The sequence below is a fragment of the Pseudomonas fluorescens Q2-87 genome (assembly GCF_000281895.1).
Lineage (GTDB): Bacteria > Pseudomonadota > Gammaproteobacteria > Pseudomonadales > Pseudomonadaceae > Aquipseudomonas > Aquipseudomonas fluorescens_S.
Genome location: NZ_CM001558.1, coordinates 3,714,998 through 3,829,080 on the forward strand (window position 1 = coordinate 3,714,998; position 114,083 = coordinate 3,829,080).

General features: G+C 61.4%; 101 protein-coding genes, 1 pseudogene and 2 riboswitches (1 of these 104 cut by a window edge). Of the genes and pseudogenes, 50 read left to right on the forward strand and 52 right to left on the reverse strand.

The window, feature by feature from the left end; translation table 11 throughout:
* The 3 genes from PFLQ2_RS11445 to PFLQ2_RS11435 all read left to right on the forward strand — a co-directional run.
* A protein-coding gene (locus PFLQ2_RS11445; RefSeq protein ID WP_003182795.1) for a GntP family permease crosses the window boundary here: on the forward strand, positions 1–1,316 show its 3' portion. It extends 76 nt beyond the left edge of the window; the window shows 1,316 of its 1,392 coding nt (coding positions 77–1,392); its start codon lies off the left edge, out of view; it ends in the stop codon at positions 1,314–1,316.
* Positions 1,317–1,323: 7 nt separating this feature from the next.
* Positions 1,324–2,100 carry a 3-hydroxybutyrate dehydrogenase gene (locus tag PFLQ2_RS11440; protein ID WP_003182797.1) on the forward strand — a complete coding sequence of 259 codons (777 nt, stop codon included), beginning with the start codon at positions 1,324–1,326 and terminating at the stop codon, positions 2,098–2,100.
* A 114-nt stretch (positions 2,101–2,214) separates the two neighbouring features.
* Positions 2,215–4,170: an acetoacetate--CoA ligase gene (locus PFLQ2_RS11435; protein WP_003182799.1), complete on the forward strand. Its 1,956-nt coding sequence runs from the start codon at positions 2,215–2,217 to the stop codon at positions 4,168–4,170.
* 118 nt (positions 4,171–4,288) lie between these two features.
* Here PFLQ2_RS11435 and PFLQ2_RS11430 read toward each other — a convergent pair whose 3' ends face one another.
* The gene (locus PFLQ2_RS11430) at positions 4,289–5,404 is read right to left on the reverse strand and encodes a PilT/PilU family type 4a pilus ATPase (protein WP_003182801.1); all 1,116 of its coding nucleotides are present in this window, start codon (positions 5,402–5,404) and stop codon (positions 4,289–4,291) included.
* A 132-nt stretch (positions 5,405–5,536) separates the two neighbouring features.
* Here PFLQ2_RS11430 and PFLQ2_RS11425 point away from each other — a divergent pair, with 132 nt between their 5' ends.
* Both PFLQ2_RS11425 and PFLQ2_RS11420 read left to right on the forward strand, forming a co-directional pair.
* On the forward strand, positions 5,537–8,074 hold the full coding sequence (locus PFLQ2_RS11425) for a hybrid sensor histidine kinase/response regulator (protein ID WP_003182802.1): 2,538 nt from the start codon (positions 5,537–5,539) through the stop codon (positions 8,072–8,074).
* Between the two features lie 53 nt (positions 8,075–8,127).
* Positions 8,128–8,403 (forward strand): peptidylprolyl isomerase, encoded by a 276-nt coding sequence (locus PFLQ2_RS11420; RefSeq protein WP_003182808.1) that lies wholly within the window; start codon positions 8,128–8,130, stop codon positions 8,401–8,403.
* Positions 8,404–8,553: 150 nt separating this feature from the next.
* Here the strand turns inward: PFLQ2_RS11420 and PFLQ2_RS11415 are convergent, their stop codons facing one another.
* From PFLQ2_RS11415 to cobW, 16 genes are all read right to left on the reverse strand, one after another.
* Complete coding sequence (locus PFLQ2_RS11415; RefSeq protein WP_003182810.1) at positions 8,554–9,477, reverse strand: sugar kinase; 924 nt, start codon at positions 9,475–9,477, stop codon at positions 8,554–8,556.
* Positions 9,478–9,631: 154 nt separating this feature from the next.
* Entirely contained in the window at positions 9,632–10,849 is a 1,218-nt protein-coding gene (locus PFLQ2_RS11410) for an amino acid deaminase (RefSeq protein ID WP_003182811.1), read from the reverse strand.
* A 41-nt stretch (positions 10,850–10,890) separates the two neighbouring features.
* Positions 10,891–11,655: an IclR family transcriptional regulator gene (locus PFLQ2_RS11405; protein WP_003182813.1), complete on the reverse strand. Its 765-nt coding sequence runs from the start codon at positions 11,653–11,655 to the stop codon at positions 10,891–10,893.
* Between the two features lie 164 nt (positions 11,656–11,819).
* Positions 11,820–12,209, reverse strand: coding sequence for a RidA family protein (locus PFLQ2_RS11400; protein ID WP_003182814.1), 390 nt, complete (start codon positions 12,207–12,209; stop codon positions 11,820–11,822).
* Positions 12,210–12,240: 31 nt separating this feature from the next.
* Positions 12,241–13,047: an amino acid ABC transporter ATP-binding protein gene (locus PFLQ2_RS11395; protein WP_003182816.1), complete on the reverse strand. Its 807-nt coding sequence runs from the start codon at positions 13,045–13,047 to the stop codon at positions 12,241–12,243.
* A complete protein-coding gene (locus tag PFLQ2_RS11390) occupies positions 13,044–13,706 on the reverse strand; it encodes an amino acid ABC transporter permease (RefSeq protein WP_003182818.1) in 663 nt (220 codons plus the stop codon). The genes PFLQ2_RS11395 and PFLQ2_RS11390 overlap by 4 nt, the downstream gene beginning before the upstream one ends.
* A gap of 9 nt (positions 13,707–13,715) precedes the next feature.
* Positions 13,716–14,378, reverse strand: a complete 663-nt coding sequence (locus tag PFLQ2_RS11385; RefSeq protein WP_003182819.1) for an amino acid ABC transporter permease — start codon at positions 14,376–14,378, stop codon at positions 13,716–13,718.
* Positions 14,379–14,431: 53 nt separating this feature from the next.
* Positions 14,432–15,280, reverse strand: coding sequence for a transporter substrate-binding domain-containing protein (locus tag PFLQ2_RS11380; RefSeq protein ID WP_003182822.1), 849 nt, complete (start codon positions 15,278–15,280; stop codon positions 14,432–14,434).
* 413 nt (positions 15,281–15,693) lie between these two features.
* Entirely contained in the window at positions 15,694–16,035 is a 342-nt protein-coding gene (locus PFLQ2_RS11375; protein ID WP_050551579.1) for a hypothetical protein, read from the reverse strand.
* Between the two features lie 74 nt (positions 16,036–16,109).
* The gene (locus PFLQ2_RS11370; protein WP_003182826.1) at positions 16,110–16,391 is read right to left on the reverse strand and encodes a type II toxin-antitoxin system RelE family toxin; all 282 of its coding nucleotides are present in this window, start codon (positions 16,389–16,391) and stop codon (positions 16,110–16,112) included.
* Complete coding sequence (locus PFLQ2_RS11365) at positions 16,381–16,629, reverse strand: type II toxin-antitoxin system Phd/YefM family antitoxin (protein ID WP_003182829.1); 249 nt, start codon at positions 16,627–16,629, stop codon at positions 16,381–16,383. The genes PFLQ2_RS11370 and PFLQ2_RS11365 overlap by 11 nt, the downstream gene beginning before the upstream one ends.
* 65 nt (positions 16,630–16,694) lie before the next feature.
* Positions 16,695–18,341: a phospholipase D-like domain-containing protein gene (locus PFLQ2_RS11360; protein ID WP_003182831.1), complete on the reverse strand. Its 1,647-nt coding sequence runs from the start codon at positions 18,339–18,341 to the stop codon at positions 16,695–16,697.
* Between the two features lie 205 nt (positions 18,342–18,546).
* Positions 18,547–19,101: a vWA domain-containing protein gene (locus PFLQ2_RS11355; RefSeq protein ID WP_033046120.1), complete on the reverse strand. Its 555-nt coding sequence runs from the start codon at positions 19,099–19,101 to the stop codon at positions 18,547–18,549.
* A 101-nt stretch (positions 19,102–19,202) separates the two neighbouring features.
* The gene (locus PFLQ2_RS11350; protein WP_003182835.1) at positions 19,203–20,204 is read right to left on the reverse strand and encodes an ATP-binding protein; all 1,002 of its coding nucleotides are present in this window, start codon (positions 20,202–20,204) and stop codon (positions 19,203–19,205) included.
* A gap of 174 nt (positions 20,205–20,378) precedes the next feature.
* On the reverse strand, positions 20,379–24,152 hold the full coding sequence (gene cobN, locus PFLQ2_RS11345; protein WP_003182836.1) for a cobaltochelatase subunit CobN: 3,774 nt from the start codon (positions 24,150–24,152) through the stop codon (positions 20,379–20,381).
* A gap of 3 nt (positions 24,153–24,155) precedes the next feature.
* Entirely contained in the window at positions 24,156–25,226 is a 1,071-nt protein-coding gene (gene cobW / locus PFLQ2_RS11340; protein ID WP_003182838.1) for a cobalamin biosynthesis protein CobW, read from the reverse strand.
* A gap of 98 nt (positions 25,227–25,324) precedes the next feature.
* Positions 25,325–25,538, reverse strand: a riboswitch (cobalamin riboswitch).
* A 371-nt stretch (positions 25,539–25,909) separates the two neighbouring features.
* Positions 25,910–26,132: riboswitch (cobalamin riboswitch) on the forward strand.
* Between the two features lie 101 nt (positions 26,133–26,233).
* On the opposite strand from cobW, the gene PFLQ2_RS11335 reads away from it, so the two are divergent.
* The 4 genes from PFLQ2_RS11335 (at position 26,234) to cobM (ending at position 28,358) form a co-directional block, all read left to right on the forward strand.
* Positions 26,234–26,425 carry a CbtB domain-containing protein gene (locus PFLQ2_RS11335; RefSeq protein ID WP_003182840.1) on the forward strand — a complete coding sequence of 64 codons (192 nt, stop codon included), beginning with the start codon at positions 26,234–26,236 and terminating at the stop codon, positions 26,423–26,425.
* Positions 26,426–26,436: 11 nt separating this feature from the next.
* Positions 26,437–27,132: a CbtA family protein gene (locus PFLQ2_RS11330; protein WP_003182843.1), complete on the forward strand. Its 696-nt coding sequence runs from the start codon at positions 26,437–26,439 to the stop codon at positions 27,130–27,132.
* Complete coding sequence (locus PFLQ2_RS11325; RefSeq protein WP_003182845.1) at positions 27,129–27,533, forward strand: cobalamin biosynthesis protein; 405 nt, start codon at positions 27,129–27,131, stop codon at positions 27,531–27,533. The genes PFLQ2_RS11330 and PFLQ2_RS11325 overlap by 4 nt, the downstream gene beginning before the upstream one ends.
* 78 nt (positions 27,534–27,611) lie before the next feature.
* The gene (gene cobM, locus PFLQ2_RS11320; protein ID WP_003182848.1) at positions 27,612–28,358 is read left to right on the forward strand and encodes a precorrin-4 C(11)-methyltransferase; all 747 of its coding nucleotides are present in this window, start codon (positions 27,612–27,614) and stop codon (positions 28,356–28,358) included.
* 167 nt (positions 28,359–28,525) lie between these two features.
* Here cobM and nfuA read toward each other — a convergent pair whose 3' ends face one another.
* Together nfuA and PFLQ2_RS11310 are read right to left on the reverse strand one after the other, a co-directional pair.
* Positions 28,526–29,110 carry a Fe-S biogenesis protein NfuA gene (nfuA, locus tag PFLQ2_RS11315; RefSeq protein WP_003182850.1) on the reverse strand — a complete coding sequence of 195 codons (585 nt, stop codon included), beginning with the start codon at positions 29,108–29,110 and terminating at the stop codon, positions 28,526–28,528.
* A gap of 117 nt (positions 29,111–29,227) precedes the next feature.
* On the reverse strand, positions 29,228–31,519 hold the full coding sequence (locus PFLQ2_RS11310) for a fatty acid cis/trans isomerase (RefSeq protein WP_003182851.1): 2,292 nt from the start codon (positions 31,517–31,519) through the stop codon (positions 29,228–29,230).
* A gap of 155 nt (positions 31,520–31,674) precedes the next feature.
* On the opposite strand from PFLQ2_RS11310, the gene metH reads away from it, so the two are divergent.
* Positions 31,675–35,385, forward strand: a complete 3,711-nt coding sequence (metH, locus tag PFLQ2_RS11305) for a methionine synthase (protein WP_003182853.1) — start codon at positions 31,675–31,677, stop codon at positions 35,383–35,385.
* Positions 35,386–35,534: 149 nt separating this feature from the next.
* On the opposite strand, the gene PFLQ2_RS28360 is transcribed toward metH, so the two are convergent.
* Positions 35,535–37,007, reverse strand: coding sequence for a reprolysin-like metallopeptidase (locus PFLQ2_RS28360; protein WP_003182856.1), 1,473 nt, complete (start codon positions 37,005–37,007; stop codon positions 35,535–35,537).
* A gap of 230 nt (positions 37,008–37,237) precedes the next feature.
* Here PFLQ2_RS28360 and PFLQ2_RS11300 point away from each other — a divergent pair, with 230 nt between their 5' ends.
* The 3 genes from PFLQ2_RS11300 (at position 37,238) to PFLQ2_RS11290 (ending at position 40,141) form a co-directional block, all read left to right on the forward strand.
* Positions 37,238–37,456 carry a DUF2970 domain-containing protein gene (locus PFLQ2_RS11300; RefSeq protein ID WP_003182858.1) on the forward strand — a complete coding sequence of 73 codons (219 nt, stop codon included), beginning with the start codon at positions 37,238–37,240 and terminating at the stop codon, positions 37,454–37,456.
* 542 nt (positions 37,457–37,998) lie between these two features.
* Positions 37,999–39,657 (forward strand): nitrite/sulfite reductase, encoded by a 1,659-nt coding sequence (locus PFLQ2_RS11295; RefSeq protein WP_003182863.1) that lies wholly within the window; start codon positions 37,999–38,001, stop codon positions 39,655–39,657.
* Entirely contained in the window at positions 39,641–40,141 is a 501-nt protein-coding gene (locus PFLQ2_RS11290) for a DUF934 domain-containing protein (RefSeq protein ID WP_003182866.1), read from the forward strand. Before PFLQ2_RS11295 ends, PFLQ2_RS11290 begins: the two co-directional genes overlap by 17 nt.
* A gap of 190 nt (positions 40,142–40,331) precedes the next feature.
* Here the strand turns inward: PFLQ2_RS11290 and sohB are convergent, their stop codons facing one another.
* Entirely contained in the window at positions 40,332–41,363 is a 1,032-nt protein-coding gene (sohB, locus tag PFLQ2_RS11285; protein WP_003182869.1) for a protease SohB, read from the reverse strand.
* Positions 41,364–41,613: 250 nt separating this feature from the next.
* Here sohB and PFLQ2_RS11280 point away from each other — a divergent pair, with 250 nt between their 5' ends.
* The 3 genes from PFLQ2_RS11280 (at position 41,614) to PFLQ2_RS11270 (ending at position 43,731) form a co-directional block, all read left to right on the forward strand.
* Positions 41,614–42,324 (forward strand): histidine phosphatase family protein, encoded by a 711-nt coding sequence (locus PFLQ2_RS11280; RefSeq protein WP_003182881.1) that lies wholly within the window; start codon positions 41,614–41,616, stop codon positions 42,322–42,324.
* A gap of 50 nt (positions 42,325–42,374) precedes the next feature.
* Positions 42,375–42,689: an SCP2 sterol-binding domain-containing protein gene (locus tag PFLQ2_RS11275; protein ID WP_003182883.1), complete on the forward strand. Its 315-nt coding sequence runs from the start codon at positions 42,375–42,377 to the stop codon at positions 42,687–42,689.
* Between the two features lie 178 nt (positions 42,690–42,867).
* The gene (locus tag PFLQ2_RS11270; RefSeq protein WP_003182885.1) at positions 42,868–43,731 is read left to right on the forward strand and encodes a LysR family transcriptional regulator; all 864 of its coding nucleotides are present in this window, start codon (positions 42,868–42,870) and stop codon (positions 43,729–43,731) included.
* A 57-nt stretch (positions 43,732–43,788) separates the two neighbouring features.
* Here the strand turns inward: PFLQ2_RS11270 and PFLQ2_RS11265 are convergent, their stop codons facing one another.
* A complete protein-coding gene (locus PFLQ2_RS11265) occupies positions 43,789–44,022 on the reverse strand; it encodes a YdcH family protein (RefSeq protein ID WP_003182886.1) in 234 nt (77 codons plus the stop codon).
* 216 nt (positions 44,023–44,238) lie between these two features.
* Here PFLQ2_RS11265 and PFLQ2_RS11260 point away from each other — a divergent pair, with 216 nt between their 5' ends.
* On the forward strand, positions 44,239–44,760 hold the full coding sequence (locus PFLQ2_RS11260; RefSeq protein WP_003182888.1) for a DUF4142 domain-containing protein: 522 nt from the start codon (positions 44,239–44,241) through the stop codon (positions 44,758–44,760).
* 66 nt (positions 44,761–44,826) lie between these two features.
* Here PFLQ2_RS11260 and PFLQ2_RS11255 read toward each other — a convergent pair whose 3' ends face one another.
* Positions 44,827–45,756 carry a DMT family transporter gene (locus PFLQ2_RS11255; RefSeq protein WP_003182889.1) on the reverse strand — a complete coding sequence of 310 codons (930 nt, stop codon included), beginning with the start codon at positions 45,754–45,756 and terminating at the stop codon, positions 44,827–44,829.
* 109 nt (positions 45,757–45,865) lie between these two features.
* Here PFLQ2_RS11255 and PFLQ2_RS11250 point away from each other — a divergent pair, with 109 nt between their 5' ends.
* Positions 45,866–46,663: an AraC family transcriptional regulator gene (locus PFLQ2_RS11250; protein WP_003182891.1), complete on the forward strand. Its 798-nt coding sequence runs from the start codon at positions 45,866–45,868 to the stop codon at positions 46,661–46,663.
* 83 nt (positions 46,664–46,746) lie between these two features.
* Here the strand turns inward: PFLQ2_RS11250 and PFLQ2_RS11245 are convergent, their stop codons facing one another.
* Positions 46,747–47,502, reverse strand: a complete 756-nt coding sequence (locus tag PFLQ2_RS11245) for an ArsR/SmtB family transcription factor (RefSeq protein ID WP_003182893.1) — start codon at positions 47,500–47,502, stop codon at positions 46,747–46,749.
* A gap of 82 nt (positions 47,503–47,584) precedes the next feature.
* On the opposite strand from PFLQ2_RS11245, the gene PFLQ2_RS11240 reads away from it, so the two are divergent.
* A complete protein-coding gene (locus tag PFLQ2_RS11240) occupies positions 47,585–48,706 on the forward strand; it encodes a cytochrome P450 (protein ID WP_003182895.1) in 1,122 nt (373 codons plus the stop codon).
* Between the two features lie 12 nt (positions 48,707–48,718).
* On the opposite strand, the gene PFLQ2_RS11235 is transcribed toward PFLQ2_RS11240, so the two are convergent.
* Complete coding sequence (locus PFLQ2_RS11235) at positions 48,719–49,060, reverse strand: FKBP-type peptidyl-prolyl cis-trans isomerase (RefSeq protein WP_003182897.1); 342 nt, start codon at positions 49,058–49,060, stop codon at positions 48,719–48,721.
* Positions 49,061–49,209: 149 nt separating this feature from the next.
* On the opposite strand from PFLQ2_RS11235, the gene PFLQ2_RS11230 reads away from it, so the two are divergent.
* Positions 49,210–50,271, forward strand: coding sequence for a M4 family metallopeptidase (locus PFLQ2_RS11230; RefSeq protein WP_003182899.1), 1,062 nt, complete (start codon positions 49,210–49,212; stop codon positions 50,269–50,271).
* Entirely contained in the window at positions 50,271–50,594 is a 324-nt protein-coding gene (locus PFLQ2_RS11225) for a protealysin inhibitor emfourin (RefSeq protein ID WP_003182900.1), read from the forward strand. Before PFLQ2_RS11230 ends, PFLQ2_RS11225 begins: the two co-directional genes overlap by 1 nt.
* A gap of 1 nt (position 50,595) precedes the next feature.
* On the opposite strand, the gene PFLQ2_RS11220 is transcribed toward PFLQ2_RS11225, so the two are convergent.
* Positions 50,596–50,904 carry an RcnB family protein gene (locus PFLQ2_RS11220; RefSeq protein WP_003182902.1) on the reverse strand — a complete coding sequence of 103 codons (309 nt, stop codon included), beginning with the start codon at positions 50,902–50,904 and terminating at the stop codon, positions 50,596–50,598.
* 166 nt (positions 50,905–51,070) lie between these two features.
* On the opposite strand from PFLQ2_RS11220, the gene PFLQ2_RS11215 reads away from it, so the two are divergent.
* Entirely contained in the window at positions 51,071–52,168 is a 1,098-nt protein-coding gene (locus tag PFLQ2_RS11215; protein WP_003182904.1) for a DNA alkylation repair protein, read from the forward strand.
* 6 nt (positions 52,169–52,174) lie between these two features.
* On the opposite strand, the gene PFLQ2_RS11210 is transcribed toward PFLQ2_RS11215, so the two are convergent.
* Entirely contained in the window at positions 52,175–54,253 is a 2,079-nt protein-coding gene (locus PFLQ2_RS11210) for a putative bifunctional diguanylate cyclase/phosphodiesterase (protein WP_003182906.1), read from the reverse strand.
* Positions 54,254–54,539: 286 nt separating this feature from the next.
* Between PFLQ2_RS11210 and PFLQ2_RS11205 the strand changes: the two genes are divergently transcribed.
* Positions 54,540–55,181, forward strand: coding sequence for a DUF1345 domain-containing protein (locus PFLQ2_RS11205; RefSeq protein WP_003182908.1), 642 nt, complete (start codon positions 54,540–54,542; stop codon positions 55,179–55,181).
* A 4-nt stretch (positions 55,182–55,185) separates the two neighbouring features.
* On the opposite strand, the gene PFLQ2_RS11200 is transcribed toward PFLQ2_RS11205, so the two are convergent.
* A complete protein-coding gene (locus PFLQ2_RS11200) occupies positions 55,186–56,487 on the reverse strand; it encodes an ATP-binding protein (protein ID WP_003182910.1) in 1,302 nt (433 codons plus the stop codon).
* 4 nt (positions 56,488–56,491) lie between these two features.
* Positions 56,492–57,193 (reverse strand): response regulator transcription factor, encoded by a 702-nt coding sequence (locus PFLQ2_RS11195; protein WP_003182912.1) that lies wholly within the window; start codon positions 57,191–57,193, stop codon positions 56,492–56,494.
* 265 nt (positions 57,194–57,458) lie between these two features.
* Here PFLQ2_RS11195 and PFLQ2_RS11190 point away from each other — a divergent pair, with 265 nt between their 5' ends.
* Together PFLQ2_RS11190 and PFLQ2_RS11185 are read left to right on the forward strand one after the other, a co-directional pair.
* Positions 57,459–58,616, forward strand: a complete 1,158-nt coding sequence (locus PFLQ2_RS11190; RefSeq protein WP_003182915.1) for an efflux RND transporter periplasmic adaptor subunit — start codon at positions 57,459–57,461, stop codon at positions 58,614–58,616.
* Positions 58,617–58,630: 14 nt separating this feature from the next.
* The gene (locus PFLQ2_RS11185; RefSeq protein ID WP_003182917.1) at positions 58,631–61,729 is read left to right on the forward strand and encodes an efflux RND transporter permease subunit; all 3,099 of its coding nucleotides are present in this window, start codon (positions 58,631–58,633) and stop codon (positions 61,727–61,729) included.
* Positions 61,730–62,451: 722 nt separating this feature from the next.
* On the opposite strand, the gene PFLQ2_RS11180 is transcribed toward PFLQ2_RS11185, so the two are convergent.
* From PFLQ2_RS11180 to PFLQ2_RS11165, 5 genes and pseudogenes are all read right to left on the reverse strand, one after another.
* On the reverse strand, positions 62,452–63,639 hold the full coding sequence (locus PFLQ2_RS11180; protein ID WP_003182919.1) for a pyridoxal phosphate-dependent aminotransferase: 1,188 nt from the start codon (positions 63,637–63,639) through the stop codon (positions 62,452–62,454).
* A 41-nt stretch (positions 63,640–63,680) separates the two neighbouring features.
* A complete protein-coding gene (locus PFLQ2_RS31025; protein ID WP_371261197.1) occupies positions 63,681–64,544 on the reverse strand; it encodes a methyl-accepting chemotaxis protein in 864 nt (287 codons plus the stop codon).
* Positions 64,536–65,306, reverse strand: a pseudogene (locus PFLQ2_RS31030) (MCP four helix bundle domain-containing protein); the annotation flags it as partial. The gene PFLQ2_RS31025 and the pseudogene PFLQ2_RS31030, both read right to left, overlap by 9 nt.
* A 183-nt stretch (positions 65,307–65,489) precedes the next feature.
* Positions 65,490–66,626 carry a glycerate kinase gene (locus PFLQ2_RS11170; RefSeq protein WP_003182923.1) on the reverse strand — a complete coding sequence of 379 codons (1,137 nt, stop codon included), beginning with the start codon at positions 66,624–66,626 and terminating at the stop codon, positions 65,490–65,492.
* Between the two features lie 169 nt (positions 66,627–66,795).
* Complete coding sequence (locus PFLQ2_RS11165) at positions 66,796–67,920, reverse strand: sugar diacid recognition domain-containing protein (RefSeq protein ID WP_003182924.1); 1,125 nt, start codon at positions 67,918–67,920, stop codon at positions 66,796–66,798.
* 190 nt (positions 67,921–68,110) lie between these two features.
* Here PFLQ2_RS11165 and PFLQ2_RS11160 point away from each other — a divergent pair, with 190 nt between their 5' ends.
* The 3 genes from PFLQ2_RS11160 (at position 68,111) to rarD (ending at position 71,678) form a co-directional block, all read left to right on the forward strand.
* Positions 68,111–69,421 carry an MFS transporter gene (locus tag PFLQ2_RS11160; RefSeq protein WP_003182926.1) on the forward strand — a complete coding sequence of 437 codons (1,311 nt, stop codon included), beginning with the start codon at positions 68,111–68,113 and terminating at the stop codon, positions 69,419–69,421.
* A 193-nt stretch (positions 69,422–69,614) separates the two neighbouring features.
* Entirely contained in the window at positions 69,615–70,628 is a 1,014-nt protein-coding gene (locus tag PFLQ2_RS11155) for an aldo/keto reductase (RefSeq protein ID WP_003182928.1), read from the forward strand.
* A 165-nt stretch (positions 70,629–70,793) separates the two neighbouring features.
* Positions 70,794–71,678, forward strand: a complete 885-nt coding sequence (gene rarD, locus PFLQ2_RS11150; RefSeq protein WP_003182930.1) for an EamA family transporter RarD — start codon at positions 70,794–70,796, stop codon at positions 71,676–71,678.
* A gap of 174 nt (positions 71,679–71,852) precedes the next feature.
* Here rarD and hppD read toward each other — a convergent pair whose 3' ends face one another.
* Both hppD and PFLQ2_RS11140 read right to left on the reverse strand, forming a co-directional pair.
* Complete coding sequence (gene hppD / locus PFLQ2_RS11145; protein ID WP_003182932.1) at positions 71,853–72,929, reverse strand: 4-hydroxyphenylpyruvate dioxygenase; 1,077 nt, start codon at positions 72,927–72,929, stop codon at positions 71,853–71,855.
* Positions 72,930–73,180: 251 nt separating this feature from the next.
* Positions 73,181–74,125, reverse strand: coding sequence for a DMT family transporter (locus PFLQ2_RS11140; protein WP_003182934.1), 945 nt, complete (start codon positions 74,123–74,125; stop codon positions 73,181–73,183).
* An 80-nt stretch (positions 74,126–74,205) separates the two neighbouring features.
* Here PFLQ2_RS11140 and PFLQ2_RS11135 point away from each other — a divergent pair, with 80 nt between their 5' ends.
* On the forward strand, positions 74,206–75,066 hold the full coding sequence (locus tag PFLQ2_RS11135; RefSeq protein ID WP_003182936.1) for a LysR family transcriptional regulator: 861 nt from the start codon (positions 74,206–74,208) through the stop codon (positions 75,064–75,066).
* A 517-nt stretch (positions 75,067–75,583) separates the two neighbouring features.
* A complete protein-coding gene (locus PFLQ2_RS11130) occupies positions 75,584–75,949 on the forward strand; it encodes a histone-like nucleoid-structuring protein, MvaT/MvaU family (protein ID WP_003182938.1) in 366 nt (121 codons plus the stop codon).
* A 94-nt stretch (positions 75,950–76,043) separates the two neighbouring features.
* On the opposite strand, the gene PFLQ2_RS11125 is transcribed toward PFLQ2_RS11130, so the two are convergent.
* Positions 76,044–76,577, reverse strand: a complete 534-nt coding sequence (locus PFLQ2_RS11125) for a DUF4946 domain-containing protein (protein WP_003182940.1) — start codon at positions 76,575–76,577, stop codon at positions 76,044–76,046.
* A gap of 194 nt (positions 76,578–76,771) precedes the next feature.
* Between PFLQ2_RS11125 and gloA the strand changes: the two genes are divergently transcribed.
* Entirely contained in the window at positions 76,772–77,293 is a 522-nt protein-coding gene (gene gloA / locus PFLQ2_RS11120) for a lactoylglutathione lyase (protein ID WP_003182942.1), read from the forward strand.
* Positions 77,294–77,467: 174 nt separating this feature from the next.
* Here the strand turns inward: gloA and ahpF are convergent, their stop codons facing one another.
* The 5 genes from ahpF to galU form a co-directional block, all read right to left on the reverse strand.
* Complete coding sequence (gene ahpF, locus PFLQ2_RS11115) at positions 77,468–79,030, reverse strand: alkyl hydroperoxide reductase subunit F (protein ID WP_003182944.1); 1,563 nt, start codon at positions 79,028–79,030, stop codon at positions 77,468–77,470.
* A gap of 123 nt (positions 79,031–79,153) precedes the next feature.
* Entirely contained in the window at positions 79,154–79,717 is a 564-nt protein-coding gene (gene ahpC / locus PFLQ2_RS11110; protein ID WP_003182946.1) for an alkyl hydroperoxide reductase subunit C, read from the reverse strand.
* A gap of 171 nt (positions 79,718–79,888) precedes the next feature.
* Complete coding sequence (gene gorA, locus PFLQ2_RS11105) at positions 79,889–81,244, reverse strand: glutathione-disulfide reductase (protein WP_003182948.1); 1,356 nt, start codon at positions 81,242–81,244, stop codon at positions 79,889–79,891.
* Positions 81,245–81,585: 341 nt separating this feature from the next.
* Complete coding sequence (gene ltrA / locus PFLQ2_RS11100; protein WP_033046122.1) at positions 81,586–82,878, reverse strand: group II intron reverse transcriptase/maturase; 1,293 nt, start codon at positions 82,876–82,878, stop codon at positions 81,586–81,588.
* Positions 82,879–83,384: 506 nt separating this feature from the next.
* On the reverse strand, positions 83,385–84,224 hold the full coding sequence (galU, locus tag PFLQ2_RS11095) for a UTP--glucose-1-phosphate uridylyltransferase GalU (RefSeq protein WP_003182953.1): 840 nt from the start codon (positions 84,222–84,224) through the stop codon (positions 83,385–83,387).
* A 235-nt stretch (positions 84,225–84,459) separates the two neighbouring features.
* Between galU and PFLQ2_RS11090 the strand changes: the two genes are divergently transcribed.
* Together PFLQ2_RS11090 and PFLQ2_RS11085 are read left to right on the forward strand one after the other, a co-directional pair.
* Entirely contained in the window at positions 84,460–84,675 is a 216-nt protein-coding gene (locus tag PFLQ2_RS11090; protein ID WP_003182955.1) for a hypothetical protein, read from the forward strand.
* A 115-nt stretch (positions 84,676–84,790) separates the two neighbouring features.
* Entirely contained in the window at positions 84,791–85,072 is a 282-nt protein-coding gene (locus PFLQ2_RS11085; RefSeq protein ID WP_003182957.1) for a hypothetical protein, read from the forward strand.
* Positions 85,073–85,079: 7 nt separating this feature from the next.
* Here PFLQ2_RS11085 and PFLQ2_RS11080 read toward each other — a convergent pair whose 3' ends face one another.
* A complete protein-coding gene (locus PFLQ2_RS11080; RefSeq protein ID WP_003182959.1) occupies positions 85,080–85,310 on the reverse strand; it encodes a hypothetical protein in 231 nt (76 codons plus the stop codon).
* A 108-nt stretch (positions 85,311–85,418) separates the two neighbouring features.
* Complete coding sequence (locus PFLQ2_RS11075; protein WP_003182960.1) at positions 85,419–85,769, reverse strand: hypothetical protein; 351 nt, start codon at positions 85,767–85,769, stop codon at positions 85,419–85,421.
* A 198-nt stretch (positions 85,770–85,967) separates the two neighbouring features.
* Between PFLQ2_RS11075 and PFLQ2_RS11070 the strand changes: the two genes are divergently transcribed.
* From PFLQ2_RS11070 to ada, 5 genes are all read left to right on the forward strand, one after another.
* Entirely contained in the window at positions 85,968–86,270 is a 303-nt protein-coding gene (locus tag PFLQ2_RS11070; RefSeq protein WP_003182962.1) for a DUF1883 domain-containing protein, read from the forward strand.
* A gap of 32 nt (positions 86,271–86,302) precedes the next feature.
* On the forward strand, positions 86,303–86,473 hold the full coding sequence (locus PFLQ2_RS30470) for a hypothetical protein (RefSeq protein ID WP_003182963.1): 171 nt from the start codon (positions 86,303–86,305) through the stop codon (positions 86,471–86,473).
* 241 nt (positions 86,474–86,714) lie between these two features.
* A complete protein-coding gene (locus tag PFLQ2_RS11065) occupies positions 86,715–87,437 on the forward strand; it encodes a 2OG-Fe(II) oxygenase (protein WP_003182965.1) in 723 nt (240 codons plus the stop codon).
* Positions 87,424–88,104 (forward strand): DNA oxidative demethylase AlkB, encoded by a 681-nt coding sequence (gene alkB, locus PFLQ2_RS11060; RefSeq protein WP_033046123.1) that lies wholly within the window; start codon positions 87,424–87,426, stop codon positions 88,102–88,104. The genes PFLQ2_RS11065 and alkB overlap by 14 nt, the downstream gene beginning before the upstream one ends.
* Positions 88,105–88,192: 88 nt before the next feature.
* Entirely contained in the window at positions 88,193–89,266 is a 1,074-nt protein-coding gene (gene ada, locus PFLQ2_RS11055; protein ID WP_003182967.1) for a bifunctional DNA-binding transcriptional regulator/O6-methylguanine-DNA methyltransferase Ada, read from the forward strand.
* On the opposite strand, the gene PFLQ2_RS11050 is transcribed toward ada, so the two are convergent.
* Positions 89,230–89,718, reverse strand: coding sequence for a GyrI-like domain-containing protein (locus PFLQ2_RS11050; protein WP_003182969.1), 489 nt, complete (start codon positions 89,716–89,718; stop codon positions 89,230–89,232). The two genes, ada and PFLQ2_RS11050, sit on opposite strands and share 37 nt — an antisense overlap.
* A gap of 148 nt (positions 89,719–89,866) precedes the next feature.
* Between PFLQ2_RS11050 and PFLQ2_RS11045 the strand changes: the two genes are divergently transcribed.
* From PFLQ2_RS11045 to PFLQ2_RS11010, 8 genes are all read left to right on the forward strand, one after another.
* Positions 89,867–90,931 carry an NAD(P)H-dependent flavin oxidoreductase gene (locus PFLQ2_RS11045; protein WP_003182971.1) on the forward strand — a complete coding sequence of 355 codons (1,065 nt, stop codon included), beginning with the start codon at positions 89,867–89,869 and terminating at the stop codon, positions 90,929–90,931.
* Positions 90,932–91,017: 86 nt separating this feature from the next.
* Positions 91,018–91,770, forward strand: coding sequence for a molybdate ABC transporter substrate-binding protein (gene modA / locus PFLQ2_RS11040; protein WP_003182973.1), 753 nt, complete (start codon positions 91,018–91,020; stop codon positions 91,768–91,770).
* Positions 91,771–92,451 carry a molybdate ABC transporter permease subunit gene (gene modB / locus PFLQ2_RS11035; RefSeq protein ID WP_003182975.1) on the forward strand — a complete coding sequence of 227 codons (681 nt, stop codon included), beginning with the start codon at positions 91,771–91,773 and terminating at the stop codon, positions 92,449–92,451.
* Between the two features lie 3 nt (positions 92,452–92,454).
* Complete coding sequence (gene modC / locus PFLQ2_RS11030; RefSeq protein ID WP_033046124.1) at positions 92,455–93,534, forward strand: molybdenum ABC transporter ATP-binding protein; 1,080 nt, start codon at positions 92,455–92,457, stop codon at positions 93,532–93,534.
* A 1,815-nt stretch (positions 93,535–95,349) separates the two neighbouring features.
* On the forward strand, positions 95,350–96,387 hold the full coding sequence (locus PFLQ2_RS11025; protein WP_033046125.1) for a DNA topoisomerase IB: 1,038 nt from the start codon (positions 95,350–95,352) through the stop codon (positions 96,385–96,387).
* A gap of 135 nt (positions 96,388–96,522) precedes the next feature.
* A complete protein-coding gene (locus PFLQ2_RS11020) occupies positions 96,523–97,086 on the forward strand; it encodes an ATP-dependent Clp protease proteolytic subunit (RefSeq protein ID WP_003182980.1) in 564 nt (187 codons plus the stop codon).
* Positions 97,087–97,299: 213 nt separating this feature from the next.
* Positions 97,300–97,479: a general stress protein gene (locus tag PFLQ2_RS11015; protein ID WP_003182983.1), complete on the forward strand. Its 180-nt coding sequence runs from the start codon at positions 97,300–97,302 to the stop codon at positions 97,477–97,479.
* A 60-nt stretch (positions 97,480–97,539) separates the two neighbouring features.
* Positions 97,540–97,767, forward strand: coding sequence for a hypothetical protein (locus PFLQ2_RS11010; RefSeq protein ID WP_003182985.1), 228 nt, complete (start codon positions 97,540–97,542; stop codon positions 97,765–97,767).
* Positions 97,768–97,846: 79 nt separating this feature from the next.
* Here the strand turns inward: PFLQ2_RS11010 and PFLQ2_RS11005 are convergent, their stop codons facing one another.
* Positions 97,847–98,599, reverse strand: coding sequence for an OBAP family protein (locus PFLQ2_RS11005; protein ID WP_003182986.1), 753 nt, complete (start codon positions 98,597–98,599; stop codon positions 97,847–97,849).
* A gap of 106 nt (positions 98,600–98,705) precedes the next feature.
* Positions 98,706–99,239 (reverse strand): DUF3087 family protein, encoded by a 534-nt coding sequence (locus tag PFLQ2_RS11000; protein ID WP_003182988.1) that lies wholly within the window; start codon positions 99,237–99,239, stop codon positions 98,706–98,708.
* 217 nt (positions 99,240–99,456) lie between these two features.
* Here PFLQ2_RS11000 and ppnN point away from each other — a divergent pair, with 217 nt between their 5' ends.
* Positions 99,457–100,830: a nucleotide 5'-monophosphate nucleosidase PpnN gene (gene ppnN / locus PFLQ2_RS10995; protein ID WP_003182990.1), complete on the forward strand. Its 1,374-nt coding sequence runs from the start codon at positions 99,457–99,459 to the stop codon at positions 100,828–100,830.
* Positions 100,831–100,900: 70 nt separating this feature from the next.
* On the opposite strand, the gene PFLQ2_RS10990 is transcribed toward ppnN, so the two are convergent.
* The gene (locus PFLQ2_RS10990; protein WP_003182991.1) at positions 100,901–101,611 is read right to left on the reverse strand and encodes a FadR/GntR family transcriptional regulator; all 711 of its coding nucleotides are present in this window, start codon (positions 101,609–101,611) and stop codon (positions 100,901–100,903) included.
* Between the two features lie 335 nt (positions 101,612–101,946).
* Here PFLQ2_RS10990 and PFLQ2_RS10985 point away from each other — a divergent pair, with 335 nt between their 5' ends.
* Together PFLQ2_RS10985 and gudD are read left to right on the forward strand one after the other, a co-directional pair.
* On the forward strand, positions 101,947–103,293 hold the full coding sequence (locus tag PFLQ2_RS10985; RefSeq protein WP_003182993.1) for an MFS transporter: 1,347 nt from the start codon (positions 101,947–101,949) through the stop codon (positions 103,291–103,293).
* Between the two features lie 29 nt (positions 103,294–103,322).
* The gene (gene gudD, locus PFLQ2_RS10980; protein ID WP_003182995.1) at positions 103,323–104,666 is read left to right on the forward strand and encodes a glucarate dehydratase; all 1,344 of its coding nucleotides are present in this window, start codon (positions 103,323–103,325) and stop codon (positions 104,664–104,666) included.
* Positions 104,667–104,830: 164 nt separating this feature from the next.
* On the opposite strand, the gene glgB is transcribed toward gudD, so the two are convergent.
* The 4 genes from glgB to PFLQ2_RS10960 all read right to left on the reverse strand — a co-directional run bounded on the left by glgB (position 104,831) and on the right by PFLQ2_RS10960 (position 113,628).
* Positions 104,831–107,065 (reverse strand): 1,4-alpha-glucan branching protein GlgB, encoded by a 2,235-nt coding sequence (gene glgB / locus PFLQ2_RS10975; protein ID WP_003182997.1) that lies wholly within the window; start codon positions 107,063–107,065, stop codon positions 104,831–104,833.
* An 11-nt stretch (positions 107,066–107,076) separates the two neighbouring features.
* The gene (treS, locus tag PFLQ2_RS10970; RefSeq protein WP_003182999.1) at positions 107,077–110,421 is read right to left on the reverse strand and encodes a maltose alpha-D-glucosyltransferase; all 3,345 of its coding nucleotides are present in this window, start codon (positions 110,419–110,421) and stop codon (positions 107,077–107,079) included.
* 193 nt (positions 110,422–110,614) lie between these two features.
* Entirely contained in the window at positions 110,615–112,612 is a 1,998-nt protein-coding gene (locus PFLQ2_RS10965) for an alpha-1,4-glucan--maltose-1-phosphate maltosyltransferase (protein ID WP_003183001.1), read from the reverse strand.
* Between the two features lie 515 nt (positions 112,613–113,127).
* Positions 113,128–113,628: an MgtC/SapB family protein gene (locus PFLQ2_RS10960; protein ID WP_003183002.1), complete on the reverse strand. Its 501-nt coding sequence runs from the start codon at positions 113,626–113,628 to the stop codon at positions 113,128–113,130.
* 136 nt (positions 113,629–113,764) lie between these two features.
* Between PFLQ2_RS10960 and PFLQ2_RS10955 the strand changes: the two genes are divergently transcribed.
* Positions 113,765–114,001 carry a DUF3203 family protein gene (locus PFLQ2_RS10955; RefSeq protein WP_003183005.1) on the forward strand — a complete coding sequence of 79 codons (237 nt, stop codon included), beginning with the start codon at positions 113,765–113,767 and terminating at the stop codon, positions 113,999–114,001.
* The last annotated feature ends 82 nt before the right edge of the window (positions 114,002–114,083 follow it).

Genomic DNA, 114,083 nt, shown 5'->3' on the forward strand with positions numbered 1-114,083 from the left:
TTGCCCCCATCGCCGCCCTCGGCGCCGTCCTGCTGACTGACCCTTCCGCCGTCGCCCCTGCGTTCACTGGGGTGTTCATGGACAAAATGGTCGGGTTCATCAAGCTCTACTTCCCGGTGTTCCTGCTCGGCGCGGTGTTTGGCAAGCTGATCGAGTTGTCGGGCTTCTCGCGCTCCATCGTCGCCGCGGCGATTCGTTTGCTGGGCACGCGCCAGGCCATGTTGGTGATCGTGCTGGTCTGCGCCTTGCTGACTTACGGCGGTGTGTCGCTGTTCGTCGTCGTGTTCGCGGTCTATCCATTTGCCGCCGAGATGTTCCGCCAGAGCAATATTCCCAAGCGCTTGATCCCGGCCACCATCGCCCTTGGCGCATTCTCGTTCACCATGGACGCCCTGCCCGGCACGCCGCAGATCCAGAACATCATCCCCAGCACCTTCTTCAACACCACCGCCTGGGCCGCGCCGTGGCTGGGTGTAATCGGCACGCTCTTTGTGTTCAGCCTCGGCATGCTGTTTTTGCAACGCCAGCGCAACAAGGCCCAGCGCCTGGGTGAAGGCTATGGCACGCAACTGCGCAACGAGCCGGAAACCGCCGAAGACATCAAGCTGCCCAACCCATGGATCGCTGTGTCGCCCTTACTGGCGGTGGGGATCATGAACCTGCTGTTCACCCAGTGGATCCCGCAGTGGTACGGTAAGACCCATAGCCTCGCGCTGCCAGGCATGGCCGCACCGGTGACCAGCGATATCGCCAAGCTCACTGCGATCTGGGCCGTGCAGGCGGCGCTGCTGGTGGGGATCATCATGGTGTTGCTGTTTGGCTTTCGCGCCATTCGCAGCAAGCTGGCCGAAGGCAGCAAGAGCGCGGTGGGCGGTGCCTTGCTGGCGGCGATGAACACCGCTTCTGAATACGGTTTCGGTGCGGTGATCGCCTCGCTGCCGGGCTTCCTGGTCTTGGCCGATTGGCTCAAGAGCATCCCCAACCCGCTGGTCAACGAAGCGGTGACCGTGACGCTGCTGGCGGGCATTACCGGCTCTGCGTCGGGCGGCATGAGCATCGCCCTGGCGGCGATGTCCGAGAGCTTCATCAGCGCCGCCCACGCCGCCAACATTCCCTTGGAAGTGCTGCACCGGGTTGCGGCCATGGCCAGCGGCGGCATGGACACCCTGCCCCACAACGGCGCGGTGATTACCCTGCTGGCAGTGACCGGGCTAACCCACCGTGAAGCCTACAAAGACATCTTCTGTATTACGCTGATCAAGACCCTGGCGGTCTTCGTCGTGATCAGCGTGTTTTACGCCACTGGCATCGTGTGAGGTTCCCATGACAACCCTTCTTTCGGGCAAGACTGCCCTGGTCACCGGCTCCACCAGTGGCATCGGCCTGGGCATCGCCCTGAGCCTGGCCAAGGCCGGTGCCAACCTGATCCTCAATGGTTTCGGCGATGCCTCGGCGGTGATCGCCGAAGTGAAGCAGTTCGGTGGCAAGGTCGGCCATCATCCAGCCGATGTCAGCGACCCGGCGCAGATCGCCGACATGCTCGCCTACGCCGAGCGTGAGTTCGGCGGCGTGGACATCCTGGTGAACAACGCCGGGATCCAGCACGTGGCTGCCGTGGAAGACTTTCCGGTAGAGCGCTGGGATTCGATCATCGCCATCAACCTGTCCTCGGTGTTCCACGCCACCCGCCTGAGCCTTCCCGGCATGCGCGCCAAGGGCTGGGGACGGATCGTCAACGTCGCCTCGGTGCATGGCCAGGTCGGCTCAGTCGGCAAGGCGGCGTATGTCGCGGCCAAGCATGGGGTGATCGGCCTGACCAAGGTGGTCGGCCTGGAAACCGCCACTACCAACGTCACTTGCAACGCCATCTGCCCCGGTTGGGTGTTGACACCGTTGGTGCAAAAGCAGATCGATGATCGCATCGCCGCAGGGGTCGATCCGCAACAGGCCCAGCACGACCTGCTGGCCGAAAAGCAGCCGTCCCTGGAGTTCGTCACCCCGCCGCAGTTGGGCGAGCTGGTCTTGTTCCTGTGCAGCGAAGCCGGCAGCCAGGTACGCGGCGCGGCGTGGAATATTGACGGTGGGTGGTTGGCTCAGTAACACCACCACCCTCTGGCGAACATGCTGTTTGTGGCGAGGGAGCTTGCTCCCTCGCCACATAAAGCACCTTGTGCTGCAATGCTCGTAAGCCCATAAAAACACAAGAGGCACCCCATGTCCGACATCCTCTGGCAACCCAGCCCCGAACGCATCGCCCAGTCGCGCATGAACGCCTTTGGCCAGTTCGTCAACGCGCGGCACTCTCTGCGACTGAGCGATTATCCGGCCCTGCACGCCTGGAGCATCGAGCAGCGCGAAGCGTTCTGGCAGGCCATCGTCGATTACTTCGACATCCGTTTTCACCAGGCGCCTACCCAGGTTCTGCTGGAAGACCCACAGATGCCCAGCGCCCGGTGGTTCCCGGGGGCGACGCTGAACTTCGCCGAACATTTGCTGCGGCGTCGCGACGAAGCGGTGGCCGTGGTCGCCCTCGCCGAGAACGGCGACCAGGAACAACTGACCTGGGCCGAACTCGCCGCCCATGTCGCCGGCCTGCAAAGAAGCCTGAAAGCCACTGGCGTGACCCAGGGCGATCGAGTCGCTGCCTGCATGCCCAACACCTGGCAGACCCTGGTGGGCATGCTTGCCACCACCAGCCTCGGGGCGATCTGGTCCTGTTCTTCGCCGGATTTCGGCACTCAGGGCGTGATCGATCGCTTCGGCCAGATCGAGCCCAAAGTCCTCATCACCTGCGCCGGGTATCGTTACGCCGGCAAGGTCATTGACCAACGGCCCAAGGTCAATGAAATCCTCGAACGGCTGCCGTCGCTGCAACAACTGATCGTGTTGCCATATGCAAAACCCGACGCCAGCGTCGACGATTTCAAGACGTCAGCCAATGTCGCGCTATGGGACGGGTTTTATCAAAGTGGTGGCGAGCCGGAATTCACCAGCGTTCCTTTTGCCCATCCGCTGTACATCCTGTATTCCAGCGGTACGACCGGCGTGCCGAAATGCATCATCCACGGCACCGGTGGCGTACTGCTGCAGCACGTCAAGGAACATGGCCTGCATGTCGACCTCGGTCCCGAGGACCGGCTGTTCTATTACACGACCTGCGGCTGGATGATGTGGAACTGGCTGGTGTCGGCCCTCGCCGTGGGCAGCGCCGTGGTGCTTTACGACGGCTCGCCGTTCCACCCGGGGCCCGAGCGCCTGCTGGACGTGATCGATCAGCAACGCATCAGTGTGTTCGGCACCAGCCCCAAGTTCCTCGCTGCCTTGGAAAGCGAGGGCCTGAAGCCCCGGCAGACACACCGCCTGGACAGTCTGAAAACCATTCTGTCCACCGGTTCGGCATTGGCGCCCCATAGCTACGATTACGTCTACCGCGACATCAAGCCCGACGTTTGTCTGGCCTCGATGTCCGGCGGCACCGACATCGTCTCGTGCTTCGTCAATGGCAACCCGTTGTCGCCGGTACGCCGGGGCGAGATGCAGGGCAAGAGCCTGGGCATGGCGGTGCAGGTGTGGAACGAGGCCGGCCAAGCGGTGATGGGTGAAAAAGGCGAGCTGGTGTGCACCCGGCACTTCCCGGCCATGCCCATTGGCTTGTGGAACGACCCTGGGCAGGAAAAACTTCGCGCGTCCTATTTCAGTCAATTTCCCGGTGTTTGGGCCCAAGGCGATTACGCCGAAGAATTGCCCCACGGCGGCCTGCTGATCCACGGACGCTCCGACGCCGTGCTCAACCCCGGTGGCGTGCGCATCGGCACGGCGGAAATTTATCGACAGGTGGAAAAGGTCGAGCAGGTGCTGGACAGCGTCGCCATCGGCCAGCAATGGCAAGGCGATGTGCGGGTGGTGCTGTTCGTACGCCTGCGCGAGGGCGTGGCATTGGATGAAGCCTTGGCGCAGCAGATTCGCCAGGTCATCCGCGCCAACACCACGCCACGGCATGTGCCGGCGAAAATCCTGGCGGTCAGCGATATTCCACGGACCATCAGCGGCAAGGTAGTAGAACTGGCGGTGCGTAACGTGGTGCATGGCGAAGTGGTGAAAAACACCGATGCATTGGCCAATCCCGAGGCGCTGGAACAGTTTCGGGATCGGGTGGAGCTTGCGAGCTGACCGTTAGCGCTTTGTTGGCCTTGACTGCCTCTTCGCGAGCAAGCCCGCTCCCACAGTGGTCCGCTGTGGGAGCGGGCTAGCTCGCGAAGAACGATAACGCGGTATTTCTATCAAGCAATCAGTCCACCAACCCCCACTCACCCGCCGCCGGGTCGGGTGGAGGTACCGCACCCGACTCGGCATGCAGCTTCAAACGCAAGCGCAGGTTGTTCGCCGAGTCAGCATTCTTCAGTGCCTCTTCTTCATCGATGGCCCCTTCCAGCACCAGGTTGAACAAGGCGTGGTCGAAGGTCTGCATCCCCAGTTCCTCTGATTTCTCCATGATGCCCTTGAGCTCGCCGAATTCGTTGCGTCGGATCAAATCGGCCACCGTGGGCGAACCCAGCATGACCTCCACGGCCGCCCGGCGCTGGCCGTTGCGGGTACGCACCAGGCGCTGGGAGACGAAAGCCTTGAGGTTGTTGCCCAGGTCGTTGAGCAGTTGCGGCCGGCGCTCCTCGGGAAAGAAATTGATTACCCGGTCCAGGGCCTGGTTGGCGTTATGGGCATGCAGCGTGGAAATCACCAGATGCCCGGTGTCGGCGAAGGCCAGGGCGTGTTCCATGGTTTCGCGATCGCGAATTTCGCCGATCAGCACCACGTCCGGCGCCTGGCGCAAAGTGTTCTTCAGGGCGGCATGGAAGCTGCGGGTGTCGACACCGACTTCCCGCTGGTTGATGATCGATTTCTTGTGCCGGTGGATATACTCCACAGGGTCTTCAATGGTGATGATATGGCCGCTGCTGTTGCGATTGCGGTAGTCGATCAATGCCGCCAGGGACGTGGACTTGCCAGACCCCGTCGCACCGACGAACAGTATCAAGCCCTGCTTCTGCATGACGGTGTCGAGCAATACCTTGGGCAGCTTGAGGTCCTCGAAACGCGGGATGTCCAGCTTGACGTTGCGTATCACCATGGACACGTCATTGCGCTGCTTGAAGATATTGACCCGGAACCTTCCGACACCCGCCAGGGAAATGGCCAGGTTCATTTCCAGCTCCCGATCGAACTCAAGGCGCTGTTCGGCGTCCATCAAAGACTCGGCGAGCCTGGCAATGTCGCCGACCTTGAAGGCCTGGTTACCCAAGGGCTTGAGCACCCCCTCGAAACGCGCACACGGTGGCGCGCCGGTGGACAGATAAAGGTCGGAGCCATCCTGGCTCGCCAGGGTGCGCAACAAAGGATCGATTTCCATGGACTGAAACTTCCGCGAGACATCAATGAAACAAGCCGACCCGAGTATGGAAAACCTCACACCAGCCCGCGCTTACCTTATCCAGAGGATAGTAGACGCCATAGCACCGACATGATTTCCAGGGATTTTGTAATGAATGCAACACCCAACGGCAGCGAAACACAGCGTCTGCTTGACCGCCTGGACTGGGCCTCCACACCGCTGGGCGCTGCCGATACCTGGCCGCAGAGCCTGCGAACCGCCGTGGACATCGTGTTTCACTCGCCCATGCCGATGGCCTTGCTGTGGGGCGCCGAGCTGTCCCACCTCTACAACGACGCCTTCGCCCGACTGGCCGGCGACAAGCACCCGCGGGCGTTCGGCCAGCCGACCCATACGGCGTGGCCCGAACTCAGGGGCGTGACCGAGGCGATCTATCACCGCGTGTTGCAGGGCCAGACCCATAGCAGTCGCGATCAACGATGGCGCGTGCCATTCGCCGGTCGCCTCTGCGACGTTTGGCTGGACCTGACCTACAGCCCGGTGCGCGACGAAAGCGGCGCCGTCGCCGGGATTCTGATCACGGCCATCGAGACCAGCGAGCGACGACGCCTGGCCCTGGAATTCGAGCGACGTTCCGAGGCCAGCCTCAAGGCCCAGCAGGAAAGCGAGGAACGGCTGCAACTGGCCTTGGCGGCCGCCGATGCACTGGGCACCTGGGATTGGGACATCAGCGAAGACCGATTCATCGCCGACACGCATTTCGCCCTGTTGCATGGCGTCGACCCGAATCTGTCGCGCCAGTTGCCCATCAGCGCCTACCTCGAAGGCGTCCACCCCGAAGACCGGGCCATGGTTGCCCGCAGCATCAAGCATTGCATTACCCACGGCACCGAATATGCCGAGGAATACCGGCTGTTGCAGCCCGACAGTGAAATGCGCTGGGTTTACGTGCGCGGGCGTTGCTACAAGGATCGGCACGGCCGGCCCAAGCGTTTCCTCGGCGCGGCCCTGGACCTGACCGAACGCAAGCGCACCGAGCAGGCCCTGCGCCAGAGCCAGACCGAACTGCAATTGATCATCAATGCCATGCCAATCCTGATCAGCTACGTGGACCGCGACCAGCGGTTCCGGCTGAACAACAGTGCCTACCTGGACTGGTACGGCCTGACCCCGCAGGAGCTCTACGGCAAGACCATTCGCGAGGTGCTGGGCGAAGAAGCCTACGCGGCCCGCGCCGCGCAGATCGCCGGGGCGCTGGCGGGCAAGCCGTGCAGCTTCGCCATACAGTCGGCCCACCGCGACGGACGTCCGCGCCACGCGCTGACCAACTACCTGCCGCGCCGGGGATCGGACGGGGCGGTGAACGGTTTCTACATCTTTGTCATCGATGAGACCGAGCGCAAGAAAACCGAGGAAGCGTTGCGCAACCTCAACGAAACACTGGAAGAGCGGGTCATCGCCCGTACCCAGCAACTGGCCGAGGCCAACCACCGGCTGCAAAGCGAGATGTTCGAACGCGAACGCGCCGAAGAAGCCCTGCGCCACGCCCAGAAGATGGAAGCCGTGGGCCAGCTCACCGGCGGCATCGCCCACGACTTCAACAACATGCTCACCGGCATTCTGGGCAGCCTCGACCTGATCCAGCGCTATATCGCCAATGGCCGCGCCGACGAGATCGGCCGTTTCACCGAGGCGGCGGTGTCCTCGGCCAACCGCGCCGCAGCCCTGACCCATCGGCTGCTGGCTTTTTCTCGCCGCCAATCCCTGGATCGCAAACCGCTGGACGGCAACGAGCTGGTGCACTCACTCGAAGACCTGCTCAGGCGCACCACCGGGGAACACATTGTGTTGCGCCTGCAATTGGCCAATGAGCTGTGGCCGGTCAGCACCGATGCCAGCCAGTTGGAAAACGCCCTGCTCAACCTGGTCATCAACGCCCGGGACGCCATGCCAGACGGCGGCGAATTGGTGATCGAGACCGCGAACGTCTACCTCGACGGCAGCGATATCAGCACCCTGGAGCCGGTCAAGGCCGGCGACTACGTGATGATTGCCGTCAGCGACAACGGCAGCGGCATGACGCCGTCGGTGCTGGCCAAGGCCTTCGATCCGTTCTTTACCACCAAGCCCATCGGCCAGGGCACCGGCCTGGGGCTGTCGATGATCTACGGGTTCGCCCAGCAGTCCGGCGGTCATTTGCACCTGGACAGCGTGCCGGGACAGGGCACCCGGGTGCAGTTGTATCTGCCACGGTTGCACGTTACGCCCGCTGAGCCAGCGACAACGCCAGGCAAGCTCGAGGTACCGGCGGCAATCGCCGGGGAAACGGTCCTGCTGGTGGAAGACGAGCCCGCGGTGCGCATGCTGGTGCTGGATCTGTTGAACACCCTCGGCTACACCGCCCTGGAAGCCCAGGACGCCAAGACGGCGCTGCCAATGCTCGAATCAGGCCGGCGTATCGACCTGTTGGTGACCGATGTCGGCTTGCCGGGCATGAACGGCCGGCAACTGGCGGAGATCGCTCGCCAGCACCGGCCAGGCCTCAAAGTCCTGTTCATGACCGGTTATGCGCAGAAAGCCGCTGAACGGGAGGCGTTCCTGGAACAGGGCATGGACATGGTCGCCAAGCCTTTCACCCTGGATCTGCTGGCGAACAAGATTCGACGGATGATCAACCATGGCAGCTGACTTGAGGCATAATCGCCGCCCCGCTGCCCTCCACCGCTCAGGTCGCCGCTGCAATGAAAGCCCAAGCCCGCCATATCCTGGTGAAAACCGCCGAAGAAGCCGAACAGCTCAAGCAACGCATCGCCAAGGGCGAAGCCTTCGATGTGTTGGCCAAGAAATACTCCACCTGCCCCTCCGGCAAACGCGGCGGTGACTTGGGCGAAGTGCGACCGGGGCAGATGGTCGGCGTGATCGATGCGGTGATTTTCAAGAAGCCGCTGCGGGTCGTGCATGGGCCGATCAAGAGCAAGTTTGGCTATCACCTGGTGCAGGTGTTTTATCGGGATTGAACGATGGTGCGCTGACAACACTGATTTATGTGGCGAGGGAGCTTGCTCCCGCTGGCCTGCGAAGCAGGCCCCAACAAACAGAAACGGCTGCTGCGCAGCCGAGCGGGAGCAAGCTCCCTCGCCACAGGACACACCCAATTTCCGGTGTAGTCAGTCCTTGGGCATCAACGCCCCCGGCACCTGGATCACCCGGCTCGCCAGCCAGTGCCCCGCCTCGGCCGCCTCCCGCGGACTGCCGCCCAGCAAGCGACTCGCCAGGTACGCAGCGCTGAAAGAGTCTCCCGCCGCCGTGGTGTCCACCACGCGTTCGACCCGCTGGGCGGGGACCTCATAGAACTTGCCATCGCAACGAATCAGACACGCCTGCGCGCCGCGCTTGAGCACTACTTCCGGGGTGCCTAACTGCCCATAAGCAGTAAATACCGCGTCAACATCGGCATACCCGAACAACGCCTGCTCATCCTCCACCGTCAGCAGCGCCAGTTCCACATAAGGCAGGACACTGCGATAGGCCGCGCGGGCAGCTTCGACGCTGGCCCAAAGCCTGGGCCGGTAGTTGTTGTCAAACACCACCTGCGCCCCGCGCCGACGCGCTTCGATCAGGGTTTCGATGAGCCTGGCGCGCCCCTGTTCGCCAAGCACCGCCAGGGTGATGCCGCTGAAATACAGCATGTCGTAATCCGGCAGCGCCGCGAGGATCGGTCCGGCGGCCGCCGTGGTAAAGCATTCGCGCACCGCCGCCTCGTTGCGCCAGTACAGGAACCGCCGCTCGCCCGCCGCATCGGTCTGGATGCAGTACAACCCCGGCAAGCGCCCAGGCAAACGCTGGACCCGTTCCAGGCCGATATTCTCCGCGGCCCACGCCTGGCACATGGCGTCACTGAAACTGTCGTCGCCCAGGGCCGTGACGTAATCCACCGAGCCCTTGTCACCCAAGGCGCGGGACAGGTACACGGCGGTGTTCAGGGTATCGCCGCCGAAGCTCTGTTGCAGGCTGCCGTCGGCGCGTTGTTGCAGTTCGATCATGCATTCGCCGATCAGGGCGATGCGGGGTTTTGGGTTGGGTGTACTCATGGATGATCCTGATGTTCCGGTGGTGTCTTACAGGCCGCCTTCGCGAGCAAGCCCGCTCCCACAGGGGATTTTTGGCGAACACAAACTCTGCGTTCACGCCCGTCCACATGTGGGAGCGGGCTTGCTCGCGAAAGCCGCGACTCGGTCTCAAGCCCTAGAAGCAAGTCTCCATGCTCTCCACCACCCGCAACCTCTCATCCACCAGGCACCCCACCCGCCATTTGTCGAACGTCAGGCACGGATGCGAAGTACCGAACGAAATGATATCGCCCACGCGCAACTCAACCCCCGGCGCCACGGTCATGAACGCATGCTGGTCCATCACCGCCGTCACCTGGCACTTGCTCACGTCGTCACCGGCCACCGAATCCGAGCCAGGCTTGTAACGCTTGAGCGGCACCGGCAACCCAGCGTCGTAGGCCACGTCGCGCTTGCCCAGGGCGATCACCGCGAAGCCAGGCTCCGGCAGCGATTGCACGTGGGCCCAGACTTCCAGGGCCGGGCGCAGGCCTTCGTGCAGGTCGCTACGGCGCTCCAGCACGCAGCACTGGGCTTCTTTGTAGATGCCATGGTCGTGGGCGACATAGCTGCCCGGGCGCAGCACGCTGAGGAAACGTCCGTGGGCATTCTGGACTTCGAAGGACTCGGCGATCAGGTCGTACCAGGCCGAGCCCGAGGCGGTAATGATCGGTTTATCGATGGCGAACGCGCCGCTGTCCTGCAACTGCACCGCCAGCCGCACCAAGGACGCGGCGAAGGCGCGGATACCGCTGACGGCATGATCACCGTGAATCACCCCTTCGTAACCTTCGATACCGGTCAGCGCCAGCGCCGGCTGGCTGCGGATCGCCTCGGCCAGGGCCAGCACTTCGGCTTCAGTCCGGCAACCGCAACGCCCGCCGAGCACACCGTATTCGATCATCACGTTCAGCTTCACGCCACGAGCGGCAAAAAAAGCGCCCAGGTCAGCGACGTTGTCCGGATGGTCGACCATGCAGTGAAATTCGAACGCCGGATCCACCAGCAAATCGGCGATCAGCGCCATGTTCGGCGCTCCCACCAGTTGGTTCGCCATCAACACCCGGCGTACCCCGTGGGCGTACGCGGCGCGGGTCTGCACGGCAGTGGCAAGGGTCAGGCCCCAGGCGCCGGCATCGAGTTGGCGGCGAAACAATGCGGGGGTCATGCTGGTCTTGCCGTGGGGCGCCAGTTCGGCGCCGCTGCCTGTGACGAAGGCCTGCATCCAGCGAATGTTGTGCTCCAGCGCCTCGCGGTGCAGCACCAGAGCCGGCAAGCTGACGTCCTTCAGCAGGTGGGCGCCGGTGATGGCGGCGCCCTTCTCGACGGCGGCATTAAGAATGGCAGAAGACATGTTCGAACTCCTTGCAGACGGCCGCTGGCAGCCGTTGCTGTCTATTCATTGATGCGACGGGCCAGGTTGTTGGCGCTTTCGATCAGCACCCGGCGGTAGTCGGCGTAATTGTTCTTGGCGTCGGCCCGGGGGGCGACAATGCATAAGGTCGCGATGGCCACGCCGTTGGGGTCTTTGACCGGTGCGGCGAAGCAGTGGGTGAAGGTGTCGGCGACACTGTCGAAAGAGAAAAAACCGTCGAGGCCGGCCTGGCGGATTTCCTTGAGGAATTGTTCCAGGGGCAGGCGCTCGCCGTCCGGCAGGATGAAGTCGTCGGGGTCAATCAAGTCGACGATCTGCTGGTCGCTCAAATGCGCCAGCAACAGGCGACCGGACGCCGTCCACGGGATCGGCGCGTTCTCGCCAATGTCCGATGAGATGCGGAAATGCCGCTCGCCTTCCTTCATCAGCGCCACGGTATATTTGCGCCCGTTGAGCAGGCACATCTGCGCGGTTTCCCGGGTCTGGCTGACGATTTCCTGCAGGGCGTGATCGGCCTCGCGGCTCAGGTCGAAATGCCGCAAGTGTGCCTGGCCGAGGAAATACAATTGTCGCCCAAGGTAGACGTGGCCGTCCTTGCCGACCGGTTCCAGGATGCGCCGCTCAAGCAGCGACGCGACCAGTTCGTAGACCGTGGACTTGGGGCTGCCGATGCCGCTGGCGATATCGTTCGGGCGCAGCGGCTGGCCGATTTCCTTGAGAAAATCGAGGATATCGAACGCCCGATCCAGTCCTCGGGCCCGGCGTTTGATGGTGTCTTCGGTCATGTCTTGGATTCCTGAAATTTCGCTTATAGTCGCATGTATCTTTACCGTGGCGAGGGAGCTTGCTCCCGCTCGGCTGCGCAGCAGTCGCAAGAGATAGGCCTGCTACGCAGGCCAGCGGGAGCAAGCTCCCTCGCCACGGAAGCGAATTCGCCAGATGATCTGGTTCAGGCCTTTTTCTTGTAGGCCACGCAATCGATCTCGACCTTGCAATCAACCATCATGCTGGCCTGCACGCAGGCCCGGGCCGGGGCGTGTTCGGGGCTGAAGTATTCGCCGAAGACCTTGTTGAAACTCCAGAAATCCCGCGGGTCATCCAACCACACGCCGCAACGCACCACATCCTTGAGGTCGTAACCGGCCTCCTCGAGAATCGCGATGAGGTTCTTCATGGTCTGGTGCGTCTGTTCGACGATCCCGCCGACAATAATTTCGCCGTTCAGTGCCGGTACCTGGCCGGACACATGCAACCAGCCATCGGCCTCCACGGCGCGGGCGAAGGGCCGTGGCTGACCGCCGCCTGCGGTGCTGCCGGTGCCGTAGCGCGTAATGCTCATGGGTGTTTCTCCTTGCTTGTCTGAAATTGAATTAAAAGCGGGTGTTCTTGAGAAATTCCGCCAGGCGCGGCGACTGCGGCCGCTCGAACAGTTCCTTCGGTGGCCCCTGCTCTTCGATGCGCCCTTGGTTCATGAATACGATCTTGTCGGAGACCTCGAAGGCAAAGCGCATTTCATGGGTCACCAACAGCATGGTCATGCCATCCTCGGCCAGGCCCTTGATCACGTTCAGCACTTCGCCCACCAGTTCCGGGTCCAGGGCCGAGGTGACTTCGTCGAACAGCATCAGGCTGGGATTCATGGCAATTGCGCGGGCAATCGCCACACGTTGCTGCTGGCCGCCGGACAACTGGCCGGGAAAGTGATCGCGCCGCTCCAGCAGGCCGACCCGCTCCAGCCACTTCTCGGCCAGGGCCACCGCTTCGTCCTTGGGCAGTTTTTTCACCTTGAGCAGGCCCAGGGTGACGTTCTGCAACGCAGTCAAGTGAGGGAACAGATTGAACTGCTGGAACGCCATGCCGGTCATGGCCCGGTGCCGGGCAATGACTTTCTCGGGGTGACGCACGCGTTTGCCGCCAATGTCGTCGTAGCCGATGGATTCACCGTCGAGCACGATCTGGCCGCCCTGGAACTCTTCCAGCATGTTCACGCAACGCAGCAGCGTGGTCTTGCCCGAACCGCTGGAGCCGATCAGCGTGACCACGTTGCCGCGCTGCATGCTCAAGTCCACACCCTTGAGTACTTCCAGCGGGCCGTATTGTTTGCGCAGGCCGCGAATGTCCAGCAGCGGTTGGGTATTGGAGAGCTTTGTATTGGAGAGCTTCGAAACGTCAGTCATGGCATCGCCACCCGCTTTTCAATGTGCCGCCCGAGCAATTCGATGGCGTAATTGATGATGAAAAAGAGAAAACCGGCGAACAGGTAAAACTCCAGGGTCATGAAGGTCCTGGCGATGATCTGTTGGGTGCTGAGCAGCAGTTCGGCGACGCCGATCACCGACAGTAGGGTCGAGGCCTTGACGATCTCGGTGGAAGAATTGACCCAGGTCGGCAAGATCTGTCGCAGTGCCTGGGGCAACAACACATAACCCAGCGCCTGGAAGAACGTCAGGCCGATCGCCTGGCTGGCTTCCATCTGCCCTCGCGGCAACGCCTGCAAGGCACCGCGCACGATCTCGGCCACGTGGGAGCCGCAAAACAGCGTCAGGCCCAGCACGCCGGCCTGGAATGCACCGATCTTCCAGCCCAGGGCCGGGGCCATGTAGAAGCAGGCGAGCACCAGCACGAACACCGGCGTGCCGCGAATCAGGTCGACGTAGAAACGAAACGGTGCGCGCATCCAGACGCGGCCGTAAGTCAGTACCAAGCCGGCCACCAGGCCGATCAAGGTGCCGAGCAAAATGGCCAGCACCGAACATTGCACGCTGGTGAGAAAACCGGCCCACAAGGTGTCCCGGGCGACCCACAACTCATGCAACCAACTAGGGGATTCGTACATGGGTAGCTCCTAACGGCGGATCGCCAGGCGCTGCTCGAAATACCGCAGCAGCATGGCAATGAGGTAACAGGCCGCGACATACAGGGCCGTGGTCACCAGCCAGGTCTCGATCACCCGGTAGCTCTCCACGTTGATCTTGCGCGCGTAATAGGTCAGCTCCGGCACGGCAATCGCCGCCGCCAGTGAGGTGTCCTTGAACAGCGAAATGAAGTTGTTCGACAGCGCCGGCAGCACATTGCGCAGCATCACCGGCACGGTGACGTAGGCTTTCACCTGCCACTCGCCCAGACCGATGGCCAAGCCCGCCTCCCGCTGGCCCTTGTGGATGCTCATCAACCCGCCGCGAAAAACTTCAGTCAAATAGGCGCCGGCGTAAAGCGAGAGGGTAATGACGAACGACGGCAGCTTGTCCAGGCGAATGCCCAGGCTCGGCAAGGCGAAGTAGATCAATAGAATCAACACCAGGATCGGTGTATTGCGGATCACCGTGACATACACCGAGGCCAGCACCCGCAGGACGCGATGCTTGCTCAGCAGCGCGAACGCCATCGCCAGGCCGATCACGCAACCGATGGCGATTGACACCAGCGCCAGGGAAAGCCCCAGCCCGAGCCCCGCCAGCAAGGTGTCGAAATCGCGCCAGACGGCGGCAAAGTTCAACTGATAATTCATGGTCGGCACTACCTTCATCGGGGCGCCTGGAGTGGCGCCCCGGGCTCACAGGGTCATTTGAATTCAACAGGGAAACCGATCGCCGGCGACGGCAGCTCGACGCCGAACCATTGCTTGAACGACGCGGCATACGTCGGGAATTCCACGCCGGTCATGGCTTCATGCAAGGTGGTATTGACGAAGTTCAGCCAGTCCTGGTCGCCGCGCTTGACTGCGCAGGCGTAGGTTTGCGGGCTCCAGGCATAGGCCGGGCTGCGATAGCGGCCGGGGTTCTGCACCATCAGGTATTTGACCGAGGATTGGTCAGTGGCGGCGGCATCGGCGCGCCCGGAGTTCACCGCCTGGTACATCAAGTCAACGCTGTCGTATTGGTCGACCTTGGCCTTGGGCAAGGCCTGATGCACCAACTCCTCGGCATACACGTTCTGCAGCACCGCCACGGTCACGCCGTCGCCGCCGGCCTTGAGGTCTTCGATTTCCTTGTACTTGCTGTTGGCCGGCAACAACAGGCCCACCCCTTCGCGGTAGTACGGCAAGGTGAACGCCACTTGCTGGGCGCGGCTGGCGGTGACGGTGATGAACTGGCAGCTCATGTCGACCTTGTCGGTCAGCAGGTTGGGAATCCGCGCGTCGGAAGACTGCACCACGAACTCGACTTTTTCCGGGTCATTGAACAGGCCTTTGGCGACCATCCGTGCGATGTCGATATCGAAGCCCTGCAACTTGCCATCCGCTCCCTGGAAGTGCCACGGCGCGTTGGTACTGCCCGTGCCCACAATCAATTTCCCACGTTGCAGCACGCTGTCCAGCTTGCTGTCTGCCGCCTGAGCGACACCCACGGCAGCCGTCGTGGCCGCAAAGAGAAAAACACACGCTTTGAACAAGGAAGGTCGGCGTTGCATGGCAAGCACTCCAGGATGGGTTTATTCCGCTATACCGGAACACGGTATGTAACAACGGAATAGACAGCAGAAAGTGTGCCACAGGCTGGGGGCGTATGGGTGAGGAAAATGGAAAGTGAGGGAAATCAGCGGGATGGGGAAATCAGCACGATTGAAGACGGCTTGAGGACGTACCGCGATTGCTACCGTTGGCCACGGCGCACGGGTAGCAGGGCCCCAAACCGGCGCCAGGCTGAACGCCCACAGCACGGAAAAGAAGCAGGTGAATCAGGAGCAATGGGATTGAAAACCTGTGGGAGCGGGCTTGCTCGCGAATACGGTGGGTCAGTCGATAATGCTGTTAATGAAATACCGCATTCGCGAGCAAGCCCGCTCCCACAGTTTGTTCGGCGGTGGTTCTGAAAGTGTGTGCGCTATTTACGCTTGTAACTCTTGCTGCCGCCCGGCGTGAGGCAATAAACCCCACCCCGGGGGCCGACGCAGTAATCGCCGCTGCCGCACTGGCAACCGTCGGAAGATTTGAGTAACGACTGCGGCCGAGCCTCATTGCGCAGCCCCAGCACGGCAGAACAGGATTTCTTCGAAGCACTGATGGAGCCGTCATTGCACAGGAAGGTATCGCCGTCACACCCGGCAATACCGCCCTTGCGCCCGGAACACGGTTGATTGGCGGCGATGGCTGAAGTCGACAAGACCAAAAGCAAAATTGCGACGCTGATGCGAAGTGGAGCGAACATTCCGTGACAGAGGCTCATGACAGCTTCCCGGCTGATAGGTGGCCTCATGATATCACCAGGCAAGTTTTGCAAACATAGCCGGAAAATGGGAATTACCGCTTGGCTGCCTCATCATAGACCTGCCCGCGCTCCCGTTTACCCACCGCGATCACCGTGACGACCAGCACCTCATCGACCACACGATAAACCAATCGATACCCAGCATTGCGCAGCTTGATTTTATAGGCATTGCCCAACCCATGTAGGCGGTCGGCGTGGACATGCGGGTTCACCAGTCGCTCTTCAAGCTTCTTTTTGAACTGCTCTCTCAGAGTAGCTCCCAGCTTTTGCCATTCCTTCCATGCTTTATCAGAAAACTCCAACTCATAGGTCATCAAGGGAAACCTTGATCGTTGGATCATTTTCACGCTCGCGGCAGAGAGCGACCAATTCCATATCTTCAAGCCGGTCCATCATTGCTTCATATTCTTTGGCAGGGACGCAATAGAAAGCCGGCTCATTGCGGTTGAGGATCGCTACGGACAATCCTCCACCAGCGGCAACGGTGCCCATCGGATTTTTCTTGAGCTCAGAAATGCTTGCTACAACTTGAGAAAGCACGATATGTGTCATGGAATAAACCTTGAATACTTTTAATAGTGCTAAAAATAGCACTCCGAAACACCCCTTACCACTCCTCAGCGCCCGCAAAACCTAACCCTGGACAACATCCGCAAATCCCCCTCGCGGTAATAGTCGTCGCTCCAGCTGTCATCCACCGCCAGGGGCTTGACCTGTTTGAGCGCGAGTTTTTTCGCGAAGTAGCGGAAGCGGTAGTGCTCATAGAAACGCAGCAGTTCCAGCCCGTAGCGGTCGGCCAGGTCGGTGTCGCCCTGGATGATGAGGTAGTTTTCATCGTTGCCGCTGCTGGCGGCGGCGCTCAGGTTATGACTGCCGCTGATGATGGTCGGTGTGTCGCTGGTGAAGTCCGTGACGATGGCCTTGGTATGCACCAGCAGGTTGCCCTTCTGGCCTTTCATGTTTTCCTTGAGCCAACCTTCCAGGCCGGTGTTGAGCAGCGCGGTGGCCGCGAATTCGGCGGTGCGGTCGGCATGGAAGCCGGTGATGCGGCTCTTGGTGTTTTGCAGGCCGTAGCGCAGCACGTCGTCATTGGGTTGCCCGAGCACGGCATCGAGGATCCGGTCGGGCAAGACGAATGCAGTGACGAACAACAGGTCCTTTCGAGCTGCGTTGATGATCTCGACGAAGCGGTCCAGGTCGCCCTCCCCGGTACGCGGCGAGAACCCGGCAAACAGGGCTTTCGTCGGTGCCATGGGGTTGTTCAGGGTCAGCCATTGGCGAATGCCATCGACGTCTTGTGGTGCGGCCCAGATTTGCTCGAACACTTGGCGATAGCTATCGCTGACCTGCGGATCGTCCAGCACGTGGACAACGTTGGCTTGGCGGTAAACACCGTTGGCGGTGAAGTTGGTACTGCCGCACAGCACCGCCTGCGGTTGTAACGCGCCACTGCCATCGACCTTGCTCAGCACGATGAATTTGTCGTGGAAAATGTTGTGGGTGACCCGCCCACGCTGGTTGGCCGCCGGCAGTTTTTCGAGGCTGGCTTCGTTGCGCAGCGTGGTGTCGTCGCCCGGCTCGGCATGGTAGAGCACGCGGACCTGTGCGCCGCGCGCATGAGCGGCGTTGACTGCGTCGATAATCACCGGCAATTCGTATTCATAGATGGCGACGTCCAGAGCCCAGGTGGCGTCCAGCGCCCGATCGATGAAGCCGATCAAACGCCCCAGCAAGCCATTTTCCAGCCAGCGACGCGGGGCGTCGGGCCAGTCATCGATGGAGAGGTTTTTGTTGGCGCTTATCAACGCATCCACTTCAGGAAACTTGCGCTGGAAAGCCTGGCTGGCAGCGACGGCTCGATTGAAGATCACCCGCTGGCTGGCCGGCTGTCCGTCATCACTGGTAACCGTGACCTCCAATGACTCACCCAACTGCGGCGCATCAGGGCTGCCGTAGGCCAGGTGTACGCGGTAGTGCATCGTTATGCCGGGGTTCACGGCGTAATCGGCCCAACGAAATTTCTGCAAGGGCGCCTTGTCGCTGGGTGTGGCGTGGAACTGGGGAAAGGTGTGGGCCTTGTCGGGAAAGGTCAGGCTGTTGAAGAGGAACAGCCAGGGTTTGTCGCCCTGTTGCTTCTCGATGGCGAAACCCAGCAGGCCCTTGCGCCGGGACTCGGCCAGGTCCATGGCGAGCAGCACGCCATTGGTGCCGGCATAGGCCTTGACCCGAAAATCGTCTTGGGCGTTGGTGACGAGTACGCGCATGGTTCACTCCTGTGAGGGGCTGCCTGAGCATAGAGCAGTGATGCCGAACAAGTGGGCAGATGCGGGACCGAGGTGATGCCTTCGCGAGCAAGCCCGCTCCCACATGAGATCCGCTGCGACACAAATTCAGTGGACGCCTCATAACACGTGTGGGAGCGGGCTTGCTCGCGAAGAGGTCCTTCCAGACGCCGCACATTCAAAACTATTACATTTGATCAATATGCCAATACTCCGCCTGCAGCTGCCCCGCCAACTGCCGCGCCCGGCCCAGGCGGATCGGGCCGCGCTCGATGTCGATCAACAGGCACGGGCAATCCAGGGATGGCAGAGCCCGTCCCTCTTTCACCCGCCCATCAGTCATCACCAATACCCGCTGCTGCTCCACCGGGAAGCGCTTGCGCCGGGCCGTCAACCAGCGCCCGGCCTCACTCAGCGCTGCGAGCAACGGCGTACCGCCACCGGCACCGAGCCCATCCAGCCAATCCCGCAGCCCGGCAGAAGCCTTGAGCCCTTGTACCTGCCAGTTCGGGAGCGTGCCGCTGGCCGTCAACAGCGCCAAGCGGGCCCGTTGCCGGTAGGCGTCGTCGAACAATTGCGCCAGCAGGCCCTTGCCCTCACTCAAGGCTTGATGACGCCGGGTCGAGGCCGAGGCGTCGACGATCACCAGCCACAGCTCATGGGGGGAGCGACAGCGATTGTGAAACCGCAGGTCCTCATGCAGGCGTGGACGCCCCTTGAGCAACGTGCCCGGCCAATTCACCGCACCGCTGGCGGCGGCTTTGCTGCGGCCCTGGCGGCCCTGATCGAGGCGTCCGGCGCGGGGTCTGGCATTCGCCCCCGCAACTGAACGAGGGCGAATGCCTAGGGCTTTTTTGGCCAGCTCGGCACTTCACGTCGGGCGCCGGTCGGCAATGCCCGGGCCGGCAAATCGCCCCACTGGCCTTGGCCTTCATCGGGCCGACTGGTTTCATTGGCACCCGCCTGCGGTGCCTGGGACGGTGCCGGCGCAGTATGCCCGCGGCGTCGGTGACGCAAGGCAAACTCGGCGACCGCATCGATGTCTTCAGCGGCGATGGATTGCGCACCGCGCCACGCGGCATGGGCTCGGGCCGCTCGCAGCCAGACCAAGTCGGCACGCAAGCCATCGACGCCGGCGGCAAAGCAGCGCTCGGTAATGTGCGCCAGGGTCGAATCGTCCAGGGCAATTGCGGCCAAGCGGTTGCGGGCCTGTTGGCAGCGCTCGCGCAACTGCTGCTGGGCCGTTTCCCACTCCACGCAAAACGCCATCGGATCGCTGTCGAAATCCAACCGTCGGCGGATGATCTGCCCGCGTTCAAGCGGCGCAGTGTGGCCGTCGAGGGCCACGTTCAAACCGAAACGGTCAAGCAACTGCGGGCGCAGCTCGCCCTCTTCCGGGTTCATGGTGCCGATCAGTACAAAGCGCGCCGGATGCCGGTGGGAAATGCCGTCACGCTCGATCAGGTTGGTGCCGCTGGCGGCCACGTCCAGCAGCAGGTCCACCAGATGATCGGGCAACAGGTTCACTTCATCGACGTACAACACGCCGCCGTCGGCCTTGGCCAGCACGCCGGGAGAGAACTGCGCGCGCCCTTCCCCCAAGGCAGCGTCCAGGTCGAGGGTGCCCACCAGGCGTTCTTCGGTGGCGCCCAGGGGCAAGGTAACGAACTGACCGCTGGCCAAGAGATCCGCCAGGCCTCGAGCCAACGTCGACTTGGCCATACCGCGCGGACCTTCGATCAGCACACCGCCGATTTTCGGATCGATCGCGGCCAGGCACAGGGCGAGCTTCAAGTCATCGGCGCCGACCACGGCGGAGAGGGGGAAATGGGGGGTGTGGGTCATGTCGAATGCCTAATGAATGTGCGAGGTTCCCCGGTGGCGAGGGAGCTTGCTCCCGCTGGGGCGCGAAGCGGCCCCCAGAACTTGAGGTCCCAGTGCCCCTTCAGAATGACGACTGCTGCGCAGCCGAGCGGGAGCAAGCTCCCTCGCCACAAGTGCACGGCTCCTGTCCGCATTTCAACCATCCTCTTCGATGTCCAACAACAAATTCTCCAACGCCTCGCGATACTCACCCGGCGCCTGCCACATCCCTCGCTGCTGCGCTTCGAGCATGCGTTCGGTCATGTCCCGCAGGGCGTCGGGGTTGTGCTGGCGGACGAACTCGCGAGTATCCGCATCGAGCAGGTACGCATCGGCCAGCAAGGCGTACTGATGATCGTCGATCAACTGCGTGGTCGCGTCGAAGGCGAACAGATTGTCCACCGTCGCCGCCAGTTCGAACGCGCCTTTGTAGCCATGACGCTTCACGCCCTCAATCCACTTCGGATTGGCCGCTCGGGCACGGATAACGCGATTGAGCTCTTCTTTCAGGCTGCGGATTTTCGGCAGGTCCGGCTGGCTGTGATCGCCATGGTAACTGGCCGCTGCTTCACCGCTGAGGGTCTCTACCGCCGCCAGCATACCGCCCTGGAATTGGTAGTAATCATTGGAATCGAGCAAGTCGTGCTCGCGATTATCCTGATTCTGCACCACCGCTTGCACCTGGCTCAGGCGCCGGGAAAACTGCTCTCGTGCGGCGGTGCCTTCATCGCTGCCGCCGTAAGCGTAGCCGCCCCAGTTCAGGTACACCTCGGCCAGGTCTTCGCGACTCTGCCAGAGGCGGCCGTCGATCGCGCCCTGCACGCCTGCGCCATAGGCGCCCGGCTTGGCACCGAAAATCCGCCAGCCGGCCTGTCGCGCAGCGGCTTCCGGCTCCAGGCCCGACGCCAGCAGCGCTTCGCGTTCGCCACGCACCTTCGCCGCCAAGGGATTCATGTCGTCCGGTTCCTGCAAATCGGCGACGGCCTGCACGGCAGCATCGAACAGCCGGATCAGGTTGGCGAAGGCATCCCGGAAGAACCCGGATACCCGCAACGTGACATCGACCCGCGGCCGGTCCAGCAGGCTCAACGGCAGGATCTCGAAATCGTCGACCCGCTGGCTGCCCGTGGCCCATACCGGACGCACGCCCATCAGTGCCATCGCCTGGGCAATATCATCGCCGCCGGTGCGCATGGTGGCGGTGCCCCAGACTGACAGGCCGAGCTGGCGCAGGTGATCGCCGTGGTCCTGCAAGTGCCGCTCGAGGATCAGGTTCGCCGATTGAAAACCGATGCGCCACGCCGTGGTGGTGGGCAGGTTGCGCACGTCCACCGAGAAAAAATTGCGTCCGGTGGGCAGCACATCCAGGCGCCCGCGGCTCGGCGCGCCACTGGGGCCAGCCGGCACGAAGCGCCCGCCCAGCGCATCGAGCAAGCCGCGCATCTCAGCCGGACCACAGGCGTCCAAGCGCGGCGCCACGACGGTGCGCAGGTTGTCGATGATGCTGCCCACCGTCTCCCAGCCCGGCGCGTCAAGTTGCGGCACCTCATCGCTGAGCGCTTGCTCGATCAACCGCGCGGCGAACAACTCCAGACGCTCGCGGGTATCGCCGGCAGTGCGCCAAGGCTCGTCGCTGATTCGGCGCAAGGCCTCGGGACAGTCTGCGGCCCAAGGTTCGGCCAATGCGCAATCCAGCGGATCGAAACCCAGCCCGAACGCCTTGGCCAACGCTCGCAGCAGGCTCGATTGCGCGCCCTTGCCATCGCCACGGGGAATGCGCAACAACGCCAGCAAGGTGTCGATGCGCAGCCGTCCGTTGGGCGATTCGCCGAAAATGTGCAGGCCATCGCGGATCTGCGACTCCTTCAAATCGCACAGGTAGGTGTCCAGGCGCGGCAGCCAGATCGCCGCGTCGGCGTCGCTATTGAGGGCGGCGTCGAGTTGCAACTCGCGGTCGATGTGCGTCTCGCGCACCAGGTTGAGGATGTCCCGTTGCAGCTCTCGGGCACGGCGCGGATCGAGCAATTGCGCCTCGTAATATTCGTCCGCCAACAGTTCGAGGTTACGCAGCGGCCCGTAGGTTTCGGCGCGGGTCAGCGGCGGCATCAGGTGGTCGATAATCACCGCCTGGGTGCGGCGCTTGGCCTGGGCGCCCTCGCCCGGGTCGTTGACGATGAACGGATAGATGTTCGGCAGCGGTCCCAGCAGCGCGTCCGGCCAGCAATTTTCCGACAGCCCGACGCCCTTGCCCGGCAGCCATTCGAGGTTGCCATGCTTGCCGACGTGGATGACTGCATGGGCGCCATAGGTGTTGCGCAACCAGAAATAGAACGCCAGATAACCGTGGGGCGGGACCAGGTCCGGGTCGTGGTACACCGCACTCGGATCGACTTGATAACCCCGGGCCGGCTGGATCCCGACGAATGTCAGGCCCAGGCGCAGGCCGGCGACCATCAGGCGGCCGTCACGGAACATGGGATCTTTCTCGGCCCCCCCCCAGCGTTCGAGCACCGCTTGGCGGTTGCCCTCGGGCAGCGCGTCGAACATGGCCTGGTAGGCTTCCAGGGCCAGGCTCTGGTGACACGGCCGCAGGTCGAGGCTGTCCAGGTCGTTGCTGACCCCGCCGAGCAATTGCTGGATCAACGCGGTGCCGCTCCCAGGCAATTCAGCCGGCAGTAGATAGCCCTCGGTCTGCATGGCGCGCAGGATATTCAGCGCCGCCGCCGGGGTATCCAGGCCAACGCCGTTGCCGATGCGCCCGTCCCGGGTCGGGTAGTTGGCGAGGATCAGCGCCACACGCTTTTCGGCGTTGGGCAAACGCGCCAACGTGGTCCAGCGCCGCGCCAGTTCGGCGACAAAATCCATGCGTTCCGGCACGGCCCGGTAGCAGACCACATCGCTCTGGCTGCGCTCGCTGCGCCAGGCCAGGTCCTTGAAGCTGATGGGCCGACTGATGATCCGCCCGTCCAGCTCCGGCAAGGCAATGTGCATCGCCAGGTCCCGCGGTCCCAAGCCTTGTTCGCTGGCACGCCAGCCCGGTTCGTTGTCCTGGGCGCAGATCGCCTGGATCACCGGGATGTCGCGGCGAAACGGCCGCAGGTGCGGGGCTTCCGGGCTGGACTGGGCGAAGCCGGTGGTGTTGAGGATCACCCCGGCTGCGACTTCATCCAGCCAATCTTCGACCAAGGCTAGGCAACCGGGCTCCTTGAGGCTGGCCACGGCAATCGGCAGCGGATTGAGCCCCGCCGCTTGCAGCCGCTGGCAGAACACATCGACGAACGCGGTGTTCGCCGCTTGCAAGTGCGAGCGATAGAACAGCACCGCCGCCACCGGTTGTTCGGCCTGCCAGTCGGCTTGCCAATCGCCAAGGCTGGCGTTGGTTTTCCCCGGGTGGTAGATCGCTGTGCGCGGCAGCGTTTGCGGCTCGGCCCAGGCGTAATCGCGGCCAAACCATTGGCTGCCCACATTGTGAAACAGGTCCAGGGCATTGCCCAACCCACCCTGACGCAGAAACTGCCAGAGCCGGTCGCGGTCCTCGAAGGGCACGTTGCTCAGGTCGCTGAGTTCCGGGTCGGGACGATCGTCCCCCGGTATCAGGATCAGCTTCACGCCACGCCCGGCCAGTTCCATCAGGCGTTCAATGCCGTAGCGCCAATAACCGATGCCGCCATGCAGTGACAACAGAATGACCTTGGCATGACGCAGCACGTCGTCGAAGTACAGGTCCACCGAGGCGTGGTTTTGCACTTGCATCGGGTTGGCGAGGCGAAATTCCGGATAGTCACCAGGCAACTGCTTGGCCGCCTCGGCCAGCAGCGCCAGGCTGGAATCGCCGCTGCACAGGATCACCAGCTCGGCGGGGGTTTGCCCCAGGTCGGCTATGTTGTCATCCGACACGAAACCGCCGGGCTGGGTCCTGAGCAGGTGCATGGCTTAGGCGCTGAGGGCGGCGCGCAGTTGCGCTTCAAGCAACGCGGCGTCCAGCGCCTGGCCGATCAGCACCAGGCGGGTCACTCGTGCTTCCTCGGCGCCCCACTGACGGTCGAAATGCTTGTCAAAGCGCGTGCCGACACCCTGGATCAACAGGCGCATCGGCTTGTTCGGGATCGCCGCGAAACCCTTGACCCGCAACACGCCGTGCTGGACCACCAGTTGCGTCAGCGCGTCCAGTAACTGGCTTTCGTCGGCCTGGGGCAGTTCGATGGAAATCGAATCGAAAGCGTCATGGTCATGGTCATGGTCGTCATCGTCGCCGTCATGGTGATGATCGTGATGGCTGTGGCGACCGTCGATGTGTTCTTCGGAGCCGGCGCCCAGACCGATCAGCACGTCCAGCGGCAGGCGACCGCTGCTGGCTTCGATGACCTTGACCGCCGGTGGCAGCTCTTCGGCGACTTCCAGGCGTACTTTCGCCAGGTCTTCAGGGCTGATCAGGTCGGCTTTGTTGAGGATCACCAGGTCGGCGCTCGCCAGCTGATCGGCGAACAATTCATGCAGCGGTGATTCATGGTCCAGGTTCGGATCGAGTTTGCGCTGGGCATCGACCTGGTCGGGGAACGCAGCGAAGGTGCCGGCGGCCACGGCCGGACTGTCGACCACGGTGATCACCGCATCGACCGTGCAGGCGCTACGGATTTCCGGCCATTGGAAGGCCTGGACCAGCGGCTTGGGCAGGGCCAGGCCGGAGGTTTCGATCAGGATGTGGTCGAGGTCGCCGCGCCGCGCTACCAGCTCGCGCATCACCGGGAAGAACTCTTCCTGCACCGTGCAACACAGGCAACCGTTGGCCAGCTCGTAGACACGACCGTTGGCCTCTTCTTCGGTGCAACCGATGGAGCACTGCTTGAGGATCTCGCCGTCGATGCCCAGCTCGCCGAATTCGTTGACGATGACGGCGATACGCCGGCCCTGGGCATTGTCGAGCATGTGCCGCAGCAAGGTGGTTTTACCCGAGCCGAGGAAACCGGTAACGATGGTGACGGGGAGCTTGGCCAGTGTTTTCATCGGATGCCCTTTGGCAAGGTGGCGGGCAAACGGGACGACAACCGCTGGCACAGGCGTGCGCGGAAGATTTCGCCACCGGATCACCCCGCCCGGTTGTAGTGAGAATCTGTCTCGAGGCAGGTCTCCTGGCTGACGGTGGGCCAGTCGTTCGACTGGCAATCGCTGCGCCTTCCCGTGCGCCTTTTGAAAAGGACTAGCACAGTGGCCTTGCAGAAACCTCACCGTTCACAGTTGCGGGGGCAGCCGCGGCTTGGACCGCGTTCCCTTCTTAGCTTCGGCGCAGGCCGAAGAACCTCGAAGGCGCAAGGCTACGCAGGGTGTGGGTGCGGGTCAATCTCCAGAGGGTTCTTCGGTGCCAGTGCTGCCGCTTTCGCGAGCAAGCCCGCTCCCACATTGGATCTACGTTGGCCTCAAATTTTGGATTCGGCAACGATCCCATGTGGGAGCGGGCTTGCTCGCGAAGGGCACAACTCGGTTTGAGCCTGTGAACCCATGCCAATTGACGCCCCGCCCTCGCCCATGCTCTCCTGTGCATGGTTTGCGTAGCGGGTTCTGTTAGCTCAAATTCGGATGCCGGAAGTCCATAGCCAAGGCGCTGTGACGAGTCATAGCCCGCTATGGCGAGGAACAGCAACGCAGGATATGGATTTCTGGCGCCGAAGTTGGGCTAACAGAACCCGCTACACAAACCACTTGTTACGGGTGCCCTTCACAGGGTGAAACGGGAAACCGGTGAATCGTGTGCTTTACTCCAAGGCCACGTCAGTCCGGTGCTGCCCCCGCAACGGTAAGCGAGCGAAGCGTCTGAACCACTGTGTCCCAGGACATGGGAAGGAGACGCTTGCAGGCCAGGCGCAAGCCCCGCCCCTCGCGAGCCCGGAGACCGGCCCATGACTCATGCATCAACAAACCCGCGGTGGGCGGGCGCTGTTCGAACCCTGGGTGTTCATCGCCCGGGTTTTCATTGCGCTCCAATCACCCGCTGAACGAGAACAGAGGGAAGCGCCATGTCGACCATCATCAGCAGCACCGCCCGCTCCACCAGCAGCACCACTACCCTGAGCCAACGCCTGAGTGCGGCGATCCTTGCTTCGATCCTGGGCGCCGGGCTGGTCTATTTCGCTGGTTTCTCCCATATCGAAGCCGTGCACAACGCCGCCCACGACACCCGTCACAGCGCCGCCTTTCCGTGCCATTGAGGCCTGACGACATGATCAAGCGTATCGCCCGGACCGCAGGCTTCAGCGGATTGCTGGCCGCCCTGCTGCTGACCCTGCTGCAAAGTTTCTGGGTATCGCCGCTGATTCTCCAGGCCGAGACCTTTGAGAAGGCCCCGACGGCCGAAGTCCATGAACACGCCGACGGCGCTGCCCACACCCATGATGCCGAGGCCTGGGAGCCGCAGGACGGCTGGCAGCGCGTGCTGTCCACCACGGGCGGCAACCTGGTGGTCGCGGTGGGTTTCGCGCTGATGCTGGCGGGCCTGTACACCTTGCGTGCGCCGACTCGCACCTCCCAAGGCTTGCTCTGGGGACTGGCCGGTTATGCCACGTTCGTGCTGGCGCCAACCCTTGGTCTTCCACCGGAACTGCCCGGCACCGCCGCGGCGGACCTGGCCCAACGGCAAATGTGGTGGATCGGTACCGCGGCGTCTACGGCAGTGGGCATCGCCCTGATCGCCTTCGGCAGGCACTGGCTGCTCAAGCTGCTGGGCCTGGCGACATTGCTGGTGCCCCATGTCATCGGCGCACCACAGCCGGAAGTCCACTCGACGCTCGCCCCCGAAGCCCTTGAAAGTCAGTTCAAGATCGCCTCGCAAGTGACCAACGCCGCGTTCTGGCTGGCCTTGGGCGTTATCAGCGCCTGGCTGTTCCGCCGTCACGGCCAAACCCATCACGACGCATGAGCATCGGCCCAATGCTGGTGGCCGGCCTGGGCTGCCAGCGCGGCAGTCCGGTCAGTGCGCTGCGGGCATTGCTCGACCAAACGCTGCTGGCCCATGGCATTGCGCTGGCGCAGGTGCAGGCCCTGGCCAGTATCGACCTCAAGCGTGACGAACCGGCCCTGCTGGAATTGGCCAGCCAACTGGCACTGCCGCTGATTTGTTTCAGTGTCGAGCAGTTGAGTGCCTATCAAGAGCGCCTCAGTCACCGCTCCGAGATCGCCTTCCAGCGCACCGGCTGCCATGGCATCGCCGAAAGCGCCTCCCTGGCCCTGGCCGATCAGATGGGCGCGATGCCCGCAACGTTGCTGGTTACTCGACAGAAAGCCCTTAAGGTGACGCTGGCATTGGCGCAAGTCTGGTAATTCCCGATAATTCGTCCCTCAGGATCATGAGCGCTGTTCATTTGAACGATGCTCAATCACCCGCTACAGGAACCGGTCATGACCGTTTACTTCATCGGCGCCGGCCCCGGCGACCCGGAACTGATTACCGTCAAAGGCCAGCGGCTGATTCGCAGCTGCTCGGTGATTATCTACGCCGGCTCCCTGGTGCCGGCTGCCGTGCTTGAGGGCCATTGCGCTGAACAGGTGATCAACAGCGCCGAGCTGCACCTGGAACAAATTATCGAATTGATCAATAACGCGCATCGCAAAGGCCTGGACGTGGCCCGGGTGCATTCCGGCGACCCGAGCCTGTACGGCGCCATCGGCGAGCAGATTCGTTGCCTGCGGGAGCTGGATATCCCTTTCGAGATCATCCCGGGCGTGACCGCAACCTCAGCCTGCGCCGCCCTGCTCGGTGCGGAATTGACCCTGCCGGACATTTCCCAAAGCCTGATCCTCACCCGCTACGCCGACAAGACTGCGATGCCCGTCGGAGAAGAACTGAACAGTCTGGCGCAACATGGGGCGACCATGGCGATTCACCTGGGGGTCAATCATCTTGAAAAAATCGTCGATGAATTGCTGCCCCACTACGGCGTGGATTGTCCGATTGCAGTGATTCACCGGGCGACATGGCCCGATCAGGATTGGGTGATGGGAACGCTGGCTGATATTGCCGCGAAGGTACAGGTCAAGGGGTTTCGCCGAACGGCGTTGATCCTGGTGGGGCGTGTACTGGGTAATGATGTATTCAGCGAATCATCGCTGTACCGAGCCGGGCATGCGCATCTCTACAGACCCTGACTCGATCTGACGGATGCTCAAGTAATTGTGGCGAGGGAGCTTGCTCCCGCTGGTCCGCAAAGCGGACCCCCAGCAACCCACGCGCTCATCACGAAAAGCACATCGGTTGCCTTGCGATTGCTTCGCAATCGAGCGGGAGCAAGCTCCCTCGCCACAGCGAACACCTATCAGTAGTAGGCGTTTTCTTTCTGCGTATGGTCGGTCACGTCGCGCACGCCCTTGAGCTCCGGGATGCGTTCGAGCAAGGTGCGCTCGATGCCTTCCTTGAGAGTCACGTCGGCCTGGCCGCAGCCCTGGCAGCCGCCGCCGAACTGGAGCACGGCGATGCCGTCTTCCACCACGTCGATCAGCGAAACCTGGCCGCCGTGGCTGGCCAGCCCCGGGTTGATTTCGGTTTGCAGGTAATAATTGATGCGCTCGTTGACCGGGCTGTCGGCGTTGACCATCGGCACCTTGGCGTTCGGGGCCTTGATGGTCAGCTGGCCGCCCATGCGGTCGGTGGCGTAGTCGACGACGGCATCGTCCAGGAACGCTTCGCTGAACGAGTCGATATACGCGGTGAAGCTCTTGAGCCCCAGCGCGGTGTCTTCGGGTTTCTCTTCCCCCGGCTTGCAGTAGGCAATGCACGTCTCGGCGTATTGGGTGCCGGGCTGGGTGATGAAGATGCGGATCCCGATACCCGGGGTGTTCTGCTTGGACAGCAGGTCGGCCAGGTAATCGTGGGCGGCATCGGTAATCGTAATGGCGGTCATGGGAACTCCTCGCAGGCTTGCCGGCAGTTTACGCCAATCATCGCGCCGGACAAAGTCCTAGTATTTTTGTCGGGAAAGCAGCCGACGGCGGCGCAGGGTCGCCGCCGGACTTTCCGATCAGAGGTTCTGATAACGATTCATATCCAGCACACCGGCTTCCAGCGGCTCTGTCTCCCGGATGTACTGGCTCAGATCATGAAAGTACTGCCAGAACTGCGGATGGCTGCGACGAATCCCCCAACGCTCGACAATCCGCTCGAACGCCGGCGCATCCTGAGCGCTCTCCATGGCATCGACGAACGCCGGCACTTGCCCCGCCGCAATATTGAAAATGAAATTGGGGTAGCTGCTGAGCACGCCCGGGTAGACCGTCAGAGTGTCCAGCCCCGGCTGGTAGCGCATTTCCTCGCCCAGCAGGAACGCCACGTTGCTGTGGGCACGGTTGCGCAGCAGGCTATAGATTTCACGGTGGCCGCCGGCAGTCTCGACGCGCAGCAGGGTCGCTTCCGGCAGTTGGTCGATCACCTTGAGCCCCGCCGCCGGACGCGACACCAGGCGACTGAGGGCCTGCTCGGCGTTTTGCAGCATCGGATCGATGTTGGGCCGCGAACAATAAGCACCGTCGCAGCGGTTGATCGGATCCGGGCGCGCATTCAAGTCGCCATAACGGGCCAGCAATTGCTGGGCGAAATCACGCTTGGGGTCGTGTTCGTCAAGCTTGAGCGCGGTCGGCTTGTCATCGTCGATGGCCTCGTAGTCGAGCCACATTTTCACTTTGCCGCCGGCCTGGTACCAGTCGTCGAGGTAGCCTTCCCGGGAGTCGGCGGGCATCAGGCGCAGGAAGTTCTGCTCGGCACCGTTGCGGATCAAATCGAAATACAACCGGGTCTGCGCTTGGTGGGACACGTTGCCGAACACATCGAAGTTCACCGCCAATTGATAATAAGTACGCTCCAACAGTGGAAAATCGAACAACCACATCGTTTGCGGCACCTCTCCGATCAGGCCTTTGGTCACCGAGGCGCTATCGAAATGCCGGAAGATGCTCAGCAGCGCATTGTCGTTACCAGCCCATAGCGTCGACCAACTGGGGGCCGGCGCATCGGCATAGCTGTCGCGGCGCAAGGCTTCGTATGCGTTGCGCTTGTCCCGATAATCGAGCCACAGGCTGACAACGCTGCCCACATCATCGTTCTGCCCCGGCATCGCCAGCAGCGGCGTGGCCTGGCCTCGGTAGTTCGGGTCGGTGATGTACAGATCGTGTTCCGGGGCCTGGAACAGCGCCCAGAAGTTGTCGCGGATCACGTCCGTGGCGATCTGGCCCCGGCACACCGGCCCTCGGATGAAGGTGCGCACGAAATACTCGGCATTGTCGAGCATGAACTGGTAGCGGGCCTGGGCCGGGATCGCTTCGAAGGTGGAGAACGGGTTCGCTCGCCGCTCCGGCCCGTAGCCTGGCAATGCATCGACCTGCCAGTTGCCGCTGTAGAACAGGCTCTTGATCCGCGCCATCTTGGCCGCGCTCAAGCCGTAAGTGATGTGGGTCTTGTGCACAATCACTCCTTGTACCGGCCACAGCCGATAATAGATGCGCGTGCCAGGGTCGTCGTTGGGGCGGCGGGTATTGATCAGGTCGATGGGCTGGCCAGTGGGCGTGCGCGAACGCACCCACTGGAAAAAATGTCCTGGCTCGCCGTCCTTGAAATAGATATGGGCCAGGAACCAATGCTCGAATAACCAGCGGCCCACCAGGCTCTGCCGGGCACCCGGCGCATTAAGCAGGTTTTCCCATTGCACCACTTGCAAGGCTTCGGCGGCGCTCGGGGCCAGGGCTTGCTGATCGATGGGGGCGCCTGCAGCCAGCCAGCGCTGGAGGGTCTGATATTGCTGATCGGTTAGGCCCGTGACAGCCAGGGGCATGCCTTCTTTCGGGTGCACCACAGCGTACTCATCGAATTGCCCTGGCATTGGGCAACTGTTGTCACGGTTGAGCCCAAGCATGATGTCTTCCGGCAACTTGGCGTTGGGCTGCAGCGGCGCACGGTGTCCGAGTTCCAACATCCGCGCCATCAATGCCGCCTGGCTGCCTTGGGCGTCGAGCACCGAATAGAAGCCCTTCTGTTGCCAGGCGCGCTGACCGGTGGCGTCGTAGAACAAGCGGGTCGGAGCGGCCGCCTCGCGCCGCTCGCCGTCATACACCGAGAGCTTGCTCGCGCCCCGCGCCACACCTTCACCGCTGCCCAGGTTCAGTTGGCAGGCAGAGTCGTAGCAGGCATGGCACGCCACGCATTTTTCCGTGAAGATCGGCTGAATGTCGCGGGTATAGGAAATCGCCGGAGTGGAATTCCCGGCGGCTGCGCTAAAAGACAACGACAGCAGGAGACTGCCGAATAAGACGCGGTACGGCATGTCTCGGGTTCCAGAGCGATAATCCGGCGATTCTACCGGGCCAGCATCGCCTTGCAAACATGAGCGATATTCATGCAAAAGGCAGTCATGATCAAATCCCGCACAGGTTTGTTATCATCCCGGCTTTCGTAACAGTCTTTTTTCCAGGTAGTCCTATGTCCGATCGCAGCGCTCGCCTTTATCTCCTGCAGCAAGCCCTCAAGGAACGCATCCTGATTCTCGACGGCGGCATGGGCACGATGATCCAGAGCTACAAGCTGGAGGAACAGGACTATCGCGGCAAGCGTTTTGCCGACTGGCCGAGCGACGTCAAGGGCAACAACGACTTGCTGGTGCTCAGCCGCCCCGACGTGATCGGCGCCATCGAAAAAGCCTACCTGGATGCCGGCGCGGACATCCTGGAAACCAACACTTTCAACGCCACCCAAGTGTCCCAGGCCGACTACGGTATGCAGGGCCTGGCCTACGAGCTGAACCTGGAAGGCGCGCGCCTGGCCCGCAAGGTGGCCGACGCCAAGACCCTGGAAACTCCGGACAAGCCACGTTTCGTCGCCGGCGTGCTCGGCCCGACCAGCCGTACCTGCTCGCTGTCGCCCGACGTGAACAACCCTGGCTACCGCAACGTGACCTTCGATGAACTGGTGGAGAACTACACCGAGGCCACCCAGGGCCTGATCGAAGGGGGCGCCGACCTGATCCTGATCGAAACCATTTTCGACACTTTGAACGCCAAGGCAGCGATCTTCGCCGTGCAAGGTGTCTACGAAGAGCTGGGCGTCGAGCTGCCGATCATGATCTCCGGGACCATCACCGATGCCTCCGGCCGCACCCTCTCCGGCCAGACCACCGAAGCCTTCTGGAACTCCGTGGCCCACGCCAAGCCCATCTCCGTGGGCCTGAACTGTGCCCTCGGCGCCAGCGAGTTGCGCCCGTACCTGGAAGAACTGTCGAACAAGGCCAGCACCCATGTCTCGGCGCACCCGAACGCGGGCCTGCCCAATGAATTCGGCGAATATGACGAATTGCCGGCCGATACCGCGAAAGTCATCGAGGAATTCGCCCAGAGCGGTTTCCTGAACATCGTGGGCGGTTGCTGCGGCACCACCCCGGCGCACATCGAAGCCATCGCCAAGGCCGTGGCCGGCTACGCACCGCGCCAGATCCCGGAAATCCCCCGGGCTTGCCGCCTGTCGGGCCTGGAGCCGTTCACCATCGACCGCAGTTCGTTGTTCGTCAACGTCGGCGAGCGGACCAACATCACCGGCTCCGCCAAATTCGCCCGACTGATCCGCGAAGACAACTACACCGAAGCCCTGGAAGTGGCCCTGCAACAGGTCGAGGCCGGCGCCCAGGTGATCGACATCAACATGGACGAAGGCATGCTCGATTCGAAGAAGGCCATGGTGACCTTCCTCAATCTGATCGCCGGCGAACCGGACATCTCCCGCGTGCCGATCATGATCGACTCCTCGAAATGGGAAGTGATCGAAGCCGGTCTCAAGTGCATCCAGGGCAAGGGCATCGTCAACTCCATCAGCATGAAGGAGGGCGTCGAGCAGTTCATCCATCACGCCAAGTTGTGCAAACGCTACGGCGCCGCCGTGGTGGTGATGGCCTTCGATGAAGCCGGCCAGGCCGACACCGAAGCGCGCAAGAAAGAAATCTGCAAGCGCTCCTACGACATTCTGGTCAACGAAGTCGGCTTCCCGCCGGAAGACATTATCTTCGACCCGAACATCTTCGCCGTCGCCACCGGCATCGAAGAGCACAACAACTACGCGGTGGACTTCATCAACGCCTGCGCCTATATCCGCGACGAGCTGCCCTATGCGTTGACGTCGGGCGGCGTGTCCAACGTGTCCTTCTCGTTCCGTGGCAACAACCCAGTGCGCGAGGCGATTCACTCGGTATTCCTGCTGTATGCGATTCGCGCGGGCCTGACCATGGGCATCGTCAACGCCGGCCAGCTGGAGATCTACGACCAGATCCCGGCGGAACTGCGCGACGCCGTGGAAGACGTGATCCTCAATCGCACCCCCGAAGGCACCGACGCCCTCCTCGCCATCGCCGACAAGTACAAGGGCGATGGCAGCGTCAAGGAAGCGGAAACCGAGGAATGGCGCGGCTGGGAAGTCAACAAGCGCCTGGAACATGCGCTGGTCAAGGGCATCACCACCCACATCGTCGAAGACACCGAGGAGTCGCGCCAGTCCTTCGCTCGCCCGATCGAAGTCATCGAAGGCCCGCTGATGGCCGGCATGAACATCGTTGGCGACCTGTTCGGCGCCGGCAAGATGTTCCTGCCCCAGGTGGTGAAATCCGCGCGGGTGATGAAGCAGGCCGTGGCCCACCTGATCCCGTTCATCGAGGCGGAAAAAGGCGACAAGCCGGAGGCCAAGGGCAAGATCCTGATGGCCACGGTCAAGGGCGATGTCCATGACATCGGCAAGAATATCGTTGGCGTGGTGTTGGGTTGCAACGGCTACGACATCGTCGACCTGGGCGTGATGGTGCCGGCGGAGAAGATCCTGCAGGTGGCCAAGGAGCAGAAGTGCGACATCATCGGCCTGTCCGGCCTGATCACCCCGTCCCTGGATGAGATGGTGCACGTGGCGCGCGAAATGCAGCGTCAGGATTTCCACCTGCCGTTGATGATCGGTGGCGCGACGACCTCCAAGGCCCACACGGCGGTAAAAATCGAACCCAAGTACAGCAATGACGCCGTCATCTATGTCACCGACGCCTCCCGCGCCGTGGGCGTGGCCACGCAATTGCTGTCCAAGGAGCTCAAGCCGGCGTTCGTCGAGAAAACCCGCCTGGACTACATCGACGTGCGCGAGCGCACCTCCAATCGCAGCGCCCGCACCGAACGCCTGAGCTACGCCGCCGCCGTCGCCAAGAAACCGCAGTTCGACTGGAGCAGCTACCAGCCGGTCAAACCAACCTTCACCGGCGCACGGGTGCTGGACGACATCGACCTCAACGTCCTGGCCGAATACATCGACTGGACGCCGTTCTTCATTTCCTGGGACCTGGCCGGCAAATACCCGCGCATCCTCACCGACGAAGTGGTCGGCGAAGCCGCCACCGCGCTGTACGCCGATGCCCGGGCCATGCTGCGCAAGCTGATCGACGAAAAACTCATCAGCGCCCGCGCCGTGTTCGGCTTCTGGCCGGCCAACCAGGTGCATGACGACGACCTGGAAGTCTACGGCGAAGACGGCAAACCGCTGGCGCGCCTGCATCACCTGCGCCAGCAGATCATCAAGACCGACGGCAAGCCGAACTTCTCCCTGGCCGACTTCGTCGCACCCAAGGACAGCGGCGTGACCGACTACGTCGGTGGTTTCATCACCACCGCCGGCATTGGCGCCGAAGAAGTGGCCAAGGCCTACCAGGAAGCCGGCGACGACTACAACTCGATCATGGTCAAGGCCTTGGCCGACCGCCTCGCCGAGGCTTGCGCCGAATGGCTGCACCAGCAGGTGCGCAAGAACTATTGGGGCTACGCCCAGGACGAGAGCCTCGACAACGAAGCGCTGATCAAGGAGCAATACACCGGCATCCGCCCCGCTCCCGGCTACCCGGCCTGCCCGGACCACACCGAGAAAGCCACCCTGTTCCGCCTGCTCGACCCCGAGGCCAGCGAACTGAAGGCCGGACGCAGCGGCGTGTTCCTCACCGAACACTACGCCATGTTCCCGGCGGCAGCGGTCAGCGGCTGGTACTTCGCCCATCCCCAGGCGCAGTACTTCGCCGTGGGCAAGATCGACAAGGATCAGGTCCAGAGCTATACGGCGCGTAAAGGCCAGGAGTTGAGTGTGACGGAGCGTTGGTTGTCGCCGAATTTGGGGTATGACAACTAAGAACTAAGTCGGTGGCGATTGATGATGCTCTTCATATATATAGCGGTGTACATGAAGAGCGTCGTGAAAGCGGCGACAGGGCACAAGCCACCGACATTTGGCTGACTTCGCGAGGGCGTTAGTAATTATCCGCCACGTCTAACACAAAGTTACTTCTTAACAGAAATGGCGATATTGATAGGCACCTTCCAATCGGAGTTGGGCCTTCGAGCTTCAAGCTGGAGAAAGCCATTATAATAGCCCGCCGGCAGCGCCTCATTTCCACCATAGGGATAGTATTCCAGCCGAAGGTTCAAGGGATATATCGTGCATCCCGAAATGGCATTCATTCGCGAGACGCATTTATCCCCCCTCACGCGCCTTGCCCATAATTCGACACTGACATCATCCCCTCTGGCATTGCGCAGTTTCACATTAATTTTAGTGCCAGCATCGCTCCCTGAAGATGGTATTAACTCAGTCGGCCCCACCGCTGGGGAGAAGGTTACAAAGGCGCCCTCACGGCCTGATGAACCAGGCACGGCCAATTCAGCGTAGGCTTCAGATTGTTCTCCAGGAGAGCTGACAAGCATCATACGCAGGCCTGGTAGTTCCGGTCTGTAACCCGTCAATCGCGCCGTACTCTCACGCCAGACGCGGGCCATGTCGGCCGTCCTTGCACTTCCTATCGGCAAGCCGTAAGCATCATTGACGGCAGGTGTCGAATAGTAGAGGGATCGACTACCGGTACACATATTGGTTTTGGTTCTACCGTTGTTATAGCCATAGTTGTAGTCCGAACCGTTTGCCTCTTCGCAATGCTCCCCTCCGGCGTTATGCCCTATCTCATGGGCAAAAGTGGTGGTTGCATACCAGGCGCTAACGCTTGTGTATCCACGAAAATATGCTCTTCCCTGCTCTTGGCTGGTGCCCGCCGAAATGGCCGCGTTCACATCAGTTTTGTACCGATCCCGATAGGAGCTGAGAAGATTTTGCCAATTGGTCAATCCCTCGTCACTGGTATTGTGAGGCACATCAAAAACGCTAACGGCACCGAGTCGCAACGAAACTTCCCCGACACGCGAGTTTCGTAAGCTGAGATTGACCATTTCAACTTGCGCAAGCGCATAGGCAATGGGATCAACTCCCAGCTGATTCAGCGCATTGGCAGAATAAGCGAAGAGCATATCAATATAAGAGGGCCCGTCACTGGCCGTCTCCGGACGACCAATGTCTTCCTGTGATTTGACCGTATCGTTTTCCAACAAATCTTCAGCTGGCTCGGCGATGAATGTAAGGCGCCCCTGGGGGTCAACTTTTAACAAACCGTGCTTATCGGGCTCGTTGACGATTCCAACGACCGCCCCATCTGGAGACCGAACCACCACCAGCGAGCCTGCCTCCCCATCACGGGCATACAGATTGCCACTCTCAATCGTATAGCCCTGCTCAACGTGTATCGCCGAACGCTCAAAGCGGGCATCGCCAATCGCATTGGCATATACACTCGCCGACGTCGGTTGAGGTGTGTTCTCTTGGCTTTCGGTTGCCGCATTGCTTACCGGAAAACCCAAGAGAAAAAACAGCGTAGCCGTAGCGCAACGGTAAAAAACCGCGGACGTGGACGAGCTTCGGACGTTCATGGCTGATATCTTCGCAGGTGACAGGAGTCATCAGCGTGATCCAATCCCACCGGAGCGGATACTGACAGAAGTACCAGTAGCGACACGGGTCAGGAAGGCTTAGGTTTACTGATTTTCTGTCCGCGAAGGCGTTGGGGGAAGACCGGGAGCCAGGGATCCATGACCGAGGCCACCGCAGACTGCGATCTTTTGTCTATGCTTGTCCCACACACATGGCAGACGAGGGATTTATGGACGATCCAGTCGACAACAAGCCGCCAACCCTGTGGCAGATGATGCACAGCGTGCTGGCTGCCGCTTTCGGCGTGCAGAGCGGCAAGAACCGCGCCCGTGACTTCACCCACGGCAAGCCCAGTCACTTCGTGATATTGGGCATCGCGTTCACGGTGATATTCGCCCTGACGCTGTTTGGCATCGTCAAGCTGGTGGTGCATCTGGCGGGGTTATAAAACTCGCGGACACTACTTAACCCTGTGGGAGCGGGCTTGCTCGCGAAGGCGGTGTATCAGTCAGAATCATTTTTGACTGATGCACCGCCTTCGCGAGCAAGCCCGCTCCCACATTGGGTATTGAGTGTGATGAAAGACTATTGGTGACTGACCCAGAACACGGCGGTGCCCACCACCAGGATAATCAGGAACAAAATGGCCCAGGCATCAACGGTACTGTCGCTTTTCCTTGCTTTGGTCGGATTGCTCATTGCATCGCCTCTTGTCGGTTTTGTAGGTGATTGCATAGGGACTCGACCACAGTTAAGACGATGATTGCCCGTACGACAAATGTGGGTTAGGCAATAATCAATCTCATTAGTCGATTTGGTTCTTTGCATATACTCAAACATCACTTTTGCGCATAACTCAAAACAGGTATCTTGCATCGGCTCCTTTAGGAGTGCGCGGCCGTGCGCGCAGAATTGCCGAGGCAGAACCCGATTTCAGCGAGCCACCATGCAGCTGTTTCTGATCGGCCCAAGCCTGAGACCGAGACTTATATGTACGTATATGACGAGTACGATCAGCGAATCATCGAGGACCGCGTCAAGCAGTTCCGTGATCAGACCCGACGCTATCTGGCAGGCGAGCTGAGCGAAGAAGAATTCCGCCCCCTGCGCTTGCAGAATGGCCTGTATATCCAGCGTTTCGCTCCGATGCTGCGCGTGGCGGTGCCTTACGGCCAACTGACTTCGCGCCAGGTGCGCAAGCTGGCCCAGATCGCCCGTGACTACGACAAGGGCTACGCCCACATCAGTACCCGGCAGAACGTCCAGTACAACTGGCCGGCCCTGGAAGATGTGCCGCAGATCCTGGCCGAATTGGCTACCGTGCAGATGCACGCGATCCAGACCAGTGGCAACTGCCTGCGCAACGTCACCACCGACCAGTTCGCCGGCGTCGCGGCCGATGAATTGATCGACCCGCGTCCATGGTGCGAAATCGTCCGCCAGTGGACGACGTTCCACCCGGAATTCGCCTACCTGCCACGCAAGTTCAAGATCGCCATCAATGGCTCGACCTCGGACCGTGCTGCCATCGAAGTCCATGACATCGGCCTGGAGACGGTCTACAACGCCGCCGGCGAGCTGGGCTTCCGTGTGCTGGTGGGCGGTGGCCTCGGACGTACGCCGGTGGTCGGCGCGTTCATCAATGAGTTCCTGCCGTGGCAGGACCTGCTGAGCTACCTCGACGCCATCCTGCGGGTGTACAACCGCTACGGCCGTCGCGACAACAAATACAAGGCGCGGATCAAGATCCTGGTCAAGGCCCTGACGCCTGAAGTGTTCGCCCAGAAGGTCGAAGACGAAATGGCTCACCTGCGTGGCGGCCAGACCACCCTGACCGAAGCCGAAGTCCATCGCGTGGCCAAGCACTTCGTCGACCCCGACTACAAAGCCTTGAGCAATCAGGACGCCGAGCTGGCTGCCCTCGACAAAGAACATCCGGGCTTTGCCCGTTGGCGTACCCGCAATACCCTGGCCCACAAGAAGCCGGGCTACGTCGCGGTGACCTTGTCCCTGAAGCCGACCGGCGTTGCGCCGGGCGACATCACCGACAAGCAGCTGGACGCCGTGGCCGACCTGGCCGAGCGCTACAGCTTCGGCCAACTGCGCACTTCCCACGAGCAGAACATCATTCTGGCGGATGTTGAACAGAGCCAGTTGTTCACCCTGTGGGGCGAGTTGCGCGAGCAAGGTTTCGCCACCCCGAACATCGGCCTGCTGACCGACATCATCTGCTGCCCTGGCGGTGATTTCTGCTCCCTGGCCAACGCCAAGTCGATTCCCATCGCCGAATCGATCCAGCGTCGTTTCGACGACCTGGATTACCTGTTCGACATCGGTGAGCTGGACCTGAACATTTCCGGTTGCATGAACGCCTGTGGTCACCACCATGTCGGCCATATCGGCATCCTGGGCGTGGACAAGAAAGGCGAAGAGTTCTACCAGGTCTCCCTGGGCGGCAGCGGTAACCGTGACGCCAGCCTGGGCAAGATCCTCGGCCCGTCGTTTGCCCAGGATGACATGCCTGACGTGATCGAAAAGCTGATCGACGTGTACATTGAACAACGTACCGAAGACGAGCGCTTCATCGACACTTACCAACGTATTGGCATCGACCTCTTCAAGGAACGCGTCTATGCAGCGAATCATTAAGAACAACGAGGTCATCGACGAAACCTGGCACTTGTTGCCCAAGGATGCGTCCTTCGATGGTATCTCCAACTGCGATGACCTGATCGTGCCCCTGGCCCTGTGGCGTGATCATGGTCACGCCCTCAAGGCCCGCGATGGTGGCCTGGGCGTGTGGCTGGATGCCGACGAGGAAGCGGAAGAAATTGGCGATGACGCCAATCATTTTCAGGTTATCGCCCTGAATTTCCCAGCCTTTACCGATGGTCGCAGCTACTCCAATGCCCGCCTGTTGCGTGATCGCTATGGCTTCAAGGGTGAATTGCGGGCGATTGGCGATGTGCTGCGCGACCAGCTGTTCTATATGCGCCGCTGCGGTTTCGATGCGTTTGCCTTGCGCGCCGATAAAGACCCCTATGAGGCGCTCGAAAGCCTCAAGGACTTCTCGGTGACCTACCAGGCTGCCACTGACGAACCATTGCCGCTGTTTCGCCGCCGCTCAAGCTAAAAAGCTCCATGAAAAAGCCCTGGTCCGGGTTTCCGGTCCAGGGCTTTTTTGTGGGCGCTGATTACTGTGGGAGCGGAGCTTGCTCGCGAAGGCGGCGCATCTGAACAGATGATGTTGGATTTGCTGCCGCTTTCGCGAGCAAGCCCGCTCCCACAATGGGATTGTCAGTGACTCAACTCTGGAAACCCAGTTACCAGAAACGCTGCTGGGTAAGACGGCTCCACCAGCTCAGCAAGACCCGATCCACCGAACCGCTGGCCGCCATGCCGACGCGCTCTTGCAGGCTTTTACGCTCGGCGTAGTGCAGGTGATACAGCTCGGCGCCCTTGGCTCGTTCGGCCAGGTATTCATCGCTGGTCTTCAGCTCATCCACCAGGCCCTTGCCCAGCGCCGCGACACCCAGCCAGACTTCACCGGTCGCCACTTCATCGATGGCCAGCTGTGGGCGGTAGTTGGACACGAAGTTCTTGAACAGCTCATGGGTAATGTCCAGGTCTTCCTGGAATTTCTCCCGGCCCTTCTCGGTGTTTTCGCCGAACACGGTCAAGGTGCGCTTGTACTCACCCGCCGTCAGCACTTCGAAGTCGATGTCGTGCTTTTTCAGCAGCCGGTTGACGTTGGGCAGCTGCGCGACGACACCGATGGAGCCCAGGATGGCAAACGGGGCACTGATGATCTTCTCGCCAATGCACGCCATCATGTAGCCGCCGCTGGCTGCGACCTTGTCGATGCAGACCGTCAACGGCACGCCGGCCTGGCGGATACGCACCAGCTGCGACGAGGCCAGGCCGTAGCTGTGGACCATGCCGCCGCCGCTTTCCAGGCGCAGTACCACTTCATCCTTCGGGGTGGCGAGGGTCAGCAGCGCGGTGATTTCATGGCGCAGGCTCTCGGTGGCCGAAGCCTTGATGTCGCCGTCGAAATCCAGGACGAAGACCCGAGGCTTGACGGCCGGTTTGTCCTTGCGTTTCTTTTCGGCTTTTTCAACCTTGCCCTGTGTCTTGCGCAAGGCCTTGAGCTGATCCTTGTCCAGCAACGTCTGCTCCAGGCGCTCACGCAGGCCCTTGTAGAAATCGTTGAGCTTGCTCACCTGCAACTGGCCGGCCGATTTGCGCCGCCCTTTACTGCGCAACGCAGCGAAACTGGCCAGCACCACGAGGATGGCGATCACCAGTGTCACAGTCTTGGCCAGGAAACTGGCGTATTCGATGAAAAACTCCACAATGGCTCCTAATAATTCAATACGCCGCTCAAGCGCGGTGTTGCTGGTGCCCAGCATACCCATGCGCCCGCCTCGCGGCCAGCCATGAAACCTGCGGTAACCTTGCTGCGCGGCAGGCACTACGCCCTCCGCAAACGCCCTGCCCAGGGGCTGTAACAGGCATTTCAAACAAGCGTATGTTTTTTCATTGACAGCTCACCGCCATCCTCATAACCTCGCCAAACCTTCAACGTACCGGGATGACGCGGACGTGGGCAGCATCTATCTGATTCGACATGGCCAGGCCTCATTCGGTGCGGACGACTACGATGTCCTTTCACCTAACGGTGTACGCCAGGCGCAAGTGCTCGGTAGCCACCTGGCAGAGCTGGGTGTCGTATTCGATCGTTGCCTCTCGGGCGACCTGCGTCGCCAGCAAGACACCGCCACGGGCGCGCTGGGCCAGATGTCCGCCGCCGGGTTGCCGGTTCCTGAGTTGGAAATCGATGCCGCGTTCAACGAGTTCGACGCCGACGCGGTGATTCGCGCCCTGTTGCCGGACATGCTCGTGCAGGAACCGGAGGCCTTGGATATCCTGCGCAATGCCGCGCAGAACCGCGCCGAATTCCAGCGCATCTTCGCGTTGATCGTCGAGCGCTGGCTCAGCGGCCGTTACGATCCGCCCGGGCTGGAAAGCTGGCTCGGATTCGTCGAGCGGGTCCAGGCCGGCCTGCTGCGCATCCTGGCGCAAGCCGACAACAGCCACAAGATCGCCGTGTTCACTTCCGGCGGCACCATTACCGCCCTGCTCCACCTGATCATCCAGATACCGGCCCGACAGGCCTTCGAATTGAATTGGCAAATCGTCAACACCTCGCTCAACCACCTGAAATTCAGGGGCAGCGAGGTGGCCCTGGCTTCCTTCAACAGCCATGCCCATCTGCAACTGTTGAAGACCCCGGACCTCATCACCTTTCGCTGAGTCCGGATTACTGTAGACCCTTGCTGTACCACCCAAATAAGGATTGAACCATGACCTCCGTAGCCGACGCCGTACAAGCCATGAAAGCCAAGTTCAACCCAGCCGCCGCTGCCGGCCTGGACCTGGTCTTCGGTTTCCGCATCGATGACACCAAGAATTTCTCGCTGATCGTCAAGGACAGCACCTGCGAACTGCAGGAAGGTGAAAACCCGGACGCCCAGGTGACCCTGGTGATGGACGGCGAAACCCTGGAAGGCATCGTCAGCGGCGAAACCGACGGCATGCAAGCCTTCATGGGCGGCAAACTGCGCGCCGAAGGCGACATGATGCTGGCGATGAAACTGTCCGAGCTGTTCCCAAGCTGAGACAGCGCCCGCGTGCATCGCGGGCCTTGCGTTGCAGCTGAATCCCGCCCCGTGGCGGGATTTGTGTTTCTAGCGCTCCCCGATTCACATCCCATCCACAACCTTGACCCTGTGATTCCAGGTATCGGTGCGGGGTGGCAGCTCTTACAATGCCGGCTTCCCTTGCATCGGCCTGAACATGGACATCGACCTCGCCCGCACCTTCCTGGAAATCGTTCGCCATGGCAGCCTCGCCGCAGCGGCGCAAAAGCTGCACGTCACCCAGACGGCCATTACCGCCCGGGTACAGAAGCTCGAAAGCCAGCTCGGCTGCGCGCTGTTCGTACGCAACCGTGCCGGTGCTCGCCTGACCGCTGACGGCGAAGCCTTCGTAATCTACGCCAACCAACTGGTGCAAACCTGGGAAGCGGCCCGTCGTGACCTGCCGTTGCCTGAGGGCTACCGCAACGTCTTGCACCTGGGCGGCGAGGTCAGCCTGTGCAATCCGTTGATGCTCGCCTGGGCCGGTGAGCTGCGCCGGCAGATCCCAGGCCATGCCCTGCGCATGGACATCCGCGACGGTGAAAAACTGCTGCAACAGCTGGAGCTGGGCCTGTTGGATGCGGCGGTGGTGTATCAGCCCGAATACTGGCCACGCCTGCAAGTGGAACAACTGCTGGAAGAAAAACTCATCCTGGTGCGCCTGGCCGCCCGCTCCGAACCCTACGTGTACATCGACTGGAGCGCGGATTTCCGGCGCCAGCACGACACCGCGCTACCGGACAAGGCCAAGGCCGCCGTGACCTTCAACCTCGGCCCCCTGGCCTTGCAGTACATTCTGGAAAATGGCGGCAGCGGCTACTTCCGTACCCGCGTTGTGCAAAGTTACCTGGACAGCGGCATCCTGGAACGGGTGCCCAAGGCGCCGGAATTCAACTACCCCACCTACCTGGTGTACTCCCGGGACCGGGATTCGGCGGCATTGCAGCAGGCGTTCGAGGTGTTGCGAGAGATCGTCAAGACCGGCAGTGACTGGTCGCAACGCTGGGATCCGCTGACGTGAAGGCCCGCGGTGCCAGGCTTGCCGGAATCAGCAAGCCTGGCGACAGTCAGAACGGCCTCAGGAGGGTCGTTGCAACTTTTCCAGAATCTGGTCTTTGATCGACAGGCGCCTTTCCTTGAGCTTCTTGAGTTCGTCGTCCAGGCTGGCCCCGGCCTCGGCTTCAAGCACTGCCTTGTCGATGTCGGCATATTTATCGAAGAGCGTATTGAGCCTGGGGTCCTTGGCCCGCCGCAGCTGAATGTCTTCTTTGCTCCAGTGCAGGTCCTGGGTCAAGTCATGAGTCACAGGCATGGGATACCTCCATCGATAGGTCAGTGGCAGACGTCTTTACGACGCTCGTCGATTATCAGAATGGCCTCGTCGACCGGGTTCTGTCGACCGCTAATCCGACCAGTGGTGACCGTTCGTCGTACTGGAACGCGTTGCGATCAAACCTTTGCGCACGCAGGTGCCTCCATTGAACAGAGGCGGCAACGACCGCTTTTACAACCTGTGTGGAGACTAACTATGGACGGATTTACCCTGCGTCAACTCGGCCTGGCAGTTGCCTTGAGTACCAGCATGGGCATGGCCTGGGCCGCGACTTCCAATGATTTCGTCGACAACGCGGCGGCCGGTGGCATTGCGGAAATCGAAACCAGCAAACTGGCGTTGCAAAAAAGCGCCTCGGCGGACGTCAAGGCATTCGCCAATACGATGATCACCGACCATACCAAAGCCAACGAAGAGTTACTTTCCCTGGCGAAAAAATACGACATCGAAGTACCAGATGAAACCACTCTGGTGAAGAAGGCCAAGGCCAAGATCCTCGATATGCGTGACGAGTCTTTTGACGCGGCCTACGCCAACAACCAGGTCATGGCCCACGAAGAAACCATCGCCCTGTTCAAGAAGGAAGCCGAGACCGTCACCGACGACAAGAAGCCCGGCAACACCGAACTCAAGGCATTTGCCCAGAAACTGTTGCCCGCTCTGCAACATCACTTGGAAGAAGCCAAGAAGCTTCAAGCCGCTCATCCAAGCAAGTAACGCACAGCCGACAAAAAAGCCCACCCGCACTTCAACTACGGGTGGGCTTTCTTATGGATGCTTCGGTTAATTTCGACGCAATACCAGCCATTGTCCCCAGCGTTGGCGAAACCAGCCGTAGCCACTGACCAGCAAAATCCCGCCCAGAACCAACGCCGCCCCGACGATGAAGTTAGGTTCCAGTGGCTCATCCAATAGCCAGACACCGAAGCCGATGCCATACAGCGGCGTCATGAACGACAGTACGCCCAGTTGCGAAGCAAGATAGCGCCGCAGCAACGAGAACCAGATCAGGAAACTGGCGAACGACACCAGCAGCACCTGGAACGCCAGGCTCGCCAGTAATTGCGGCGTGGGATTGATCGTCGTTTGGCCCACCGCCATCGACATCCCGATCAACAGCACCCCAGCGCCCACCAATTGATACAACAGCGTCTGGCTGGCTGGCAGGTCGGTCAACCGCGAGCAACGGACCGTCACCGTGGTAGCGCCCCACAGCGCACCGGCCAGCAAGCCCATGCCGTCGCCGAGCAGTGAACTGCCGCTGCCCGCGCCCGAGGCGCCACTGAAGGCCACCACGATTCCACTGAATGCCACCGCGATGCCCAGCCATTGCGCCGGCTTGAGGCGTTCGCTGGGCAGTCTCCAGTGCAAGCCAAGGGCGGCGAACATCGGCGCGGTGTACAGGAAGATCACCATGTGCGAAGCCGTCGTATGCCGCAGGCCTTCGCCCACCAGCACGAACTCCAGGGCAAACAGCAAGCCCACCAGCATGCCCGGACGCCAACTGCCATCGGCCATGGACAGGCGCTCACCGCGCACCAACACCAGCAACCAGACCAGCAGCGCAGCGATGGCGGAGCGCACACCCAGCTGAAGCATCGGCGCCATGTCGGCGGCGCTGGCCTTGATGGCGACTTGCTGGAAGCCCCAAATGGCGCAAAGGCCGGTCATCAAGGCGCAGACCTGGCCATCCAGGGCGCGGCGGGTGGTCATGGGAATAATCCTTTGTCTGGAATCGATGAAAGGATTGTCTGCCTGGCATCTTTGCTGGATATAGTGTTTATCCGACAAACCATCCCGGTATTCCGTCAGAGCCACCGCCATGCACATTCCCGCGCAACATTTGCGGATCCCGCCGTTCGAAACGGCGCTGCCCGCACCGATCTATTTTCGCAGCGCCTGCATGCCGGCCCATGCCACTTATCCACGGCACCGGCATGCCTGGGGCGAGTTCGTCTATTCGTACAGTGGGGTGATGGAGATCGAGACCGCGCACCACCATTATCTGGCGCCACCGCAATACGGTATCTGGCTGCCGCCGGATCTGGAGCATGTCGGATTCAATCGGCACGAGGCCTGCCATTGTTCGTTGTACCTGGCGGCTGAACTGTGCGACGCGTTGCCCGCTGCGCCTTGCGCGTTGACCCTAAGCCCGTTGATCCGCGCCCTTCTCGAAGAACTGCGCAGCGACCCGCCGAGCCAGCCGCAGACCGTTCAGCAGCAACGCCTGTTGCAGGTGCTGGTGGACAAGCTGGGCCAGGCGCCGCATGTCGGCAGCTACCTGCCCTCTTCCGATGACCCGCTTCTTGGCCCGGTGCTACGGGCATTGGAGGCCAACCCCGGCGATCTACGTTCGCTGCCGGAACTGGCCCGCGCCGCCAACACCACCGAACGCACCCTGATGCGCAGGGCCCAACGGGACCTGGGCATGTCCTTGGTGGAATGGCGCCAGCGCCTGAAGGTCATCGAAGCCCTCGCCCTGCTTGAACGAGGCCAGACCGTGGAAACCATCGGCCTGGACCTGGGCTATAGCAGCGCCTCGGCGTTTATCAGCATGTTTCGCAAGATGATGGGGACCACGCCGGATGAGTATCGACGCAGGCATTTGACCCAGGCATGACTGGCTGGCGATGGCGCTGCTGAAACCGCCTTCGCGAGCAAGCTCGCTCACACAGGGCTCCCAGGTATCGACAAAATCCATGGTTAACGCAATTCCACTGTGGGAGCGGGCTTGCTCGCGAAAGCGTCAGTGGGTTCGACATCCATTTGCGCACTCACCCCAAACCGCCCCGCCATCTCCCGACGGCCACTGGCCGTCAGCCCCAACGCCCGGCTATCCAGATCCTGGATCAACCACTTGCGCTTGATCGCCAGCTGCAACAACGCCGCCCCCAGCGCCCCGCCCAAGTGCGGGCGGCGCATGCTCCAATCCAGGCACGGGCAGGCGAACCGGCGCCGCTGAATGGCCAGGGCTTGCACATCGATGCCCAACCCCGCGAACAGCCCTTCGCCGGCTTCGCTCAGGCGATAGTCGGGGCCTTCCCCTTCCACCAGCCAGCCGGCCTCGATCATGTGATCATGCAACCGCACCGCCAGCGTGCCGGCCATGTGGTCGTAACAGGTGCGGGCAAATTGCAGGCGATCCGGCGTGCGTGGCGTGAAGGTCGGCGCGGCGTTCTGGCCGATCACCATCAGCGCTTCGAGGGCCTGGGCGACGCGCGGGTCCGCCAGGCTGTAATAGCGATGCCGGCCCTGGATATGCAGGCGCACCAAGGCCAAGTCCTTGAGCTTGGCCAGGTGAGCGCTGGCGGTGGAAGCACTGACCTCGGCAATGCTCGCTAATTCGGTGCTGGTGCGGGCGTGGCCGTCCATCAATGCACAGAGCATTCGGGTGCGGGCCGGTTCAGCAATGGCGGCGGCTACCTGGGACACGCCCACATCATGATGTTCTGCGTTCATATTTCGCTCCACGACGAATCAAGCCATGCATCGACTGGAGATAGTAGCAACACTTTCTCCCTGACGAACAAGGCAGCGCTTCATGGACCCGATCATCGCCGCAACCCACCCCGATCCCTACCCTTACTACGCAAGCCTGCGGGCCAAGGGCGGGCTGACCTTCGACCGGCCATCGAACCTGTGGATCGCCAGCAGCGCCGAGGCGGTATGCGCGGTGCTGCGTCACCCCGATTGCCAGGTGCGCCCCGCCGATGAGCCGGTGCCAAAGGCGATTGCCGAGGGGCCTGCCGGCCGGGTGTTCGGGCAGTTGATGCGAATGAACGAAGGAGAACGGCATCGCTGCCCACGTGCGGCGATTGCGCCGGGGTTGCAGGACGTTGATCCACAGCGCATTGAGGATCTGGTCAGGGCACGTTTCCTCAGGGAAGGCGCCGAAGGCCTGCGCCAGGCCCAATTCATCGGACCGGTCAGCGTGATAGCGGCGTTGCTGGGTTTCAATCCGGCGGACAGTCGGCTGGTCAGCGAACTGACGACCGATTTCGTCGCCTGCCTGTCGCCCCTGAGCGATGCAACGCAACTGGCGGCCGCCCACCGGGCCAGCGAGCAACTGGCAAGGTTGTTTAACGAACGGACCGAGGCGCGAGACAACCCATTGTTGATGGGCATTGGCCAGGGCTTCGAGGGCGCCGATCCGGATAATCGGGTCGCCAACCTGATCGGCCTGCTCTCGCAAACCTTTGACGCCACGGCAGGCCTGATCGGCAATGCGCTGCTGGCGCTGATACGCAATCCGGAGTTGCATCAAACACTCAAGGACGATGCCACACAGATCAGCCCGTTGCTGGCCGAAATCCAGCGCTTCGACCCGCCCGTGCAAAACACCCGCCGCTTCGTCGCCGCACCTTGCCAGATTCTCGGCACCGCGCTGGAACCCGCCGCGACGATCCTGGTGCTGCTGGCCTCGGCCAACCGCGATCCCCAGCTCAATCCGCAGCCGGATGCCCTGCTGCTGGAGCGCGCGAACCGCCGCAGTTTCAGCTTCGGTACCGGCCGCCACGAATGCCCGGGGCAAACTCTGGCGCTGGAGATCGCCCGCGCCACGCTGGGTACGATACTTGCGCGAGAACTGTCGCTGGACCGATTGGCCTGGCGCTACCGCCCCTCTCTCAACGGACGCATCCCGCAGTTCAGCGACCGGCCCTGAGCGAAGCGCCCATCAATCGTCTCGGGTCAGTACTTCCAACAGCTCTATTTCGAAGATGAGGTTGGCGTTGGGCTTGATGTGCGCGCCCATGGACCGCTCACCGTAGGCAAGATGGGCCGGCACCAGCAGCTTGCGCTTGCCGCCGACTTTCATGCCCATGAGGCCAAGGTCCCAACCCTTGATAACGCGTCCGGTACCGATGACGCACTGGAAGGGTTTGCCGCGACTGTAGGACGAATCGAATTCGGTGCCGTCCTCCAGCGTGCCGCGATATTGAGTGGTAATCAGCGCACCTTTGACTACGCTTTTACCGTCGCCCTGTTCCAGGTCGATGATTTGCAGTTCTTCGTTCATGGGGCGTTCCCGAGTGATCCAAGGCGCGGGTTTTCGCAGAATTGCGGGCATCTGGCAATCTTTTGTGGCAAGGGAGCTCCTGAGGGAACCGCAGCGGCCACTTCGGTTCACATGGGTATCGTCCCTGCATTTCAGATAAGGATTTTCTGATGATCGACTCTCGCCCCCTCCACAGCTTCATTCCTCCCTACATCCTCAACCGCATCATCGCCCACGGCTCCGAACAGCAACGTTCCAGTGCCCTCGGCACGCTGACCCACGTGCGCAGCCTGCGGCACAATCCCGGCCCACCCGGCAATCTTCCCGCCGCCGCGAAACTGCCCAAGCGCGACAAGGCCGGTCATCCGCAGCGCGCCGTGCATGACGCCCAAAACACCATGGAACTGCCCGGCCAACCGATACGCCTGGAAGGCCAGGCAGCCAGCGGCGACCCGGCCGTGGACGAGGCCTATGATGCCCTCGGAGCCACTTACGACTTTTTCTGGAAAGTGCTGGGCCGCGACTCCATCGACAACAAAGGCTTTGCCCTGGTGGGCAGCGTGCATTACGGCCAGGGCTACGAAAACGCCTTCTGGAATGGCGCGCAGATGGTGTTCGGCGATGGCGACGGTGAAATTTTCCAGCGCTTCACCCGATCCCTGGACGTCGTGGCCCATGAGCTGGCCCATGGGGTCACTGAAAGCGAAGCCGGGTTGATCTACGCCAATCAGTCCGGTGCGTTGAACGAGTCCATCTCCGATGTGTTCGGCTCGCTGGTCAAGCAGTTCGTGCTCGAACAGACCGCCGACCAGGCGGACTGGTTGATCGGCGCCGACCTGCTCACCGACAAGATCAACGGCGATGGCCTGCGCAGCATGTCCAACCCCGGCACCGCCTATGACGACCCGCTGCTGGGCAAAGACCCACAACCGGCGCACATGCGCGAGTTCGTCATCACCCGTGAGGACAACGGCGGCGTGCACATCAACTCGGGGATTCCCAATCGCGCCTTTTATCTGACGGCGACCACGCTGGGCGGATTCGCCTGGGAAAAGGCCGGGCGGATCTGGTATGAAACCTTGTGCGACAGAAGACTGGCCAACGACGCGTCCTTCAGCGCCTTCGCCCGCTTGACCGTCGAGCACGCCCGCCAGCGATTCGGTACGCGGGAAGTGCAGGCGGTGCAGAACGGCTGGCTGCAGGTCGGCGTCGACCTGACACAGGAGAGCTGATGAAAAACCTTCCAGACCTCGACGACAACGCTGTGGTACGGCTGTCACGCCAAGGTGGCGTGGCGGCCATCCATGCACTGACCCGCCCACGGGAAATCGAATTCGCCCAATGCGACCTCGACCAGCGCACCCGCATCTGTTCGGTGCTGGAAGGTTGTCTGCCGTTGACCTCGTCCACACCCGGGCGAGGCGACCAGCGCTTCTTCCAGATCGAAGTGCGTTACCGCGCCAACGACCAGGATGACGAAATGGTGATGCAGGTGCCTGAGGACCAGGCACCCGGCGAACTGGTGCACTTGTGGGACAAGGGCGAAGTGCTCTGAGCTAGCGCGTGGCCGGCACGATCTTGACGATTGCGCCGGACACGGTTTCGATCAGCAGATACTTATCATCGATATGCACCCATTGCTGCTCTTCTGTCGGCTGCTCGAGCTTTTTCTGTTTCCAGTCTTTCATGGCTTTGTCCGCACGCTGGTAGTCGGCCGGTACCCGGTCGTTCTCTACCAGCCGGCGGCCATTGCTCGGCGAATGCTCAAGAGCGTCTCCTGTCTTCTCGACCGCTTGCGCAACAGGCCCAAGGGCTCCGAGGCCGGCAATCAGGACCAGGCTGGCGATCAGGGTTGGTTTGCGCATAGAAAAAACTCCAGTTATACGAAGGACTGAATCTGGGACTTCGCGGGCGGCGAATCATTCCTTTTAATGTAGCGCCTTGAAGCTGGGAGAAGCGCCACCACGGGTTATGCCTGGCATGGCATAGTGGCGAGCCTTTGGACTACAACCTGCGCCGGACGGACCCACCATGAGCACCACCGCATCACCAGCCCTCAAGGAAATCTTCAACAGCGCCCGCCTGGAACACATCGCCAGCGAAATGCGCGCGGTGTATCCGGACTTCGATGCCAAGGGGTTCTTGCACATGGCCAATGACGGACTGGCCGGGTTGTCAGTGATGCAGCGCATGGCCCGGGTCAGCGAATGCTTGCATGCGGTGTTGCCCCTCAGCTTTGAGGCATCGCTGGACGTGCTGCGCGAGGTCGCACCGCGCCTGAACAGCGCTTTTGTCAGCATGTTTTTACCCCACTATGTGGCGTCTTACGGTCGGCACGCCTTCGACCCGTCCCTGGACGCGCTCAAGTACTTCACCCGGTTCGGCTCCTCGGAGTTTGCGGTGCGGCATTTCTTGCGCGACGACCTGGAGCGCACCCTCAAGGTCATGCATGAATGGGCCCTGGATGCCAACGAGCACGTGCGCCGACTGGCCAGCGAAGGCAGCCGGCCACGCTTGCCATGGTCGTTTCACCTTGAGCCGATCCAGGCCAACCCCGGACTTGCCGCCGGGATCCTCGACGCACTCAAGGCCGACAGCAGCCTTTACGTGCGCAAGTCAGTGGCCAACCACCTCAATGACGTGACCAAGGCACATCCGGATTGGGTGTTGGACCGGATCGAGGGCTGGCCGCTCGACAATAGCCACACCCGATGGATTGCCCGACACGCGCTGCGCAGCCTGATCAAACAAGGGAATGCCAGGGCGCTGGCTGTCATCGGAGTGGGCGGCAAGGCACACGTCCATATCCTGGATTTGCAAGTGAGCCCTGCAGTGATTCGCCTGGGAGACCAGATCACCCTGTCGTTCAAGGTGCAATCAACCCTCGGACAGGAGCAGCGCTTGGTGATCGATTACGCCATCGACTACGTGAAGGCTTCCGGCGGCACCTCAGCCAAAGTCTTCAAGCTCAAGACCTTCGACCTGCCCGCCCAGGGCTGCATCAGCCTCAGCCGCTCCCAATCCATCCGCGAGTTGACCACCCGCCGGCACTACGCCGGCCGGCACGCGGTGCACCTGCTGGTCAACGGCGAGCGATTGGGCAGCACGGCATTCGACATTCTTTCCTGAGGCGTATCAGGCCATCGCCACGTGTTGCGCCTGGCGTATGTCGTGGATGAAACGTTCGGCAGGCTGCGGATGGCCAAGCAGGTAGCCCTGCAGCGAATCGCAGCCCAACTTCGTCAGGAAGCTCTGCTGCACGTCGGTTTCCACCCCTTCGGCGACGATCCGCAGGCCCAAGGCCTGGCCGAGGGCAACGATGGCCGAAACGATGGCCGCGTCATCGCTGTCGTGTTCCAGGTCACGGACAAAGCCCCGGTCGATTTTCAGCTCGTTGGCCGGCAGGCGCTTGAGGTACATCAGGCTCGAATAGCCAGTGCCGAAGTCGTCGATGGATAGGTCCACGCCCATGTCCGAAAGCTGTTGCAGCACCGTCATGCTGGCGTCCGCATCGCTCATGGCGGTGGTCTCGGTGATTTCCAGGGTCAGGCTGTTGGCTGGCAAATGATGAGTCTGCAGCGCCTTGGCCACGCTCTGCACCAACCCGGCGTGGCAGAACTGCAAGGCCGAGAGGTTCACCGCGATACGCCAATCGGTATAACCGAGCACGTACCATTCGCGCATCTGGCGACAAGCTTCGTTCAGCACCCATTCGCCGATGGGAATGATCAAACCGGTCTTTTCCGCCAAGTCGATAAAGGTGTCGGGCATCAACTGCCCCTGGGTCGGATGGGCCCAGCGCAACAACGCCTCGGCTCCGACCGGGCGGCCATTGGCGGCGTCGAACTTGGGCTGGTAATGCAGGCTGAACTGCCGCTGCTCCACGGCGATGCGCAAGTCCTGCAGCAACTGCAACTGCTTGCGGGCGTTGCTGTTCATCGAGGCGTCGAAAAAACTGTAGCCGTTCTTGCCGGCGCCCTTGGCGTGGTACATCGCCGCGTCCGCATTCATCAGCAATTCATCGGCGCTCTGGCCGTTGCCGGGGAAAAGCGCAATGCCGACACTCGCAGAGATCTGCAAGTCATGTTCAGCCACCCGGAACGTGCGGGCGATCAAGCCGACCTGACGCGCCGCCAGTCGCAAGGCGTCGTCGGGCTCGGCCAGTTGCACCAGTAACACGAACTCATCGCCGCCGATCCGCGCCAGCGTATCCTGGCTGCGCAAGTCTTCACGCAGGCGCAGGGCCACGTCCCGCAGCAGCAGATCACCCATGTGGTGACCGAAGGCGTCGTTGACCGGCTTGAAGCCATCGAGGTCGATGAACATCAAGGCAAAGCAGCCGCCCTGCTCCTGGACTCGATGCATCGCCTGGCTGATACGATCGGCCAGGAGCACGCGGTTGGGCAATCCGGTCAGTGGGTCGTGCAGGGCCAGTTGGGTCAGTTCCCGATTGGCCTGGGTCAGGGATTGGGCCAGTTCGGCAGTCCGGGCTTCCATGCGCGCGTCAAGAATAGAGGTCAGCAAGGCGATGGCCAGTACCGCCAGCGTGGTGATCAGCACCACATTGTCCAGGCCCTTGCCACTCAAGCCGTCCAGGGAACCGCAAAAGCTGCCATCGCGAAATTGCGCCCCGGCCATGCCGGTGTAGTGCATGCCGACAATGGCGATGCCCATGACCACCGCCGCGCCCGCGCGAGCCAGGCGCACATGGGGCGTGTTGCGGCGCAAGCGAAAGGCAATCCACAGCGCGGCCGCCGAGGCGCCGACGGCAATCATCAGCGAAGCCCCGAACAACGTCGGGTCATAATCGATGCCTGGCTGCATCCGCAGCGCGGCCATGCCGGTGTAATGCATGGCGCTGATGCCGGCACCCATGATCAGCGCGCCGAAGGCCAACTGCCACACGGGCAAACGCGGCTGGCTGACCAGCCACAAGGCAAATCCACAGGAAAGGATGGCGATCAACAGCGACAGCGCGGTGATCGACAGGTCATAGCCAAGCTCCACCGGGAGCGTGAACGCCAGCATGCCGATGAAATGCATGGACCACACGCCCACCCCCATCGCCAACGCGCCACCTACCATCCACGCATGCGCCGCGCGCCCCTGGGTGGTGGCGATACGCCCGGCCAGATCCAGTGCGGTGTAGGAAGCCAGTACGGCAACAAACACGGAGATTGAAACAAGGGCGGGGGAATAACTGCCGATCAGCATGGTTTTTCTCGTGACTGCAAAGCCGAACTGCTTCCATGCCCGGTTGAAAGGTGGCGATTGTACGCAATCGTATCGCCGACGCACTGTTCAAATGTCAAAAAGCCATCAACGCTCGAATATTTTCGACGAAAGACATTTCGCCTGCCCATTTCGGACGCCTTGGATCCATAATCCCGCCTCAGTCCCCTTCCACAGGGTTTGGAGTTGATTCAATCGATGGCAATAACAGGCCCGCCGCGCGCGTGATGGCTCATACTCGGCGCACCTTTCTCGAACAGTGATTGCCATGCCTTTCCTCGCCCGCACTCACCCGCGTCTTTCCAGTGCCACGGTCCTTGGCCTGGCTGTCGGCATCCTGGCGCCTGTGGACGCTATCCTCAGCAAGGTCCTGATCGGCTGGAACGCCGGGGTCTGGACTTACCTGATCCTGATGTTCTGGCTCACCGTCCGGGCCAAGGCGCCCGACGTCAAGCGCATCGCCGAAATCGAAGATGAAAATGCCGGACTGGTCCTGCTGATGGTCTGCATCGCCGCATTGGCCAGCCTGGCGACCATCACCTTCGAACTGACCGGCAGCCGCGACCTGCAAACCGCCGGCAAACTCCTGCATTACGGTTTTACAGCAATGACGGTGATCGGTTCGTGGCTGCTGATCGGGGTGATCTTCAGCGTTCACTACGCGCGGTTGTATTACACCTGGGAAGGCAAGGAGCCCGCCCTGCGGTTTGCCGAAGGGCTGACCACGCCCAACTATTGGGATTTCCTGTACTTCTCTTTCACCATTGGAGTGGCGGTACAAACATCGGACGTGGGGGTGGCCACGCGGCAGTTGCGCAAGATCGTACTGGCGCAGTCGTTGATCGGCTTTTTGTTCAATACGGCGATTCTTGGATTTTCGGTCAATATTGCGGCGGGGTTGTTTAACTAAAGAGTCAGGACGGCGTTGGCAGCCACAGCCTGAAACGCGCTCCGCCCAGCGGCGAGGCTTCGGCCGTCAGCGTCCCACCTTGGGCTTCCAGGGCGCGACGGCTAATGGCCAGGCCGAGGCCGAAGCCGCCCGTGGCGCGGTCGCGGCTGCGGTCCAGGCGATAGAACGGCTCGAACACGCGCTCGCGTTCGCTGTCAGGAATTCCGATGCCATCGTCGTCGACCCAGATCTCGCAACCCCGGTCGCTGACCCGCACACCCACCTGGATCCGCTTCTCGCAATAACGCATGGCATTGCGTAGCAGGTTCTGCAAGGCTCGGGCGGTCAGGCGCGGATCCAGCACGAAGCGCTCCAGCGTCCCGTGCAACAGCACATCGATCACCACATCCGGCGCCGCCAGATCCTCGTCGACACTGCCCAGAATGCTGTCGATGAACTCATCCAACGGTACTTCGACCCGTTCGGGCAAACGCGCGGGATTCTGCAAACGGCTATAGGACAGCAACTCCAACACCAGCTCATCCAACTCACGGATGTGCGCCACCAGCCCTTGCAGACGCTCACGACTGGCCAGTGGCAGGTCATCGGAAAGCGCCAGGGCCAGGCCGAAATCGAGCCGGGTCAAGGGCGTGCGCAGTTCATGAGACACCGCGTTGAGCAGATCCCGTTGCTGGTTGAGCAGGTTCTCGATATCGCCGGCCATGGTGTCGAACACATGGGCGAGGCTGCCAATGTTCGACCGAGAGGCGATGTGCGTACGCTCGCTGAGGTGACCTTTACCGAAGCGCTCGGCGGTGCGCTTGAGGCGTTCCAGATCACGCCAGTGAGGCCGCAGCCAGAGCAGCAGGCAGGCAAGCATCGTCGCGCCGATCAACACATTGATGCTCCAATACAACCAACTTACGTCCGCCGGATCCGGCGGCACGATCATCTTGACCGCCGTGTGCTCATCCAACGGCGAGACCGCCAGGGTTCGCCACGCCCAGTCGCCCAGGCGTACAACGTTCTCGCCATGCTTGAGGCGCGCCTGCTCCACGGGGCTGAAACCGCCGTCATCAATGGCGACCAGCTCAATGCGCAACGGATCGAACTCCTGATCCATCTGCGCCGCCAGCGCCGGCCATTGCTCGCTGGGTACGGCACGGAACTGCTTGACCAGCAAGGTTTGCAGGCCCCGGGAATAATCGAGGTTGTAAGTCAGGAAGCGCTCATGGAACAGGCGGATCACCAGCTCCGGCATCAGATAGATCGCCGCGCTGTAGGAGACGATGGTGACCAGGTAAAGACGGATCAGCAGTTTCCACATCGGCTCAGCATTCCCACTCGGAACGACTGAACAAATAACCCTTGCCCCACACGGTCTTGATCTTGCGCGCCTCACCGGCGTTATCGTCGAACTTGCGCCGCAGCTTGGAAATCGCCACGTCGACCGAACGGTCGGTGCCATTGAATTCGATACCTCGCAGCCGTTGCAGGATCTGATCGCGGCTCAGCACTTCTCCGGAATGACGGGCCAGCACCACCAACAGGTTGTATTCACCACTGGACAGCTCCACCGCCTGCCCACGCCAGGTCACGGTGCGCTCGGACAAATCGATGCAAAGATTGCCCATGAGAATGCGATCGTTGGCCGTCTGCGGTTCGCTGAAGCTGCTGCGACGCAGCAAGGTGCGCACCCTCGCCAGCAACACCCGGGGCTCACACGGTTTGGTGACGTAGTCGTCGGCGCCCATTTCCAGACCCAGTACCTGATCATGGCTATCGTCCCGGGCGGTGAGCATCAGGATCGGCAAGGTCGCCGAATCGGCTCGCAATAAGCGGCAGACCTGCAACCCATCCAATCCCGGCAGCATCAGGTCGAGGATTACCAGGTCCGGCGGATCGACCCGCGCCCGCTCGCGGACATGGTCGCCACGGCTGAGCACACTGACCTGATAGCCGTTGCGCTCCAGATAACTGGCGATCAGCTCGGAGAGTGCGGTGTCGTCTTCGACCAGGAGGATGTTGGGCATCGTGTTTCCAGAAAGTGCTTTAGCGCCTGATAGGCCGCCTTCGCGAGCAAGCCCGCTCCCACAATAATCACGCGAACTCCTGTGGGAGCGGGCTTGCTCGCGAAGGCGGCACTGCAGTCACCCGAGAATCAAGCAGCCAAGGATATACGCCCTCGCCCATTCCCGAGCAAACCCCTTACACAATTTCACATACCCCCTACAAAGCTTTACCGCTGCTCGCGATCGTCCCTCGTAGCATGGCAGCGTTCATTATTGGGGAAGCACCATGTCAACGAACACCTTCGCCACCCTGGGCCTGTTGCTCGGGGTGCTGCTGTTGAGCGCCTGCGACAGCGCCTCGCCCCCTGCCGACGAAGCGCCGCTGGCCACCGTAACCATCGAAACCATCCAGGCCCGGCCACTGTCCATCAGCAGCGAACTGAGCGGGCGCATTGCCGCGCCGCGAACCGCCGAGGTACGCGCGCGAGTGCCAGGGGTGGTGTTGCAACGGGTCTATCGCGAAGGCAGCGATGTAAAGAAAGGCGAGGTGTTGTTCCGCATCGATCCAGCCCCGTTCAAGGCCGACCTCGACAGCGCCGAGGCCGCGTTGCGCAAAGCCGAGGCCAACGCGTTCCAGGCCCGCCTGCAAGAGCAGCGTTACTCGCAGTTGATCGCCGACAACGCCATCAGCGGCCAGGACTACGACAATGCCCGCGCCGCCGTTCGCCAGACCGCCGCCGACGTTGCTGCCAACAAAGCTGCCGTGGAGCGGGCCAGGTTGAACCTGGGGTATGCCACGGTCACGGCGCCGATTGCCGGGCGCATCGGCCGGGCACTGGTCACCGAAGGCGCACTGGTGGGCCAGAACGAAACCACGCCCCTGGCGCTCATCCAGCAGTTGAATCCGATCCACGCAGATCTCACGCAATCGACCCGCGAACTCAACGAGCTGCGCCGGGCCTTGCGTTCCGGACAGTTGCAGCAGGTCGGCCAGGACCAGGCCAAGGCCACGTTGATCCAGGACGACGGCAGCCTCTACCCGTTGCCGGGCAAGCTGCTGTTCACCGACATCAGCGTCGACCCGGGCACCGGCCAGATCACCCTGCGCAGCGAGTTTCCCAATCCCGACCTTGACCTGTTGCCGGGCAGCTTTGTGCGCGTACGCCTGGAACAAGCCTTCGACCGCCAGGGTATCAGCGTGCCGCAACGGGCCATCCAGCGCGACAGCGCCGGCATCGCCCACGTGTTGCTGCTCGACGCGCAGCAACAGCTCAGCCTGCAACCGGTGGAATTGGGCACCGTGCAAGACGATCGCTGGATCGTCACCCACGGCCTCAAGCCTGGCGACCGCATCGTGGTGCAAGGGCTGCAACATGCTCGCCCCGGTGAAAAGGTCCGGATCGACGACTCCCCTCTTCCCCTTGCCCAGGTGCCTGGTCAATAAGCAGGACGTTTCCTATGCCGCAGTTCTTTATCGACCGTCCCGTGTTCGCCTGGGTGGTCGCGCTGTTCATCCTGCTGGCCGGTGCGCTGGCCATCCCGAAGCTGCCGGTGGCGCAGTATCCTGACGTCGCGCCACCGCAGATCGAGATCTATGCGGTGTACCCGGGCGCCTCGGCGCAAACCGTGGACGAAAGCGTAGTCAGCCTGATCGAAGAAGAACTCAACGGCGCCGACAACCTGCTGTATTTCGGTTCCCAGAGCAGCCTGGGCAGCGCCACCATCACTGCGACTTTCCAGCCCGGCACCAACCCCGAACTGGCCCAGGTCGACGTACAGAATCGCCTCAAGGCCGTGGAGTCGCGCCTGCCCCAATCGGTCACCCAGCAAGGCTTGCAGGTGGACAAGGTCTCGGCCGGCTTCCTGCTGCTGATCACCTTGACCTCCAGTGACGGCAAACTCGACGACGTGGCCCTCAGCGATTACCTGGCGCGCAATGTGATGAATGAGATCAAGCGTCTGGACGGTGTCGGCAAGGCGCAGTTGTACGGGGCCGAACGGGCGATGCGGATTTGGATCGATCCGCAGAAATTGCTGAGCTTCAACCTGACCCCGGCCGACGTCAACGCGGCCATCGTGGCGCAGAACGCTCAGGTGTCGGCAGGCAGCATCGGCGACTTGCCGACCCGTACGACCCAGGAAATCACCGCGACGGTGCTGGTCAAGGGCCAACTGTCGACGCCCGAAGAATTCGCCGACATCGTGCTCAAGGCCAACCCCGACGGCTCGACCGTGCGCATCGCCGACGTCGCACGGGTAGAGGTCGGCAGCCAGGAATACCAATTTTCCACCCGTTTGAACGGCAAGCCGTCCACCGCCGTCAGCGTGCAATTGTCCCCCGGGGCCAATGCCGTGAGCACGGCAAACCGGGTGCGCCAGAAGATGGACGAACTGGCGCGCTATTTCCCGGCGGGTGTGGCGTACAAGATCCCGTACGACACGTCGCCTTTCGTCAAAGTCTCGATCACCAAGGTGGTCTATACCCTCGCCGAGGCGATGCTGCTGGTGTTCGCCGTGATGTTCCTGTTCCTGCAGAACGTGCGCTACACATTGATCCCGACATTGGTGGTACCGGTGGCGTTGATGGGCACCTTCGCCACGATGTTTGCCCTGGGTTTTTCCATCAACGTGCTGACCATGTTCGGCATGGTATTGGCCATCGGCATCCTGGTGGACGATGCCATCGTCGTGGTGGAAAACGTCGAGCGAATCATGGCCAGCGAAGGGTTATCGCCCAAGGAAGCCACGCGCAAGGCCATGCAGCAGATCACCGGGGCGATCATCGGCATCACCCTGGTACTGGTGGCGGTGTTTATCCCGATGGCGTTCATGCAGGGTTCGGTGGGGGTCATCTATCGGCAGTTCTCGCTGTCCATGGCCACGTCGATCCTGTTCTCGGCGTTCCTGGCATTGACGCTGACCCCGGCACTCTGCGCGACCCTGTTGAAACCGATCGCCCAGGGCGAACACCACGCCAAAGGTGGATTCTTCGGCTGGTTCAATCGGCGCTTCGACCAGTTGGGTGATCGCTATCAGGGCTGGGTGGCCTACGCGCTGAAACGCACCGGGCGCTACCTGCTGATCTACGGCGTGCTGTTGGTGGGCATGGGCCTGCTGTTCAGTCGCCTGCCCTCCTCTTTCCTGCCGGTGGAGGACCAGGGCTACACCATCACCGACATCCAATTGCCGCCCGGCGCGAGCAAAAACCGCACGGTGCAGGTGGTCGAGCAGATCGAAGCCCACAACGCCGGCGAGCCCGGGGTGGGCGACAGCACGATAATCCTGGGCTTCAGCTTTTCCGGCAGCGGGCAAAACGCTGCATTGGCGTTCACCACCCTCAAGGACTGGTCGGAGCGCGGCAGCGATGACTCGGCCAGCGCCATTGCCGAGCGGGCCAACCAGGCGTTCGGCTCGATCAAGGACGCCATGGCCTTTGCCGTCCTCCCGCCGCCAGTGGATGGCTTGGGGACGTCCAGCGGTTTCGAGTTCCGCTTGCAGGACCGCGGCGCCCTTGGCCATGCCACGCTCATGCAAGCCCGCAGCGAACTGCTCGCTGCCGCGGAAAAAAGCCCGGTCTTGATGAACGTGCGCGAGAGCGCCCTGGCCGAAGCGCCGCAAGTACAACTGGAAGTGGACCGCAAGCAGGCCAACGCCCTGGGCGTATCCTTTGCCGACGTCGGCAGTGTGCTGGCGACCGCCGTGGGCTCGACCTACATCAATGACTTCCCCAATCAGGGTCGCATGCAGCGGGTGGTGGTCCAGGCTGAAGGCGATCAACGCAGCCAGGTCGCCGACCTGTTGAAGATCCACGTGCGCAACGACGCCGGAAAAATGGTGCCGCTGTCAGCCTTTGTCCAGGCCCGGTGGACCCAGGGTCCGACTCAACTGACCCGGTACAACGGCTACCCGGCGATCAGCATCTCCGGCGAACCGGCGCCCGGTCACAGCACCGGCGAGGCCATGGCGGAAATCGAACGGCTGGTGGCCCAGGGGCCGGCAGGCCTGGGCCAGGAATGGACCGGGCTGTCCTTGCAGGAACGTCTGTCCGGCAGCCAGGCGCCTGTTTTGCTGGGCCTGTCGCTGCTGGTGGTGTTCCTGTGCCTGGCGGCGCTCTATGAGAGCTGGTCGATCCCCACCTCGGTGCTGCTGGTGGTACCGCTGGGCGTGCTCGGCGCGGTGCTGGCGGTGTCGCTGCGCGGCATGCCCAACGATGTGTTCTTCAAGGTCGGACTGGTCACCATCATCGGGCTGTCGGCGAAGAATGCGATCCTGATCATCGAGTTTGCCAAGAGCCTGTACGACGAAGGCCACGATCTGGTCGACGCCACGCTCCAGGCCGCGCGCCTGCGTTTGCGGCCGATCATCATGACTTCCCTGGCGTTCATTCTCGGCGTGGTGCCTCTGGCGATCGCTACCGGGGCCAGCTCGGCGAGCCAGCAGGCCATCGGTACGGGGGTGATTGGCGGGATGATCACCGCAACGTTGGCGGTGGTGTTTGTGCCGGTGTTTTTCGTGGCGGTGATGAGGCTTGTGCGCAGATCCGGCAAACAGCGTTGAATCTGAGGGAACGAGGCTGATTGTGATTTTATAGTTTGTGTGTATATCCGTTTTTTGGTAACGGCTGCTTAGGGTTCCGCCCTTACGGCGGGTCACTTTTGGAAGAGCGCCAAAAGTAACCAAAAGCGCTTTGCCCCACCACTCGGTGCCTCGCTAGGGCTCGGCATGCCCGAACGCAGGCATTGCTCCGTGGGCCCGCCGCGAAGGGTCATCCATGACCCAGCGCGGCTATCCCGGCATCCATGCCGGGATGCCCACTACGCAATGCCTGCGTTCGGCCAGCGTGGTTTAACGGGGCGTCCAGATCAAGGTCAAGGTCAAGGTCAAGGTCAAGGTCAAGGTCAAGATCCAGATCTAAAGCAAAGCAAGAGCAGGGCGCCCCCCAGCATCTTTATAGCTGAACCACCGCTATCGCGAGCAAGCTCGGTCCCACAGAAGAAACGCGGTCCCAAAAAAACAGGTCGGCTCTCAGGCCGCCTCGCGGTGGACGTTGATCTCGGCGCCCCGTTAACCACGCTGGCCGAACGTAGGTATTGCGTAGTGGGCCCACGGAGCAATGCCGGAGTGAGGGCATGCCGAGCATTAGCAAGGCACCGAGTGGTGGGGCAAAAGCGTTTTGGTTACTTTTGCGCTTCTCAAAAGTGACCCGCTGTAAGAGCGGAACCGCCAGCAGCCGTTACCAAAAAAACGGATATACACACAAACCATAACTCCGCGATCCCTCAAGCCCGCCGCTCCCGCAGCAACCCCTCCGTACACAGGACAATCCGCCGGCACGCATCCGCCAGTTTCGCCTGATCGACCACCAACCCAATCCGTATATGCCCCGCCGCACTGGGCCCGAACGCCTCGCCGGCCAGCACCGACACGCCATAGCCGTCCAGCAGCCGCTCGGCGAAGCCCTGGGCGCCGAGGCCAGTCTGGCGCACGTCGACCATCACGAACATTCCGCCATCGGGCCGCACCGGCCTCAGGCCTGGGCAATCATCAAGGGCCGCACACACCAGGCCCCGGCGCTGGCGATATTCGTCACGCATCTGTGCCACTTCTGGCAAGTCCTGCTCGAGCGCCACCTGGGCAGCCCGCTGCACAAAATCCGGCAAGCCAAACAGCATGCACAGCGACAGGTTCGCCAAGTGCCCGGCCAACGACTGCGGACCGATCACCCACCCGATACGCCATCCGGTCATGGCGTGAGACTTGGACAGGCTGTTGATGGTGGCGGTGCGCTCGGCCATGCCCGGCAGGCTCGCCGGACTGATGTGTTCGCCTTCGTACAACAAGTCGCTGTAGACCTCATCGCTGATCAGCCACAAATCATGCTCGATGCACAACTTCGCCAGGGCTTGCCAGATAGGCAATCGCAGGCTCGCGCCAGACGGGTTATTGGGACTGTTGAGCAACATCGCCCGGGTGCGTGGCGTGACCAGGCGAGCGACATCGGCCGGCTCGACCCGGAAACCGTTCTCCGGACGCACCGCCACCGGCACCACTTTCGCCCCGCAGGCACCAAACACCGCTTCATAAGTGACGTACATCGGCTCGGCGACGATCACTTCATCCCCAGGGTCGAGCAGGCATTGCGCGACCGCATACACCGCGCATTGCGCACCCGGCAGCACGGTGACATGGCTTGCATCCACGCCCTGGCCGCAACGCTGGCGATGGCGCCGGGCAATGCTGGTACGCAAGGAATGCAGGCCACGAATATCCGAATAATGCGTGTCGCCGGCCCGCAGACTGCCCACCGCCGCATCGACAATGGCCCGCGGCGTATCGAAGTCTGGATCGCCCACCGACAACAGCAACACATCCATGCCCCGCTCACGCATGGCCAGCGCCCGATCATGAATATCCCAGGCAGCGGCACCGTCGCCGGTGATGCGTTGGGTCAAGGCTGAAAAGCGCATGTACGTCTCCTGATTGCGCGAGGTCCAGCCTCAACCCTATCTCAAATTACAAACCGCGCCACCATCGCATTCAAACCCACCGCCAGGCGCGACAGTTCGTGGGTGGCGTCGCTGGTCTGTTTCGCGCCGCTGGCCGACTGGGTGGCGAGGTCGCGGATGTTGACCAGGTTGCGGTCCACTTCACGGGAGACCTGGGCCTGTTCTTCCGACGCGCTGGCGATGACCAGGTTGCGTTCGTTGATCTGGTGGATCGATTGAGTGATCTGCTCCAGGGCTACGCCTGCGGCCCGGGCCATTTCCAGGGTGCTCTGGGTGCGCTGGTTGCTCTGTTGCATCGATTGCACGGCCTGGCCGGTGCCGTTCTGGATGCCCGCGACCATTTTTTCGATTTCCTGGGTCGACTGCGCGGTGCGATGGGCCAGGGCCCGGACTTCGTCGGCCACCACTGCGAAACCTCGTCCGGCCTCCCCGGCGCGGGCGGCTTCGATGGCGGCGTTGAGGGCCAGCAGGTTGGTCTGTTCGGCGATGGCGCGAATCACATCCAGTACTTTACCGATGTCACGGCCCTGCACCGCCAGGCCTTCGATCATCGACGCGGTGTTTTGCACGTCGTGGGTCATGGTCTGGATCGCATCGACGGTTTCCACCACCCGGGTGCGGCCTTCTTGGGCGGCCTGGGTCGACTGGTTCGAGGCTTCGGAGGTGGACACCGCATTACGGGCCACTTCCTCAACGGCAGCGGTCATTTCGTTGACAGCCGTGGCAGCCTGTTCGATTTCGTTGTGCTGCTGTTGCAAGCCACGGGAAGATTCCTGGGTCACCGCGCTCAATTCTTCGGCCGCAGCGCCCAATTGGGTGGCTGAACCGGCGATCTGCTCGATGGTCTGGCGCAGGCTGCCCTGCATGGCGGCCAGGGCTTGGAGCAAGCGGCCGGGCTCGTCCTTGCCATCGTCGGTTATAACCTGGACCAGGTTCCCGCCGGCAATCGTGCGCGCGGCTTCCAAGGCCCGGTTGAGCGGCGCGACGATGCTGCGGGTCAGCAGCAGCGCCAGCACCACAGTGGCCAGCGCGGCAATGATCGAGACGATGATAATGCCGGTGAGGGCGCTGTTGTAGTTTTCACCTGCCTTGGCTGATGCGTCGCCGGCGCTGGCCACGCTCATCGCGATCAGCTTGTTGAGCTGCTCGCCCATCAAGTCGGTGCCTTCCTTGATCCGCGTATTAATATGAGTGCGCAACTGCTCGATCTTGTCCTGGCGCGACAGCTCCAACATTTCTTTCTGAGCTTGCAGGTATTTATCAAGCGTCGCGGAAAAAGCCTTGTACAGCTCCGCCTCTTCAGGAGAAGTCGTCAGGGCCCCATAGCTTTTGTTGGCCTTGAGCAGTTTTTCCACCAGCACGCCGATGCGGCTGTCCGCTTCCGTCAGGCTGGCCGGGTCCCGGTTGACCAGGATGCGGAACGAGAGGATGCGCATACGCAGCACGTTTTCCATCACGTTGGCGAGGTAGCCGACGCTGGGTACCTGAATCTGCTCCATGTCCAGTGACGCCTGGCGGATGACCGACATGCGATTGGCGGCGAAGACGCCCAGGATAATCACCAACAACGCAATGACGGTGAAACCGAGAAAGGCTCGGGGCGCGATGTTCAGGCTGCGTAGGGACATGGGAAGACCTCGGGGGTGGTGGAGCGTCCATGCCAAAAGCGCATCGATTGGGATAATTGTTGTACGCCTGACTGGTTATCGGCTGGGCTTTAGAGTTTTTGCAGGGGGATGTAAAAAATATTTCCCGAGGGGTGCGTGGCAAGGAAGCTTGCTTCATTGCCACGTGTGCGGTTCCCAGCCGTTTTATCGGTGCGCCACCCGCCAGAGCCGTGCAATGTCCTCGGCGCGCTCGCTCAACAAGCGCGCGGCATCGGCACAGGCCTCTTGCAGGGTCATCGGGCCATTGGCCAAGGCAAAAGCTGCGTCGATACCATGCTCGTACAACGCCTGGTAACCCTCCCCCAGCGTGCCGGCGATGACCAACACCGGGACGCCGCGCTGGCGGGCGATGCGGGCCACGCCAAAAGGGGTTTTGCCGCGCAGGGTCTGGGCGTCGAAACGGCCTTCGCCCGTGATGACCAGGTCGGCGCCGTCGATGGCAGCGGCCAACCCAGTCAGCTGGGCGACGACATCCACGCCGGTACGAAATTGAGCGCCCAGGAACGCCTTGGCTGCGAAGCCCAGGCCGCCGGCGGCGCCGCTGCCCGGTTCGTCGCGCACATCCTTGTCCAAGGCTTGGGCGCAGTGTTCGGCGAAGTGCCCCAAGGCCCGATCAAGTTCCTGCACCTGCTCAGCCGAGGCGCCTTTCTGCGGGCCGAAAACCGCCGATGCCCCGTGGGGACCGCACAACGGGTTATCGACATCGGCAGCGATTTCGAAGCGCACTCGGGCCAGGCGTGGGTCCAGGCCACTCAGGTCGATACGCGACAGCTTCGCCAGGGCCAGGCCGCCGGGAGAGAGGGGTTGGTCGTGTTCATCCAGCAAGGCCAGGCCCAAGGCCTGCATCGCGCCGGCACCGGCATCGTTGGTGGCGCTGCCGCCGATCGCCAGGATGACGTGCCCGGCGCCTTCATCCAGGGCGGCACGAATCAACTCGCCAGTGCCATAGGTGCTGCTGGCACAGGCGTCCCGCTGGCCTGGCGGCACCAACTGCAAGCCACTGGCCTCGGCCATCTCGATGATCGCCGTGCGGCTGCTGGCCAACCAGCCCCAGCGCGCCTCGACGGGAGCCCCCAGCGGGCCTCGAACTCGGGTGCTGCGCCATTCTCCGTTGCAGGCGGCGAGCACCGATACCACCGTCCCCTCCCCACCATCGGCCATCGGGCACTTGATCAACTGCGCATCCGGCCAGACCCGGGCCAATCCCAGGGCAATGGCATCGGCGACACCCTGGGCGCTGAGGCTGTCCTTGAACGAGTCGGGGGCGATGATTATTTTCATATTATTCTCCGGTTCCGATGCACAGCATGCTGCCAGCTGAGCGCAGCCGTGACGCCGGTCTGGCGCACAAAAGACACCGGGCATTATTGTTCAATTTCACAAACACCGGTTTGGTTGGGATGCTGCAGGGGCTGGTGGCCTCATCGCGAGCAAGCCCGCTCCCACAGGGCTATTTGGCTACCTCTGGGTTTTGTGGCAACAGCTGCACTCCCAAGTACAACGCCAGCATCCCATCCAGCCGCAACGGATCGACCCCGCTGAGTTCGGCAATGCGCTCCATGCGGTAGCGCAGGCTGTTGCGGTGGATGCCCAGGGCTTCGGCGCAGGCCTGGCTCTGGCCATCGTGTTCACACCAACTGCGCAAGGTCGCGAGCAACTGGCCGTTGCTGTCCTTGGCGATGACCCTGCGCAGCGGTGCCAGCAATTCGTCCAGGGCGTCGTCGCTGCGATGGCGCCAGAGCATCACCGGCAGGCGATAACGGCTGAGGGCCAGTAACCGTGACTGGGGCAACACATCGCGTCCGTAAGCCAGCAAGTCCCCGACCCTTCGGTAGCAACGGCGCAGGCCCGCCAGCCCTTCGGCCTGACCGCCCACCGCCACGCGCGAGATATTCCAGCCCAACCCGTCGAGCTTGGCCAGCAACCGCTCATTTTCCACCGAAGCGGTCACCGGGCGGCACCAAAGCAGCGAGGATTTCGACGAGGTCAGGCACCAACTGTCGGGGTAACGCGACATCAGCCAGGCGCTCAGCGTCTCCACAGTCTGCCCAGGCCCATGCTCCAGCCCCAGTTCGAACAGATAAGGCACTCGTGATAACTGTGGCTTGAGTCCCATCTGCCGCGCTTCGTCCAGCAGGCGCGGCGAGTCCCCGGCGTCTCCCAGCAATAACGCCAGCAGATCGTCGCAACGCTGGCGCCGCCATTGCTGCTCGGCCTGCTGGTTACGCTGGCCCACCAGCATTTCGGCGGTCATGCGCACCAGTTCGGCATAGGTACGCAACTGCGCAGGCTCACCCGTGATACCGAGGACGCCGATCAATCGTTGGTCAAACATCAGCGGAAGATTGATCCCCGGCTGCACGCCCTTGAGGTGAGCCGCGGTGTGCTCGTCGATTTCTACCACCCGCCCATTGGCCAGGACCAGTTGCGCACCTTCGTGCCGCGTATTGACGCGCTCGCGCTCACCGCTGCCGAGGATCAGGCCCTGGTTGTCCATGACGTTGACGTTATACGGCAGGATCGCCATCGCCCGGTCGACGATGTCCTGCGCCAGGTCGTGATCGAGTTCGAACATGGGCGGTGTTCCTTGCAAGCGGCATTATTGTTTTGAGTAGGATGCGCCACGCGATTGGTCAGGCGCACAGGGTCTGCATTCAAACCCTGTGCCCAGGCACAAAGACACGGGACCTTGGGCTGGCCGAGACTCAAGGGGCGGTCAACGTTACCCCTTGGCTCGCAAAAATCATAATAAAGAGAGACCCGCCATGTCCCAGAGCGCAGCTGCATTCCTGGCTACCCCCGACGAAAAGAATACGGTCTACAAACGCATCACCCTGCGTTTGATCCCGTTCATCTTCATCTGCTACCTGTTCAACTACCTCGACCGCGTCAACGTTGGCTTCGCCAAGTTGCAGATGCTCGACGCGTTGAAATTCAGCGAAACCGTGTACGGCCTCGGCGCCGGAATTTTCTTCATCGGCTACGTGCTGTGTGGCGTACCGAGCAACCTGGCCCTGACCAAATTCGGCCCGCGGCGCTGGATCGCCTTGATGATGGTCACTTGGGGCACGCTGTCGACCTGCCTGCTGTTCGTCACCACCCCCACCGAGTTCTATACCTTGCGGCTGTTCACCGGCGCAGCCGAAGCCGGGTTCTTCCCGGGCGTGGTGCTGTACCTCTCGCAATGGTTCCCGACGTTCCGACGGGGCCGGATCATGGCGTTGTTCATGTCCGCCATTCCGGTGTCCGGCTTGTTGGGCAGTCCGTTTTCCGGCTGGATCCTCAACCATTTCGGCGCAGGCCAGGGCGGTCTGGCCGGCTGGCAGTGGATGTTCCTGCTCCAGGGCATCCCGACGGTGATTCTTGGCGCCCTGGCGTTTTTCCTGCTCAGCGACACCTTCGCCAACGCCAAGTGGCTGACCGATCAGGAACGCGCCGTGCTCACCGCCGACCATGCCGAAGACCTGGCCAACAAGCCGAAAACCACCACCGACTCGCTGCTGGCAGTGTTCAAGAACCCGGCGATCTGGGCCTTTGGCCTGGTGTATTTCTGCATTCAGAGCGGCGTCTACGCGATCAACTTCTGGCTGCCGTCGATCATCAAGAGCCTGGGCTTCAGCGATAACCTGGTGATCGGCTGGCTGAGCGCGATTCCGTACCTGCTGGCGGCGGTGTTCATGTTGTTGGTGGGCCGCTCGGCGGATCTGCGCAAGGAACGTCGCTGGCACCTGGTGGTGCCGATGCTGATGGGCGCGGCCGGACTGCTCATCGCTGTCAATTTCGCCACCACGCCGGCCATCGCCATCATCGGCTTGTCCATCGCCACCATGGGCGCCCTCACCGGCCTGCCGATGTTCTGGCCGGTGCCCACCGCCCTGCTCAGCGCCGGCGCGGCCGCCGGTGGGCTGGCGCTGATCAATTCCATGGGCCAGATGGCCGGTTTCCTCAGCCCGTACCTGGTGGGCTGGGTCAAGGACGCCACCGGCTCGACCGACGCCGCGTTGTACGTGCTGGCGGGCGTGATTGTCTGCGGCAGCCTGCTGGCGTTGCGCATGACCCGCACCCTGCGAGCCTGACACTCTTTTTCCCTATGGGAGCGCGCTTGCTCGCGATTGCGTCAGGTCAGCCAACATCTTTATAGGCTGGTTCATCGCCTTCGCGAGCAAGCCCGCTCCCACAAGTGATTTGGGGTGTTCGAGAAATCTGTTTGATCCGTGCGCCTGTTCTGGGGTTTGATTGGGCCTTTCCCATGGATGAAAGGATCTTGTCATGAGTTACCGCACGCTAGGCCAATCCGGGTTGCAAGTCTCGACGCTGACCCTGGGCACCATGATGTTCGGCGAGCAGACCAGCACCGAGGACTCGCTGCGGATCATCGGCAAGGCCTGGGACCAGGGCATCAATTTCATCGACACGGCCGACGTGTACAGCAACGGTCGCTCCGAAGAGATTGTCGGCGAGGCGATCGCCAGCCATCGCCAGGAATGGGTGCTGGCCACCAAGGTCGGCTTCGGCCCGGCGGACGGCGTGCCCAACCGCAGCGGCCTGAGCCGCAAGCACTTGTTCAACGGCATCGAGGCCAGCCTCACGCGCCTGGGCACCGACTACCTGGACATCTACTACCTGCACCGCGAAGACCACAACACGCCGTTGCACGTCACCGTATCGGCCATTGGCGATTTGATTCGCCAGGGCAAGATCCGCTACTGGGGCCTGTCGAACTACCGTGGCTGGCGCATCGCCGAGGTGATTCGGATCGCCGACAGCCTGGGCATCGACCGGCCGGTGATCAGTCAGCCGCTGTATAACATCGTCAACCGCCAGGCGGAAACCGAGCAAATCACCGCCGCGCAGAATTACGGCCTCGGCGTGGTGCCCTTCAGCCCCCTGGCCCGTGGCGTGCTCAGCGGCAAGTACGCGCCAGACGTGGCACCGGACGCCAACAGCCGCGCCGGCCGCCAGGACAAGCGCATCCTGGAAACCGAATGGCGGGTCGAGTCCCTGCGCATTGCCCAGCAAATTCTCCAATACACCCAGGGCCGGGGCGTAGGCATCGTCGAATTCGCCATTGCCTGGGTGTTGAACAACCGGGCCGTGACCTCAGCCATCGTCGGACCGCGCACCGAGCAGCAGTGGGATTCGTACACCAAGGCGCAGGCCGTGCAGATCACGGCGGAAGATGAAGCCTTCATCGATTCGCTGGTGACGCCGGGGCATGCTTCGACGCCAGGGTTCAACGACGTTAGCCATTTCGTGCCGGGGCGAGTGCCGCGCACGTCATAATCATTCATCGAAACAACCAACGTGGCGAGGGTGCTTGCTCCCGCTGGGCCGCGAAGCGGACCCTTAAGTTGCGGCCGCTTCGCAGCCGAGCGGGAGCAAGCTCCCTCGCCACACATCAACTCGCACTTTACGGTGCTCCAGCCCCATCAATAATAAGAGGCATCCGTGTCCAAAGGCATCGCTCTATCGGTCTCGGCCTCTGCCCTGTTCGCCGTCATGTATTACTACACCTCGCTGCTCTCGCCCCTGACCGGCGTGGAGATTTTCGGCTGGCGCATGCTGCTGACGATGCCGTGCATGACCGCATTCATGCTGGTTGCGCGGGAGTGGGGACTTGTCACGGCGCTGGTCCGGCGACTGATCGCCACGCCGCGGCTGCTGATCGGCGCAATGGCCTCTTCGGCGCTGATGGGCGCCCAGTTGTGGCTATTCATGTGGGCACCGCTCAACGGCTACAGCCTGGACGTATCGCTGGGGTATTTCCTGTTGCCACTGTCGATGGTCCTGACCGGCCGCATCGTCTACGGCGAACGGCTTTCCTATTTGCAAAAAGTCGCCGTGTTCTTTGCCATCCTCGGGGTGTTCAACGAGTTGTACCAAGTGGGCGGGTTCTCCTGGGCGACCTTGCTGGTGGTGATCGGCTACCCGATCTATTTCATCCTGCGCAAACGTCTCAAGACCGATAACCTCGGCGGGCTCTGGCTGGACATGACGCTGATGCTGCCCGTGGCACTCTGGTTCGTGCAAAGCGGTGAACAAGGTTTCGCCGTGTTCGACCAGTACCCGTGGCTGTCGCTGCTCATCCCGTTGCTCGGGGTCATCAGCGCTTCCGCCCTGGTCTCGTACATCGTCGCCAGTCGGCTGCTGCCGTTCAGCCTGTTCGGCTTGTTGAGTTATGTCGAACCGGTGCTGCTGCTGGGCGTGGCGCTGCTGTTGGGCGAAAGCATCAAGACCGGTGAATGGCTGACCTACATCCCGATCTGGATGGCGGTGGCGGTGCTGGTATTCGAAGGGTTCAAGCATCTGGTGCGGCAGCGGCGCAGGGCTTGAGGCCTCCACCGAACCTGTGGGAGCGGGCTTGCTCGCGAAATCGGAGTGTCAGGCACCATGGTATCGACTGATACTCCGCTTTCGCCAGCAAGCCCGCTCCCACCCTGGGCCTTGTCGTTCAACAAAAAGCCCGCCCGGCATCACTGCCGGGCGGGCTTTTTTTGGGCTTTGGTATTACTCGGTCGCCAGCACGCCACGACGCACCTGGTCCCGCTCGATGGATTCGAACAGTGCCTTGAAGTTGCCTTCGCCGAAGCCATCGTCGCCCTTGCGCTGGATGAATTCGAAGAACACCGGCCCCATCAGGGTTTCCGAGAAGATTTGCAGCAACAGGCGCTTGTCGCCCTGCTCCGAAGCACCGTCCAGCAAGATGCCCCGCGCTTGCAGTTCGTCCACCGGTTCGCCATGGTTCGGCAGGCGGCCTTCGAGCATTTCGTAGTAGGTGTCCGGCGGCGCGGTCATGAAGCGCATGCCGATGCCCTTGAGCTGGTCCCAGGTCTTGATCAGGTCGTCGGTCAGGAAAGCCACGTGCTGGATGCCCTCGCCGTTGAACTGCATCAGGAACTCTTCGATCTGCCCGGCGCCCTTGGACGATTCTTCGTTCAGCGGGATGCGGATCATGCCATCCGGGGCGGTCATGGCCTTGGAGGTCAGGCCGGTGTATTCGCCCTTGATGTCGAAGTAACGGATCTCGCGGAAGTTGAACAGTTTCTCGTAGAAGCCGGCCCAGTAGGCCATGCGCCCGCGATAGACGTTGTGGGTCAGGTGGTCGATGATTTTCAGGCCTGCGCCCACCGGGTTGCGGTCGACGCCTTCAAGAAACACGAAGTCGATGTCATAGATCGAGCTGCCATCGCCGAAACGGTCGATCAGGTACAGCGGCGCGCCGCCGATGCCCTTGATCGCCGGAAGGTTCAGCTCCATCGGGCCGGTCTCGATGTGGATCGGCTGGGCACCGAGTTCCAAGGCACGCTTGAAGGCTTTTTGCGAATCCTTGACCCGGAACGCCATGCCGCATACCGACGGGCCGTGCTCGGCCGCAAAGTAAGACGCCACGCTGTGGGGTTCGTTGTTGAGGATCAGGTTGATCGCGCCCTGGCGATACAGGTGCACGTCCTTGGAGCGGTGGGTGGCCACCTTGGTGAAGCCCATGATCTCGAAGATCGGCTCCAGGGTGTTGGGAGTCGGCGATGCGAACTCGATGAATTCAAAGCCCATCAGGCCCATTGGGTTTTCGTATAGATCGGCCATGTCGGCGCCTCATTATTCTTATCAATTAACAGAAAAACGTTAGTTGCTAGTCATGTCGAGGGCATGCGGTGGCGCGCAGGAGATACCGCGAACGCTGCGGGCGAGGAAATCGCCGTAGATCAGTTGAAACCCAAGTATCTTCATTGTCGACCCAAGGCTCTCGCGGGCGAGGCTTCTGCTGCCAGAAGACGTTATTCTTATATGCGTAAATCGATTCTACACAGCGTAACCGGATTTGTCCGCCTCCTGTATCAAATCGCCTTTTCCGCCGACCGCGCAAGGGGTTTGTTGCACAGGAAAATACCTGCCAGGATCAACCCGCCACCCAGGCACATCAGGGACGTGAACCGTTCGTCCAACAGCAGCGCTCCCAGCAGCACCGCCGTCAATGGGTTGAGCGCAATGAACACACCCGAACGGGTTGCGCCGATGCGGCGAATGCCGTCGTACCAGGCGATGTACGCCAGGGCCGACCCCAACACGCCGAGATAGAGCAGGCTCAGCCATTGGCGAATGTCCAACCCGCGCAAGGGTTCGAGGCCAATCTCGCCGGTAGCCCCGCAGGCCAGCCACAACATCAGCGTACCCAGCAGAATCGACCACGTAACGGTCTGCAACGGACCCAGGCTGTCGTTCAGGCTTCTGGAAAACAGTGAGTAGACGCCCCAGCCCAGCACGCAGCCGAAAATCAACAGATCGCCGATCCAGCCCTGCGCTGCGTCCTGCAACAAGGACGGATCACGGCTGACGATCACCAATCCCGCCCCGCCGATGCACAATACGATACCCGCCACTTTCAAACGGCCCAGCCGTTCCTTGAACAACCACCAGGACGCCAGCCCGATCACGGCCGGGTTCAGGGCCACGATCAGCGAGGCCCGCGACGCGTTGATGTATTGCAAGCCATAGAAAAAGCACAGGTTATAAAAAAAGATGCCGAAGAACCCCAGCGTGGCCAATTGCAGCAACTGCCTGGCGCTGGGCCTGACCAGCGGGACCCGCGCCAGCGCAAGGAATAACAGCAGCGCGAGGCTGGCGAGCAGAAAGCGCAGGCTGGCGGCGAGCAGCGGTGCCAAGGCGTCGGACAGAATCCTGCCGGCCACGAAAGTCCCGCCCCAGATCATGGTGACCATGGCGAGCTTCAGGTAGACCGGCAGGTCTGAAGATGTGGGAAGAGCTTGTTCGACTGTTTTCATGATTTACCACAGTGACGCGCATTGTGCAGATACCGTATTGTCCGACTCATGTTTAATCATCGTAAAATGAGTAATCACTCATGACCCTCACCCAACTCGAAATCTTCTCCCTGGTCGCCGAGCTGCGTGGCTTTACCGCTGCGGCCACGCGACTGGGTATCGGCCAATCAGCGGTGTCCCATGCCATCAAGTCCCTGGAGCAAGAGCTGGGGGTGGATTTGCTCAGGCGCCATCAATCCCACGTGGAACTCAGCGACATCGGCGAGCAATTGCTGTTGCGGGCCCGGGCCATGCTCGGCCTGGCCAACACCTTGTGCCAGGAAGCCGCCGACGCCCGTGGCATGCGCCGTGGCACCTTGCGCATCGGCTCGTTCGGGCCGACTTCTTCGATGAAGCTGTTGCCGGCCATCCTGCGACGCTACCGCGCCATGCATCCGGGTATCGAAGTGCACATCGACGAGGGACCGGATCGGCAAGTCATCCAATGGCTGGACGAGCGGCGAATCGACGTTGGCTTCGTGGTGCTGCCCGAGGACCGTTTCGATACATTCCCGTTGTTGGAAGACCAGATGGTTGCCCTGCTGCCCACCGCCCATCCCCTCGCCGCCCAGGCCAGCCTGAGTCTCAAGGACCTGTGCAGCGATCCCTTCGTGCTCACCGAGGCCGGATCGTCGGAGCTGGTTTCGCGGCTGTTCAATGCCGCCCGGCTGACACCGAACGTGCGCTTTCGCTGCGCACAGCTGCTTAGCACCTTGGATGTGGTCCGGCGTGGCGAGGCGGTGAGCGTGGTTTCCGAAGGCTCGCTGCCGGAGGGCGACAACCCGGGTTTCGTCGCACGGCCATTGTCGCCACGAGTACCGCGGCAGATCGGCCTCGCCGTATTGGACAGCCGCCAGGCCTCCCCCGCCACGCTGGCGTTCATCGAGCTGGCCCGACAGTAATTCCGATACAACACCGAACCTGGGGGCGAGCTTGCTCGCGAAAGCGTCGGGTCAGCCAAACATGGGCCAACGGGTCCACCCAGCGGGCTCGATTGCACGGGTGCTGGCGTTGACCGAGCGCGAGCTAATCGAACCTACGCCGCTTACCCAGCAGTTGTTCAGTCAGCTCGAAACCGCCGAACAAAGTGACTACCTGGCCGTCCCATGGGGCGAACTTTCTACAGGGTTATCAATTTGACCGCCCTATTAGCGCAGAGGATTTCATTGAGGCGGTAGCCCGACTAAATGGCATTAAGCCGCCGCCGATCTATTGACGAGCACAGGCCAACTGATAAAAAGCTTGCTCTTGTTACATAACGAAAAAGTTACGATTTACACTTATCGGTTTAACTACTACAATTTTTTTACCTGTGATCAATAGCAGGAGATTCATTATCACCGAGTCGCTTCAAGGCGCTTGGCTTATAGCTTTGTTTGCGGTTGGTATCAGCCAAATATTCTGATTGGAGTAACGATTTTGTCCAGACTCGCTGAATTTCGTGCAGCCGAAAAGGCCCTTCAAGAACAGCTCAAGCAGCTGGAATCACTGAAGAACGATGCAGGGCTCAAGAAGGAAATCGAATTTGAAGAGAAGCTCCAGGGCTTGATGAAGACCTACGGCAAGAGCTTGCGCGACATCGTCGCGATCCTTGACCCGAACCCGTCCAAGACCAACCTGCAGTCGAACAAGCCCGTCAAGACCCGCCGTGCCCGCGTGGTAAAGGTCTACCAGAACCCGCACACCGGCGAGTTGATCGAGACCAAGGGCGGCAACCACCGCGGCCTGAAAGCCTGGAAGGAACAATACGGCGCCGCCACCGTCGATTCATGGTTGCGTGGTTGAAAGCTGCGGCGATGCAAAAAAGCCCCGAGTACATTCGGGGCTTTTTCATGGGGCTGAACTTTGGGATTAATCCCAAGGTATAACGCTGCAAGCCTTAGAGTTTCAGGCTGTTGCGTACTGACTGTATTTCATCCTGGCTTTCAACAAAGACCTGCGCCTGTCCTGCATAGGACAGCACATACGCCTTGCCCTCATTTAGTGCCGCAACGAGTGCCTGGGACAATACATGTCGTCCGTTCTGCGTGATTGTGCAAGTGGTTTCCAATGCAGTTACGCCGCCTAACATGGAAGGGTGGATTTTAGTGCACACACTTTGGTAACCGCCCTGGAAAAAATCCTTCTGGATCGACTTGCGCATTTCCAGCAACACGCCTTCCAAGTTGACCTGATGATCGGGCTCGACGGGAGTCGTGGTCAGTTCCATGACCATCACGGCGTTACCTGCCGGATCACTCTTGGTCGCCCGTTGTCGCTGGGCCGCCGGCATGCCCTGCGGAGCAGTGGCGTCGGAAGACAACGGTTCGACGATCCACCCCTGCGGCCATGTGACCTGCGGTTCGGTCGCCGGGGCACCACTGGCGACAGCGGCAGACAGCAGGACAAACAGCGAAAGGAACAGTCGAATCATTGCATGGGTACTCAGGGACGAATCGTGAAGTCTGAAGCCCGAGGCAGAACCAGGCAATAGCCACATGCGGTTTGGCGATGCCACGCCCCTTGCGTATCATGGTCGCACCTGCAAGGAAGCCGCCCAGCGCAAGCCAAGGAACCGTCGCAGCCAGGTTGCGGCGCCGTTTGCCCCACTTCATTTCCGGAGGGCCCATGAGCCTGCACGAACTCAATACTTTTCCCGGCGTCACCGCCCAACCCGACGTCGCCACGGCCAAATTCGTTTTCAACCACACCATGTTGCGGGTCAAGGACATTACCAAGTCCCTGGATTTCTACACCCGGGTACTGGGTTTCTCCCTGGTGGAAAAACGCGACTTCCCGGAAGCCGAATTCAGCCTGTATTTCCTCGCCCTGGTGGACAAGAACCAGATTCCAGCGGATGCCGCGGCCCGTACCGAATGGATGAAATCGATTCCCGGCATCCTGGAACTGACCCACAACCACGGCACCGAAACCGACCCGGCGTTCGCCTACCACAACGGCAACACTGACCCGCGCGGGTTCGGCCACATCTGCATCTCGGTCCCGGACATCGTCGCCGCCTGCGAGCGCTTCGAAGCACTGGGCTGCGACTTCCAAAAGCGCCTGACCGACGGCCGCATGAAAAGCCTGGCCTTCATCAAGGACCCGGATGGCTACTGGGTCGAAATCATCCAGCCAGCACCGCTGTAACGGGACTGATGCCCATTGTGGGAGCGAGCTTGCTCGCGATGAAGGCAGCACATTCAGCATTGATGCAAGCTGGCCCACCGTCCTCGCGAGTAAGCTCGCTCCTACAGAATAATGAGTGATAAAAAACCCCATGAGCCAAGGCCATGGGGTTTTGTTTTTTCCGCTGTCGGCTGCTTAGGCCGGCGCAGAGGTGCGGATCAAGTGATCGAAGGCGCTCAGCGAAGCCTTGGCCCCTTCACCGACGGCGATCACGATCTGCTTGTACGGCACGGTGGTCACGTCACCGGCGGCGAACACGCCAGGGATCGATGTTTCACCCCGGGCGTCGACGATGATCTCACCACGGGGCGAGAGCTCGACGGTGCCTTTGAGCCAATCGGTGTTGGGCAGCAGGCCGATCTGCACAAAGATCCCTTCCAGTGCTACGTCGCGCACCTCACCGCTTGGACGGTCCTTGTAGCGCAAGCCGGTAACCTTCTGGCCATCCCCCGTCACTTCGGTGGTCTGGGCGTTGGTAATCACCGTCACGTTCGGCAGGCTGTGCAGCTTGCGTTGCAATACCGCGTCGGCGCGTAATTGCACATCGAACTCCAGCAAGGTGACATGGGCCACGATACCCGCGAGGTCGATGGCCGCTTCGACGCCGGAGTTACCACCGCCAATCACCGCCACGCGCTTGCCCTTGAACAACGGACCATCGCAGTGCGGGCAGTAGGCCACGCCCTTGTTGCGGTACTGCTGCTCGCCCGGCACGTTCATTTCACGCCAGCGGGCGCCGGTCGCCAGGATCACGGTCCGGGCCTTCAGGCTCGCACCACTGGCGAACTTGACTTCGTGCAGTGCGCCTTCCTTGCCGGGTAGCAATGCATCGGCGCGTTGCAGGTTCATGATGTCCACGTCGTACTGCTTGACGTGTTCTTCCAGGGCAACGGCCAGTTTCGGCCCTTCGGTTTCCTGGACTGAGATGAAGTTCTCGATGGCCATGGTGTCCAGCACCTGGCCGCCGAAACGCTCGGCTGCCACACCGGTGCGAATGCCTTTACGGGCCGCGTAGATCGCCGCCGAAGCCCCCGCTGGGCCACCGCCGACCACCAGCACATCAAAGGCATCCTTGGCGCTGATTTTCTCGGCCTGGCGTTCGATGCCGCTGGTGTCGATCTTGGCAAGGATCTCTTCCAGGCCCATGCGGCCCTGGCCGAAGTTCACGCCGTTCAGGTAAACGCTTGGCACGGCCATGATCTGGCGCTCATCGACTTCGGCCTGGAACAGCGCACCGTCGATTGCAACGTGGTGAACGTTCGGGTTCAACACGGCCATCAAGTTCAGCGCCTGTACCACGTCCGGGCAGTTCTGGCAGGACAGCGAGAAATAAGTCTCGAAGTGGAACTCGCCTTTGAGGGCGCGGATCTGTTCGATCACTTCGACACTGGCCTTCGAGGGGTGGCCACCAACTTGCAGCAAGGCCAGCACCAACGAAGTGAATTCGTGGCCCATGGGAATGCCGGCAAAACGCAGGCTGATATCGGCTCCCGGGCGATTCAACGAAAACGATGGCGTGCGCGCATCGGTGCCGTTGTCGAGCAAGGTAATCTGGCTGGAAAGACTGGCAACGTCTTTAAGTAACGCAAGCATTTCCTGGGATTTCGCACCGTCGTCGAGGGATGCAACGATCTCGATCGGCTGGGTGACCCGTTCCAGGTAAGACTTCAACTGAGCTTTAAGATTGGCGTCCAACATACGGGCGATTTCCATGTTTGAATTTCAGAAAAAACAACGCCCGAGCGAATCTCGCCCGGGCGTTTTTTGGGGGCGGTGCGGCTTGCTTAAGTGCGGGTGACCGCCCTCAAAGGACTCACGGTCTTAGATCTTGCCAACCAGGTCCAGGGACGGAGCCAGGGTGGCCTCGCCTTCTTTCCACTTGGCTGGGCAGACTTCGCCCGGGTGAGCGGCAACGTACTGAGCGGCCTTGACCTTGCGCAGCAGCTCGGAGGCGTCACGGCCTACGCCGCCGTCGTTGATTTCAACGATCTTGATCTGGCCTTCAGGGTTGATCACGAAGGTACCGCGGTCAGCCAGGCCGACTTCTTCGATCAGCACGTCGAAGTTGCGGGAGATCACGTGGGTCGGGTCGCCGATCATGGTGTACTGGATCTTGCCGATGGCTGGCGAGGTGTTGTGCCAGGCTGCGTGGGCAAAATGGGTATCGGTCGAAACGCTGTAGACCTCGACGCCCAGTTTCTGGAATTCGGCGTAGTTGTCGGCCAGGTCTTCCAGCTCGGTTGGGCAAACGAAGGTGAAGTCAGCTGGGTAGAAGAACACGACGGACCACTTGCCTTTCAGGTCGGCGTCCGATACTTCGACGAATGCGCCGTTTTTGAAGGCGGTAGCGTTGAACGGTTTAACTTGGCTGTTGATGATAGGCATCGATGTTTCTCCATCAGGGTTTGAAAAGTTGATGGAGGAATCTTACTCATTCATTCCCGGGCTGGCTCATTGGCAAACCTCATGTAAATGATTGGTTTTGGCTATCAGGAATCTATATAGATAGAAGAAATCTGTAGGCGCGAGAAAAGTCTCCAGCGCCTACAGATAGGGTCAGGCGGTGGGCGTACGCATGGTCACGAATTCCTCGGCGGCGGTCGGATGCACGCCGATGGTTTCGTCGAAATCACGCTTGGTGGCGCCCGCTTTCAACGCGATGGCCAAGCCTTGGACAATTTCCCCGGCATCCGGCCCGACCATGTGGCAACCCAGCACCTTATCGGTTTGGGCATCCACCACGACCTTCATCAAGGTGCGTTCCTGGCATTCGGTCAGGGTGAGCTTCATCGGCCGGAAGCGGCTTTCGAACACCTGCACCTCATGCCCCTCCTCCCGCGCCTGCTCTTCGGTCAACCCAACCGTACCGATATTCGGCAGGCTGAACACGGCCGTGGGAATCATGCGGTAATCCACCAGGCGATACTGCTCGGGCTTGAACAAACGCCGCGCAACCGCCATGCCCTCGGCCAGGGCCACGGGCGTGAGCTGGACACGACCGATCACATCGCCGATAGCCAGGATCGATGGCTCGGTGGTCTCGTATTTTTCGTTGACCTGGACAAAGCCCTTTTCATCCAGCGTGACAGCGGTGTTTTCCAGGCCGAGATTGTCGAGCATCGGCCGCCGACCGGTGGCGTAGAACACACAGTCGGTGAGCAATATGCGACCGTCCTTGAGTGTCACCTTAAGGCTGCCATCGTCCTGTTTGTCGATGCGCTCGATGTCAGCATTGAATTGCAGGTCCAAGCCCCGGCGGGTCAGTTCCTCCGCCAGATGCTTGCGCACCGCACCGTCAAAGCCGCGCAGGAACAGCTCACCGCGATACAGCAAGGACGCCTGCGCGCCCATGCCGTGGAAGATCCCTGCGAACTCCACCGCGATGTAGCCGCCACCGACGACAATCACACGCTTGGGCAGGTCCTTGAGGAAAAACGCCTCGTTGGAACTGATGGCATGCTCGCGCCCCGGAATGTCCGGGATCACCGGCCAGCCGCCCGTGGCGATCAGGATGTGCCGGGCGGTGTGGCGCTGGCCGTTGATCTCGACCTCGTTGGGCCCGGTCAGCCTGGCATGCCCCTCGTGTAGCACCACGCCGCTGTTGACCAGCAGGTTGCGATAAATCCCGTTGAGGCGATTGATCTCGCGGTCCTTGTTGGCGATCAACGTGGCCCAGTCGAAACTCGCCTTTCCCGCCGTCCAGCCATAGGCCGACGCCTGCTCGAAATCCTCAGCGTAATGCGCGCCGTAGACCAGCAGCTTTTTCGGCACACAACCCACGTTCACGCAGGTGCCGCCCAGGTAGCGACTTTCCGCCACGGCCACTTTCGCCCCGAAACCGGCGGCGAACCGTGCAGCCCGTACACCACCGGAACCGGCGCCAATCACATACAAGTCAAAATCGTAGGCCATTTCTATCTCCTTCGGCAGGCCACCAGCATACCCGCTGTTTTCACCTGAGGCAGCGATGCTGTTGGTTATGGGGGCGGAAAATGAAAAAGCCAGCTGGACTTCGCGACTGGCCTCTTGCCTGGACAGGACAGCCCCTGTGGCGAGGGAGCTTGCTCCCGCTCGGCTGCGCAGCAGTCGTCGCTTTTGGGGTCGCTTCGCGCCCAACGGGAGCAAGCTCCCTCGCCACGGGTGACTCGCTACCTAAGATTTTCCAATCGGCATAGGGGGCGGCCTTCATAGGCCGCTCCCCTGCCACACCACCCGGCATGCGGGTCCGCACCGGGCGGTTCGAGAGATTGAGGTTATGAGAGTCGCACCAGACCCAGCCTGTCGAACCATGCCACATCCAGCACTCGGTTAAGCTCAAAGCGGCTATTACGCCACCAACTACGTGAGTTAGCCGCCACTTTCCGTGCGGTTTGGGCGCTGGCCCCCAAGGCCCGCAGTTCGCGATAGATCGTCGGTCCACGCCGCCATTGCTTAAGCTGGATCGCTCGCAGTCGGTGTCGTATCCATTCGTCCAGCTCTCGCCAGACCTTCGGTGTTTGCGATAACCCAAAGTAAGTTTTCCAGCCCAAGAGATAAGGCCGTAAGTTCTCGACAACGTGTCGCATACTGCGACCGCCTGAGCGACGGGTGAGTTCGCGTATCCGCTGTTTGAACCGCTTGCGTGCTTTGACCGCCACTGCTCTTTTGACGCCTTGTGGAGATGCCCAGAAGGCGTATCCCAGAAACTTGCGACCAAATGCACTCGCTACCGCACTCTTGCTCTCGTTGACGCTCAAGTTCAGCTTTTCATACAAGCGCTTTAGCAAAGCCATCACCCGCTGCCCGGCCCTGCGGCTGCGAACATACACATTCGCATCATCGGCATAGCGCACGAAGCAATGGCCCCGGCGTTCAAGCTCCCGATCCACTTCGTCCAGCAGCACATTTGCCAGCAACGGCGACAGCGGGCCGCCTTGCGGCGCCCCGCAGCGGCTTTTCTCGACCACGCCATTGATCAGCGTTCCCGCATCCAGATACGCCCGAATCAGACGGATAACCGCCCGATCCGCAATCCGCTTGCTTAAACGATCAATCAAAATATCGTGGTCGACCCGATCGAAGAACTTCTCCAGATCAACATCCACCACCACTTTGCGTCCTGAAGACACATAGCGCTGAGCCGCTAAGACGGCCTCCTGCGCACTGCGCCCCGGGCGAAAGCCGTAGCTGTGTTCACTGAAAGTTGGATCGAGCAGTGGCTGCAAAACTTGCAGCAGTGCTTGTTGGATCAGCCGGTCAGTGACCGTTGGAATGCCCAACTCGCGTTCGCCGCCGTCAGGTTTGGGAATTACCACACGCTTTACCGGACTGGGCCGGTAGGCTCCTGAAATAAGCTGTTCACAAATCGTCGGCCATTGGCTCAGCAAATGCTTGGCAGTCTGTTCAATGTCCAAACCATCCACACCTGCTGCACCTTTGTTGGCCTTGACCCGTTTCCATGCCCGCTTCAGGTTTTCTCTCGCAAAGGCCCGATCCAGCAGCCCTTGCCCTGCGTTGTCGGATTCATCTTGCGGGCGATTGACCTCGTCGCTGACGGGGCTTCTCACGGCTTCACCGCTCGCGTCCTCACATCCGCCCCGCGTTTGGCAGGCATCTGACTTCCGGTTTCTCGCATCAACATGGTCTATAACACTTTCTCTCGTTCGGCCCTTCGTCAAAAAAAAGACTACTACGGCCTCTGCTGACTTCTCGCTCCGGCTCGCGCCGTCGCCCTTTCAGGCACAAGGCGAGATCTCCCCAGGTAAGAACGCAATCCTTCCCCGCACAACCGCCGGATTTACGCAGCCTGATCCTTGACCACAAGAGCTTCGCGATCTTTTGCTCGCTCGCCCTGATCGGCTTCGCCTTGTATCCGGTTCTTGTCCATCGGCTCGCGGTTTCGATTCACGCTTCCTCCCCACACTCGGTCGCCCTCATGCAGTTGCGCTTCACTTCGTTCGCTGTGGTCAGCTTACGGCGGGACTTTCACCCACAAGATTGCGCCCATGCTGGGCGCACGACAAAAAAACGCCCCGAACCAGTCGGGGCGTTTTTCAAGGCGCGGAGCAGGCTATCAGTAAGCCTTGCCGGTCTTGTAGAAGTTCTCGAAGCAGAAGTTGGTCGCGTCGATGTAACCCTCGGCGCCACCGCAGTCGAAACGCTTGCCTTTGAACTTGTAGGCCATTACGCAGCCGTTCTGGGCCTGTTTCATCAGGGCGTCGGTGATCTGGATCTCGCCGCCCTTGCCTGGCTCGGTCTGTTCGATCAGGTCGAAAATATCCGGAGTCAGGATGTAGCGACCGATGATCGCCAGGTTCGACGGTGCATCTTCAGGCTTTGGTTTCTCGACCATGCTGTGGACGCGGTAGATGTCGTCGCGGATCATTTCGCCGGCGATGACACCGTACTTGTTGGTTTCCTGCGGATCGACTTCCTGGATCGCCACGATGGAGCAACGGAACTGCTTGTACAGCTTGACCATCTGGGTCAGTACGCCGTCGCCTTCCAGGTTGACGCACAAGTCGTCCGCCAGGACCACGGCGAACGGTTCGTCACCGATCAGCGGGCGACCGGTCAGGATCGCGTGGCCCAGGCCTTTCATTTCGGTCTGGCGGGTGTAGGAGAACGAGCACTCATCCAGCAGTTTGCGGATGCCTACCAGGTATTTTTCCTTGTCGGTGCCCTTGATCTGGTTTTCCAGCTCGTAGCTGATGTCGAAATGGTCTTCCAGGGCGCGTTTGCCGCGGCCGGTGACGATGGAGATTTCCGTCAGGCCTGCATCGAGGGCTTCTTCGACGCCGTACTGGATCAGTGGCTTGTTCACCACCGGCAGCATTTCTTTGGGCATGGCTTTAGTCGCTGGCAGGAAGCGAGTACCGTAACCGGCTGCAGGGAACAAGCATTTCTTGATCATATAAGTCCTTGAAAAGGCGGTATGTACGAGTTTCGGCGCAGTCTAATCAGGCGACGGGCACCTTACAATGCCCGCACTGGCCAACCGGTGCCATCATAGAGAAATAAAAAACGGCGGATAGTTCAATCGCCTTTCGCTTGGATGGTTCGAGCGGTCCCACTCTACGCTCATAGGCGCTGTTTGCGTGCATTTGACGTATCATGACGCCCTTGAATCTCGCCAACGAGGCAGTTAGATGTCGGTAACAAAAAACGCAAACGGTTATTCGGTCAGCCAGGACAAGGCCGGCCAATGGTGGATTATCAACTACCATGGCGAACAAGTGGCCGGCCCCCTGCCGAGCAAGGCGATGGCGGTAGAAGTGGCCGCGGTGTTCCAGGATGACCGCTCGGCCCCGGCGGAGAAAGAACGCGAAAAGCCCCCCGCGCGCAGCCCACGCCGCAAGAAATAACCCGACCAGCCTCCGGTAGATGCCGCCAAGGTATTGAACGAGGCTTGTTTAGCTGTACCGGACTGGCCATTCGCTATAATCTCGCGCCAGCCCCTCCCTTCTCGATGACGATCCCATGAAAACACTTCTGGCGCTGTTTACAGTCCTGGCCCTGGCGGGCTGTGCCTCGGCCGAAAAAACCTACCTGAACAACGGTGAACAAGGCCTCGCCATCGATTGCTCCGGCGAAGCCAACTCATGGGCTACGTGCTATGAAAAGGCCGATGCATCCTGCGCTGGCACCGGCTACCGCATCGTCGGTACCGACGGCACGCCGCAGGCCAAGGAAAGCGAGAAAACCCTGGGGGTCGATGTCGGCAACTACACCAGTCGCAGTGTCGTGGTGGTGTGCAAGTAAGCGTTTGCTAGATGTGGATCTCGGCGAACTTGATGCCCAGCCCGCGCAGGGTCTCGACCAGGTCATCGAGATGAACGAAAGACTCCACTTCGTCCTGGTCGTCCACCAGGAAAAAACTGCGTCCGGCGCTTTTCTTGAAGAAGGCAATCCATTCACCCGGGCTCGCCGGGTTCTGAATCACGTGTGTGGCAAAGATCAGGCCCTCTGCGTGGCGCTCACGCACCTGCTCGCGTTTCATCGACTGACTCCATAAATGACAATGCCGCCCACGTAGGCCGTGGCGGCATGTTTGTCGAGGGCGCCAGTTTAGCCGATGCCCGGCCCGCTCGTCAGGTCGTGTCGGCGGTCAGCCGGAAATGCAGGCGTTGGCCGCCTCCTGCACATCGCCCGGCCGCACCGGTACGTTGGACATGGCTTCGTGCAGCTTGATGCTGCTGCCGCTGGAGCGTTCGTCGATGTCGAACACCGCCGCCGGCAGGCTCGACAATTTGCCGGGGACAATCAAGCGGACGCCGTTCTTGTGCGGCTCCATTTGCAACGGACCGCGGCTACTGGCCAGCTTGCCGGCCACGCACTTGGCATATTCGTGAGGGTTCTTTCCAGAGATGACGCTCATGGTGGGCGGCGTCTGGTTGATGTCCGATACTGAGGCACATCCACTCAAGGCCAATGCCAATACCCACACGCTGCGCTTCATATGATTCCTCCGATAAAGACCCTCCGACACTGCGCACGCTGTTTTTCTCCAGCGCGCACCGTCTTTTTTTGCGCTTCCTGCGATAAATGAACAAAGCCTGGGACGCGGGCCGGATATTAACCCTTGAGGCTGATAAACTGCACATCATTCTCCTTGCTATCGTTTGATTTTGTAGAAAAAGCCCTTCTGGAGGCGCCCATGAAATTCATTCACCAGCGCGAGCACCTGAACGAAGACGACATCGTCGTCATCGAATGCTCGCAAATGTGCAACATCCGCTTGATGAACGACGCCAACTTTCGCAGCTTCAAGAATGGCGGCCGTCACACCTACCACGGTGGCGCGTTCGATACCTTTCCAGCCCGGATTACCGCGCCGAGCACCGGTTTCTGGAATATCACCATCGACACCGTCAACCGCCGTGCGATCAGCGTCACGCGCAAGCCGACCCTGACCCACAAGATCAAGATCATCCGGCGCTCCAGCTCGAAACTGAGCTGAGCTTCGCCCACAACTTCCAGACAGGCACTACCGTGGACCAGACGACCAAATACGTCATCAAGTACAAACTCAACGGCGAACGCCGCTTCGAGTTCGCGCAATTGAAAACCGGCACCCAGGAAGAAGCCCTGGCAGCGTTGCACGCGCTGCATGGCCAGACCGATGATGAGATCAGTGAAGTGAGTGTCAGCAAAGCACTGTGACAGCCTCTGCCGCTGGGCTTTGGGTGGCGAGGGAGCTTGCTCCCGCTCGGCTGCGCAGCAGTCGTAAAACCTGGTGATGCGGTCTGCATGGAAGATCGAGGGGGGCGGCTTCGCCACCCAGCGGGAGCAAGCTCCCTCGCCACGGGGTTCGGTGTACGGGAACGCAAGATCCGGAGTGCCAGCTGTCCCAGCACTCCCCAGACTGACCAATCCTTTTCCACCCAGGTTTGCGCTCATGTCCATGACCCTGCAATCCCCCTCGCGAATCCAACGAATAGACGATCTTGACCGGCCAGCCCTGGAGCAAAGCCTAGAGCAGGACGGCAGCGCGATCATTCGCAACCTGCTCTCGGCGACCCAATGCCAGCGCCTTAGCGCGCTCTATGCCGAGCCGGGACTTTTTCGCTCAAAGGTAATCATGGCTCGCCACGGTTTCGGGCGCGGTGAGTATCAGTATTTTCGTTACCCGCTGCCCGACCTCATCCAGCGACTGCGTCAGTCGTTGTACCCGGTGCTGGTGCCGTTGGCGAATCGCTGGAATGCCAGCATGGGCCTTGCGGTGCGATACCCAAGCGAGCACGCCGATTTCCTTCAGCGCTGTCATGCCGCCGGGCAGACGCGCCCGACGCCACTGTTGCTGCAATACGGCCCACAGGACTACAACTGCTTGCACCAGGACCTGTACGGCGAGCAGGTGTTCCCGCTGCAAGTGGCGATCCTGCTGTCGGAACCTGGCCGGGACTTCAGCGGTGGCGAGTTCGTCCTGACCGAGCAACGCCCGCGCATGCAATCGCGGCCTCAGGTCATCGATCTGAAACAGGGCGATGCGGTGGTGTTCGCCGTGCATCAGCGGCCCGTCAAAGGCGTTCGCGGTTATTATCGAGTGAACATGCGTCATGGCGTCAGCCGCGTGCACGACGGCAGGCGCCACACCTTGGGAATTATTTTTCATGATGCGCAATAACGACCATCCAATCACTCTGGACCTGTTCGCCGACGAGACGCCGACGACGCCTGGCCAGGTCGAACGGATCGGCGAGCAATCGTTCGTGTTGCGCGGATTCGCCCTGCCCTGGCTCGACCGTTTGCTGCCGGCGCTGGAAAGCGTCCTGCTGGCCGCACCGTTCCGGCAGATGGTCACGCCCGGTGGTTTCACCATGTCGGTCGCCTTGAGCAGCTGCGGTGCGCTGGGCTGGACCACCGACCGCAGTGGCTATCGTTATACCGCCCAAGACCCGCAGACTGGCCGCCCCTGGCCCGACATGCCGGCGGTGTTCCGCGAGCTGGCCCAGGCCGCCGCACGGCAGGCGCAGTTCGAACACTTCGAGCCCGATTCCTGCCTGATCAATCGTTATGTGCCTGGCGCACGGATGTCGTTGCATCAGGACAAGAACGAACGCGAACTCACCGCGCCCATCGTCTCGATGTCCCTGGGCTTGCCGGCAACGTTCCAGTTCGGCGGGTTCGAGCGCAGCGACAAAAGCCAGCGCGTCCCGTTATTCCACGGCGACATCGTGGTCTGGGGCGGCGTCGACCGGTTGCGTTATCACGGCGTGCTGCCGCTCAAGCCAGGGGAACACCCGCGCCTGGGCGCCCAGCGAATCAACCTGACGTTTCGCACTGCCGGGTGAAGGTGCAGAATTCAACCGCAAGACCCGGAGTGTCGTCACGTTCCTGGCTCGCTACGGTAGGCAAAACGGGCCAATGGATACAACGACCATGAACAGCATCTCAAAAGATACCGCTCCTGAGCTGGACCCCCGCTGGGCCGCCGTGCTCGCTCGGGATCCGCGCGCCGACGGGCAATTTGTCTATGGCGTGAAAACCACCGGCATTTATTGCCGCCCCAGCAGCCTGTCGCGCCTGCCCAACCCGCGTAATGTCGAATTCTTCGACACCCCGGAGCAGGCCCAGGCGGCCGGCTATCGTCCGAGCAAACGCTTGGCCCGGGACCAGACCCAGATCGCCGCCCAGCAAGCGGCCCGGGTCGCGGCGGCCTGTCGGCAGATCGAGGCGGCCGAAGAACTTCCAGGCCTCAATGAACTGGCAGATAGCGCGGGCCTGAGTCCCTTTCACTTTCACCGAGTCTTCAAGGCCGTCACTGGCCTGACGCCCAAGGCCTACGCCGACGCCCACCGTTCGCGCAAAGTACGCGAACGCCTGGCCGATGGCGGCAGCATCACCGAAGCGCTGTATGACGCCGGGTTCAATTCCAACAGCCGCTTTTATGAAGCCGCCGACAAGGTCCTGGGCATGAAGCCTACGGACTACCGCGCCGCCGGACAGAACATCGATATTCGTTTCGCCGTCGGCCAGTGTTCCCTCGGAGCGATCCTGGTGGCGCAAAGCGAGCGCGGCGTCTGCGCGATTTTGCTGGGAGACGACCCGGACGCGCTGGTGCGAGACCTACAAGACAAGTTCCGTCGCGCCAACCTGATCGGTGCCGATCGCGAGTTCGAACAGTTGATCGCCCAAGTGGTGGGTTTCATCGAAGCGCCGGCCCTGGGCCTGGACCTGCCCTTGGACTTGCGCGGCACAGCCTTCCAGGAGCGCGTCTGGCAGGCGCTGCGGGAGATTCCACCAGGCAGCACCGCCAGCTATGCCGAAATCGCCCAGCGCATCGGCCTGCCCAAGGCGGTGCGCGCCGTGGCCCAGGCCTGTGGCGCCAACAGCCTGGCGGTGGCGATACCCTGTCACCGCGTGGTGCGCAGCGACGGTAACCTGTCTGGCTACCGTTGGGGCGTGGAGCGCAAGCGTCAGTTACTGGCGCTGGAACGTTCGTCGCAAGACTGAACGCCAATATAGATCGCCACCGAATCGGGGCTGCCATAGACCTCGAAATCGGTGGTGAAACGGCGCAAGGTCTGCGGGTTATCGGCGAAGTATGCCCAGATCAGGCCCCAGGTCTGGATCACGCAGTCGGGCATCGGCCCCTTTGCGCAGAACACCAGGTAATCCCCGCCTTCGATGTCCACGGCGGGGAAACCGGCGCTCGTCGCATCCACCTGCACGCCGGCCGTCACGTCGAAGTAGCCGGTGGCATCGGACTCGTAGTTGGAATACACCCCGTAGACGAACGACTCCGACTGCCGGGCCGGGATCGTGTCGAACAGCCCTTCGTTGAAGAATTGCTGCCACATCGGGCCGATCCTGGCCGTGTCGGGTTGTTGCTCATCTACGTTACGGGTGTGCACCTGCAAACCGGCCACGGTGAAAGGCTCGACTGTCTTGAGCTTGACGTCCATGAAAGCACCTCCTTGATGAATGATGCCCGCATGGTAACCCGCCCGACACCGGGATCAAGTTGCGCCGCCGATTGAAAAACTCGACTGGCCCTCGCTGGGCCACACCTGTTAAAAACACGGTTTCCTTCTGCCGTCGGAGACCCCGCACATGAGCCAGTGGCCAGACACTCGCATTCTCGACCTGCTCGGTATCGAGCTGCCCATCATCCAGGGGCCGCTGGCCGGAGTGACCGGGCCGTCGATGGTCGTCGCGACCTGCAACGCCGGCGGGCTGGGTTCGATGCCGGCGGCGATGCTGGACGTCGGACAACTGCGCCAGGCGCTGACAAGCATTCGCGAACAGACCGACAAGCCGTTCAACGTCAATTTTTTCAGCCACCAGGCGCCAACGTTCGACGAACAGCGAGCCGAGGCCTGGAAGCAACGGCTCAAGCCTTACTACGAAGAACTTGGTGCCGATTTCGACGCGCCGACACCGGTGTCCAATCGCACGCCATTCGATGACGCTGCCTGCCGCGTGCTGGAAGAAATGCGTCCCAAAGTAGTCAGTTTCCACTTCGGCCTGCCAGAAAAATCCCTGCTGGACCGGGTAAAAGCCACCGGCGCGAAAATCCTGTCTTCGGCCACCACCGTCGAGGAAGCCGTCTGGCTGGAACAGCACGGTTGCGACGCAATCATTGCCATGGGTTATGAAGCGGGTGGCCATCGCGGGATGTTCCTCAGCGAGGACCTGAATACCCAGGTGGGTCTGTTCGCCTTGCTGCCTCAAGTCGTGGATGCCGTCAAAGTGCCGGTGATCGCCACGGGCGGCATCGGCGATGCCCGCGGAATTGTCGCGGCCTTCGCCTTGGGCGCTTCTGCCGTGCAACTGGGCAGCGCCTATCTGTTCACGCCCGAGGCCAAGATCAGCGCCTCCCATCACCGCGCGCTGCGCACAGCCAAGGAAAGCCAGACCGCTGTCACCAACCTGTTCACCGGTCGCCCGGCCCGGGGCATCGTCAACCGAGTGATGCGCGAAGTAGGCCCCATGAGCCCGATGGCACCGGCCTTCCCTCTGGCGGGTGGAGCGTTGATGCCGCTGCGCGCCAAGGATGAAGCGGACTTCAGCAATCTTTGGGCGGGGCAGGCGTTTCCCCTGGGACGCGAGTTGTCGAGCGCCGAACTGACCCGGCGGTTGGCAGAGGAGGCGCTCGCGCAACTGGGACGTCGTTGATGCCGGGCAAAATGCCGCGTTCCGTTTGTCAGCCATTCGCTATATATTCCGGTATATAGCGAATCTGACCCTACGGAGCCTCACCCATGCACCTCACCCGCTTCGCGCCGTTGCTGCTGACCACGCTGTTTTCCGTTGGCGCCGTCCAGGCCGATGAGGTGCAGGTGGCGGTGGCTTCCAACTTCACCGCACCGATCCAGGCCATCGCCGCCAGTTTCGAAAAAGACACCGGGCATAAACTGGTGGCGGCTTACGGCGCGACCGGGCAGTTCTATACGCAGATCAAGAATGGCGCGCCGTTCGAGGTTTTCCTCGCCGCCGACGACGCCACGCCGGCCAGGCTCGAAAGCGAGGGCGACGCCGTCAACGGTTCGCGCTTCACCTACGCCATCGGTACATTGGCGCTGTGGTCGGCCAAGGCAGGGTATGTCGACAGCCAAGGCCAGGTGCTCAAGGACAATGCCTTCGAGCATCTGTCCATCGCCAACCCGAAAGCGGCGCCCTACGGCCTGGCCGCGACCCAGGTGCTGGACAAGCTGGGGTTGACCGGACAGGTCAGCCGCAAGATCGTCGAAGGCCAGAACATCACCCAGGCGTACCAGTTCGTCTCCACCGGCAACGCCGAACTCGGCTTCGTCGCCTTGTCGCAGATCTACAAGGACGGCAAGGTCACCAGCGGTTCGGCGTGGATCATCCCCGCTGAGTTGCACGACCCGATCAAGCAGGACGCCGTGATCCTCAACAAGGGCCGGGACAACGCCGCCGCCGTGGCGCTGATGGATTACCTCAAGGGCCCGAAAGCCGCCGCCATCATCCAAGCCTACGGTTATCAACGCTAAATGCCTTTGACCCATGCCGATTTCGCCGCCATCTGGCTGACCCTGAAACTGGCGTCGCTTACCACGGCAATTCTATTGCTGATCGGCACGCCCATCGCCTTGTGGCTGTCGCGCACCCGTTCCTGGCTGCGCGGGCCGGTGGGGGCCCTGGTGGCGTTGCCGTTGGTGCTGCCGCCCACGGTGATCGGCTTCTACTTGCTGCTGGCAATGGGACCTAACGGTTGGCTTGGCCAGTTCACCCAGGCGCTCGGGCTGGGCATCCTCACCTTCAGTTTTACCGGGCTGGTGATCGGCTCGGTGATCTATTCCATGCCATTCGTGGTGCAGCCCCTGCAGAATGCGTTCGCCGCCATTGGCAGCCGCCCCTTGGAAGTCGCCGCCACCCTGCGGGCCGGGCCCTGGGATACATTTTTCAGCGTGATGCTGCCCTTGGCCCGACCGGGTTTTATCACCGCGGCGATTCTGGGGTTCGCCCACACCGTTGGCGAATTCGGCGTGGTTCTGATGATCGGCGGGAACATCCCCGAGAAGACCCGGGTGGTGTCGGTGCAGATCTACGACCATGTCGAAGCCTTGGAATATGCCCAGGCTCACTGGCTGGCTGCGGCGATGTTGGTGTTTTCATTTTTTGTGCTACTGGCGCTGTATTCCAGCCGCCGAACCCGTGCCGGTTGGAGCTGACCGATGATCCAAGCGCGCTTTCAACTCGACCGTGGTGATTTTTCCCTGGACCTGGACGTGCAACTGCCAGGCCGGGGCGTGACCGCGCTGTATGGTCAGTCCGGCTCCGGCAAGACCACTTGCCTGCGCTGCATGGCGGGGCTGGAGCGGCCGAGTCAGGGTTTCATCGAGGTCAACGGCGAAGTCTGGCAGGACACTGACCGCGGCGTGTTCGTGCCGCCTCATCAGAGGGCCCTGGGCTATGTGTTCCAGGAGGCGAGTCTGTTCGCTCATTTGTCGGTGCGGGCCAACCTGGCGTTCGGCCTCAAGCGCATCGCCCCGGCGCAACGGCGAGTGGGCATGGAACAGGCGAGCGAACTGCTGGGCGTCGGTCATCTGCTCGATCGGCATCCGCAGCATTTGTCTGGCGGCGAACGCCAACGGATAGGCATCGCCCGGGCCTTGCTGACCAGCCCTCGCCTGCTGTTGATGGACGAGCCGTTGGCGTCCCTCGATACCCGACGCAAAAACGAAATCCTGCCCTATCTGCAACGGCTCCACGACGAGTTGGATATCCCGGTGCTGTACGTCAGCCATTCCCAGGATGAAGTGGCGCGCCTGGCCGATCACATCGTGCTGCTCGACGATGGCCGCGCGCTGGCCAGCGGGCCTATCGGCGAAACCCTGGCCCGGCTCGACCTGCCGCTGGCCCTGGGGGACGACGCGGGGGTGGTGATCCAGGGCAGGGTCAGCGGCTATGACCCGGCCTACCAGCTCCTGACACTGACCCTGCCTGAGAGCCAATTGAACATGCGTGTAGCCCACACCCCCTTGGCCGTTGGACAAGCGCTGCGCTTCAAGGTCCAGGCTCGGGACGTCAGCCTCAGCCTGGCGAACGATGCCCAGACCAGCATTCTCAATCGCCTGCCCGTCACGGTGATCAGCGAACTGGCCGCCGACAACGCCGCCCATGTGCTCATTCGCCTGGAAGCCGCCGGCACGCCATTACTGGCGCGCATCACCCGTTATTCCCGCGATCAGTTGGGCCTGTACCCGGGGCAATGCCTGTGGGCGCAGATCAAGGCAGTGGCGGTGTTGGCGTAGGGCTGGGCCTGCGCGGTGCCCCTTGTGGGAGCGAGCTTGCTCGCGATGACGGCGGCACCTCCAACATTGATGCAAGCTGATTCACCGCATTCGCGAGCAAGCTCGCTCCCACAGTAGATCGCGGGTGTACGCGGCATTTGCATACGGCATTGAACCCTGTGGGAGCGGGCTTGCCCGCGAAGACGGCGGCACCTCCAACATTGATGCAAGCTGATTCACCGCATTCGCGAGCAAGCTCGCTCCCACAGTAGATCGCGGGTGTACGCAGCATTTGCATACGGCACTGAACCCTGTGGGAGCGGGCTTGCCCGCGAAGACGGCGGCACCTCCAACATTGATGCAAGCTGATTCACCGCATTCGCGAGCAAGCTCGCTCCCACAGTAGATCGCGGGTGTACGCGGCATTTGCATACGGCACTGAACCCTGTGGGAGCGGGTTTACCCGCGAAGACGGCGGCACCTCCAACATCGATGCAAGCTGATTCACCGCATTCGCGAGCAAGCCCGCTCCCACAGTAGATCGCGGGTGTACGCAGCATTTGCATACGGCACTGAACCCTGTGGGAGCGGGCTTGCCCGCGAAGACGGCGGCACATCCAACATCACTTCAAGCTGACCCACTGCATTCGCGAGCAAGCTCGCTCCCACAGTGGATCGCGGGTGTATGCAGCATTTGCATACGGCACTGAACCCTGTGGGAGCGGGTTTACCCGCGAAGACGGCGGCACATTCACCATCACTTCAAGCTGACCCACCGCTTTCGCGAGCAAGCCCGCTCCCACAGTAGATCGCGGGTGTACGCAGCATTTGCATACGGCATTGAACCCTGTGGGAGCGGGCTTGCCCGCGAAGACGGCGGCACCTCCAACATTGATGCAAGCTGATTCACCGCATTCGCGAGCAAGCTCGCTCCCACAGTAGATCGCGGGTGTACGCGGCATTTGCATACGGCACTGAACCCTGTGGGAGCGGGCTTGCCCGCGAAGACGGCGGCACCTCCAACATTGATGCAAGCTGATTCACCGCATTCGCGAGCAAGCTCGCTCCCACAGTAGATCGCGGGTGTACGCAGCATTTGCATACGGCACTGAACCCTGTGGGAGCGGGCTTGCCCGCGAAGACGGCGGCACCTCCAACATTGATGCAAGCTGATTCACCGCATTCGCGAGCAAGCTCGCTCCCACAGTAGATCGCGGGTGTACGCGGCATTTGCATACGGCACTGAACCCTGTGGGAGCGGGTTTACCCGCGAAGACGGCGGCACCTCCAACATTGATGCAAGCTGATTCACCGCATTCGCGAGCAAGCCCGCTCCCACAGTAGATCGCGGGTGTACGCAGCATTTGCGTAAGGCACTGAACCCTGTGGGAGCGGGTTTACCCGCGAAGACGGCGGCACCTCCAACATTGATGCAAGCTGATTCACCGCATTCGCGAGCAAGCCCGCTCCCACAGTAGATCGCGGGTGTACGCAGCATTTGCATACGGCACTGAACCCTGTGGGAGCGGGCTTGCCCGCGAAGACGGCGGCACCTCCAACATTGATGCAAGCTGATTCACCGCATTCGCGAGCAAGCTCGCTCCCACAGTAGATCGCGGGTGTACGCGGCATTTGCATACGGCACTGAACCCTGTGGGAGCGGGCTTGCCCGCGAAGACGGCGGCACATCCACCATTACTTCAAGCTGACCCACCGCTTTCGCGAGCAAGCTCGCTCCCACAGGGGGTTGCGGGCAACCTCAAAATCTTGGCACGACCGCAACGGGCTGCGGTCAATCGATCACAGGCCACCGGATTCGCCGCCAAGGATTTTTTCATGCCCGACATTCTGCCGCCGGATGCGCTGCCGGCCGACCTGCATTACGTCGAAGACACCGCTCCCGGTATCACTCGCCGCAAACTGCGAGGCAAGTTCTGCTATTTCGATCCCCAGGGACAGCGCATCACCGACCCCGCCGAGATCCAGCGCATCAATGCCCTGGCGGTGCCGCCGGCCTATACCGAGGTGTGGATCTGTACCGACCCGCGCGGTCATCTCCAGGCCACCGGTCGCGATGCCCGGGGGCGCAAGCAGTACCGCTACCACGAGCGCTGGCGGGAGGTGCGCGATGCCGACAAGTATTCTCGAATGCTGGAATTCGGACGCACCCTGCCCCGCTTGCGCAAACGCCTCGAGGAAATCCTGGCCAAGCCTGGGTTCAGCCGCGACAAAGTCATGGCCACCGTGATCACTTTGTTGGACGTGACCCTGATCCGGGTCGGCAACAGCCAATATGCCCGGGACAACCGCTCCTATGGGCTCACCACCCTGCGCAGCAAACACGTCGAGGTCAACGGCAGCGCCATCGCCTTCCAGTTCCGCGGCAAGAGCGGTGTCGAACATCAAATCACGGTGAAGGACCGACGCCTGGCGCGAATCATCAAGCGCTGCCAGGAGATCCCCGGCCAAAACCTGTTCCAGTACCTGGACGAAAACGGCGAGCGCCATTCCATCAGTTCTTCCGATATCAATGCCTACCTCAAGACCCTCACTGGCGCCGATTTCACGGCCAAGGATTACCGCACCTGGGCGGGTAGCGCAGCGGCTCTGGCCGGGTTGCGGGCGCTGCGTTGGGAAACCGAGGCGCAGGCGAAAAAACACGTCGCCGAGATGGTCAGGCAAGTCGCCCGCCAGTTGGGCAACACGCCAACCGTCTGTCGTAAATGCTACATTCACCCTGCGGTGGTGGAGAGTTTCATGCTCGGCGCCTTGAACGAGCTGCCCAAACCCCGGCAACGCAAAGGCCTCAGTGAGGAAGAAGCCGGGCTGACGATGTTTCTGACGCGCATAACACAAGCGGCCGAGGCCTGCTGAACGCCCCGTCGAACCCAACGCGGACACGTGCGGCGACGCCACGGCAGAGGAACATCCGCCCAGCCGCGAACTCCCAACTGTACGGCACTGCCGATCCGCAGACACTTCAACCCGTGAAGTCGACAGGAGTTTCAGATGTCCGAACACATTGTCCATTTTCATTGCCAGATCGATCAGGGAACCACGGAACGCTTTCGGGACAGCTGCCTGGAGGCCATCGAAAAAGGCGCCGACTCGCTCATGCTCAACCTTTCCACCGTCGGTGGCAGCACCAACTTCGGCTTCACCCTCTATACGTTCATCAAGTCCCTTCCCGTGCCGGTGCGCGCCGTGAATGCCGGCAACATCGAGTCGATGGGCATCGTCATGTTCCTGGCCGCCAGCGACCGCACCACCACGCCCCATTCGCGGTTCCTGATCCATCCAATGAACTGGTATTTCGGCCAGAAATCGGTGGACCATTCGCGCTTGCGCGAGTACCTGTCCAGCCTGGACAACGACGTGGCCCGATACGTGGAGATCTACGTCAAGGAAACCGCCGGCGCCGCCACGCAACTGGATATCTTCAAATGCCTGTGTGCCGAGGAGCGCGTCATCCCGGCGGAAAACTCCCTGGCCTTCGGCATCGCCCATCGGGTCGAACAGGTGATTTTCCCGGCGGAGGCCAAGCATTGGAAAATCAGCGGTGGCGAGGACTGAGCAGATACGTGAGCGTATATATGCAAGCCGGGGTTTATTTGCTTTGAATAAATTTAAGCCTGTATAACTTCAAGCGAAGCGGCTGTATAACTTATTCAATGCCCACATTGCCGTTCGTCGCCAGCGAAACGTTTTTTTTAAACTTCCCCGCCGAATTTTCTTTCACAGTTATGCGAGGCAGTTACTCGCTTAACCAAAATGAGGAATCTCGAAATGGCTAATAGCGGAAACAAAAACCCCGGTAACTTCGCAAACGACCGTGAGAAAGCGTCTGAAGCCGGCAAGAAAGGCGGACACGCTTCGGGCGGCAACTTTGCAAACGACCGGGAAAAAGCCTCTGAAGCCGGCCGCAAAGGTGGCGAACGCAGCCATGGCGGCGGCAGAAAATCGTAACCCTGCAACCGTTGGGGCGCAGCCTTGCTGCGCCCTGGCGCTTAATCGTCGAGGCCATTCATGAGCAGCCATGATCGATTCATCGTCAGTTTCATCGCCAACGGCCAACCCGACAATCGGGTGTTGGAGGCGGACACCGAGACGCTGAGCACCCAAGAAGCCGAGGCGCTTCTGAGAGTGACATTCAATGAACTGAAGAGCGTCGAGATCAGTGATGTACAAGTTCAGAAAAGAACTAAGCCAAACGAAACGGAACATGATGTTCCGGGGCACTTCAAACAGCCGTAACTGATGTAAAACTGCCCCGTCGAACTTAAACACCCACACTGTATATCCAACGTTTGCCGCAAGGCACTTTTGTCACATCTTAATGGCTATGTCCCGTCGGGTCCTTGACTTGCCACACCTGGCCTTTCTGCCATGCATCGGCACCCGGATCGACCGCCGGCGCGGCGATGCCTGCCCGGGCACGCTTTTTCCCTTCGCTGTCCACACCCATCCGACTGTCACGTTCACGCACGAGCTGCGGGTCGACCTGGCCATCGGCGGTGAACCCCATCATCAACTGCGGTACGCCATAGGGCAGTTCCTGGCCCTGCTCGGTGTGCCAGGTGTGCCAAGTCTTGCCATAGGTGGTCACCAGGTTATCCATGAGCCGGGTTTCCGCCACCTGGGGTATCCCCGGAGCGATCAACTGTCCGGATTTCACCTCATGCACATGGCTGTGCCATAACTGCTTCTCGCTGGTCGGCAGGCCTTCGAACAACCGTTTGCTGATGATGTACTCGACGCCCATCAATTTGGCGCTCGACGTATTGCCGTCGAAGATCGCGCATTGAAAGACTTCCTGGTTCAGTGCGGTGCAGTAGTGATGCGCCTCCATTTGCCCCGACATCCGACCGTTATAGAAATGGAAACCGTCGAGGTACATGTTCAACGCCTGCACCGGGGGCTTGTTCTGCAGCATGTCGGCCCCGGCTTCGAGCGTCGCGGTGGTCGGCGTCTTCGCTGCGCCCGGCACGCTCACCGGCGAGTCTGTATTGCTACCGGCGCAGCCGGTCACCCCTAGCACCGTGGCCCAAAGCACTGCCCAGGTTCCATAAAGGCTTTTACGCGGCATGTCGTTTCTCCTTTCGATGACTGTCCATCAGAAAGGCGTCGGGGGCCCGGGGTTTGATTTATCTTGCGTGCTGGCCGACAGGCGGCCCGGGCAGCCATTGAAACGCTCAGCGCCCGGTATAAGCCTGCTTTACTTCCTCGATCCAGGACGGGTCGAGGCGCGGTTGTTCCGTGTCCAGGTCCAGCGCCTGCATGTTCGCCAGATGCTCATCGGCTTCGCGCACCAGTGAACCCTGGTCGCTGGAGTTGGCATCCAGCTGATGCATCTGTGCCAGCCCCAGGTGATAGAACCGCAACAGCTTCATGGCGGTCGGATCCTGGGCCTGCACGCCGGCCTTTACCTGATGCATCACGTTGGTGATCCTCATCAGGCTGCGCTTGAGCTGCCAGCCATACACCGCCGCAGCCATCCACGGCTGCGACCAGAAATACAGGCGCATCGAGCCAACCAACACCAGCACCGCGACAATCACGCCACCCAGATTGAAGCGAAAATTGTCGCCCCCTGGCGTGCCAAAGACCATCACGGCCAGGCTGGACAGCAACATTGCCAGCGCCAGGAACACCACCGCCACAATAAGCGTGCTGCGACGGGTCTGCTGGCGATAGGTGCCGGCATCCCAGGGTTTGATCTCGAACATCGCGGTGCAATTTCCTTGTACGGGGCAAAAAGAGTCACGCATTATCGCCTGCCCGTTCGATTTAGCTATGCTGGGGCGCATTTCGTGTTGCAACCGAGCCGAAGGATCCGGATCAAAGTCCATGGCGATACCGCAAGGATCGTGCGATCTTCCTACGTGGACGTATTTTCAAAGATGCCGTCGTTGTGTGCATGGCATCGTTTTCAAGGAAAGCTGAATGACTCAAAGACATGTAATCAACGCCTCGGTAAGCCCCAAGGGCAGCCTGGAGACCTTGTCCCAGCGCGAAGTCCAGCAACTGAGCGAAGCCGGTTCCGGCAGTATCTACACCCTCTTTCGCCAGTGCGCCCTGGCCATCCTCAACACCGGCGCCCATGTCGACAACGCCAAGACCATCCTGGAAGCCTACAAGGATTTCGAGATCCGCATTCACCAGCAGGACCGCGGCGTACGCCTGGAACTGCTGAACGCGCCGGCCGACGCCTTCGTCGACGGTGAAATGATCGCCAGCACCCGGGAAATGCTATTCAGCGCCCTGCGCGACATCGTCTACACCGAGAACGAACTGGACAGCCAACGCATCGACCTGAGCTCGTCCCAGGGCATCAGCGACTACGTGTTCCACCTGCTGCGCAACGCCCGCACCTTGCGCCCGGGTGTGGAACCGAAAATTGTCGTGTGTTGGGGCGGTCACTCGATCAATACCGAAGAATACAAATACACCAAGAAAGTCGGCCACGAACTGGGCCTGCGCAGCCTGGACATCTGCACCGGCTGCGGCCCAGGCGTGATGAAAGGCCCGATGAAAGGCGCCACCATCGCCCACGCCAAGCAACGCATCCACGGTGGTCGGTACCTGGGCCTGACGGAGCCGGGCATCATCGCCGCCGAGGCGCCGAACCCGATCGTCAACGAGCTGGTGATCCTGCCGGACATCGAGAAACGCCTGGAGGCCTTTGTACGTGTCGGCCACGGCATCATCATCTTCCCGGGCGGTGCCGGCACGGCGGAGGAGTTCCTGTACCTGCTGGGCATCCTGATGCACCCGGCCAACCAGGACCTGCCCTTCCCGGTGGTCCTCACCGGACCGAAAAGCGCCGCGCCGTACCTTGACCAGTTGCACGCGTTTGTCGGCGCGACCCTTGGCGAGGCTGCCCAGAAGCACTACCAGATCATCATCGATGACCCGGCCGAAGTGGCCCGGCAGATGACCCAGGGGCTCAAGGAGGTCAAGCAGTTCCGCCGTGAGCGCAACGACGCTTTCCACTTCAACTGGCTGCTGAAGATCGACGAAGGCTTCCAACGCCCGTTCGACCCGACCCATGCCAACATGGCCAGCTTGGGGCTGAGCCGCGAACTGCCCGCCCACGAATTGGCCGCGAACCTGCGTCGGGCGTTTTCAGGGATCGTGGCCGGCAACGTCAAGGACAAGGGCATCCGCCTGATCGAGGAACACGGCCCTTACGAGATCCACGGCGATGCCGCCATTATGGAACCCCTTGACCGCCTGCTCCAGGCCTTCGTCGCCCAGCACCGCATGAAGTTGCCAGGCGGCGCGGCCTACGTGCCGTGCTACCGCGTGGTGACCTGATCCTCGGGCCCACAATTCTCGCGCGAACCGGCCCACCGGCCTTGACGGTGGGCCTGGCGATGATCAGTCGTCAGGCAGCGGCACCAAACCGGTCGCGGCTGTTGGTGAGATGCAGCCACATGGCGGCGCGGGCGGCGTCCGGGTCCTGGCGCTTGATCGCGTTGAAAATCGCCTCATGCTCCAGGCTCGCCAACTGCGCCAGCTTGCCCAGGTCTGCCTGGCCACGTTCGGCGACATTCACCCGGGTCCGGGGAATCATCGCACTGCCCAGGTGCTGCATGATTTCGACAAAACAGGTGTTGTCCGTGGCTTCGGCGATCAGCAGGTGGAAACGCCGGTCGGCCTCCACGCAGCTGTCGTTGTTACTGGACAGCCGCTGATAGTCATCCAGTGCCTGGCGCATCTGCTGCAAATGATGCTCGCTGCGGCGCTGGGCGGCCAAGGCGGCTGCCTGGGTCTCCAGGCCCAGGCGCAGCTCCAGGATGCCCCGCACACCCGCCGCGGTATCGACATTGAGGCGCAACCCCGGCTCACCGGTCTGCTCCAGGACAAAGGTGCCGATGCCATGGCGGGTTTCCACCAAGCCTGAAGCTTGCAACTTGGAAATCGCCTCGCGCACCACCGTGCGGCTGACGCCGTGTTCTTGCACGATGGCCCCTTCCGAGGGCAGTTTTTCCCCTGGCTTGAGTTGCCCCAGCAAAATGCTCTGGCTCAGCTTCGCCACCAAGTCGTGGGCCAGGTTGTGGGTACGCTTGCGCAGTGGCACGTCGATTTCTTGCATCGCCAGGGTTCCTCGAAAGCAGGCTCAAAGATCCTACCATCAGCAGGCTTATAAGTGCTGGCCATCGGCAGCTAACTTGTATGACAACACACAGGCTAGAGCACATATTGATCGGTAGAAACGCAAGCTCAAGCGTTCATTCAGCTCTGTGGCCTCGCCTGCCCATAGCCAAAATATTACCTAAAGCCCAGTGTTTCAGGCATAAACAGCACTTTTATCCAATCCAATCGTGATCAAAAATCGCTTGTCAGCCAAAAAAATCAAGTTGTATGATGTCTATCAACATCGGCACCTGCACGATGCCCGCATAAAAATAACGAGTGGGAGAAAAACCAGTGAACACATCCAGCCTCAAGGCGAATGCCGGCGCGGATCCGGTGCTGCTGTCGGCCATATCCAAGGTCAAGCGCCACATCCTGCCGCTGTTCGTCATCATGTTTATCGTCAACTACATCGACCGCGTGAACATCGGCTTCGTGCGTGCCCACATGGAGCACGACCTGGGTATCGGTGCAGCGGCCTATGGCTTTGGCGCCGGCCTGTTCTTCATCGGCTACGCGCTGTTCGAAGTCCCGTCCAACATCCTTCTGCAAAAAATCGGCGCGCGCATCTGGCTGACCCGCATCATGCTCACCTGGGGCCTGGTAGCCGCCGGCATGGCCTTCATCCAGAACGAAACCCACTTCTACATCCTGCGTTTCCTGCTGGGCGTTGCCGAAGCCGGTTTCTTCCCCGGGGTCATCTATTACTTCACCCGCTGGTTACCAGGCGTGGAGCGCGGCAAGGCCATCGCCATCTTCCTCAGCGGCTCGGCCATCGCGTCGCTGATCTCCGGCCCGCTGTCGGGATTGCTGCTGCAGATCAACGGCCTGGGCATGCACGGCTGGCAATGGATGTACTTCATTGAAGGGATGTTCTCCGTCGGCCTGTGCGTCTTCGTCTGGTTCTGGCTGGACTCCAAGCCCCACGATGCCAAATGGCTGAGCCGTGAAGAACAAGATGTGCTGGTCAAGACCATCGACGATGAGCAGCGAGCACGGGAAGCCGCCTCGCCGATCAAACTGTCCATCGGCCAGTTGCTCAAGGATCGCCAGATCATTCTGTTTTGCCTGATCTACTTCTTCATTCAATTGACGATCTATGCCGCCACCTTCTGGCTGCCGAGCATCATCAAGAAGATGGGTGACCTCAGCGACATCCAGGTCGGACTGTTCAACTCCATCCCATGGCTACTGTCGATTGTCGGCATGTACGCCTTCGCCTCGCTGTCGGCCAAGTGGAAATTCCAGCAGGCCTGGGTGGCGGCGGCCCTGCTCATCGCTGCGGCAGGGATGTTCATGTCCACCACTGGCGGGCCGATCTTCGCTTTCGTCGCCATCTGCTTCGCGGCCCTGGGCTTCAAATCCGCTTCATCGCTGTTCTGGCCGATTCCCCAGGCCTACCTGGACGCGCGCATCGCCGCGGGAGTCATTGCACTGATCAACTCCGTGGGCAACCTGGGCGGGTTCGTCGCTCCCACCACGTTCGGCTTGCTCGAGGAGCACACTGGCTCGATCCAGGGCGGCCTCTACGGCTTGGCGGCCACCTCGATCATCGCCGCGATCATCGTCTTTGCCGCACGCAATACGCCCAAGCCAAAAGCGCTGGTGACGCCGGCCAACCCAACCGCCAGCCACGTCTGACCATTCGATTCGCACAAGGATAAGTTCACATGACTAGCGTAGAAACCAGCAAAGCCCCGATCATCACCAGCATGCAGATTGTGCCCGTGGCCGGCCATGACGGCATGCTGCTGAACCTCAGCGGCGCCCATGGCCCGTTCTTTACCCGCAACATTGTCATTCTCAAGGACAACGCAGGCCACACTGGCGTGGGTGAGGTGCCCGGTGGCGAACGCATTCGCCAGACCCTCGAAGATGCACGCTCGCTGGTGGTCGGCAGCCCCATTGGCACGTACCAGAAGATCCTCAACACGGTGCGCCACGCATTCGCCGACCGCGATGCCGGTGGCCGTGGCCTGCAGACGTTCGACCTGCGCATCACCATCCATGCCGTGACCGGCCTGGAAGCGGCGTTGCTCGACCTGCTCGGCCAGCATCTGGACGTCCCGGTGGCGGCCCTGCTCGGGGAAGGCCAGCAGCGTGACGAAGTGAAAATGCTCGGATATCTGTTTTACGTCGGGGACCGCCAACAAACCGACCTGCCCTACCGCAGCGAGCCGGACGCCGACAACGACTGGTTCCGTGTACGCCACGAAAAGGCCCTGGACGCCGACGCCGTCGTACGCCTGGCCGAAGCCGCCCATGCTCGCTACGGGTTCCAGGACTTCAAGCTCAAGGGCGGCGTGCTCAGGGGCGACGAAGAAATCGAAGCGGTCACCGCACTGGCCGAGCGCTTTCCCCAGGCGCGCATCACCCTGGACCCGAACGGCGCCTGGTCACTGAAGGAGGCCATTGGCCTGTGCCGCGACCAGCACAAAGTGCTGGCCTATGCGGAGGATCCTTGCGGTGCCGAGAACGGCTACTCGGGCCGTGAGGTCATGGCTGAATTCCGTCGGGCCACAGGCCTCAAGACCGCCACCAATATGATTGCCACCGATTGGCGCGAGATGGGCCACGCCATCACTTTGCAGTCGGTGGACATTCCCTTGGCCGACCCGCACTTCTGGACCATGCAGGGTTCGGTGCGAGTGGCGCAGATGTGCAATGAATGGGGCCTGACCTGGGGCTCCCACTCCAACAATCACTTCGATATTTCCCTGGCGATGTTCACCCACGTCGCCGCCGCCGCACCGGGCGATATCACCGCCATCGACACTCATTGGATCTGGCAGGACGGCCAGCGGCTGACCAAGGCACCGTTGCAAATCCAGGGCGGCTGCGTGCAAGTGCCGAAAAAGCCGGGGTTGGGGATCGAGCTGGACACCGATCAACTGGCCAAGGCCCATGAACTCTATAAAGGCATGGGCCTCGGTGCGCGAGACGATGCCGTGGCGATGCAGTTCCTGATTCCGGGCTGGACGTTCAACAACAAGCAGCCGTGCCTCGTGCGTTGAGTCGATTGCTCCCGTTTGGCGGATGGCGCATATGAACTTGAACTCACCATGACTCCTTGTGGGAGCGAGCCTGCTCGCGATGACGGCGGCACATCCAACATCGCTTTCAGGCAGACCGCATCGCGAGCTGGCTCGCTCCCACAGGAAGTTGTGATCAGGCCGTTCTAACCCTCCGGCCGCAGGATCAGCACCGCCAACGGCGGCAGGTTGAGTTCCATCGACAGGGCCTGGCCATGGCTGGGCACCTCTTCGGTCGATGCACCGCCGCTGTTGCCATAGTTGGAACCGGCATAGGTGTCGGCATCGCTGTTGAGCAACTCCACCCAGCGCCCGCCAAACGGCACGCCGACCCGGTAAGCCTCGCGCGGCACCGGAGTGAAGTTGGCGACCACCAGCACCGGACGCCCGTCCTTGCTCCAGCGCAGCCACGCATACACGCTGTTGAGCGCATCGTCGCCGATCAACCACTGGAACCCTTGGGGCGCATCGTCCTGGTCATGGAGCGCCGGTTCTTCGCGATAGAGTCGGTTCAGATCGCTGACCAGTCTCTGCACGCCACGGTGTTCGGGGTATTGCAGCAGGTACCAGTCCAGTTGCTGGTCATGATTCCACTCGCGCCACTGGCCGAACTCGCAGCCCATGAACAACAGTTTCTTGCCGGGATGTCCCCACATGAAGCTCAAGTACGCCCGCAGGTTGGCGAATTTCTGCCAGCGGTCACCGGGCATCTTGTCGATCAGCGAACGCTTCCCATGGACCACTTCGTCGTGGGAAATCGGCAGGACGAAGCGCTCGGACCAGGCGTATACCAGGCCGAAACTCAGCTCATTGTGATGATGCGCGCGGTACACCGGATCCTGCTGGATGTAGTGCAGCGAATCGTGCATCCAGCCCATGTTCCACTTATAGGCAAAGCCGAGGCCGCCCTGCTGGGTGCTCTGGCTCACGCCCGGCCAAGCCGTGGATTCTTCCGCGATGACCAGCGCGCCAGGCGTTTCCAGCGCCACGACGTCGTTGAGATGTCGCAGGAAATCGATGGCTTCCAGGTTCTCGCGCCCGCCATGACGATTGGGCACCCACTCCCCTGCTTTGCGCGAATAGTCGCGGTACAGCATCGAGGCCACCGCATCGACCCGCAGCCCGTCGACGTGAAAATGCTTCAACCAGTGCAGCGCCGAAGCGAGCATGAAGCCATGGACTTCGGTGCGCCCCAGGTTATAGATCAGGGTGTCCCAATCCTGATGGAAGCCTTCCAGTGGGTTGCCGTATTCGTACAGCGCGGTGCCGTCGAACTGAGCCAGCCCGTGGGTGTCGGTTGGAAAGTGCGCAGGCACCCAGTCGAGGATCACGCCAATGCCGGCCTGGTGGCACGCGTTGATGAACGCCGCGAAGTCATCCGGCGACCCGAAACGCGCCGTCGGTGCGAACTGCGACAGCGGCTGATAACCCCAAGAGCCACCGAACGGGTGCTCCATGATCGGCATCAGCTCGATATGGGTAAAACCCAGGTCCTTGACGTAGGGAATCAGCCGTTCGGCCAGTTCATGCCAGTTGTATTGGCGGGCCACTTCGCCTGTTTCATCGGTTTCGCACTGCCAGGAACCGGCGTGCAATTCATAGATCGACAACGGCGCGCCCGGCAGTTGGCGTTCGCGTCGGCTCTGCATCCACTCGTCATCTTGCCATTCGATTTTCAACCGCGGGGCAACCTTGGACGCAGTGTCTGGCGGCATCTGCGTCGCCAGCGCCACCGGATCGGCCTTGAGCGGCAGGATGCCGTGGGCGCCGAGGATTTCATATTTGTAGCCTTCACCCGCGCCCAGCCGTGGAATGAATAATTCCCAGACACCGGACGGGTACCGAATGCGCATTGGATGCCGCCGGCCGTCCCAGACGTTGAAGTCCCCCACCACCGAAACGCGTCGGGCATTCGGCGCCCACACGGCGAAGCGCACGCCGTCGACCCCATCGACGGTGGTCAGTTGTGCGCCGAGGCAGGAGCTGAGGTCGCGGTGGTTGCCTTCGGCAAACAGATAAAGGTCCATCTCGCCTAGCAACGGCCCGAAGCTGTAGGGGTCCTCCGCCACTTGTTCGCCACCCGCCCATCGGGTGCGCAGCAGGTACGCCTGGCTACGGTCGAAATGACCGACGAATAGGCCGGGGGTTTCGGTGGGTTGCAGTTCACCCAGCTCTTCGCCGCCGTCACGGGCCAGCACATGCACACTCAGCGCGCCGGGCAGGTAGGCCCGGATGAATTGTCCGCCCGCCCCATCACCGTGTGGGCCCAATATGGAAAACGGATCCTGATGTTCGGCACGCACCAGCGCGTCGATGTCGCGGCTGGATGGCAGCAGCGACTCCCTGGCCTGCCCCTGTGGTTCTTTGTTCGAGACGCTCATGATTCTCTCCACTAAATCGGTCCGGCTAAATCGGAAAAGGGTTGCAGCCCACTCAACAACCCGTACAGCCCATGCAAGGGCACGGGCAGCCAGGCGGGGCGATTCTCGGCTTCATAGGCCACTTCATAGGCCGCCTTCTCCAGGCCGAACAACGCCAGCGCGGCGTTTTCGCCTTCAGCATCCTTCCACTCATGGGCAAGACTAGCTGCCGCCAGCCGATATGCCTCAATGAATGCCTGGCGAGCCTCTATCAAATAACGATCGGCGACCCGTTGTCGCGCCGCATCGGCATCAGCCGTGCTGTCGACGGTGTGCAAGTGGATCGCCATCGCCGCCGCGTAATCGAAAGAGCGCAGCACACCACTGACATCCTTGTACGGGCTGTGCTTGCCCCGCCGTTCATGCAGCGGTCGCGCCGGCTCGCCCTCGAAGTCGATCAGGTAGGCGTCGCCCTTGATGACCAGCACCTGCCCCAGGTGCAAGTCGCCATGGACACGGATGCGCAATCCACCGGCAGCCTTGCCGGCCAGCTCCTGGACATGGGCCAGGACGGTTTTGCGGTGCTCCAGCAAGCGTGCGACCATGGCCTGGTCCGCCGGGTTCAATTGGCTTTGGTTCTGCTTGAGCAGGCGCAAGGCGTTTTCCACTTGGGCCGCCACATCCTTGCCGATGGCCTGGGCCTCCTTGGCACTGGTAGCCTGCGGCGCGAAGTCGGGATTGTCGGTGGACTGGGCCAGCATCTGGTGCATTTCTCCCAGGCGTTGGCCGAGCATGCCGGCAAAATCCTTCAGCTCACCCAAGGCGTTGTAGTGCTGTTCCTGCTCGGACACCGCGTCCGCCAGCTCATCGCGCAGGGCCCGTTCGAGGTTGTTCTGCGTCCACTCCCAGGCGTCGCCCTGGTTGCTCAGATAACCCTGGGCAATCATCAGCAGCGCATCCTCGCCCTGGGTATCGCGGCGGATGACCGAACCCAGCAGCGGCGAAATATTGCTGAAACCGGCTTGCGTCAGGTAGGCACTCATCTCCAACTCCGGATGCACCCCTGAGGCGACCTTGCGGATCAGCTTGAGCACCAGGCTGCCGCCCACCACCACCGAACTGTTGGACTGCTCGGCCGACAAGTAGCGGACTTCCGGCTCGGCTCCTAGATTCAACGCAGCCAGGCCCTCAGTGGGCTCGAAACGCAACTCGCCCTCGTCGCACGGCAGCACCGTGCCCGCCTGCATGCTTTGCAGCACTGCCCTGACGAAGCTTTCCAGGCTGAACGCATCGGTGATCAGACCGACCTGGCGAACCCGACGCACACGCGACAGCGCCAGTTGCTGCGGTAATGCCGCGCCCATCTGGTCCTCGGGCAGCAGGCCGAACGGCAATTGGTAACGCAGCGTCTGGCCGCCACTGGTGACGTCGATTTCACTGAGCAGCACCGGCTGCTGCGGGTCACCAAAGCGCACGCCATAGACGATGTTGACCTTCTCGATCGCGCTGTCCTTGCCGGCGAACCAGCGACGATTCTGCAGCCAGCTCGGCAGGATGGTTTGCTCCAACGTGGTGCGCGACGGGGCCTCAAGCAACTCTTCCAGGCGTTTTTTCAGCACCAGCGTGGTGAAGTCGGGCAGGCTCTGGGCCGGTTCGACGTGCCAGCTCGGCATCTGGTTTTCCGCCGCCAAGGCGAACCAATAAAAGCCGTACGGCGCCAGGGTCAGCAGGAAATTCAACTGGCCAATGGGTGGAAAGGCGTTGCCGCCCAGCATTTCCACCGGGACCATGCCGGCGTAGGCCGACAGGTCCAGCTCGGCAGCCTGGGCGCTGCGGGACACGTTGGCCACGCACAGGATGATCTCGTGCTTGCCGTCCGGACTCGTGTATTCGCGGGTATAGGCCAGGATCCGGCGGTTGCTGGGCGAGAGCATTTTCAATGTGCCACGGCCGAAGGCCTTGGACTGCTTGCGCACCGCCAGCATTCGCCGGGTCCAGTTGAGCAGTGAATGGGGATCGCCGGCCTGGGTCTCGACATTGACCGACAGGTAACCATAGAGCGGGTCCATGATGGGCGGCAGCACCAGGCTGGCCGGGTCGGCGCGGGAAAAACCACCGTTGCGATCGATCGACCATTGCATCGGTGTCCGCACGCCATCGCGGTCCCCCAGGTAAATGTTATCGCCCATGCCGATTTCGTCGCCGTAATACAACGTCGGCGTGCCGGGCATCGACAGCAGCAGGCTGTTGAGCAATTCCACTCGACGACGGTCACGCTCCATCAACGGCGCCAGGCGCCGGCGAATCCCCAGGTTGATGCGCGCCCGACGGTCGGCCGCGTAGTAATTCCACAGGTAGTCGCGCTCCTTGTCGGTGACCATTTCCAACGTCAGCTCATCGTGATTGCGCAGGAAAATCGCCCACTGGCAATTGGCAGGAATCTCCGGGGTCTGGCGCAGGATGTCGGTGATGGGAAAACGATCTTCCTGGGCCAACGCCATGTACATGCGCGGCATCAAGGGGAAGTGGAACGCCATGTGGCATTCGTCGCCGTTCAAGCCTTGGGCGTCGACATCGCCGAAATACAGCTGGGTGTCTTCCGGCCATTGGTTGGCTTCGGCCAGCAACATGCGGTCGGGGTAATTGGCGTCGATCTCGGCCCGGATCAGCTTGAGGACATCATGGGTTTCGGGCAGGTTCTCGTTATTGGTGCCATCGCGCTCGATCAGGTACGGGATGGCGTCCAGGCGCAGGCCGTCGATGCCCATGTCCAGCCAATAGCGCATCACCGACAGCACGGCCTTGATGACCTGCGGATTATCGAAGTTGAGGTCCGGCTGATGGGAATAGAAACGGTGCCAGAAATATTGGCCGGCTACCGGGTCCCAGGTCCAGTTGGACTTTTCGGTGTCGAGGAAAATGATCCGCGTGCCATCGTACTTATGGTCATCGTCGGACCAGACGTAGAAATCCCGTGCACTCGAACCTTTCTTGGCCTTGCGCGCGCGCTGGAACCAGGGATGTTGATCCGAGGTGTGGTTGATGACCAGCTCGGTAATCACCCGCAGGTTGCGCTTGTGGGCTTCGGCTATGAAACGACGTGCATCGGCCATGGTGCCGTAGTCCGCGCTAATGCCGCGGTATTCGGCAATGTCGTAACCATCATCGCGCCGAGGCGAAGGATAGAACGGCAACAGCCAGATCGTGTTCACGCCCAGGTCGGCAATGTAGTCGAGCTTTTCTATCAGGCCAGGAAAATCACCGATGCCATCATTGTTGGAGTCGAAATAGGATTTGACGTGAACCTGATAAATCACCGCGTCCTTGTACCAGAGCGGGTCTTTGATGAAGGTGGCAGACCGGGGTTTCTTCGCCATTTGCAACTCCTGATGAATTCAATAACGCCGCTGGAGCAGGCTCGTGGGATTCCATGTGGCCAGGGAGCTGGCTCCCGCTTGAGTGCGAGGCGCTCATCGTTTTTAGGGGCGCTACGCGACCCAGCGGGAGCCAGCTCCCTCGCTACGAATAGCCCCCTATTTCAAGATTGCTCTCCCAGAATCGCTTCCGTTCTCACGCCACACTGATCCGCCAGATCCCAAACGGTTGGTAAGCCGGGTCGATCCGCATGAACTGATACTTGCCGTACCAGGTCCAGCGGTGTCCGTTCATCAAATCCTCGCCCTGGGTCTGGGCATCGTCCGGCAAGCCCATCTCCCACAGCGGCAACTCGAAGCTGGCTTCCTGCGGGTTGTGGGGGTCAAGGCTCACCGCCACCAGGATGAAATTGCTGCCGTCAGGCGTGCGCTTGCCGAAATAGAGAATGTTGTCGTTCCAGGCGTTGTAGATCTTCAAGCCCAGGTGCGTGTGCAGCGCCGGGTTCTGCCGGCGGATCCGGTTGAGCTGGGCGATCTCGGCAATGATGTTGCCCGGCGCGGTGAAATCTCGCGGGCGGATTTCGTATTTCTCCGAGTCCAGGTATTCCTCCTTGCCTGGCACCGGCGCCGATTCGCACAATTCGAATCCCGAATACATGCCCCACAAGCCTGATCCCATGGTCGCCAGCGCGGCGCGGATCAGGAAACCCGCACGCCCCGATCCATGCAGGAAGGCGGGGTTGATATCGGGCGTGTTGACGAAAAAATTCGGCCGGTAGCACTCGCGCAAGGGCGATTCATTGAGTTCGCTGAAATAGGTCGCCAGCTCGGCCTTGGTGTTGCGCCAGGTGAAATAGGTGTAGCTCTGGGAATAGCCGACCTTGCCCAACCGCGCCATCATCGCCGGGGTGGTGAACGCTTCGGCCAGGAACATCACTTCAGGGTATTGGGACCGCACATCGGCGATCAGCCACTGCCAGAACGGCAGCGGCTTGGTGTGGGGATTGTCGACACGGAATATCTTCACGCCTTCGTTGACCCAGCCCACCACAATGTCCCGCAGCTCCAGCCACAGGCTGGGGATCGCATCGGCCGCATAGAAGTCGACGTTGACGATGTCCTGGTATTTCTTCGGCGGGTTCTCGGCATATTTGATCGTGCCGTCCGGCCGCCAGCTGAACCAGCCCGGATGCTGCTTCAGCCAGGGGTGGTCCTGGGAACACTGGATAGCGAAGTCCAAGGCGATTTCCAGGCCGTGGGCAGCGGCGGCTTTTACCAAGCGCCGAAAATCCTCGCGGGACCCCAACTGCGGATGAATCGCTTCGTGCCCGCCCTCCTCGCTGCCGATGGCGTAAGGGCTGCCAGGGTCATCGGGACCGGCCGTGAGGGAATTGTTCGGGCCTTTGCGAAAGCTGCGGCCGATCGGGTGGATCGGCGGAAAGTACAGCACGTCGAAACCCATGTCCTGGATCACCGGCAGGCGCGAATGCACGTCATTGAAGGTGCCATGGCGCTGTGGGCTGTCGGTGATCGAGCGAGGGAACAGCTCATACCAGCTGGCGAACTCCGCCAGCTTGCGCTCCACATCCAGGGGGTATTCGGGACTGATGCTCAGGTAGGGCCGATGGTCCGCCTGGGACATGAGGTCCGCACTGCGGGGATCCAGGAACAACGCCACCTGCTCGGTCGGCAACAGGCCGGAGAGTTCGTGGTGCAACGCGGCCAGGTGCTCGCTCAGCTCACCATTGCTGCGCTCGGCGGCCAGCTGCACCTGGTTGCGCCCTTCCTGCAACTCCAGGCTGATGGGTACCCCGGCGCCGAACTTCTTTTCAAGCTCGTAGCGAAAACTGGCGAACTGGTCGATCCAGGCTTCGATGCAGAATACATAGCGACCTTGTTCCGGCACATTGAACTGGCCTCGCCAGCCATTGTTGCCCAGGTCAGTCATGACCTCGCTGTTCCACGCCTCATCCTCCAGCGCCCGCCAGCGGATGCGCACCGCCAGCTTGTCGTGACCGTCGGCGAATACTTTGCTGGTCACCGTCACGTCCTGCCCGGCCACGGCCTTGGCGGCAAATTGTCCGCCGTCGATCACCGGCATCGTGTTTTCAATAGCAATACGCGGCAACAACAAGGCCTGGGACAACGGCAAATGCGGGTTGTACGCCAGGTCTGTCGGGTGTTCAGCAGTCATCGAGCATCGCTCCTTTTACGCCCCATGGACGCGCTTTTGGCGGTAAAGGCCCAACGGGTCCCTAAATAAACTCACTTAAGCTCCGAACCGGGCCGGCGGCTAAAAGTTCAGAGGGATTTGCCCGTGCCGCCGGGATCAAACCTGGCGCAGGACGGTCAACAACCATAAGCACGACTCAAGCCATGTGCGTTACGGAGGCCCGCCCTGATGACAATTCCCATCCCGGCCGAAACACCCGATCCAAACATCGACGACCCCAACCTGCCACCGCCAGGACCGGATCCGGAGCCGATTCCGGAGAAAGATCCTCCACCCAGTCCCCAGCCGCCCTTTGGAGATCCGCCGAGCGAGGCACCGCCGGAGCGGGCTGGACGGCTCACTTAGTTGTAGATCAGAAACCTGTGGGAGCGGGCTTGCTCGCGAAAACAGAGTGTCAGGCAATATTTCCATCGACTGATGCGCCGCTTTCGCGAGCAAGCTCGCTCCCATAGATCCGTGTCAGGGCCACGGCGGTGTCAAGGTTTGTCCTCCCCCTCCAACGCTCGCACAATCACCGGCATCGCACTGAAAATCGCCAGCGCCAATATCGTACTCAGCACAGCCGTCGCCTCCCGGCCCAGCCCGGCGGCGACGCCGATGGCGGCGGTCATCCATAGCCCGGCTGCGGTGGTCAGGCCTTTGACGTGGCTTACGTCGCCGTCCGTGTTCTTCAGGATGGTGCCTGCGCCGAGAAAACCGATGCCCGCCACCACGCCTTGGATTACCCGGCTCATGGCGTCGGCCTGGGAGCCGGACATCTGCGGTACCAGAACGAACAGCGCGGCACCCAGGGCGACGAGCATGTGGGTGCGCACCCCGGCGGCCTTGCCTTTGTGTTCGCGTTCGAAACCGAGAATGCCGCCCAGCAGCGCGGCCATCACCAGGCGTACCGTGACCCGGGTCATCTGCTGGGCATCGGTGATGTCAGCGAATTCAGCTTGCAGGGTTATCCAGACTTCATGCCACCAGGCTTCCATGAAGCGTCCTCTTGTCAGTCGATACACGATGGACCGCAAGCGAAGCCAGAGGTGCGCCTGACCGCTGATCAGCCACGACGAACCCTGGCCGGGGGGCGGCGCCTAACGTTCAGGACATCCAGAAGGAAGCGCAGCCATGCCTGTACATATCGATGACAACCAAATCTGCCATTTCGAAACCCTCAATGGCCCGGAACAACGCCCTGCCAGTGAATTGACCATCGTCACCGACCCGGACAAAGCCATGTCGGCCGTGGAGCTCAATGGCGGGCGGGTCTATGTGACCGAGGCTGAAGTCGATGCATTGACTGTGGCCGGCGCGGCCGACAGACGCCAGAATCTCAAGGCCACCGACAGCGACTCGGTCATCTGACGGCTAGATCAAGGGTGAAGCCCGTGGCGAGGTAGGTGCTCCCTCGCCACAGGGGGAATTGTTCGCTTGTGCCTGGGTGCAT

Excerpts from the sequence above, each read along its gene's own strand:
- gudD (WP_003182995.1), top strand. The coding sequence starts at position 103,323 with ATGACTAGCGTAGAAACCAGCAAAGCCCCGATCATCACCAGCATGCAG.
- treS (WP_003182999.1), bottom strand. The coding sequence starts at position 110,421 with ATGGCGAAGAAACCCCGGTCTGCCACCTTCATCAAAGACCCGCTCTGG.
- PFLQ2_RS11260 (WP_003182888.1), top strand. The coding sequence starts at position 44,239 with ATGGACGGATTTACCCTGCGTCAACTCGGCCTGGCAGTTGCCTTGAGT.
- PFLQ2_RS11140 (WP_003182934.1), bottom strand. The coding sequence starts at position 74,125 with ATGAAAACAGTCGAACAAGCTCTTCCCACATCTTCAGACCTGCCGGTC.
- PFLQ2_RS11170 (WP_003182923.1), bottom strand. The coding sequence starts at position 66,626 with ATGAAAATAATCATCGCCCCCGACTCGTTCAAGGACAGCCTCAGCGCC.
- PFLQ2_RS31025 (WP_371261197.1), bottom strand. The coding sequence starts at position 64,544 with ATGCAGGGCAGCCTGCGCCAGACCATCGAGCAGATCGCCGGTTCAGCC.
- PFLQ2_RS11200 (WP_003182910.1), bottom strand. The coding sequence starts at position 56,487 with ATGTGGAAACTGCTGATCCGTCTTTACCTGGTCACCATCGTCTCCTAC.
- PFLQ2_RS11330 (WP_003182843.1), top strand. The coding sequence starts at position 26,437 with ATGATCAAGCGTATCGCCCGGACCGCAGGCTTCAGCGGATTGCTGGCC.
- PFLQ2_RS11090 (WP_003182955.1), top strand. The coding sequence starts at position 84,460 with ATGTCGGTAACAAAAAACGCAAACGGTTATTCGGTCAGCCAGGACAAG.
- PFLQ2_RS11195 (WP_003182912.1), bottom strand. The coding sequence starts at position 57,193 with ATGCCCAACATCCTCCTGGTCGAAGACGACACCGCACTCTCCGAGCTG.
- cobM (WP_003182848.1), top strand. The coding sequence starts at position 27,612 with ATGACCGTTTACTTCATCGGCGCCGGCCCCGGCGACCCGGAACTGATT.
- nfuA (WP_003182850.1), bottom strand. The coding sequence starts at position 29,110 with ATGACCGCCATTACGATTACCGATGCCGCCCACGATTACCTGGCCGAC.
- ahpC (WP_003182946.1), bottom strand. The coding sequence starts at position 79,717 with ATGCCTATCATCAACAGCCAAGTTAAACCGTTCAACGCTACCGCCTTC.
- PFLQ2_RS11075 (WP_003182960.1), bottom strand. The coding sequence starts at position 85,769 with ATGAAGCGCAGCGTGTGGGTATTGGCATTGGCCTTGAGTGGATGTGCC.
- PFLQ2_RS11335 (WP_003182840.1), top strand. The coding sequence starts at position 26,234 with ATGTCGACCATCATCAGCAGCACCGCCCGCTCCACCAGCAGCACCACT.
- PFLQ2_RS11240 (WP_003182895.1), top strand. The coding sequence starts at position 47,585 with ATGGACCCGATCATCGCCGCAACCCACCCCGATCCCTACCCTTACTAC.
- PFLQ2_RS11385 (WP_003182819.1), bottom strand. The coding sequence starts at position 14,378 with ATGAATTATCAGTTGAACTTTGCCGCCGTCTGGCGCGATTTCGACACC.
- PFLQ2_RS11405 (WP_003182813.1), bottom strand. The coding sequence starts at position 11,655 with ATGACCGAAGACACCATCAAACGCCGGGCCCGAGGACTGGATCGGGCG.
- PFLQ2_RS11425 (WP_003182802.1), top strand. The coding sequence starts at position 5,537 with ATGAATGCAACACCCAACGGCAGCGAAACACAGCGTCTGCTTGACCGC.
- PFLQ2_RS11050 (WP_003182969.1), bottom strand. The coding sequence starts at position 89,718 with ATGGACGTCAAGCTCAAGACAGTCGAGCCTTTCACCGTGGCCGGTTTG.
- hppD (WP_003182932.1), bottom strand. The coding sequence starts at position 72,929 with ATGGCCGATCTATACGAAAACCCAATGGGCCTGATGGGCTTTGAATTC.
- PFLQ2_RS11225 (WP_003182900.1), top strand. The coding sequence starts at position 50,271 with ATGAAAAACCTTCCAGACCTCGACGACAACGCTGTGGTACGGCTGTCA.
- PFLQ2_RS11070 (WP_003182962.1), top strand. The coding sequence starts at position 85,968 with ATGAAATTCATTCACCAGCGCGAGCACCTGAACGAAGACGACATCGTC.
- galU (WP_003182953.1), bottom strand. The coding sequence starts at position 84,224 with ATGATCAAGAAATGCTTGTTCCCTGCAGCCGGTTACGGTACTCGCTTC.
- PFLQ2_RS11295 (WP_003182863.1), top strand. The coding sequence starts at position 37,999 with ATGTACGTATATGACGAGTACGATCAGCGAATCATCGAGGACCGCGTC.
- alkB (WP_033046123.1), top strand. The coding sequence starts at position 87,424 with ATGATGCGCAATAACGACCATCCAATCACTCTGGACCTGTTCGCCGAC.
- PFLQ2_RS11010 (WP_003182985.1), top strand. The coding sequence starts at position 97,540 with ATGAGCAGCCATGATCGATTCATCGTCAGTTTCATCGCCAACGGCCAA.
- modB (WP_003182975.1), top strand. The coding sequence starts at position 91,771 with ATGCCTTTGACCCATGCCGATTTCGCCGCCATCTGGCTGACCCTGAAA.
- PFLQ2_RS11165 (WP_003182924.1), bottom strand. The coding sequence starts at position 67,920 with ATGTTCGAACTCGATCACGACCTGGCGCAGGACATCGTCGACCGGGCG.
- modA (WP_003182973.1), top strand. The coding sequence starts at position 91,018 with ATGCACCTCACCCGCTTCGCGCCGTTGCTGCTGACCACGCTGTTTTCC.
- PFLQ2_RS11235 (WP_003182897.1), bottom strand. The coding sequence starts at position 49,060 with ATGAACGAAGAACTGCAAATCATCGACCTGGAACAGGGCGACGGTAAA.
- PFLQ2_RS11210 (WP_003182906.1), bottom strand. The coding sequence starts at position 54,253 with ATGCTGATCGGCAGTTATTCCCCCGCCCTTGTTTCAATCTCCGTGTTT.
- PFLQ2_RS11370 (WP_003182826.1), bottom strand. The coding sequence starts at position 16,391 with ATGACCTATGAGTTGGAGTTTTCTGATAAAGCATGGAAGGAATGGCAA.
- ada (WP_003182967.1), top strand. The coding sequence starts at position 88,193 with ATGAACAGCATCTCAAAAGATACCGCTCCTGAGCTGGACCCCCGCTGG.
- modC (WP_033046124.1), top strand. The coding sequence starts at position 92,455 with ATGATCCAAGCGCGCTTTCAACTCGACCGTGGTGATTTTTCCCTGGAC.
- PFLQ2_RS11360 (WP_003182831.1), bottom strand. The coding sequence starts at position 18,341 with ATGCGCGTACTCGTCACCAACGCCCAAGACGATTTTCGGGTCAAGGCC.
- cobW (WP_003182838.1), bottom strand. The coding sequence starts at position 25,226 with ATGAAAACACTGGCCAAGCTCCCCGTCACCATCGTTACCGGTTTCCTC.
- PFLQ2_RS11160 (WP_003182926.1), top strand. The coding sequence starts at position 68,111 with ATGTCCCAGAGCGCAGCTGCATTCCTGGCTACCCCCGACGAAAAGAAT.
- PFLQ2_RS11255 (WP_003182889.1), bottom strand. The coding sequence starts at position 45,756 with ATGACCACCCGCCGCGCCCTGGATGGCCAGGTCTGCGCCTTGATGACC.
- PFLQ2_RS10965 (WP_003183001.1), bottom strand. The coding sequence starts at position 112,612 with ATGACTGCTGAACACCCGACAGACCTGGCGTACAACCCGCATTTGCCG.
- PFLQ2_RS11440 (WP_003182797.1), top strand. The coding sequence starts at position 1,324 with ATGACAACCCTTCTTTCGGGCAAGACTGCCCTGGTCACCGGCTCCACC.
- PFLQ2_RS11005 (WP_003182986.1), bottom strand. The coding sequence starts at position 98,599 with ATGCCGCGTAAAAGCCTTTATGGAACCTGGGCAGTGCTTTGGGCCACG.
- PFLQ2_RS11025 (WP_033046125.1), top strand. The coding sequence starts at position 95,350 with ATGCCCGACATTCTGCCGCCGGATGCGCTGCCGGCCGACCTGCATTAC.
- gorA (WP_003182948.1), bottom strand. The coding sequence starts at position 81,244 with ATGGCCTACGATTTTGACTTGTATGTGATTGGCGCCGGTTCCGGTGGT.
- PFLQ2_RS11215 (WP_003182904.1), top strand. The coding sequence starts at position 51,071 with ATGAGCACCACCGCATCACCAGCCCTCAAGGAAATCTTCAACAGCGCC.
- PFLQ2_RS11080 (WP_003182959.1), bottom strand. The coding sequence starts at position 85,310 with ATGAAACGCGAGCAGGTGCGTGAGCGCCACGCAGAGGGCCTGATCTTT.
- PFLQ2_RS11045 (WP_003182971.1), top strand. The coding sequence starts at position 89,867 with ATGAGCCAGTGGCCAGACACTCGCATTCTCGACCTGCTCGGTATCGAG.
- PFLQ2_RS11375 (WP_050551579.1), bottom strand. The coding sequence starts at position 16,035 with ATGAGCCTCTGTCACGGAATGTTCGCTCCACTTCGCATCAGCGTCGCA.
- PFLQ2_RS11410 (WP_003182811.1), bottom strand. The coding sequence starts at position 10,849 with ATGTCTTCTGCCATTCTTAATGCCGCCGTCGAGAAGGGCGCCGCCATC.
- cobN (WP_003182836.1), bottom strand. The coding sequence starts at position 24,152 with ATGCACCTGCTCAGGACCCAGCCCGGCGGTTTCGTGTCGGATGACAAC.
- PFLQ2_RS11415 (WP_003182810.1), bottom strand. The coding sequence starts at position 9,477 with ATGAGTACACCCAACCCAAAACCCCGCATCGCCCTGATCGGCGAATGC.
- PFLQ2_RS11185 (WP_003182917.1), top strand. The coding sequence starts at position 58,631 with ATGCCGCAGTTCTTTATCGACCGTCCCGTGTTCGCCTGGGTGGTCGCG.
- PFLQ2_RS28360 (WP_003182856.1), bottom strand. The coding sequence starts at position 37,007 with ATGAACGTCCGAAGCTCGTCCACGTCCGCGGTTTTTTACCGTTGCGCT.
- PFLQ2_RS10960 (WP_003183002.1), bottom strand. The coding sequence starts at position 113,628 with ATGGAAGCCTGGTGGCATGAAGTCTGGATAACCCTGCAAGCTGAATTC.
- PFLQ2_RS11300 (WP_003182858.1), top strand. The coding sequence starts at position 37,238 with ATGGACGATCCAGTCGACAACAAGCCGCCAACCCTGTGGCAGATGATG.
- PFLQ2_RS11125 (WP_003182940.1), bottom strand. The coding sequence starts at position 76,577 with ATGATTCGACTGTTCCTTTCGCTGTTTGTCCTGCTGTCTGCCGCTGTC.
- PFLQ2_RS11000 (WP_003182988.1), bottom strand. The coding sequence starts at position 99,239 with ATGTTCGAGATCAAACCCTGGGATGCCGGCACCTATCGCCAGCAGACC.
- PFLQ2_RS11365 (WP_003182829.1), bottom strand. The coding sequence starts at position 16,629 with ATGACACATATCGTGCTTTCTCAAGTTGTAGCAAGCATTTCTGAGCTC.
- PFLQ2_RS11245 (WP_003182893.1), bottom strand. The coding sequence starts at position 47,502 with ATGAACGCAGAACATCATGATGTGGGCGTGTCCCAGGTAGCCGCCGCC.
- PFLQ2_RS11290 (WP_003182866.1), top strand. The coding sequence starts at position 39,641 with ATGCAGCGAATCATTAAGAACAACGAGGTCATCGACGAAACCTGGCAC.
- ppnN (WP_003182990.1), top strand. The coding sequence starts at position 99,457 with ATGACTCAAAGACATGTAATCAACGCCTCGGTAAGCCCCAAGGGCAGC.
- PFLQ2_RS11190 (WP_003182915.1), top strand. The coding sequence starts at position 57,459 with ATGTCAACGAACACCTTCGCCACCCTGGGCCTGTTGCTCGGGGTGCTG.
- PFLQ2_RS11400 (WP_003182814.1), bottom strand. The coding sequence starts at position 12,209 with ATGAGCATTACGCGCTACGGCACCGGCAGCACCGCAGGCGGCGGTCAG.
- PFLQ2_RS11180 (WP_003182919.1), bottom strand. The coding sequence starts at position 63,639 with ATGCGCTTTTCAGCCTTGACCCAACGCATCACCGGCGACGGTGCCGCT.
- PFLQ2_RS11380 (WP_003182822.1), bottom strand. The coding sequence starts at position 15,280 with ATGCAACGCCGACCTTCCTTGTTCAAAGCGTGTGTTTTTCTCTTTGCG.
- PFLQ2_RS11230 (WP_003182899.1), top strand. The coding sequence starts at position 49,210 with ATGATCGACTCTCGCCCCCTCCACAGCTTCATTCCTCCCTACATCCTC.
- PFLQ2_RS11390 (WP_003182818.1), bottom strand. The coding sequence starts at position 13,706 with ATGTACGAATCCCCTAGTTGGTTGCATGAGTTGTGGGTCGCCCGGGAC.
- PFLQ2_RS11220 (WP_003182902.1), bottom strand. The coding sequence starts at position 50,904 with ATGCGCAAACCAACCCTGATCGCCAGCCTGGTCCTGATTGCCGGCCTC.
- PFLQ2_RS11015 (WP_003182983.1), top strand. The coding sequence starts at position 97,300 with ATGGCTAATAGCGGAAACAAAAACCCCGGTAACTTCGCAAACGACCGT.
- PFLQ2_RS11325 (WP_003182845.1), top strand. The coding sequence starts at position 27,129 with ATGAGCATCGGCCCAATGCTGGTGGCCGGCCTGGGCTGCCAGCGCGGC.
- PFLQ2_RS11065 (WP_003182965.1), top strand. The coding sequence starts at position 86,715 with ATGACCCTGCAATCCCCCTCGCGAATCCAACGAATAGACGATCTTGAC.
- PFLQ2_RS11430 (WP_003182801.1), bottom strand. The coding sequence starts at position 5,404 with ATGGAAATCGATCCTTTGTTGCGCACCCTGGCGAGCCAGGATGGCTCC.
- ahpF (WP_003182944.1), bottom strand. The coding sequence starts at position 79,030 with ATGTTGGACGCCAATCTTAAAGCTCAGTTGAAGTCTTACCTGGAACGG.
- PFLQ2_RS10955 (WP_003183005.1), top strand. The coding sequence starts at position 113,765 with ATGCCTGTACATATCGATGACAACCAAATCTGCCATTTCGAAACCCTC.
- PFLQ2_RS11275 (WP_003182883.1), top strand. The coding sequence starts at position 42,375 with ATGACCTCCGTAGCCGACGCCGTACAAGCCATGAAAGCCAAGTTCAAC.
- PFLQ2_RS11020 (WP_003182980.1), top strand. The coding sequence starts at position 96,523 with ATGTCCGAACACATTGTCCATTTTCATTGCCAGATCGATCAGGGAACC.
- gloA (WP_003182942.1), top strand. The coding sequence starts at position 76,772 with ATGAGCCTGCACGAACTCAATACTTTTCCCGGCGTCACCGCCCAACCC.
- PFLQ2_RS11395 (WP_003182816.1), bottom strand. The coding sequence starts at position 13,047 with ATGACTGACGTTTCGAAGCTCTCCAATACAAAGCTCTCCAATACCCAA.
- PFLQ2_RS11350 (WP_003182835.1), bottom strand. The coding sequence starts at position 20,204 with ATGACCCACACCCCCCATTTCCCCCTCTCCGCCGTGGTCGGCGCCGAT.
- PFLQ2_RS11205 (WP_003182908.1), top strand. The coding sequence starts at position 54,540 with ATGCCTTTCCTCGCCCGCACTCACCCGCGTCTTTCCAGTGCCACGGTC.
- PFLQ2_RS11420 (WP_003182808.1), top strand. The coding sequence starts at position 8,128 with ATGAAAGCCCAAGCCCGCCATATCCTGGTGAAAACCGCCGAAGAAGCC.
- PFLQ2_RS11310 (WP_003182851.1), bottom strand. The coding sequence starts at position 31,519 with ATGCCGTACCGCGTCTTATTCGGCAGTCTCCTGCTGTCGTTGTCTTTT.
- PFLQ2_RS11155 (WP_003182928.1), top strand. The coding sequence starts at position 69,615 with ATGAGTTACCGCACGCTAGGCCAATCCGGGTTGCAAGTCTCGACGCTG.
- PFLQ2_RS10990 (WP_003182991.1), bottom strand. The coding sequence starts at position 101,611 with ATGCAAGAAATCGACGTGCCACTGCGCAAGCGTACCCACAACCTGGCC.
- PFLQ2_RS11270 (WP_003182885.1), top strand. The coding sequence starts at position 42,868 with ATGGACATCGACCTCGCCCGCACCTTCCTGGAAATCGTTCGCCATGGC.
- PFLQ2_RS11265 (WP_003182886.1), bottom strand. The coding sequence starts at position 44,022 with ATGCCTGTGACTCATGACTTGACCCAGGACCTGCACTGGAGCAAAGAA.
- PFLQ2_RS11250 (WP_003182891.1), top strand. The coding sequence starts at position 45,866 with ATGCACATTCCCGCGCAACATTTGCGGATCCCGCCGTTCGAAACGGCG.
- PFLQ2_RS11435 (WP_003182799.1), top strand. The coding sequence starts at position 2,215 with ATGTCCGACATCCTCTGGCAACCCAGCCCCGAACGCATCGCCCAGTCG.
- PFLQ2_RS11135 (WP_003182936.1), top strand. The coding sequence starts at position 74,206 with ATGACCCTCACCCAACTCGAAATCTTCTCCCTGGTCGCCGAGCTGCGT.
- PFLQ2_RS11085 (WP_003182957.1), top strand. The coding sequence starts at position 84,791 with ATGAAAACACTTCTGGCGCTGTTTACAGTCCTGGCCCTGGCGGGCTGT.
- metH (WP_003182853.1), top strand. The coding sequence starts at position 31,675 with ATGTCCGATCGCAGCGCTCGCCTTTATCTCCTGCAGCAAGCCCTCAAG.
- glgB (WP_003182997.1), bottom strand. The coding sequence starts at position 107,065 with ATGAGCGTCTCGAACAAAGAACCACAGGGGCAGGCCAGGGAGTCGCTG.